This is a genomic window from Halomonas sp. CKK8 (assembly GCF_029625235.1).
GTDB lineage: Bacteria > Pseudomonadota > Gammaproteobacteria > Pseudomonadales > Halomonadaceae > Halomonas > Halomonas ventosae.
The window spans coordinates 2,592,854-2,705,636 of record NZ_CP121193.1 but is presented as its reverse complement, the minus strand read 5'-3'; the positions used below and the strand labels follow the sequence as shown (position 1 = coordinate 2,705,636).

At 67.3% G+C, this 112,783-nt stretch carries 100 protein-coding genes and 9 tRNA genes (2 of these 109 cut by a window edge); 62 read left to right on the top strand and 47 right to left on the bottom strand.

The features are described 5' to 3' along the window. Positions 1 to 488: the 3' end of a succinylglutamate desuccinylase/aspartoacylase family protein gene (locus P8934_RS12830; protein ID WP_278031385.1), read on the top strand. 544 nt of this gene lie to the left of the window's left edge; 488 of the gene's 1,032 nt are visible here — the last part of the coding sequence; the start codon falls outside the window, past its left edge; it ends in the stop codon at positions 486 to 488. Positions 489 to 553: 65 nt separating this feature from the next. Here the strand turns inward: P8934_RS12830 and dusA are convergent, their stop codons facing one another. Further along, positions 554 to 1,549 (bottom strand): tRNA dihydrouridine(20/20a) synthase DusA, encoded by a 996-nt coding sequence (gene dusA / locus P8934_RS12825; RefSeq protein ID WP_278031384.1) that lies wholly within the window; start codon positions 1,547 to 1,549, stop codon positions 554 to 556. A gap of 158 nt (positions 1,550 to 1,707) precedes the next feature. On the opposite strand from dusA, the gene P8934_RS12820 reads away from it, so the two are divergent. Then, positions 1,708 to 2,370 carry an SOS response-associated peptidase gene (locus tag P8934_RS12820; RefSeq protein ID WP_278031383.1) on the top strand — a complete coding sequence of 221 codons (663 nt, stop codon included), beginning with the start codon at positions 1,708 to 1,710 and terminating at the stop codon, positions 2,368 to 2,370. A gap of 122 nt (positions 2,371 to 2,492) precedes the next feature. Here P8934_RS12820 and P8934_RS12815 read toward each other — a convergent pair whose 3' ends face one another. Continuing rightward, entirely contained in the window at positions 2,493 to 2,696 is a 204-nt protein-coding gene (locus tag P8934_RS12815) for a cold-shock protein (protein WP_089714596.1), read from the bottom strand. Positions 2,697 to 2,977: 281 nt separating this feature from the next. Here P8934_RS12815 and P8934_RS12810 point away from each other — a divergent pair, with 281 nt between their 5' ends. The 3 genes from P8934_RS12810 (at position 2,978) to P8934_RS12800 (ending at position 4,366) form a co-directional block, all read left to right on the top strand. Beyond that, positions 2,978 to 3,217 carry a hypothetical protein gene (locus P8934_RS12810; RefSeq protein WP_278031382.1) on the top strand — a complete coding sequence of 80 codons (240 nt, stop codon included), beginning with the start codon at positions 2,978 to 2,980 and terminating at the stop codon, positions 3,215 to 3,217. Positions 3,218 to 3,384: 167 nt separating this feature from the next. Beyond that, positions 3,385 to 3,708: a TraR/DksA C4-type zinc finger protein gene (locus P8934_RS12805; RefSeq protein ID WP_278031381.1), complete on the top strand. Its 324-nt coding sequence runs from the start codon at positions 3,385 to 3,387 to the stop codon at positions 3,706 to 3,708. A gap of 64 nt (positions 3,709 to 3,772) precedes the next feature. Next, positions 3,773 to 4,366: a hypothetical protein gene (locus P8934_RS12800; protein ID WP_278031380.1), complete on the top strand. Its 594-nt coding sequence runs from the start codon at positions 3,773 to 3,775 to the stop codon at positions 4,364 to 4,366. 4 nt (positions 4,367 to 4,370) lie between these two features. Here P8934_RS12800 and P8934_RS12795 read toward each other — a convergent pair whose 3' ends face one another. Then, the gene (locus P8934_RS12795; protein ID WP_278031379.1) at positions 4,371 to 4,958 is read right to left on the bottom strand and encodes a helix-turn-helix transcriptional regulator; all 588 of its coding nucleotides are present in this window, start codon (positions 4,956 to 4,958) and stop codon (positions 4,371 to 4,373) included. Between the two features lie 121 nt (positions 4,959 to 5,079). Next, positions 5,080 to 5,820, bottom strand: coding sequence for an SDR family NAD(P)-dependent oxidoreductase (locus P8934_RS12790; protein ID WP_278031378.1), 741 nt, complete (start codon positions 5,818 to 5,820; stop codon positions 5,080 to 5,082). 159 nt (positions 5,821 to 5,979) lie between these two features. Between P8934_RS12790 and gltX the strand changes: the two genes are divergently transcribed. The 3 genes from gltX to P8934_RS12775 all read left to right on the top strand — a co-directional run bounded on the left by gltX (position 5,980) and on the right by P8934_RS12775 (position 7,694). After that, positions 5,980 to 7,461, top strand: a complete 1,482-nt coding sequence (gltX, locus tag P8934_RS12785; protein WP_278031377.1) for a glutamate--tRNA ligase — start codon at positions 5,980 to 5,982, stop codon at positions 7,459 to 7,461. Between the two features lie 58 nt (positions 7,462 to 7,519). Further along, positions 7,520 to 7,595 (top strand) — tRNA-Ala (locus P8934_RS12780). Positions 7,596 to 7,618: 23 nt separating this feature from the next. Continuing rightward, positions 7,619 to 7,694: transfer RNA gene (locus P8934_RS12775), tRNA-Glu, on the top strand. Positions 7,695 to 8,232: 538 nt separating this feature from the next. On the opposite strand, the gene gltA is transcribed toward P8934_RS12775, so the two are convergent. Further along, complete coding sequence (gene gltA, locus P8934_RS12770) at positions 8,233 to 9,519, bottom strand: citrate synthase (RefSeq protein WP_278031376.1); 1,287 nt, start codon at positions 9,517 to 9,519, stop codon at positions 8,233 to 8,235. A gap of 445 nt (positions 9,520 to 9,964) precedes the next feature. On the opposite strand from gltA, the gene sdhC reads away from it, so the two are divergent. The 9 genes from sdhC to sucD all read left to right on the top strand — a co-directional run bounded on the left by sdhC (position 9,965) and on the right by sucD (position 21,528). Continuing rightward, a complete protein-coding gene (gene sdhC / locus P8934_RS12765) occupies positions 9,965 to 10,342 on the top strand; it encodes a succinate dehydrogenase, cytochrome b556 subunit (RefSeq protein ID WP_208108449.1) in 378 nt (125 codons plus the stop codon). Further along, on the top strand, positions 10,336 to 10,683 hold the full coding sequence (gene sdhD / locus P8934_RS12760; RefSeq protein WP_106230151.1) for a succinate dehydrogenase, hydrophobic membrane anchor protein: 348 nt from the start codon (positions 10,336 to 10,338) through the stop codon (positions 10,681 to 10,683). Before sdhC ends, sdhD begins: the two co-directional genes overlap by 7 nt. 3 nt (positions 10,684 to 10,686) lie before the next feature. Continuing rightward, positions 10,687 to 12,459 carry a succinate dehydrogenase flavoprotein subunit gene (sdhA, locus tag P8934_RS12755; protein WP_278031375.1) on the top strand — a complete coding sequence of 591 codons (1,773 nt, stop codon included), beginning with the start codon at positions 10,687 to 10,689 and terminating at the stop codon, positions 12,457 to 12,459. Positions 12,460 to 12,471: 12 nt separating this feature from the next. Further along, the gene (locus P8934_RS12750; RefSeq protein ID WP_106230153.1) at positions 12,472 to 13,182 is read left to right on the top strand and encodes a succinate dehydrogenase iron-sulfur subunit; all 711 of its coding nucleotides are present in this window, start codon (positions 12,472 to 12,474) and stop codon (positions 13,180 to 13,182) included. 222 nt (positions 13,183 to 13,404) lie between these two features. Then, entirely contained in the window at positions 13,405 to 16,233 is a 2,829-nt protein-coding gene (locus P8934_RS12745) for a 2-oxoglutarate dehydrogenase E1 component (RefSeq protein WP_278031374.1), read from the top strand. Between the two features lie 41 nt (positions 16,234 to 16,274). Next, positions 16,275 to 17,861 (top strand): 2-oxoglutarate dehydrogenase complex dihydrolipoyllysine-residue succinyltransferase, encoded by a 1,587-nt coding sequence (gene odhB, locus P8934_RS12740; protein ID WP_278031373.1) that lies wholly within the window; start codon positions 16,275 to 16,277, stop codon positions 17,859 to 17,861. A gap of 49 nt (positions 17,862 to 17,910) precedes the next feature. Further along, the gene (lpdA, locus tag P8934_RS12735; protein WP_278031372.1) at positions 17,911 to 19,350 is read left to right on the top strand and encodes a dihydrolipoyl dehydrogenase; all 1,440 of its coding nucleotides are present in this window, start codon (positions 17,911 to 17,913) and stop codon (positions 19,348 to 19,350) included. 139 nt (positions 19,351 to 19,489) lie between these two features. After that, complete coding sequence (sucC, locus tag P8934_RS12730) at positions 19,490 to 20,656, top strand: ADP-forming succinate--CoA ligase subunit beta (protein WP_106230157.1); 1,167 nt, start codon at positions 19,490 to 19,492, stop codon at positions 20,654 to 20,656. After that, complete coding sequence (gene sucD / locus P8934_RS12725) at positions 20,656 to 21,528, top strand: succinate--CoA ligase subunit alpha (protein ID WP_133635189.1); 873 nt, start codon at positions 20,656 to 20,658, stop codon at positions 21,526 to 21,528. Before sucC ends, sucD begins: the two co-directional genes overlap by 1 nt. An 82-nt stretch (positions 21,529 to 21,610) precedes the next feature. Here sucD and P8934_RS12720 read toward each other — a convergent pair whose 3' ends face one another. Beyond that, positions 21,611 to 23,479: a cellulose binding domain-containing protein gene (locus P8934_RS12720; RefSeq protein WP_278031371.1), complete on the bottom strand. Its 1,869-nt coding sequence runs from the start codon at positions 23,477 to 23,479 to the stop codon at positions 21,611 to 21,613. Between the two features lie 230 nt (positions 23,480 to 23,709). On the opposite strand from P8934_RS12720, the gene P8934_RS12715 reads away from it, so the two are divergent. Further along, positions 23,710 to 25,413, top strand: coding sequence for a type I secretion system permease/ATPase (locus tag P8934_RS12715; RefSeq protein WP_278031370.1), 1,704 nt, complete (start codon positions 23,710 to 23,712; stop codon positions 25,411 to 25,413). After that, on the top strand, positions 25,410 to 26,732 hold the full coding sequence (locus P8934_RS12710) for an HlyD family type I secretion periplasmic adaptor subunit (RefSeq protein ID WP_278031369.1): 1,323 nt from the start codon (positions 25,410 to 25,412) through the stop codon (positions 26,730 to 26,732). The genes P8934_RS12715 and P8934_RS12710 overlap by 4 nt, the downstream gene beginning before the upstream one ends. A gap of 109 nt (positions 26,733 to 26,841) precedes the next feature. Here the strand turns inward: P8934_RS12710 and P8934_RS12705 are convergent, their stop codons facing one another. From P8934_RS12705 to P8934_RS12695, 3 genes are all read right to left on the bottom strand, one after another. Further along, entirely contained in the window at positions 26,842 to 27,879 is a 1,038-nt protein-coding gene (locus P8934_RS12705) for a lysylphosphatidylglycerol synthase transmembrane domain-containing protein (protein ID WP_278031368.1), read from the bottom strand. Continuing rightward, entirely contained in the window at positions 27,857 to 28,975 is a 1,119-nt protein-coding gene (locus tag P8934_RS12700) for a glycosyltransferase (RefSeq protein ID WP_278031367.1), read from the bottom strand. The genes P8934_RS12705 and P8934_RS12700 overlap by 23 nt, the downstream gene beginning before the upstream one ends. A gap of 125 nt (positions 28,976 to 29,100) precedes the next feature. Then, positions 29,101 to 31,041 carry an exoribonuclease II gene (locus tag P8934_RS12695; protein WP_278031366.1) on the bottom strand — a complete coding sequence of 647 codons (1,941 nt, stop codon included), beginning with the start codon at positions 31,039 to 31,041 and terminating at the stop codon, positions 29,101 to 29,103. A 230-nt stretch (positions 31,042 to 31,271) separates the two neighbouring features. On the opposite strand from P8934_RS12695, the gene P8934_RS12690 reads away from it, so the two are divergent. Then, complete coding sequence (locus P8934_RS12690) at positions 31,272 to 32,072, top strand: Cof-type HAD-IIB family hydrolase (RefSeq protein WP_278031365.1); 801 nt, start codon at positions 31,272 to 31,274, stop codon at positions 32,070 to 32,072. Between the two features lie 49 nt (positions 32,073 to 32,121). Here P8934_RS12690 and P8934_RS12685 read toward each other — a convergent pair whose 3' ends face one another. The 5 genes from P8934_RS12685 to P8934_RS12665 form a co-directional block, all read right to left on the bottom strand. After that, positions 32,122 to 32,562: a universal stress protein gene (locus P8934_RS12685; protein ID WP_106230165.1), complete on the bottom strand. Its 441-nt coding sequence runs from the start codon at positions 32,560 to 32,562 to the stop codon at positions 32,122 to 32,124. 79 nt (positions 32,563 to 32,641) lie between these two features. Beyond that, a complete protein-coding gene (locus tag P8934_RS12680) occupies positions 32,642 to 33,712 on the bottom strand; it encodes a TIGR01620 family protein (protein ID WP_278031364.1) in 1,071 nt (356 codons plus the stop codon). Further along, positions 33,709 to 35,103 carry a YcjX family protein gene (locus P8934_RS12675; protein ID WP_278031363.1) on the bottom strand — a complete coding sequence of 465 codons (1,395 nt, stop codon included), beginning with the start codon at positions 35,101 to 35,103 and terminating at the stop codon, positions 33,709 to 33,711. The genes P8934_RS12680 and P8934_RS12675 overlap by 4 nt, the downstream gene beginning before the upstream one ends. A gap of 126 nt (positions 35,104 to 35,229) precedes the next feature. Continuing rightward, positions 35,230 to 36,825 carry a solute:sodium symporter family transporter gene (locus tag P8934_RS12670; RefSeq protein WP_278031362.1) on the bottom strand — a complete coding sequence of 532 codons (1,596 nt, stop codon included), beginning with the start codon at positions 36,823 to 36,825 and terminating at the stop codon, positions 35,230 to 35,232. 165 nt (positions 36,826 to 36,990) lie between these two features. After that, positions 36,991 to 37,209, bottom strand: a complete 219-nt coding sequence (locus P8934_RS12665) for a hypothetical protein (protein ID WP_278031361.1) — start codon at positions 37,207 to 37,209, stop codon at positions 36,991 to 36,993. An 85-nt stretch (positions 37,210 to 37,294) separates the two neighbouring features. Between P8934_RS12665 and P8934_RS12660 the strand changes: the two genes are divergently transcribed. From P8934_RS12660 to P8934_RS12650, 3 genes are all read left to right on the top strand, one after another. After that, complete coding sequence (locus tag P8934_RS12660) at positions 37,295 to 37,843, top strand: DUF924 family protein (protein ID WP_278031360.1); 549 nt, start codon at positions 37,295 to 37,297, stop codon at positions 37,841 to 37,843. 67 nt (positions 37,844 to 37,910) lie between these two features. Further along, positions 37,911 to 38,153: a GlsB/YeaQ/YmgE family stress response membrane protein gene (locus tag P8934_RS12655; protein WP_278031359.1), complete on the top strand. Its 243-nt coding sequence runs from the start codon at positions 37,911 to 37,913 to the stop codon at positions 38,151 to 38,153. Between the two features lie 108 nt (positions 38,154 to 38,261). Beyond that, on the top strand, positions 38,262 to 39,326 hold the full coding sequence (locus tag P8934_RS12650; protein ID WP_278031358.1) for a potassium channel protein: 1,065 nt from the start codon (positions 38,262 to 38,264) through the stop codon (positions 39,324 to 39,326). Between the two features lie 18 nt (positions 39,327 to 39,344). On the opposite strand, the gene P8934_RS12645 is transcribed toward P8934_RS12650, so the two are convergent. The 3 genes from P8934_RS12645 to P8934_RS12635 all read right to left on the bottom strand — a co-directional run bounded on the left by P8934_RS12645 (position 39,345) and on the right by P8934_RS12635 (position 42,902). Next, positions 39,345 to 39,959 carry a hypothetical protein gene (locus P8934_RS12645; RefSeq protein WP_278031357.1) on the bottom strand — a complete coding sequence of 205 codons (615 nt, stop codon included), beginning with the start codon at positions 39,957 to 39,959 and terminating at the stop codon, positions 39,345 to 39,347. Positions 39,960 to 40,123: 164 nt separating this feature from the next. Next, complete coding sequence (gabT, locus tag P8934_RS12640; RefSeq protein ID WP_278031356.1) at positions 40,124 to 41,422, bottom strand: 4-aminobutyrate--2-oxoglutarate transaminase; 1,299 nt, start codon at positions 41,420 to 41,422, stop codon at positions 40,124 to 40,126. 34 nt (positions 41,423 to 41,456) lie between these two features. Continuing rightward, on the bottom strand, positions 41,457 to 42,902 hold the full coding sequence (locus tag P8934_RS12635; RefSeq protein WP_278031355.1) for an NAD-dependent succinate-semialdehyde dehydrogenase: 1,446 nt from the start codon (positions 42,900 to 42,902) through the stop codon (positions 41,457 to 41,459). 206 nt (positions 42,903 to 43,108) lie between these two features. On the opposite strand from P8934_RS12635, the gene P8934_RS12630 reads away from it, so the two are divergent. Next, complete coding sequence (locus P8934_RS12630) at positions 43,109 to 45,574, top strand: DUF1266 domain-containing protein (RefSeq protein WP_278031354.1); 2,466 nt, start codon at positions 43,109 to 43,111, stop codon at positions 45,572 to 45,574. Positions 45,575 to 45,794: 220 nt separating this feature from the next. Next, the gene (locus tag P8934_RS12625; protein ID WP_278031353.1) at positions 45,795 to 46,412 is read left to right on the top strand and encodes an NlpC/P60 family protein; all 618 of its coding nucleotides are present in this window, start codon (positions 45,795 to 45,797) and stop codon (positions 46,410 to 46,412) included. 7 nt (positions 46,413 to 46,419) lie between these two features. On the opposite strand, the gene P8934_RS12620 is transcribed toward P8934_RS12625, so the two are convergent. Further along, the gene (locus P8934_RS12620; RefSeq protein WP_278031352.1) at positions 46,420 to 47,307 is read right to left on the bottom strand and encodes a LysR substrate-binding domain-containing protein; all 888 of its coding nucleotides are present in this window, start codon (positions 47,305 to 47,307) and stop codon (positions 46,420 to 46,422) included. Positions 47,308 to 47,417: 110 nt separating this feature from the next. On the opposite strand from P8934_RS12620, the gene P8934_RS12615 reads away from it, so the two are divergent. Further along, positions 47,418 to 48,677 carry an MFS transporter gene (locus P8934_RS12615; protein WP_278031351.1) on the top strand — a complete coding sequence of 420 codons (1,260 nt, stop codon included), beginning with the start codon at positions 47,418 to 47,420 and terminating at the stop codon, positions 48,675 to 48,677. On the opposite strand, the gene msrA is transcribed toward P8934_RS12615, so the two are convergent. Then, entirely contained in the window at positions 48,599 to 49,231 is a 633-nt protein-coding gene (gene msrA / locus P8934_RS12610; RefSeq protein WP_278031350.1) for a peptide-methionine (S)-S-oxide reductase MsrA, read from the bottom strand. The genes P8934_RS12615 and msrA overlap by 79 nt on opposite strands. Positions 49,232 to 49,402: 171 nt before the next feature. Between msrA and P8934_RS12605 the strand changes: the two genes are divergently transcribed. Beyond that, entirely contained in the window at positions 49,403 to 51,595 is a 2,193-nt protein-coding gene (locus P8934_RS12605; protein WP_278031349.1) for a bifunctional TVP38/TMEM64 family protein/FAD-dependent oxidoreductase, read from the top strand. Position 51,596: 1 nt separating this feature from the next. Continuing rightward, on the top strand, positions 51,597 to 52,241 hold the full coding sequence (locus P8934_RS12600) for a CDP-alcohol phosphatidyltransferase family protein (protein ID WP_278031348.1): 645 nt from the start codon (positions 51,597 to 51,599) through the stop codon (positions 52,239 to 52,241). Positions 52,242 to 52,320: 79 nt separating this feature from the next. Here the strand turns inward: P8934_RS12600 and P8934_RS12595 are convergent, their stop codons facing one another. Continuing rightward, positions 52,321 to 52,803: a peptidylprolyl isomerase gene (locus P8934_RS12595; RefSeq protein WP_106230183.1), complete on the bottom strand. Its 483-nt coding sequence runs from the start codon at positions 52,801 to 52,803 to the stop codon at positions 52,321 to 52,323. A gap of 235 nt (positions 52,804 to 53,038) precedes the next feature. Here P8934_RS12595 and P8934_RS12590 point away from each other — a divergent pair, with 235 nt between their 5' ends. Next, a complete protein-coding gene (locus tag P8934_RS12590; protein WP_278031347.1) occupies positions 53,039 to 53,320 on the top strand; it encodes a hypothetical protein in 282 nt (93 codons plus the stop codon). A 104-nt stretch (positions 53,321 to 53,424) separates the two neighbouring features. Here P8934_RS12590 and P8934_RS12585 read toward each other — a convergent pair whose 3' ends face one another. The 10 genes from P8934_RS12585 to P8934_RS12540 all read right to left on the bottom strand — a co-directional run bounded on the left by P8934_RS12585 (position 53,425) and on the right by P8934_RS12540 (position 64,433). Further along, a complete protein-coding gene (locus P8934_RS12585) occupies positions 53,425 to 53,892 on the bottom strand; it encodes a glycine zipper 2TM domain-containing protein (RefSeq protein ID WP_278031346.1) in 468 nt (155 codons plus the stop codon). Between the two features lie 217 nt (positions 53,893 to 54,109). Then, on the bottom strand, positions 54,110 to 55,708 hold the full coding sequence (locus tag P8934_RS12580) for an isocitrate lyase (protein ID WP_278031345.1): 1,599 nt from the start codon (positions 55,706 to 55,708) through the stop codon (positions 54,110 to 54,112). Positions 55,709 to 56,097: 389 nt separating this feature from the next. Beyond that, entirely contained in the window at positions 56,098 to 56,529 is a 432-nt protein-coding gene (locus P8934_RS12575; protein WP_278031344.1) for a GNAT family N-acetyltransferase, read from the bottom strand. 4 nt (positions 56,530 to 56,533) lie between these two features. Then, positions 56,534 to 57,712 (bottom strand): cupin domain-containing protein, encoded by a 1,179-nt coding sequence (locus P8934_RS12570; protein ID WP_278031343.1) that lies wholly within the window; start codon positions 57,710 to 57,712, stop codon positions 56,534 to 56,536. Then, complete coding sequence (purB, locus tag P8934_RS12565; protein WP_278034037.1) at positions 57,709 to 59,073, bottom strand: adenylosuccinate lyase; 1,365 nt, start codon at positions 59,071 to 59,073, stop codon at positions 57,709 to 57,711. The genes P8934_RS12570 and purB overlap by 4 nt, the downstream gene beginning before the upstream one ends. Positions 59,074 to 59,119: 46 nt before the next feature. Continuing rightward, a complete protein-coding gene (gene hflD, locus P8934_RS12560; protein WP_278031342.1) occupies positions 59,120 to 59,761 on the bottom strand; it encodes a high frequency lysogenization protein HflD in 642 nt (213 codons plus the stop codon). Continuing rightward, a complete protein-coding gene (mnmA, locus tag P8934_RS12555) occupies positions 59,761 to 60,870 on the bottom strand; it encodes a tRNA 2-thiouridine(34) synthase MnmA (protein WP_278031341.1) in 1,110 nt (369 codons plus the stop codon). Before mnmA ends, hflD begins: the two co-directional genes overlap by 1 nt. A gap of 130 nt (positions 60,871 to 61,000) precedes the next feature. Then, a complete protein-coding gene (locus tag P8934_RS12550) occupies positions 61,001 to 61,450 on the bottom strand; it encodes an NUDIX hydrolase (RefSeq protein ID WP_278031340.1) in 450 nt (149 codons plus the stop codon). Further along, positions 61,447 to 62,058, bottom strand: a complete 612-nt coding sequence (locus P8934_RS12545) for a pseudouridine synthase (RefSeq protein ID WP_278031339.1) — start codon at positions 62,056 to 62,058, stop codon at positions 61,447 to 61,449. The genes P8934_RS12550 and P8934_RS12545 overlap by 4 nt, the downstream gene beginning before the upstream one ends. Before the next feature lie 137 nt (positions 62,059 to 62,195). Then, the gene (locus P8934_RS12540; protein WP_278031338.1) at positions 62,196 to 64,433 is read right to left on the bottom strand and encodes an NADP-dependent isocitrate dehydrogenase; all 2,238 of its coding nucleotides are present in this window, start codon (positions 64,431 to 64,433) and stop codon (positions 62,196 to 62,198) included. Between the two features lie 181 nt (positions 64,434 to 64,614). On the opposite strand from P8934_RS12540, the gene icd reads away from it, so the two are divergent. The 3 genes from icd to clpA all read left to right on the top strand — a co-directional run bounded on the left by icd (position 64,615) and on the right by clpA (position 68,839). Then, entirely contained in the window at positions 64,615 to 65,871 is a 1,257-nt protein-coding gene (icd, locus tag P8934_RS12535; protein ID WP_278031337.1) for an NADP-dependent isocitrate dehydrogenase, read from the top strand. A gap of 230 nt (positions 65,872 to 66,101) precedes the next feature. Continuing rightward, complete coding sequence (gene clpS / locus P8934_RS12530) at positions 66,102 to 66,425, top strand: ATP-dependent Clp protease adapter ClpS (RefSeq protein WP_106230195.1); 324 nt, start codon at positions 66,102 to 66,104, stop codon at positions 66,423 to 66,425. Between the two features lie 137 nt (positions 66,426 to 66,562). After that, positions 66,563 to 68,839, top strand: coding sequence for an ATP-dependent Clp protease ATP-binding subunit ClpA (clpA, locus tag P8934_RS12525; RefSeq protein WP_278034036.1), 2,277 nt, complete (start codon positions 66,563 to 66,565; stop codon positions 68,837 to 68,839). A 146-nt stretch (positions 68,840 to 68,985) separates the two neighbouring features. Here clpA and infA read toward each other — a convergent pair whose 3' ends face one another. The 3 genes from infA to aat form a co-directional block, all read right to left on the bottom strand. Further along, positions 68,986 to 69,204 carry a translation initiation factor IF-1 gene (gene infA, locus P8934_RS12520; protein WP_040185975.1) on the bottom strand — a complete coding sequence of 73 codons (219 nt, stop codon included), beginning with the start codon at positions 69,202 to 69,204 and terminating at the stop codon, positions 68,986 to 68,988. 134 nt (positions 69,205 to 69,338) lie between these two features. Beyond that, positions 69,339 to 70,076 (bottom strand): arginyltransferase, encoded by a 738-nt coding sequence (locus P8934_RS12515; RefSeq protein WP_278031336.1) that lies wholly within the window; start codon positions 70,074 to 70,076, stop codon positions 69,339 to 69,341. A gap of 31 nt (positions 70,077 to 70,107) precedes the next feature. Further along, a complete protein-coding gene (gene aat / locus P8934_RS12510; RefSeq protein WP_278031335.1) occupies positions 70,108 to 70,842 on the bottom strand; it encodes a leucyl/phenylalanyl-tRNA--protein transferase in 735 nt (244 codons plus the stop codon). 155 nt (positions 70,843 to 70,997) lie between these two features. Between aat and P8934_RS12505 the strand changes: the two genes are divergently transcribed. Continuing rightward, the gene (locus tag P8934_RS12505) at positions 70,998 to 74,192 is read left to right on the top strand and encodes a DNA translocase FtsK 4TM domain-containing protein (protein WP_278031334.1); all 3,195 of its coding nucleotides are present in this window, start codon (positions 70,998 to 71,000) and stop codon (positions 74,190 to 74,192) included. Positions 74,193 to 74,306: 114 nt separating this feature from the next. Next, the gene (lolA, locus tag P8934_RS12500) at positions 74,307 to 74,936 is read left to right on the top strand and encodes an outer membrane lipoprotein chaperone LolA (RefSeq protein ID WP_278031333.1); all 630 of its coding nucleotides are present in this window, start codon (positions 74,307 to 74,309) and stop codon (positions 74,934 to 74,936) included. Positions 74,937 to 75,102: 166 nt separating this feature from the next. Here lolA and P8934_RS12495 read toward each other — a convergent pair whose 3' ends face one another. Then, a complete protein-coding gene (locus P8934_RS12495; protein ID WP_278031332.1) occupies positions 75,103 to 76,443 on the bottom strand; it encodes a replication-associated recombination protein A in 1,341 nt (446 codons plus the stop codon). Positions 76,444 to 76,655: 212 nt separating this feature from the next. On the opposite strand from P8934_RS12495, the gene P8934_RS12490 reads away from it, so the two are divergent. From P8934_RS12490 to P8934_RS12475, 4 genes are all read left to right on the top strand, one after another. Continuing rightward, positions 76,656 to 77,201, top strand: a complete 546-nt coding sequence (locus P8934_RS12490; protein ID WP_278034035.1) for a hemerythrin domain-containing protein — start codon at positions 76,656 to 76,658, stop codon at positions 77,199 to 77,201. 156 nt (positions 77,202 to 77,357) lie between these two features. Beyond that, positions 77,358 to 78,134 (top strand): glutamate racemase, encoded by a 777-nt coding sequence (gene murI, locus P8934_RS12485; RefSeq protein WP_278031331.1) that lies wholly within the window; start codon positions 77,358 to 77,360, stop codon positions 78,132 to 78,134. A gap of 65 nt (positions 78,135 to 78,199) precedes the next feature. Then, complete coding sequence (gene trmA, locus P8934_RS12480) at positions 78,200 to 79,306, top strand: tRNA (uridine(54)-C5)-methyltransferase TrmA (RefSeq protein WP_278031330.1); 1,107 nt, start codon at positions 78,200 to 78,202, stop codon at positions 79,304 to 79,306. A 183-nt stretch (positions 79,307 to 79,489) separates the two neighbouring features. Then, the gene (locus P8934_RS12475; RefSeq protein ID WP_278031329.1) at positions 79,490 to 84,331 is read left to right on the top strand and encodes an NAD-glutamate dehydrogenase; all 4,842 of its coding nucleotides are present in this window, start codon (positions 79,490 to 79,492) and stop codon (positions 84,329 to 84,331) included. A gap of 84 nt (positions 84,332 to 84,415) precedes the next feature. Here the strand turns inward: P8934_RS12475 and mgtE are convergent, their stop codons facing one another. After that, positions 84,416 to 85,768, bottom strand: a complete 1,353-nt coding sequence (gene mgtE / locus P8934_RS12470) for a magnesium transporter (RefSeq protein WP_278031328.1) — start codon at positions 85,766 to 85,768, stop codon at positions 84,416 to 84,418. 200 nt (positions 85,769 to 85,968) lie between these two features. Between mgtE and P8934_RS12465 the strand changes: the two genes are divergently transcribed. Then, entirely contained in the window at positions 85,969 to 86,994 is a 1,026-nt protein-coding gene (locus P8934_RS12465) for a quinone-dependent dihydroorotate dehydrogenase (protein WP_278031327.1), read from the top strand. A 102-nt stretch (positions 86,995 to 87,096) separates the two neighbouring features. Here P8934_RS12465 and rmf read toward each other — a convergent pair whose 3' ends face one another. Beyond that, entirely contained in the window at positions 87,097 to 87,303 is a 207-nt protein-coding gene (gene rmf, locus P8934_RS12460) for a ribosome modulation factor (protein ID WP_082042631.1), read from the bottom strand. A 261-nt stretch (positions 87,304 to 87,564) separates the two neighbouring features. Between rmf and rlmKL the strand changes: the two genes are divergently transcribed. Beyond that, on the top strand, positions 87,565 to 89,769 hold the full coding sequence (gene rlmKL / locus P8934_RS12455; protein ID WP_278031326.1) for a bifunctional 23S rRNA (guanine(2069)-N(7))-methyltransferase RlmK/23S rRNA (guanine(2445)-N(2))-methyltransferase RlmL: 2,205 nt from the start codon (positions 87,565 to 87,567) through the stop codon (positions 89,767 to 89,769). Next, the gene (locus P8934_RS12450; RefSeq protein ID WP_278031325.1) at positions 89,766 to 90,125 is read left to right on the top strand and encodes a glutaredoxin family protein; all 360 of its coding nucleotides are present in this window, start codon (positions 89,766 to 89,768) and stop codon (positions 90,123 to 90,125) included. The genes rlmKL and P8934_RS12450 overlap by 4 nt, the downstream gene beginning before the upstream one ends. A gap of 13 nt (positions 90,126 to 90,138) precedes the next feature. Here P8934_RS12450 and P8934_RS12445 read toward each other — a convergent pair whose 3' ends face one another. After that, positions 90,139 to 90,420 carry a hypothetical protein gene (locus P8934_RS12445; RefSeq protein WP_278031324.1) on the bottom strand — a complete coding sequence of 94 codons (282 nt, stop codon included), beginning with the start codon at positions 90,418 to 90,420 and terminating at the stop codon, positions 90,139 to 90,141. Between the two features lie 116 nt (positions 90,421 to 90,536). Between P8934_RS12445 and pdxB the strand changes: the two genes are divergently transcribed. Continuing rightward, entirely contained in the window at positions 90,537 to 91,700 is a 1,164-nt protein-coding gene (gene pdxB / locus P8934_RS12440) for a 4-phosphoerythronate dehydrogenase PdxB (RefSeq protein ID WP_278031323.1), read from the top strand. 156 nt (positions 91,701 to 91,856) lie between these two features. On the opposite strand, the gene htpX is transcribed toward pdxB, so the two are convergent. From htpX to msrB, 4 genes are all read right to left on the bottom strand, one after another. Next, entirely contained in the window at positions 91,857 to 92,756 is a 900-nt protein-coding gene (gene htpX / locus P8934_RS12435; RefSeq protein WP_278031322.1) for a protease HtpX, read from the bottom strand. A gap of 119 nt (positions 92,757 to 92,875) precedes the next feature. Next, positions 92,876 to 94,105: a pyridoxal phosphate-dependent aminotransferase gene (locus tag P8934_RS12430; RefSeq protein ID WP_278031321.1), complete on the bottom strand. Its 1,230-nt coding sequence runs from the start codon at positions 94,103 to 94,105 to the stop codon at positions 92,876 to 92,878. Positions 94,106 to 94,181: 76 nt separating this feature from the next. Further along, entirely contained in the window at positions 94,182 to 95,141 is a 960-nt protein-coding gene (ylqF, locus tag P8934_RS12425) for a ribosome biogenesis GTPase YlqF (protein WP_278031320.1), read from the bottom strand. Between the two features lie 90 nt (positions 95,142 to 95,231). Continuing rightward, positions 95,232 to 95,633, bottom strand: coding sequence for a peptide-methionine (R)-S-oxide reductase MsrB (gene msrB / locus P8934_RS12420; RefSeq protein ID WP_278031319.1), 402 nt, complete (start codon positions 95,631 to 95,633; stop codon positions 95,232 to 95,234). A gap of 191 nt (positions 95,634 to 95,824) precedes the next feature. On the opposite strand from msrB, the gene P8934_RS12415 reads away from it, so the two are divergent. The 6 genes from P8934_RS12415 to P8934_RS12390 all read left to right on the top strand — a co-directional run bounded on the left by P8934_RS12415 (position 95,825) and on the right by P8934_RS12390 (position 96,531). Beyond that, positions 95,825 to 95,900 (top strand) — tRNA-Glu (locus P8934_RS12415). Positions 95,901 to 95,923: 23 nt separating this feature from the next. Beyond that, positions 95,924 to 95,998 (top strand) — tRNA-Gly (locus P8934_RS12410). Positions 95,999 to 96,087: 89 nt separating this feature from the next. After that, a tRNA-Glu gene (locus tag P8934_RS12405) sits at positions 96,088 to 96,163 on the top strand. A gap of 26 nt (positions 96,164 to 96,189) precedes the next feature. Further along, positions 96,190 to 96,264, top strand: a tRNA-Gly gene (locus P8934_RS12400). 90 nt (positions 96,265 to 96,354) lie between these two features. Continuing rightward, positions 96,355 to 96,430 (top strand) — tRNA-Glu (locus P8934_RS12395). A 26-nt stretch (positions 96,431 to 96,456) separates the two neighbouring features. Then, positions 96,457 to 96,531: transfer RNA gene (locus P8934_RS12390), tRNA-Gly, on the top strand. A gap of 161 nt (positions 96,532 to 96,692) precedes the next feature. Here P8934_RS12390 and P8934_RS12385 read toward each other — a convergent pair. Beyond that, positions 96,693 to 97,259, bottom strand: a complete 567-nt coding sequence (locus P8934_RS12385) for a YIP1 family protein (RefSeq protein ID WP_278031318.1) — start codon at positions 97,257 to 97,259, stop codon at positions 96,693 to 96,695. Between the two features lie 86 nt (positions 97,260 to 97,345). Here P8934_RS12385 and P8934_RS12380 point away from each other — a divergent pair, with 86 nt between their 5' ends. The 7 genes from P8934_RS12380 (at position 97,346) to P8934_RS12350 (ending at position 101,729) form a co-directional block, all read left to right on the top strand. Continuing rightward, positions 97,346 to 97,777, top strand: coding sequence for a helix-turn-helix domain-containing protein (locus P8934_RS12380; RefSeq protein ID WP_278031317.1), 432 nt, complete (start codon positions 97,346 to 97,348; stop codon positions 97,775 to 97,777). 68 nt (positions 97,778 to 97,845) lie between these two features. After that, positions 97,846 to 98,808 (top strand): ABC transporter ATP-binding protein, encoded by a 963-nt coding sequence (locus P8934_RS12375; protein ID WP_278031316.1) that lies wholly within the window; start codon positions 97,846 to 97,848, stop codon positions 98,806 to 98,808. Continuing rightward, positions 98,805 to 99,578 carry an ABC transporter permease gene (locus P8934_RS12370; RefSeq protein WP_106230216.1) on the top strand — a complete coding sequence of 258 codons (774 nt, stop codon included), beginning with the start codon at positions 98,805 to 98,807 and terminating at the stop codon, positions 99,576 to 99,578. Before P8934_RS12375 ends, P8934_RS12370 begins: the two co-directional genes overlap by 4 nt. Position 99,579: 1 nt before the next feature. Continuing rightward, positions 99,580 to 100,416: an NADPH-dependent 7-cyano-7-deazaguanine reductase QueF gene (gene queF, locus P8934_RS12365; protein WP_278031315.1), complete on the top strand. Its 837-nt coding sequence runs from the start codon at positions 99,580 to 99,582 to the stop codon at positions 100,414 to 100,416. Between the two features lie 43 nt (positions 100,417 to 100,459). Next, entirely contained in the window at positions 100,460 to 101,020 is a 561-nt protein-coding gene (locus P8934_RS12360; RefSeq protein ID WP_278031314.1) for a nitroreductase family protein, read from the top strand. Position 101,021: 1 nt separating this feature from the next. Then, the gene (locus P8934_RS12355; RefSeq protein WP_278031313.1) at positions 101,022 to 101,525 is read left to right on the top strand and encodes a YiiD C-terminal domain-containing protein; all 504 of its coding nucleotides are present in this window, start codon (positions 101,022 to 101,024) and stop codon (positions 101,523 to 101,525) included. 116 nt (positions 101,526 to 101,641) lie between these two features. After that, positions 101,642 to 101,729, top strand: a tRNA-Ser gene (locus tag P8934_RS12350). 77 nt (positions 101,730 to 101,806) lie between these two features. Here P8934_RS12350 and P8934_RS12345 read toward each other — a convergent pair. From P8934_RS12345 to P8934_RS12325, 5 genes are all read right to left on the bottom strand, one after another. Beyond that, positions 101,807 to 102,703 carry a DMT family transporter gene (locus P8934_RS12345; RefSeq protein WP_278031312.1) on the bottom strand — a complete coding sequence of 299 codons (897 nt, stop codon included), beginning with the start codon at positions 102,701 to 102,703 and terminating at the stop codon, positions 101,807 to 101,809. Positions 102,704 to 102,856: 153 nt separating this feature from the next. Continuing rightward, positions 102,857 to 103,507: a hypothetical protein gene (locus P8934_RS12340; protein WP_278031311.1), complete on the bottom strand. Its 651-nt coding sequence runs from the start codon at positions 103,505 to 103,507 to the stop codon at positions 102,857 to 102,859. A gap of 2 nt (positions 103,508 to 103,509) precedes the next feature. Then, on the bottom strand, positions 103,510 to 103,725 hold the full coding sequence (locus tag P8934_RS12335; protein WP_278031310.1) for a hypothetical protein: 216 nt from the start codon (positions 103,723 to 103,725) through the stop codon (positions 103,510 to 103,512). A gap of 535 nt (positions 103,726 to 104,260) precedes the next feature. Beyond that, positions 104,261 to 104,752 (bottom strand): universal stress protein, encoded by a 492-nt coding sequence (locus P8934_RS12330; RefSeq protein ID WP_278031309.1) that lies wholly within the window; start codon positions 104,750 to 104,752, stop codon positions 104,261 to 104,263. A gap of 136 nt (positions 104,753 to 104,888) precedes the next feature. Then, positions 104,889 to 105,794 carry a LysR substrate-binding domain-containing protein gene (locus P8934_RS12325; RefSeq protein ID WP_278031308.1) on the bottom strand — a complete coding sequence of 302 codons (906 nt, stop codon included), beginning with the start codon at positions 105,792 to 105,794 and terminating at the stop codon, positions 104,889 to 104,891. Between the two features lie 185 nt (positions 105,795 to 105,979). On the opposite strand from P8934_RS12325, the gene P8934_RS12320 reads away from it, so the two are divergent. The 7 genes from P8934_RS12320 to P8934_RS12290 all read left to right on the top strand — a co-directional run. Then, on the top strand, positions 105,980 to 107,023 hold the full coding sequence (locus P8934_RS12320; RefSeq protein WP_347403436.1) for a D-cysteine desulfhydrase: 1,044 nt from the start codon (positions 105,980 to 105,982) through the stop codon (positions 107,021 to 107,023). Between the two features lie 99 nt (positions 107,024 to 107,122). After that, the gene (gene hisD / locus P8934_RS12315; protein WP_278031306.1) at positions 107,123 to 108,439 is read left to right on the top strand and encodes a histidinol dehydrogenase; all 1,317 of its coding nucleotides are present in this window, start codon (positions 107,123 to 107,125) and stop codon (positions 108,437 to 108,439) included. 10 nt (positions 108,440 to 108,449) lie between these two features. After that, positions 108,450 to 109,658 carry an aminotransferase class I/II-fold pyridoxal phosphate-dependent enzyme gene (locus P8934_RS12310; protein ID WP_278031305.1) on the top strand — a complete coding sequence of 403 codons (1,209 nt, stop codon included), beginning with the start codon at positions 108,450 to 108,452 and terminating at the stop codon, positions 109,656 to 109,658. Positions 109,659 to 109,689: 31 nt separating this feature from the next. Further along, a complete protein-coding gene (locus P8934_RS12305; protein WP_278031304.1) occupies positions 109,690 to 110,676 on the top strand; it encodes a TRAP transporter substrate-binding protein in 987 nt (328 codons plus the stop codon). A 76-nt stretch (positions 110,677 to 110,752) separates the two neighbouring features. Further along, a complete protein-coding gene (locus P8934_RS12300; protein ID WP_278031303.1) occupies positions 110,753 to 111,307 on the top strand; it encodes a TRAP transporter small permease in 555 nt (184 codons plus the stop codon). Between the two features lie 5 nt (positions 111,308 to 111,312). Continuing rightward, a complete protein-coding gene (locus P8934_RS12295) occupies positions 111,313 to 112,593 on the top strand; it encodes a TRAP transporter large permease (RefSeq protein WP_278031302.1) in 1,281 nt (426 codons plus the stop codon). Positions 112,594 to 112,614: 21 nt separating this feature from the next. Beyond that, positions 112,615 to 112,783, top strand: partial view of an amino acid racemase gene (locus tag P8934_RS12290; protein ID WP_278031301.1) — the beginning only. The gene runs 581 nt beyond the window's last position; only the first 169 of its 750 coding nucleotides appear in the window; it begins with the start codon at positions 112,615 to 112,617; its stop codon lies beyond the right edge, outside the window.

The following is a 112,783-nucleotide window of genomic DNA, read 5'->3' as shown; positions in this document are numbered from 1 at the left end:
GCGAGGGCAGCCTGCGCCACTACGCGCAGAACCGCGGCATCCCGGTACTGACCTATGAGGCCGGCGAGGCGCTGCGCTTCGACCAGTGGGCGATCACTCCCGGGGTGCGGGGCGTGCTGCGGGTGATGCGCCGGCTGGGCATGCTGACCGGGGAGCATCGCCGTCGCCCGGTGCCGGCCGCGGAGGTGGCCAACGGCTCGAGCTGGGCGCGGGCGCCCATCGACGGCATCCTGCGCCCCCAGGTGCGGCTCGGGGCCCGGGTGGCCCGGGGCGAGCTGCTGGGGCGCGTGGCGGACCCCTTCGGCAACGCCGAGGGCGAGGTACGCTCGGTGGCCGATGGCATCGTGATCGGCATGAGCCGGCTGCCGCTGGCCAACGAGGGCGAGGCGCTCTTCCATATCGCCCGCTTCGACGCCATCGAGGAGGCCGAGAGTGCCATCGAGGACTTCCACTCCAGCCTGGAGCCGCCCCCCGACGCGCTCTACTGAGCCGTGCCCGAAACGCACACGGCGCCGATTTCTCGGCGCCGTGTGCGTTTCGATATCCTTCGGCCTCAGGCCACGGCGGCGGCCTCGCGCGCGGGGACCAGGCCCAGGGCGTCATCGAAGACCGTCAGGCTCGCGCCCTCGCGGTGGGCGTGCTCGGAGAGGTGGCGGCGGAACTTGCGCCCCCCCGGCTGGCCCTGGAAGAGCCCCAGCAGGTGGCGGGTGACGTGATTGAGCTTGGCGCCCTCATCGAGGCGGCGGGCGATATAGGGGCGCAGCGCGCGGGCCGCCGCGTGGCGGCTCCCGGCCGGGCCCGTCACGCCGTAGAGGGCCTCGTCGACGCCGGCCAGCAGCCAGGGGTTCTGGTAGGCCTCGCGGCCGACCATCACGCTGTCCACGAGATCGAGCTGTTCCCGGCAGGCATCGAGGGTCTTCAGGCCGCCGTTGAGGCCGATATGCAGCTCGGGATGGCTCGCCTTGAGCCGATGGACGCGACCGTAGTTGAGCGGCGGGATATCGCGGTTCTCCCTGGGGGAGAGCCCCTCGAGCCACGCCTTGCGCGCGTGCACGATGAAGGTGTCGCAGCCGGCCTGCGCCACGGTGGCGATGAAGCGCTCGAGGTCGGCGTCCTCGTCCTGGTCGTCGATGCCGATGCGGCACTTGACCGTCACCGGGATCGACACCGCCTCGCGCATGGCGCGCACGGCGGTGGCCACCTTCTCCGGGTGGCCCATCAGGCAGGCGCCGATCAGGTTGTTCTGCACCCGGTCGCTGGGGCAGCCGACGTTGAGGTTGACCTCGTCATAGCCCCACGCCTCGGCGATGGCCGCGCACTCGGCGAGTTCACCGGCGTCGCTGCCGCCCAGCTGCAGGGCGAGCGGATGCTCGACGTCGTCATGGCCCAGGAATCGGCTGCGCGGACTGCCGTGCAGGATAGCGCCGGTAGTCACCATCTCGGTATAGAGCAGGGCGCGCCGGGTCAGGGTCCGGGCGAACGCGCGGTAGTCGCGGGTCGTCCAGTCCATCATGGGGGCCACGGAGAAGGTACGGTCGAGCTGGGGCATCGGCATCACGGGGGTGTGGGTCGGGAAGGCGGCTATTCTACCAGTACGGGTCAATTTCTGGCCAACTCGGAGGCCGGCAGGCACTGCCGTCGCAAAGCCCCGGTATTTCCCGGGAAGATCCAGATCTACAGTGGCAGTTGTCGCTGGCGTGGTGAGGCATGTGCGGACGTTTCGCGCTCTATAGCTCCTACCCCAGGCTCTCCCGGGCCCTGCTCCTGCCGCTGGAGCAGGGCGGGGAGGTGACGCCGCGATACAACGTGGCGCCGGGGACCTGGATCACCGTGGTGCGACATCGTGGCGATGAGGCGCCCCTGGTGATGGACGAGGCGTGGTGGGGCTATCGGCCGCACTGGGCGAAGAAGGCGGCACCCGAGCCGATCAACGCCACCGTCGAGAAGGTGGCCACGTCACGCTATTTCAAGGGGGCCTTCGCCCATTATCGCTGCCTGGTGCCGGCGGATGGCTGGTACGAGTGGCGGCCGCTGGGCGGCAAGAAGCAGCCGTACTTCCTGTGTCGCGAGGATCGCGAGCCGCTCTGGCTGGCAGGCATCTGGAGCGAGCGGCCTGACGGCAGGCCGGGCTGCGCGATCCTGACCGAGCCGGCCCGGGGCGTGGCACGCGAGATCCACGAGCGCATGCCGCTGGCCCTGGACGAGCAGAGCCTCGCGCCCTGGCTCGATCCGCAGCTGACCGAGCGCGAGACGCTGCGCCAGCGGGTGCATCACCTGCCCGCCGGGAGGCTCACCCACTGGCCGGTGAGCACGCGGGTGAGCCGGCCGGCGAATGAGGGTGCCGAGCTGCTGGAACCTGCCCCTGAGTGAGAAGAGGGCGTCGCTCTTCGTCGCCGATGCGGGAAAACTAGACACGCAGAAACACCAAGGCCCGCATCGGCGGGCCTTGGTGCTCGGCGTCTTGCGACGCGATAGGTCTGTCTGATCGGCGATCAGATGACTTCGATGTTCGAAGCCTGCAGGCCTTTCTTGCCCTGAACCACATCGAAGGAGACCTGCTGGCCGTCCTGGAGGGACTTGAAGCCGTCTGCCTTGATTTCGGAGAAGTGGGCGAAGAGGTCATCGCCACCGTCGGTCGGGGTGATGAAGCCGAAGCCTTTTGCGTCGTTGAACCACTTGACTGTGCCAGTAGACATGTTGTGTCTCCTTTCGCGCTATGCGCTCTTTACGAATTACCGGGTATTGCCCCGAGTGCTAGTGGGTCAAACAAGGGGATATAACCAGACAACCGAAAGGATTCGACTACTACTGACAATATGCATCTTGCTTACCAACTGCGCACACAGTGTCACGGTTGGAGGCTGGCGTCAATGCCTTGTGTGGCGTCGCCTTCATCCCGACATGGCAGGAGGGGAAGGCCGACTGGCGTTCCTCGTCCATACTGACCGATATCCATCCCCAACAGGAGAAGCAGACCATGAGCGGCGATCTCACCGAACACCAGATGGAGCTGCTGGCCCGCGTGCTCCAGCACGGCGGGGCGCTGTCCTCGCCCTTTGGCCACCCGGGCGAGGACAGCCTGCTGGAGGAGGTGCTGGAGGACATCGACACCCTGGAGGCCAGGGGGCTGCTCACCGTCGACCGCACCCGGGGCAGCGACGAGCCCGAGCGCATCTCCCTGACCCAGGAGGGCTATGATGCCCTGGGCATGGCCTGAGCCCAGGTCCAGCGCATCGGGAATGCCCTGGCGCGCATTGCGGGCTCGCCGCGGCATGGGAGCGATGGCGTGACCTCCATCACCGTGGGGCAGGGCGCGATGTGCTATCTAGAAGGAAGCAGGGTGGTGCCCCCTCGGCACTGCCGGCCATCACAGGAGGCGACGTCATGGCGGATCGGAAGCAGGAACTGGAAGCGCTGCGCGACGAGCTGGTCGACCGGTTCGACCGCTACAAGGCCCACAAGGAGCAGCGGGGCGGTCCGCTGGACAAGGACATGGAGGACCAGTCCATCGAGCTGCAGAACGATGACGTGATCGAGGCCCTGCAGCAGGAGGCCGAGGACGAGCTTCGCCAGGTGATGCATGCGCTCAAGCGTATCGGCGACGGCGAGGGCGATCGTTGCGAGCAGTGTGGCGAGCCTATCGACGCTCGCCGGTTGGCGGCCTTGCCCTACACCACGCTCTGTCGCGACTGTGCCGAGCTGCGCTGAGCGCAGGCGCCGTGGCCGGGAATGATGGTAGTCTGGCCTCTCATCGACGTGGCGGGAGGCGTGCATGACGGCGTGGTATCGAGCAATGGGGGCCAGCCTGCTGCTGGTGTGGCTGGCCGGCTGCAGCGGTGGCGAGGAGGAGACGGCGTCCGAGCCCGAGGAGACGACCACCGCCGCCGAGACCCGCGAGTCGCCGCCGGAGGCGACGCCCGAGGCCCCCGAGGTGCCTCCCTTCGACCAGCCGGTGATGATCGACCTCTCCTCCCGCCTGGGCAGCGACCGGCGCCTGACGGTGGAGGGGGAGACCAACCTGCCCGAGGCGACTCGCCTGCAGGTCATCGTGGAGCGCGAACTCAGCGGGGTGCGCTGGCGCGAGCGCGTGTCGGTAGAGGAGGGCGGCTTCGTGGCCGGCCCCTTCGGTCCCGGCAGCGGGCTACCCGATGGCGGCTATCGCGTCACCGTCGACGTTCAGGAGGGCAGTGTGCAGCCGCGCGCGGTGCGTGACCGCCTCGGCGAGGAGAACGAGCACCTCAGCGGCCCCCTGGTCCAGCAGTCACGCCATGGCCTGGGACAGGTAGCCAGCTACAGCCAGCGCTTCCTGGTGGGCAGCGAGACGCGCCGTACCCTCGATCACGTCGAGGTGCAGGAAGTGGAATGACCCCTCAGAGCGGCTGGACGCGCCAGTGGGCCACCAGCTTGCCGATCAGGCGGCAGGCCGGGGTCCAGGGCATGGCCTCGTCGCTGCTCTCGCGATGGAACAGCAACTCCCCGGTGGGGCCCTGCTCGACCCGGCGGATGGCCAGGGTGCCGTCGTCGTCGATGAGGTAGAGCCCGGGCTGGCGGAAGATGTCGCTGGGGGCGATGGCGACCAGGTCCCCGGCGGCGAGGAAGTCGAAGCGCTCCCCCGGGGCGGGGGTGACCAGGTGGCAGTCGCCGTCCCAGCGCTGGCCGGGCACCATCTCGATAGGCAGGTCGATGCCCTTCTGGCGGCCGTCCTGCCAGGGCAGGGGCGGGCGGTTGCGCAGGTAGAGCGGTGCGGCCTGGGTGCCCGTTTCCTCGAGCAGCCGCGACAGCGGGCAGTTCAGGGCCTGGGCCAGGGCTACCAGCCGCTCGTGGCCGATCTGCCGGATGGCACCGGATTCCCAGTAGGAAATGGTCACATCGGACACCCCGACCCGGCGTGCCAGGGCCGCCTTGTTGAGCTTGGCCTCCAGCCGAAGTTCCTTGATCCGAGGACCGAGTGTATCCATTGCAGCGTCCTGTGGGGAAATGGGTTGGGCGATCTTCTGCGATCGATTCCTGGCGTGCAAGAACACGCATCAACGTTAATTCTGCCCTAATCCCGGCCGGGCCGGCATGCGTCATGCGGGGTCACCACGCCACGGGATCGCCGGCCCAGTCGAGGAAGGCCCCGCTCTGCTCGGGGTCGCAATCGTCCAGTACCGCCAGCAGCCGCTCGGCCACGAACCCTGCCGTGAACAGCTTGTTCGCCGGGACCCGCGCCTGGAAGGGTTTCGACAGCGCGGTATCGGTGGTGCCGGGGTGCAGGCAGGCGACGCAGATCCGGGGGTTGAGGCGGCGCAGCTCCACGGCCGCGGTCTTCATCAGCATGTTGTGGGCGGCCTTGCTGGCCCGGTAGGCGTACCAGCCGCCCAGCCGGTTGTCGCCGATGGAGCCGACCCGGGCCGAGAGGCTCGCGACCAGCGCCGGATGGCGACCCTTGAGGCCGGGCTGCAGGGCCTTGAGCAGCAGTGCCGGGGTGACCGCATTGACATGGTAGAGCCGGCTCATGGCCTCGGCGTCCAGGTCGTCGAGCTTCTTCTCGGGGCCGATACCGAACCGCTCGTCGTGCAGCATGCCGATGGCATTGAACACCAGGTGCAGCGGGGTGGCATCCAGGGCCTGCGCCAGGGCCGCGAGGCCCTCCGGCTCGCTGACGTCCAGGGCGAGGGATTCGAAGCGCGGGTCGGGGTGCGAGTGACCGGCGCGACTGACGCCGACCACCCTGCCGGGGCGGTCGCTTTCCAGCAGGGTATCGACCACGGCGCGGCCGATGCCGCCGGAGGCGCCGGTGACCAGGGCCGTGAAGCCATCAGGGAGTCGCGAGAGCATGGGGATCCTTGCGTCGGGATTTCGGGCTCAAGCATGGACCACGCGGCGGGGGAATGATTCCCGGCCACGGCTGCCCGGCGCCGGCCAGGTGCGTATAATGCGGGGCATTCGCCCGCCCGGCAGGGCAAGCCCCACACCATCGACAGGACCAAGGACGACATGACCGTACGTACTCGTATCGCGCCGTCACCCACCGGCGACCCCCATGTGGGCACCGCCTATATCGCCCTGTTCAACCTCTGCTTCGCCCGCCAGCACGGCGGCCAGTTCATCCTGCGCATCGAGGACACCGACCGGGTGCGCTCGACCCCCGAGTCCGAGCAGATGATCCTCGATTCGCTGCGCTGGCTGGGGCTGGAGTGGGACGAGGGCCCCGACGTGGGTGGCCCCCATGGCCCCTATCGCCAGAGCGAGCGCGGCGACATCTACGGGGAATACGCCCGCCAGCTGGTCGAGGCCGGGCATGCCTTCAGGTGCTACCGCACCAGCGAGGAGCTCGACGAGCTGCGCGAGGCGCGCAAGGCCGCCGGCATGCACCTGGCCCTCAAGCCTTCCGACCTCGCCCTGCCCGCCGAGGAGCAGGCGCGTCGCGAGAAGGAGGGCTGGCCTTACGTGGTGCGCATGAAGGTGCCCGCCACCGGCAGCTGCGTGATCGACGACATGCTGCGCGGCGTGATCGAGGTCGACTGGGCCCAGGTGGATGCCCAGATCCTGCTCAAGTCGGACGGCATGCCCACCTACCACCTGGCCAACGTGGTGGACGACCACCTGATGGGCATCACTCACGTGCTGCGCGGCGAGGAGTGGATCAACTCGGCGCCCAAGCACCAGCTGCTCTACGAGTACCTGGGCTGGGAGATGCCGCAGCTCTGCCACATGCCGCTGCTGCGCAATCCCGACAAGTCCAAGCTCTCCAAGCGCAAGAACCCGACCTCCATCAACTACTACCGGCGCATGGGCTTCCTGCCCCAGGCGGTGATCAACTACCTGGGGCGCATGGGCTGGTCGATGCCCGACGAGCGCGAGAAGTTCAGCCTCGACGAGATGATGAGCCACTTCGATGTCCAGCGCGTGTCGCTGGGCGGCCCGGTGTTCGACCTGGAGAAACTGACCTGGCTGAACGGCGTCTACATCCGCGAGGAGCTCGACGACAGGGCCTTCCTCAAGGCGCTGATGGAGTGGGCCTTCAACGAGGAGTATGTCAGCCAGATCCTGCCCCAGGTGCGCCCGCGGGTGGAGACGCTCTCCCAGGTGGTGCCCCTGGCGGGCCACTTCTTCTCGGGGCTGCCGGCCATCGAGGAGGAGAGCTTCGACGAGGTCAAGCTCTCCCGCGAGGAGCTGCTCAAGCTGCTGCAGTTCCTGGTGTGGCGCTTCGAGGGCGTACCGGCCTGGCACAAGGCGGCGCTGCTCGAGGAGGTCAAGACGCTGGCCGGCCACTTCGAGCTGAAGATGAAGGCCTTCCTGGCCCCGGTGTTCATCGCCATCACCGGCTCCAGTTCGAGCACCTCGGTAATGGATGCCATGGCGATCCTGGGCTCCGACATGACCCGGGCGCGCCTGCGCCACGCCATCGAGGTGCTGGGCGGCGTCTCCAAGAAGCAGGCCAAGCGCTTCGAGAAGGAATTTCGCGAGCTCGCTTGATATCCTGTTGACGAAGGCGGGGCTTATCAGTAACATACGCCCCGTCCTCAAGAGATACGGGGCCTTAGCTCAGCTGGGAGAGCGCGACACTGGCAGTGTCGAGGTCAGCGGTTCGATCCCGCTAGGCTCCACCAACATCTTGCATCGAGGATGCTGCGTCCCATTCGTCTAGTGGTCCAGGACACCGCCCTTTCACGGCGGTAACAGGGGTTCGAACCCCCTATGGGACGCCACCTTCTACCGTTCTACCTTCCTCATGCTTTTTCATTATCAGCCGGCCAGTTCGTTCGCCCGGCGATTTGTCTCGTCCGCTTGGCCCGCCGCTGCGGCCCTGCCATCCGGGGCGATATCGGCTTGACAATCCCCTTGACTTGTCCACTTTCCCGCGCCTCTCGGGTCGACCTGTGCACAGTCTCGCCGCGAACCCGCATGGTTGCTGGCCTCCCAATTTATTCCTTTAATTTCAGCAGCTTAAGATAGGTCAAAAATTGACCAATCTGAGCCGGCCCCGCTTCTCATGGCGATTCTGCGACCTTTTCGAGAGGTTTTGAACAGGCTTATCCACAGAATGTGTGGAAAACGGTTGGCGCCGGAGGGGAGGGCGTTGGCGTAATAAAGTCAACCTGAATAGAGGACGATTCTAGTGCTTCGGTACTAAGCCGCTAAGGAGCCGCCGGGCGGCCTCCGTGGCCCACCGTGCCCCCCAACGCGGAAGGCCGCCCGAGGGCGGCCTTCCTGGTGGTGTCGGCGGGGGTGCGCCGCCGTGACGGCTTACTTGGCCGGATAGTCGCGCTGGGCGTGACCGGTGTAGAGCTGGCGCGGACGACCGATCTTGTAGCTGTCGCTGAGCATCTCGTTCCAGTGGGAGATCCAGCCGATGGTGCGGGACACGGCGAAGATCACCGTGAACATGTTCTTGGGGATGCCCATGGCCTTGAGGATGATGCCGGAGTAGAAGTCGACGTTCGGGTAGAGCTTGCGCTCGATGAAGTACTCGTCCTCCAGGGCGATCTGCTCCAGGCGCTTGGCGATCTTCAGCTGCGGGTCGTCGGCGAGGCCCAGCTCGGCCAGCACCTCGTCGCAGGTCTCCTTCATCACCTTGGCGCGCGGGTCGAAGTTGCGATAGACCCGGTGGCCGAAGCCCATCAGCTTGAACGGGTCGTCCTTGTCCTTGGCCTTGTCGACGAAGCGCTGGATGTTCTCCTCGGAGTCGTCGCCGATCTCGTCGAGCATGTTCAGCACCGCCTCGTTGGCGCCGCCGTGGGCCGGACCCCACAGGGCCGCGATGCCGGCGCTGATGCAGGCGAAGGGGTTGGCGCCGGTGGAGCCTGCCAGTCGCACCGTGGAGGTGGAGGCGTTCTGCTCATGGTCCGCATGCAGCATGAAGATGCGGTCCATGGCCTTGGCGTAGACCGGGTTGATCCGATACTCCTCGCAGGGATTGCTGAACATCATGTAGAGGAAGTTCTCTGCATAGTTCAGGTCGTTGCGCGGGTAGTTGAACGGCTGGCCGATGTTGTACTTGTAGGACATCGCGGCGATGGTCGGCATCTTGGCGATCAGGCGGATGGCGCTGATCTCGCGGTCCTCCTGGATGCTGATGTCCAGGTGGTCGTGGTAGAAGGCGGCCAGACCTCCGACCACGCCGCACAGGATCGACATCGGGTGGGCGTCGCGGCGGAATCCCTTGAAGAAGTTGTTGATCTGGTCATGGACCATGGTGTGGTTGCTGATCCGCGACTCGAAGTCGGCGTACTGGGCATCGTCGGGTAGCTCGCCGAACATCAGCAGGTAGCAGAGCTCGACGAAGTTGGACTCCTTCGCCAGCTGGTCGATCGGGTAGCCGCGATGCAGCAGCACCCCCTTGCCGCCGTCGATATAGGTGATCGCGGACTGGCAGGAGGAGGTCGCCATGAAGCCGGGGTCGTAGGTGAAGAGGCCTTCAGCACCGAGGCCGCGGACGTCGATGACGTCGGGGCCCAGGGTGCCGGAGTAGATCGGCAGGTCGATCGGCTTTTCCAGACCGTCTACCGTCAATGTCGCTTTCCTGTCAGCCATGCTGGCCTCCTCTCGAGTTCATGGTGGGACGATAAGTCGTTATTCCGCTGATGGTGCCGGCGAAAAGGTTCGCCCACTATAGAAGCGTGCCAGCGATTGTCAATTCCACCATTGGGCGGCCAGTATTGTACATTAGCATGTTAAATGGATGGTTTTTGTATAGGAAATGGTGCTCCGCACCATGGCGGTGCGCCACGGGCCCGGTCAACGTCTCCGGATGCCCGGCTAGACGCCGCCAGCGCCGAGAAATCGGCCTTCCACCATGGTCGAGTACGCTCTGTGTCCATTTGTCATGACAGGGCGATGTCCCTATAATCTCAGCGCGCGACTGGCAGGAACCGGTGGTCGTGTCCAACTCGGCCACGATCGTGTCCCTTCCCGAAACCACCGCCCGCTCGGGCCTTGTCCGACGACCGAACAGCGGGCCAAGAGAGTGTGTAGAGCCGTGAATAGCAAACGACCCGTAAATCTGGATCTGTCCACGATACAGTTCCCCCTTCCCGCCCTGACGTCGATCGCTCACCGCATCACCGGCGTCATCCTCTTCATCGGCCTGATCTTCGCCTTCTGGGCGCTCGACACGTCGCTCTCCTCGCCGGCCGGCTTCGCCGCCGTGAGTGACGCCCTGGCCCACAACTTCCTGGCCAAGCTGATTGCCTGGGGGCTGCTGTCGGCCCTGGCCTTCCACTTCGTGGCCGGCATCAAGCACCTGCTGATGGACATGGATATCGGCGTGACCCTCGAGGGGGGCGTCAAGAAGGCGCAGATCACCGTGGTGGTGAGCGTGGTCCTGATCATTCTGGCTGGAGTCTGGGTATGGTAACCAACATCACGAATCTCGGGCGCAGCGGTCTCTCCGACTGGCTGCTCCAGCGCGTCTCCGCCGTCATCCTGGCGCTCTACACTCTCTTCATCGTCGGCTTCCTGCTGCTCAGCCCCGGCCTGGACTACGCGGCCTGGAGCGGCCTCTTCTCCGCGACCTGGATGCGCATCTTCTCGCTGCTGGCCTTCATCTCCCTGGCGGCCCACGCCTGGGTCGGCCTGTGGACCGTGACCACCGACTACCTCAAGTCGACCGGCGTTCGCGTCGCCGTCCAGCTCATCATCATCCTGGCCATCTTCGTGTTCCTGGTCTGGGGCATCACCGTTCTGTGGGGAGCCTGATTCATGTCCACCATGCGTAGCCTGTCTTTTGACGCCATCATCATCGGCGGTGGCGGTGCCGGCCTGCGGGCCGCCCTGGAACTGGCCAAGTCCGGCAAGAAGACCGCCGTCCTGTCCAAGGTCTTCCCGACCCGTTCGCACACCGTCTCCGCCCAGGGCGGCATCACCTGCGCCATCGCCTCCGCGGACCCCAACGACGACTGGCGCTGGCACATGTACGACACCGTCAAGGGCGGCGACTACATCGCCGACCAGGACGCCTCCGAGTACATGTGCTCCGAGGGCCCCAAGGCGGTGTTCGAGCTCGAGCACATGGGCCTGCCGTTCTCCCGCTTCGACAACGGCCGCATCTACCAGCGCCCGTTCGGCGGCCAGTCCAAGGACTTCGGCAAGGGCGGCCAGGCGGCGCGGACCTGTGCCGCCGCCGACCGTACCGGCCACGCCCTGCTGCACACGCTCTATCAGAACAACCTGAAGAACAACACCACCTTCCTCAACGAGTGGTACGCCGTCGACCTGGTCAAGAACGCCAACGGCGACGTGGTGGGCTGCATCGCCATGGATATCGAGACCGGCGAAGTGGTGCATGTGAAGTCCAAGGCCACCGTCATGGCCACCGGCGGTGCGGGCCGCATCTTCGCCTCCACCACCAATGCCCTGATCAACACCGGTGACGGCATCGGCATGGCGCTGCGCGCCGGCTTCCCGATGCAGGACATGGAGATGTGGCAGTTCCACCCCACCGGCATCTACGGCGCGGGCACCCTGGTGACCGAGGGCTGCCGCGGCGAGGGTGGCTACCTGATCAACAAGGACGGCGAGCGCTTCATGGAGCGCTATGCCCCCAACGCCAAGGACCTGGCGGGCCGCGACGTGGTCGCGCGCTCCATGGTCATGGAGATCCTCGAGGGCCGCGGCTGCGGCGAGAAGGGCGACCACGTCTTCCTCAAGCTGGATCACCTGGGCGAGGAAGTCCTCGGCAAGCGCCTGCCCGGCATCGTCGAGCTGTCCAAGACCTTCGCCCACGTGGATCCGGCCAAGGAGCCGATCCCGGTCGTCCCGACCTGCCACTACATGATGGGCGGGATCCCGACCAACGTGCACGGCCAGGCGATCATGCAGGACGCCGACGGCAACGACCAGATCGTCAACGGCCTGTTCGCCTGCGGCGAGGCGGCCTGCGTGTCGGTCCACGGCGCCAACCGCCTGGGCGGCAACTCGCTGCTCGACCTGGTGGTGTTCGGGCGTGCGGCCGGCATGTTCATCGAGGGCGCGCTCAACGAGGGCATCGAGTACCTCGACGCTTCCGCGTCCGACGTCGAGTCCGCCATGAAGCGCATCACCCGCTGGAACGAGTCCGAGGGCGGCGAGACCGTGCCCGAGCTCAAGCGCGAGCTGCAGGACATCATGCAGACCTCCTTCGGCGTATTCCGCGAGGAGAAGAACATGGTCGAGGGCGTCAAGCGCCTCGAGGAGCTGCGCGGCCGGATCGCCAACGCCTACCTGCCGGACAAGTCCAACACCTTCAACACCGCGCGCGTCGAGGCGCTGGAGCTGGACAACCTGATGGAAGTGGCCGAGGCCACCGCCATCGCGGCCCTGGAGCGCAAGGAGAGCCGCGGCGCCCACTCCCGCTACGACTACCCGGACCGCGACGACGTCAACTGGCTGAAGCACTCGCTCTACTTCCCGGCCGAGAAGCGACTGGGCAAGCGCGATGTGAACTTCGCACCCAAGACCGTCGACATGTTCGAGCCGAAAGTCCGCACCTACTAAGGGGGAGTCACGATGTCCAAGCTTCAGGTATCCCTGTACCGCTACAACCCGGAAACCGACTCCGCGCCCTACATGCAGGAGTTCCAGGTCGACACCCAGGGCCGCGACCTGATGGTGCTCGACGTCCTGCACCTGGCCAAGGAGCAGGACAACGGCCTGGCCTATCGCCGCAGCTGCCGCGAGGGCGTGTGCGGGTCCGATGGCATGAACATGAACGGCAAGAACGGCCTGGCCTGCATCACCCCGCTCTCCGAGGTGGTCAAGGGCAACAAGCTGACCCTGCGCCCGCTGCCGGGCCTGCCGGTGATCCGTGACCTGGTGGTCGACATGGGGCTGTTCTACCAGCAGTACGAGCGCATCCAGCCCTACCTGCAGAACGACGAGCCGGCGCCGGCCATCGAGCGCCTGCAGTCGCCGGAGGAGCGCGACAAGCTCGACGGCCTCTACGAGTGCATCCTGTGTGCCTGCTGCTCGACCTCCTGCCCGTCGTTCTGGTGGAACCCGGACAAGTTCGTCGGCCCGGCCGGTCTGCTGCAGTCCTACCGGTTCCTCGCCGACTCCCGTGACACGGCCACCCGCGACCGCCTGGCCGAGCTCGAGGACCCGTTCTCGGTGTTCCGCTGCCGCGGGATCATGAACTGCGTTGCGGTCTGCCCCAAGGGGCTCAACCCGACGCGGGCGATCGGCAAGATCCGCGAGATGCTGCTGGCCAATGCCACTTAAATCGTGGCGTCCAGCTTGTTATCATGTCCACCGCTCTCGGGCTGCGGCGAGAGGTCGCAGCCGAGTCCGGTGCGGAGCATGATGCATAGAGCCGGTGCCCTGGGCACCGGCTCTTGACCATGGAATTCAGGATGCCCTTCCTCCGGCAGGGCACCACCGATGTCGATGCGGTCGAGTCGTGTCGGCGCCGATACCACCCCATCAGTGCAGGGTGACCAAGAGATGCAACAAGGCATAATGGAGTTGATGTGGCGCTCCTCCCACGTGAGTGGCGGCAATGCCCACTATGTGGAAGCGCTCTACGAACAGTACCTCGATGATCCCTCCGCCGTTCCCGACGAATGGCGCCAGTACTTCGACCAGTTGCCGCGACCCGAGGGCGGGGCCAGTCACGATGTCCCGCTCTCGCCGATCCGCGAGCAGTTCTACCAGCTGGGCCAGCACCGGCGTACTGCCCAGGCCGTTGCCGACAGTGGCGAGAACAAGAAGCAGGTCAAGGTTCTCCAGCTGATCAACGCCTATCGCTTCCGCGGGCACCAGAAGGCCGACATCGACCCGCTTGGCCTGCGCAGCCCCACTCCCGTCCCCGATCTCGACCTCTCCTTCCATCAGCTCTCGAAGGCCGACCTGGATACCGAGTTCCAGACCGGCTCCTTCTTCATGGGCCTGGACAAGGCGCCACTCAAGGAGATCGTCAGCGCGCTTGAGCAGACCTACTGCCGCTCCATTGGCTGCGAGGTCATGCATATCGTCGACACCGAGGAGAAGCGCTGGCTGCAGCAGCGCTTCGAGTCGGTGCGCTCGGCGCCCAGGTTCAGCCCCGAGGTGCGCAAGCACGTACTGGAGCGCCTGACGGCCGCCGAGGGCCTGGAGAGCTACCTGGCCTCCAAGTACCCAGGCACCAAGCGCTTCGGCCTCGAGGGTGGCGAAGCCTTCATCCCGATGATGGACGAGCTGATCCAGCGTGCCGGCGGCTACGGCACCAAGGAAGTGGTCATCGGCATGGCCCACCGCGGTCGCCTCAACCTGCTGGTCAACATCCTCGGCAAGAACCCATCGGACCTGATCGACGAGTTCGATGGCAAGAAGGTCATCGAGCGTGGCTCGGGTGACGTCAAGTACCACCAGGGCTTCAGCTCCAACGTCATGACGCCGGGCGGCGAGGTGCACCTGGCGCTGTCCTTCAACCCCTCCCACCTTGAGATCGTCGCTCCGGTGGTCGTGGGCTCGGTGCGGGCCCGACAGGACCGTCGGGACGACCCGGTCGGCAACAAGGTGCTGCCGATCAACGTCCACGGCGATGCGGCCTTCGCCGGCCAGGGCGTGGTCATGGAGACCTTTCAGATGTCTCAGACCCGTGCCTACAAGACCGGCGGCACGGTGCACATCGTCATCAACAACCAGGTGGGCTTCACCACCTCGCATCCCCAGGACTCGCGCTCCACCGAGTACTGCACCGACATCGCCAAGATGGTCCAGGCGCCCATCTTCCACGTCAACGGCGACGACCCCGACGCCGTGCTGCATGCCACCCAGGTGGCGCTGGACTATCGCCAGCAGTTCAATCGCGACGTGGTCATCGACCTGGTGTGCTACCGCCGCCGCGGCCACAACGAGGCCGACGAGCCCTCCGGCACCCAGCCGATGATGTACAGCAAGATCAGGGAACATCCGTCATCGCGGGCCCGCTACATCGAGCGGCTGGTCGGTGAGGGGCTGCTCAGCGACGACGACGCCAAGGCGATGATGGAGAAGTACCGCGACGACCTGATGGCCGGCAACCACGTGGCCAACGCCCTGGTGCAGGAGCCCAACAAGTCGCTGTTCGTCGACTGGACCCCCTACCTGGGCCATGAATGGACCGGCCATGCCGACACCACCGTGGACATGAAGCGTCTGCAGCGCCTCGCCGGCAGGATGTGCGAGATTCCCGACGGGATCGAGGTGCAGCGCCAGGTGGCCAAGATCTACGACGACCGGCGCAAGATGCAGGCCGGCGGCCTGGCGGTCAACTGGGGCTTCGCAGAGACCCTGGCCTACGCCACGCTGCTCGACCAGGGTCATCCGGTGCGCATCACCGGCCAGGACGTCGGTCGCGGCACCTTCTCCCACCGCCATGCGGTGGTGCACAACCAGAAGGACGGCAGTGCCTACGTGCCGCTGCAGCACATGGCCGATGGCCAGCCGCGTTTCACCATCCACGACTCCTTCCTCTCGGAAGAGGCGGTGCTGGCCTTCGAGTACGGCTACGCCACGACCATGCCCAACGCCCTGATCGTCTGGGAAGCCCAGTTCGGCGACTTCTTCAACGGCGCCCAGGTGGTGGTCGACCAGTTCATCTCCTCCGGCGAGACCAAGTGGGAGCGGCTGTGTGGCCTGACCATGCTGCTGCCCCACGGCTACGAGGGGCAGGGGCCGGAGCACTCCTCGGCGCGTCTCGAGCGCTTCCTGCAGCTGTGTGCCGAGCACAACATGCAGGTCTGCGTGCCGACCACCCCGGCGCAGATCTTCCACCTGCTGCGCCGCCAGGTGATCCGCCCGCTGCGCAAGCCGCTGGTGGTGATGTCGCCCAAGAGCCTGCTGCGCCATAAGTCAGCGACCTCGACCATCGAGGAGCTGGCCCATGGCGGCTTCCAGATGGTGCTGCCCGACCAGGGCAACCTCGAGGCCGGCAAGGTCGAGCGCATCATCCTCTGCGCCGGCAAGGTCTACTATGACCTGGCCAACTGGCGCGAGGAGAACGCCCGCGACGACGTGGCGATCCTGCGCATCGAGCAGCTCTACCCCTTCCCCAAGGAGGAACTGCTGGAGGCCATCAAGGACTACACCAACGTCACCGACGTGGTGTGGTGCCAGGAGGAGCCGCTCAACCAGGGCGCCTGGTATTCGAGCCAGCACCACATGCGGGCCGTGGCTGACATGCTGCGTGACGGCTTGGGCGGCAAGCTCAAGTTCGCCGGTCGCCCGGCATCCGCGGCACCCGCGGCGGGCTACATGTCCGTGCATACCGAACAGCAGCGCCAGCTGGTGGAAGACGCCTTCAACCTCTGAGGCGCCCACCGGGACGAGAGAGAACAGACAAGGGATACGACATGGCTACCGATATCAAGGCACCCACCTTTCCGGAATCCGTCGCCGAGGGCAGCGTGGCGGCCTGGCACAAGAAGCCCGGCGACAGCGTCGAGCGTGACGAGCTGATCGTCGAGATCGAGACCGACAAGGTGGTGCTCGAGGTCGTGGCCCCCGAGGCCGGCACCCTCAGCGAGGTGCTGGTGGAAGAGGGCGACACCGTGGAGTCCGAGCAGGTGCTGGGCAGGATCGGCGAGGGCAAGGCCGAGGGCGGCGACAAGCCGGCGGCCAAGAACGACGCCAAGGCCGAGAAGAAGGACGACGCCAAGGCCGAGAAGCAGGACGACGCCGAGGCCAAGCCGGCGGCCAGCGGCAAGACCCACGAGGTCAAGGCGCCGACCTTCCCCGAGTCGATCCAGGAAGGCACCGTGGCCAGCTGGAACAAGCAGGTCGGTGAGGCGGTCAAGCGCGACGAGGTGCTGGCCGAGATCGAGACCGACAAGGTGGTGCTGGAGGTCGTCGCCCCGGCCGACGGGGCGCTCGCCGAGATCAAGGCCGAAGAGGGTAGCCAGGTGACCTCCGAGCAGGTGCTGGCGACCTTCAGCGAAGGTGCCGGCGGCGGTGCCGGGCCTGAGGTCGGCGAAGGCAAGGCTGCGGCCTCCGCCGACGACGGCGCGAGCGACGAGACGGTGGGCGACAAGATCCTCGCCCCTGCCGCGCGCAAGCTGGTTGCCGAGCATGACCTCGACGTCAATGCCATCGAGGGCACCGGCAAGGGTGGCCGCATCCTCAAGGAGGACGTGCAGCGCGCGGTGAAGGAAGGTTCTGCCAGGAAATCTGCCAAGCCGTCCGGCAAGCCCTCCGGTGGCGCCCAGGCGGCCGCCGCCGCGGCCCCGGCCGTGGAGGGCGAGCGCCCCGAGAAGCGCGTGCCGATGAGCCGCCTGCGCCAGACCATCGCCAAGCGCCTGGTCCAGGCCCAGCAGACCGCTGCCATGCTCACCACCTACAACGAGGTGGACATGGGCGCGGTGATGGACCTGCGGGCCCAGTACAAGGACACCTTCCTCAAGGCGCACGACGTCAAGCTCGGCTTCATGGGCTTCTTCGTCAAGGCGGCCAGCGAGGCCCTCAAGCGCTTCCCGGACGTCAACGCCTCCATCGACGGCACCGATATCGTCTACCACGGCTACCAGGACATCGGCGTCGCCGTCTCCACCGACCGTGGCCTGGTGGTGCCGGTGCTGCGCGACACCGACAGCATGAAGATCGCCGACGTCGAGAAGGGCATCGTCGACTTCGGCAAGCGGGCCCGTGACGGCAAGCTGGGCATCGACGAGATGCAGGGCGGCACCTTCACCATCACCAACGGCGGCATCTTCGGCTCGCTGATGTCCACGCCGATCCTCAACCCGCCGCAGACCGCGATCCTGGGCATGCACAAGATCCAGGAGCGGCCCATGGCGGTGAACGGCAAGGTCGAGATCCGTCCGATGATGTACCTGGCGGTCTCCTACGACCACCGCATGATCGACGGCAAGGATGCGGTACAGTTCCTGGTCACCATCAAGGAGCTGCTCGAGGATCCGGCACGCCTGCTGCTGGACATCTGAGCCGCGGGACCCACTACGTTCTTCAGCGACAAGCAACGAAGGAGCCAACATGGCTGACAAGTTTGATGTGATCGTGATCGGTGCGGGCCCCGGCGGCTACGTCTCCGCCATTCGCGCTGCCCAGATGGGGCTCAAGGCCGCTGTCGTCGAGAAGTGGATCAGCGAGGACGGCAAGCCCGTGTTCGGTGGCACCTGCCTGAACGTGGGCTGCATCCCCTCCAAGGCGCTGCTCGAGGCCTCCCACAAGTTCGTCGAGGCCAAGCACGATTTCGACGACATGGGCATCCAGGCGGGTGACGTCAGCATGGACGTCAAGAAGATGATGGCCCGCAAGGACACCATCGTGAAGAACCTGACCGGTGGCGTGGCTGGCCTGCTCAAGGGCAATGGCGTCACGGCCATCCAGGGTACCGGCAAGGTGGTCTCCTCCAAGCAGGTCGAGGTGACCGACCAGGACGGCAAGACCACCACCTATGATGCCGACAACATCGTCGTCGCGGCCGGCTCCGTGCCGGTGGAGATCCCGCCGACCCCGCTGAAGGAAGGCCTGGTGGTCGATTCCACCGGCGCCCTGGAGTTCCAGGAGACCCCTAAGCGCCTGGGCGTGATCGGTGCCGGCATCATCGGCCTGGAGCTCGGCAGCGTATGGAGCCGCCTGGGCAGCGAGGTCACCGTGCTCGAGGCCATGGATGACTTCTTGCCGATGGTCGACGGGGCCATCGCCAAGGAGACCCAGAAGCTGCTCAAGAAGCAGGGCCTGGACATCCGGCTGGGCGCGCGGGTCACCGGCTCCGAGGTCAAGGGCGAGGAGGTGGTCGTCAAGTACACCGACGCCAAGGGCGAGCAGGAGATGACCTTCGACAAGCTGATCGTCTGCGTCGGCCGCAAGCCCTACACCCAGGGCGTGATCGCCGACGGTGTGGGCATCGAGACCGACGAGCGCGGTTTCATTCACGTCGACGACCAGTGCCGCACCAGCGTGCCGAGCGTCTACGCCATCGGCGACTGCGTGCGCGGCCCGATGCTGGCCCACAAGGCCTCGGAAGAGGGCGTGATGGTCGCCGACATCATCGCCGGCCACAAGGCCGAGATGAACTACGACGCCATCCCCAACGTCATCTACACCTTCCCGGAAGTGGCCTGGGTGGGCCTGACCGAGCAGGAGGCCAAGTCCAAGGGGATCGAGGTCAAGACGGGTTCCTTCCCGTTCGCCGCCAGCGGCCGCGCCATGGCCAACAACGCCACCGAAGGGCAGGCCAAGATCATCGCCGACGCCGAGACCGACCGCGTGCTGGGCATGCATATCGTCGGCCAGCACGCCGGCGAGATGGTCGCCCAGGGCGTGATAGCCCTGGAGTTCGGCTCCAGCGCCGAGGACCTGGCGCTGACCTGCTACGCCCACCCGACCATGTCGGAGGCGGTGCACGAGGCCGCCCTGGCGGTGGAGGGCCATGCCATCCACATGGTCAACCGCAAGAAGAAGAAGTAAGGACAACAAGCGCCACCGGCAGGTGGCGCATCGCTTCCGGCCAAGTATCGGAGGCGAACGGTGGTGACACGGCGACCGCTGCCCAGAGGCCGCGAGCCGTGTCATCGTTCGAGTCACATGCAACCAATGGCATGAATCGATGAACCTTCACGAGTATCAGAGCAAGCAGCTGTTTGCCGACTATGGCCTGCCGGTCTCCAAGGGCTTCGCCGTCGACACCCCCGAGGAGGCCGCGGAAGCCTGCAAGAAGATCGGTGGCGACAAGTGGGTGGTCAAGGCCCAGGTCCACGCCGGCGGCCGCGGCAAGGCCGGTGGCGTCAAGCTGATCAAGAGCCCGGAGGAGGCCCAGGCCTTCGCCGAGTCCTGGCTGGGCAAGAACCTGGTGACCTTCCAGACCGACGAGAACGGTCAGCCGGTCACCAAGATCCTGGTCGAGACCTGCACCGACATCGCCAACGAGCTCTACCTGGGCGCCGTGGTCGATCGTGGCACCCGTCGCGTGGTGTTCATGGCCTCCACCGAGGGTGGCGTGGAGATCGAGAAGGTCGCGGAAGAGACCCCCGAGAAGATCCTCAAGGCCGAGATCGACCCGCTGGTCGGCGCCCAGCCCTACCAGGCACGTGAGCTGGCCTTCGCCCTGGGCCTCACCGGCAACCAGGTCAAGCAGTTCACCAAGATCTTCCTGGGCCTGTCCAAGCTGTTCCACGACAAGGACCTGGCGCTGCTCGAGATCAACCCGCTGGTGGTGACCGACGAGGGCAACCTCCACTGCCTCGACGCCAAGATCAACCTGGACGGCAACGCCCTCTATCGCCACCCGGACCTGCAGGCGATGCGCGACCCGTCCCAGGAAGACGAGCGCGAGGCCGAGGCGGCCGCCTGGGAGCTCAACTACGTGGCCCTGGAAGGCAACATCGGCTGCATGGTCAACGGCGCCGGCCTGGCCATGGGCACCATGGACATCATCAAGCTCAACGGCGGCCAGCCGGCCAACTTCCTCGACGTGGGCGGCGGTGCCACCAAGGAGCGCGTGGCCGAGGCCTTCAAGCTCATCCTCTCCGACGATTCCGTGAAGGCCGTACTGGTCAACATCTTCGGCGGCATCGTGCGCTGCGACATGATCGCCGAGGGCATCATCGGTGCCGTCGAGCAGGTCGGTGTCAACGTGCCGGTGGTGGTGCGTCTGGAAGGTAACAACGCCGAGCTGGGTGCCGAGAAGCTGGCGTCCAGCGGTCTGAACATCATCGCTGCTACCAGCCTGACCGATGCGGCTCAGCAGGTCGTCAAGGCAGCGGAGGGCAAGTAATGAGCATCCTGATCGACAAGAACACCAAGGTCATCTGCCAGGGCTTCACCGGCGGACAGGGGACCTTCCACTCCGAGCAGGCGATCGCCTACGGCACCCAGATGGTCGGCGGCGTGACCCCGGGCAAGGGCGGCCAGGAGCACCTGGGCCTGCCGGTGTTCAACACCGTCAAGGAAGCCGTGGCCGAGACCGGCGCCGAGGCCAGCGTGATCTACGTACCGGCCCCGTTCTGCAAGGACTCCATCCTCGAGGCCGCCAACGCCGGCATCAAGCTGATCGTCTGCATCACCGAGGGCATCCCGACCCTGGACATGCTCGACGTCAAGGTGAAGTGCGACGAGCTGGGCGTGCGCCTGATCGGCCCTAACTGCCCCGGCGTGATCACCCCGGGCGAGTGCAAGATCGGCATCATGCCGGGCCATATCCACAAGCCGGGCAAGGTCGGCATCGTGTCGCGCTCCGGCACCCTGACCTATGAAGCCGTCAAGCAGACGACCGACCACGGCTTCGGCCAGTCCACCTGCGTGGGCATCGGCGGCGACCCGATCCCGGGCTCCAACTTCATCGACATCCTCGAGCAGTTCGAGAAGGATCCGGCCACCGAGGCGATCGTGATGATCGGCGAGATCGGCGGCACCGCCGAGGAAGAGGCGGCGGCCTACATCAAGGCCAACGTCTCCAAGCCGGTGGTCTCCTATATCGCCGGCGTCACCGCACCTCCCGGCAAGCGCATGGGCCACGCCGGTGCCATCATCGCCGGCGGCAAGGGCACCGCGGACGAGAAGTTCGCTGCCCTGGAAGCCGCGGGCGTGAAGACCGTGCGTTCGCTGGCCGAGATCGGCGATGCGCTGAAGGAAGCGACCGGCTGGTAAGCCGTTCACCTGCAGCAGGCGACAACGCGAGAGGGCACCTTCGGGTGCCCTCTTCGCGTATGGGGCCGGCCGACATCTCGGCTCAGCCGAGCACCTCCTCGACCGGGCTGTCGCCGATACCCAGCAGTTGGACCTGAAGGCTGTTGCCATTGGCTTCGGCCTGAAGGGTATCCGGCAGGGACTGGTCGTCGCCGTAGGCCTTGAAGGCGAAGCGCCAGGCCTCGCCAGGCTCCAGGGTGCCGGGATCATCGTCACGCACACTATAGCCGCCGTCGGCGCTCTCGACGCGACCGTTCCACAGCGTGTCGATCTCGGCGGGCAGGTCAAAGCGTACCCGAGGGTCGACGATCTCCTCGTCGGAGAGGTTCTGGACGAAGAGCTCCGCCACATAGCCCGAGGACCAGCTGCTGGTGGTGTTGCCCGTGACCAGCAGCTCGGTGCCTTCGTCGACCACCCCCGGCAGCAGACCATCGCCCTCCAGCACGGCATCCGGCTCGGGGCGCTCGAGGGGCTCGCCGTGGAAGGCGTTGCCCGAGGCCAGGTGCAGGGTGGTGCCGTCCCCGAACACCGCAAACTCCATGTCGACCAGGGTGTCCTGGCTGCCCTGGCCGAGGATGACGGTCTCCTCCTCGCCGACGAACACCTGGTGGTCGTCGTAGTCCTCGGTATAGCGGGCGGTATCCACGCCCGCGCCGCCATCGAGGAGGTCGGTGCCGTCGTACCAGTCGTTGCCGGGGCCGCCCTGAAGGATGTCATTGCCGGCACCGCCGGTGAGGCTGTCGTGGCCCGAGCCGCCATTCAGGTAGACGCCGTCGTCTGACCCCTCGATCTCATCCGAGCGGCGGGAGCCGATCAGGTAGTCGAAGATCACCTCGTTGGCCTCGGCGTCGGTGATGGCGCCAAAGCTCTCGCCGCCCTGGTTGATCCACAGCGAGGGGGAGAGGTCGTCCGTCTCGGGGTCGCGGATGGATTGTTCGACGCGCACGCGGTTGTCGTGATCCTGGCCGCCGTGGAAGTTGATATCGCGATCGGTGAAGGCCACCTCGATATCGTTGCCCACCGAGGAGCGCCAGGAGGCGAAGGTCAGGCCGTGACGCATGCCGGAATCCTCGAGACCGGTGAAGGTGCCGTCATAGCTCTCGTGGAGTTCCACGGCATAGCCGTTGCCGCCGCTGCCCTTGTTGAAGGCGCCATGGGCCCCGAGCTCCTCGACCACGGGGTCCAGGGTCTTGGAGAAGCGAAAGGCGGTGGAGGGGCCATCGCGGACCTCGAGGTCGGCCAGTTGCGTGCCCACGGTGCCCTCCAGCAGCACGGCATCATAGCCGCTCAGCGCATCCAGGGTGTTGTTGAAGAGCCCCGCATCGGGCTCGCCCAGCTCGAAGGCGACGCTGAAGCCTTCCAGCCTGACGTCGTCGACGCTATCCAGGCGGGACAGTCGGGTCTCGCCTGCCTCCAAGGCGAAGTGCACCCCGCGATCCAGCACGACGTCGTTGCCCTCCACGGCCTCGACCCGGGCCATGCTGGTGCGCAGCTCCGCGTACTCCACCCGCCGCCAGGACGTGTCGCCAATGGCATCGAAGAAGGCGTCGTCGTTGTCCTGCCAGAGCCTCACGGTGTCACCCGGGGCCAGTCCATGGTCGCGATCCAGCGAGAGGCGCCGGTCCCCCTCGTCGAGATCGGCCTCGAGCCGGCCCTGGAAGCGAGTGCGGAAACCGTCCAGGTGGATGGCGTGGTCATCGTTTCGCTCCAGGGCGCGGTCGCTGAAGGTCAGGGTGGTGTCGCCGGAGCCGGCTCCCACCAGGGCGATGTCCGAGCGCTCGACCCGCAGCGCATCGTCGAGGAGGTGGTTGCCGGCGGCGAATTTCAGGGTCGACCCCGGCTCGGCGTCACGGATCAATTCATTGATCTTCTCGGCCGAGGTTCCGGTATCGATATCGTGGATGGAGGCCATGTTAATGCTCCTGTTTGTCGCGATTAAGAGACGGATTATATCCCGAATGCTTCAGTCACCTGCAGGATCATCCCCTTGCCAATCAGCCTGTTGTGTCTCTATTTAGGGACAGTTCATTAAAGGAAATGGACGCTTCAAGTCATGATGACGTTGAGGTATTGTCACCCGTTAATGTAGAAATGATGGTGTCAAAATCCAATGATTCATCGTCAACTTATGCGCCGAAAAACATGAAAGGAGTGACGCGATCGTCCCTGCCATGGGTGTTGCGTGCCTGTCGCTCTTCCCTGCTGTGGGTAGGAGGATTCAGCCTGGTGATCAACCTGCTGATGCTGACCCCGGCGCTCTACATGTTGCAGGTCTACGATCGTGTCATCACCACGGGGAGCCGCGAGACGCTGCTGCTGCTGACCCTGGTGGTGCTCTTCCTCTTCATCGTGATGGGCCTGCTGGAGGGGGTGCGGGCTCGGGTACTGGTCCGGGTGGGCAACCGTCTCGAGACCCGACTGGACGAAGGGCTCCACCAGACCATGGTAGCGCGCGCCCTGCGGCAGGCCACGCCCTCCGCCTGGCCGCTCGATGACCTCGCTGCCCTGCGTCAGGCGCTGGCCGGCGGTGGTCTCGTCGCGTTGTTCGATATCCTCTGGGTGCCGCTCTACCTGGCGTTGCTGTTCCTGTTCCACCCCTGGCTCGGTACCTTCGCCCTGCTCTCGGGAAGCGTGTTGCTGCTCCTGCTGCTGCTCGCCGAGCGACTCACCCGCGGGCTGCTCCAGGCGGCCGGCAACGAGCAGGCCACGGCGAGAGGCAGGGTGGAGACCCACCTGCGCCATGCCGAGGTACTGCAGGGCATGGGGATGGGCCCCGCCCTCGGCCGGCGCTGGCGGGGCGACCAGCGGCGCTGGCAGGCGGCCCAGTCGCGTGCCAGCGACCGGGCCGGGCTCCTCTCCGGGCTGACCCGCGTGCTGCGGCTGCTCTTCCAGTCCCTGATCCTGGGCCTTGGGGCCCTGCTGGTGCTCGATGAGCAGATCACGCCCGGCATGATGATTGCGGCATCCATCCTGATGGGGCGTGCCCTGGCCCCGGTGGACCAGATGGCCTCCCACTGGCGCGACCTGATGAACGCTCGGTCGGCCTACCATCGCCTCCAGAGGCTGCTTGCCGACGGCGAGCCGGAAGGGGAGCGGATGGCCTTGCCGAGACCGGCCGGCCGCCTGGTGGCCGAGGCCGTCACGGCAGGTCCACCGGGCAGTCGGGAACCGGTCGTGCGAGGCGTGAGCCTCGTCATCGCTCCGGGCGAGCAACTCGGGGTGATCGGGCCCAGCGCGTCGGGCAAGTCGACCCTGGTACGCGTCCTGCTCGGCATCTGGCCCGCCCAGGTGGGGACCGTACGCCTGGATGGCGCCGACATCGCCCGCTGGGACCGGGAGGCGCTCGGTCCCCACATCGGCTACCTGCCCCAGGACATCGAGCTCTTCGACGGCACCATCGCCGAGAACATCGCCCGGTTCGGAGAGGTCAGGTCCGAGCGGGTGATTGCGGCGGCCCGGCGCGCCGGCTTGCACGAGACGGTCCTGCGCCTGTCCGATGGCTACGATACCCGGCTCTCGGCCGCGGGGAGCGAACTCTCCACCGGCCAGCGCCAGCGCCTCGGCCTGGCCCGGGCACTGCATGGCGACCCGGTGCTGGTGGTGCTCGACGAGCCCAATGCCAACCTGGACCTGGAGGGCGAGCGAGCCCTGTCCCGGAGCCTGCAGCGACTCCGGGAGGAGGGCGTCAGCCTGGTGGTGGTCAGTCACCGCACGGGCGTATTACGCCAGGTGGATACGCTGCTGGTAATGGAAGACGGTCGCGTCGCCCTCAACGGTTCCAGGGATCGGGTACTGGCGCGTCTCGCCGCGTCGCGCCAGCGAGCGCCGGGGGGGGACGCCCCATGAGTCGGGATCACGACGTCGCCGGCGTGCCGTCGCCGCCGGTCGATGACCACTGGACGCGCCGCTTTGGCCTGCTCGTGCTGCTGCTCTGCCTCGGGGGCGTCGGCGGCTGGGCGGTAACGGCCGACCTGGCGGTGGCGGTCATCGCGCCCGGCCAGCTGGTGGCCGCCTCCTCCAACAAGGCCGTGAAGCATCCCTCCGGCGGTGTTGTAGACCGCATCGTCGTGGCGGAGGGCGACCGCGTGGCGCAGGGCGAGCCGCTGGTGGTGCTGGAGACAGCCCTGCTCGAGCGGCGGCTGGAGGTCGCCCGCACCCGCCATCGCCTGGCCCTGGCCGCCGAGGCGCGGCTGGCGGCCGAGCAGGGCGGCGAGGCGCGGCCGAGCTTTCCCTCGGCACTGGTCGATGCCGGGGACCCGGAGGCCAGCCGGATTATGGCGGTGCAGCTCGGGCTCTTCCATGTTCGACGCCTCTCCCAGGCGAAGGAGCGGGAGGCCCTGACGCAGCAGAACAACCGGCTGCGGGAGCGTATCGCGGGGCTCGCCACACAGGCGGATATCGCTGCACGCCGGCTCGATAACCTGCGCGAGGAGGTCGAGGCGCTGGGCTCGCTGTACCGGGACGGGCTGAGTGACCGGCAGCGGCTCAACGAGCTGGAGCGGGAGCTGCTGGAGGAGCAGGGGCGCGTCGAGGGTTACCGTCTCGAGCGGATTCGCCTCGCCTCACGCATCACGGAGAATGCCCGGGAGACGGAGCGGCGCCGCGAGGCCTTCCGGGAAGAGGTCGGCGAGGCCCTCCATGCGGCGCGCCGGCGCGTCGCCGATGCCGAGGAGCGCCTGGCCCGCCTCCAGGAGCAACGGCGGCGGGCGGTGATCACGGCCCCGGTCTCGGGGATCGTGGTCGGCCTCGCGGTGCATGCGCCGGGTGCGGTCATCGAGCCGGGGGCCATGGTGCTGGAACTGGTGCCCGAGTCGGACCCCCTGGTGGTCGAGGCGCGGGTTGCCGACCACGACATCGACCGGGTGGCCGTGGGGCAGCCCACCGAGATACGTTTCACGGCCTACAACCGGCGTCGTACCCGGAGCATCGAGGGGCGGGTCGTACGGGTCTCCGCGGACAGCGAGCGGGATGAGGCCTCGGGGCGTCGTTTCTACCGGGCCCGGGTCCGGCTCGCGTCGCAAGCGGCCGGGGCGGGCCTCGAGGCCATGCCGCTGAGGGCCGGGATGCCGGTGGAGGTGAGGCTGCAGGCCGGCGAGCGCACCCTGGCCGGCTACCTGCTCAGGCCGCTGGAGGACATGCTCTCGCGTGCCTTGCGCGCCAACTAGTCCGGCGCTGGGTGCTACCGGGGCATGCGCCTGTCCGGTGCGGGCACGCGGCCCTGGACTGGGCCGTTGAGGTTGAGTAGCGGCGTCGCCTCGACAGCCGGGAAGGCCCTCAGGTGCCCCCGGGGGACGGAGGACGCACCAGCCGGTAGGCCGAGAGCAGAAACAGCGGGGCACCGGCGACCAGGTAAAGGTGGTAGGAGACCAGTCGCCAGACCAGCACGGCGGCGGCGGCCTGCTCGCGCTCCATCAGCGGCAGCAGCAGCCCGCCGACGCCCAGTTCGGCCGCCCCCGCGCCGCCGGGCAAAAAGCTGAACTGGCTCGCGGCCATGGCCAGCATCTGGGTCAGGAAGGTCCATATCCAGTCGACGTTTCCCCCGGCGCCCAGCACCGCCAGGTAGAGCAGGCTGTAACGGAGCAGCCAGTGCGCCGTGGTAAGTCCCAGCATCGCCAGCAGGGTCGCGATGGGGAGCCGCAGGGTGGCCTGCAATGCCTGCCGACACGTCAGCAGGCGGCGGACGAGCCAGCGGCGCCGATAGCCGCTCAGCCAGCGTGCGCCCGGCGACGCGGTATAGCGCAGTAGCCCAGGCAGGTAGCCTATCGCCAGGGTAACGCCCACGGCCATCAGGGCCAGCGCTGCCAGGGCGGCCTGGATCAGCACCTGGTGGGGCCACTGGGTCTCGCCCAGCAGGGAGTAGGCCACCAGCCCCGAGAGCATGCCGAGGAAGAACAGCAGGTCGCAGCCCTGGTCGACCAGGAAGACGGCGGCCCCCCTGGAGGCCGGCAGGCCGCGCTGCGCCAGCAGGACCAGCAGCGTGGCCGGCCCACCAGTGCCCCCGGGCGTGGCACAGAGGGCGAACTTGGACGCCAGTTCGATGCCCAGCGCTCCACGCTGCCCAAGCCGGCCGGCCCGGCCATCCAGCATCAAGCGCAGCCGGGCGGCGTTGAGGTTCCAGCAGGCGAATGCCATCAGCAGCATCAGGGCCAATACCCCTGGCGGGAAGCGCGTGACCGCTGCCAGGGCACCCGGGCCGCCCAGCCAGGCCGTGACCAGGAGAGGTGCAGCGAGCGCCATCACGACCAGCAGGCCGTGCAGCGGCCGCCACCGCGGCAGTGGCCCGCGACGGTCAGCCGTTCCGGGTGATGGCATGGCGCTCGCTACCCTGACGCAGTTGCCGGTAGTGTCCCAGCAGGTCATCGATGACCCGCTCCCAGTCGAAGTGGCGCTCGACGTGCCGGCGGGCGTGGCGGCCCATGGCATCCGGGTCATTGAGGAAGAGCTCGCGCACGGCGCGGGCCATGTCGTCGGGGTCCCGGGGTCGACAGAGCACGCCGGCCCCCAGCGGCACATACTCCTTCAGGGCGCCCGCCCGGGCCGCGACCACCGGCAGCCCGCAGGCCATGGCCTCCTGGGCCACCAGGCCGAAGGTCTCCCGGGTGCCGGCATGCAACATGGCATCGGCGCTGGCCAGGGCGGTGGCGACCTCGGCGGGCGGGCCGTAGCGGGGCACCACGCTGACATTGTCGGCGACCCGGGTAGGCATGCCGGGGCCCATCAGCAGCAGGTGATACGCGGGGCCCAGGCGGGCCATGGTCGCCAGCAGCACGTCGACGTGCTTCTCCGGGGAGTGGCGGCCGGCGAAGACCAGCAGGCGCTGGTGGTCGCCCAGTCCCAGGCGTCGGCGTAGTCCAGGGTCACGATGCCGTGGGTGGAAGACCTCCAGATCGACCCCCAGCGGCTGGACGCGCACCTTCTCCACACCCCAGTCGGCCAGCCGCTCGGCCATGGCGGTGCAGGGCGCCAGCACGCTGTCGAAGTGGCCATAGAGGTCGCCCACGTAGCGCTGCAGGCGCTGGCGGACGCCGGCGCCGAACCGGTCACCCATCAGCCTCGGCAGGTCGGAGTGGAAGAAGCCCACCGTGGGCACCCCCAGGGCCTGGCCGGCCTCCGCGGCGGCCCAGGCGGTGACATAGGGGTCGCCGGCCTCGATCAGGTCGGGGGCCATCGTCATCAGGGCATCGCGCCAGGGACCGCGGCGCAGCGGGAAGCGGTAGCCCTGGCCAAGCGGAATCCGCGGAGCGGGGAGGGTATGTACCCCACCCAGCGAGCCGCGCTCGGCGCCGGGCACCAGCAGGCTGGTACACAGTCCCGGCCGGGCGGCCAGCACGCGATGCTTGGCCTCGAGGTAGGTGCGCACCCCGCCGCTGGCAGGCGCGTGGAACATGGTGACGTCGACGATATGCAAGGCGCCCTCCTGGCGTGGATGTGCCCTGCCAGCCTAGGGCGGCCATGCGACAGTTTTGCGACAGCCGCAACGCGAGACGGCGACCCGAGGGTCGCCGTCCTGTGCTGCCTGTGGTTGCCGAGCGGTCAGTCCGCGGGGCGACCCACCAGCGAGCGGGTCTCCTCGCGGGCCTCGGTCAGCGCCACGCGGATGACGTCGCCGAGCTTGAAGCGCTCCTCGCCCTCGACCTGGACGCGCCCCTCCTTGTCGTCGATCGCCACCTTGGTGCGGTCGCTGTGCATCAGCGGGGCCGGGATGAAGGCGGTGGCGCCGTTGGCGGTCAGGCGTACCCGCATGCCGCCGCGGTTGACGGCGATGACCTCGGCCTCGAAGGTCTCCTGGGCCTCGGCGGCCGGGCTCAGGTAGCGCACGTAGAGCCAGTCCTTGACGTCGCGTTCGGCCATGCGGTTCAGGCGGCGACGCTCGGTGAGCTGCTCGGTGAGCTGCTGGCTGGCCTCGGCCGGGGCCTGCTCGCCCTTGAGGACGCGCTTGATCAGCCGATGGTTGACCATGTCCCCGTACTTGCGGATCGGCGAGGTCCAGGTGGCATAGGCGGCCAGTCCCAGGCCGAAGTGCGGGCCGGGCTGGGCGGACATGCTGGTGAAGCCCTGGAAGCGGCGCAGGCGGGCATCCAGCCAGGCGTCGTCGCGGCCCTCGAGCTCGCGCTTGAGCTCGGTGTAGCGGGGCAGCTCGGTGAGCTGCTCCTGCTCTACCTGGATGTCCTGGCTGGCCAGGAACTCCTGGGCGGCCTCGGCCTTCTCCGGCTCGAAGGCGCGGTGCACATTGAAGATGCCGTGGCCGACGTGCTCGGCGAGCAGATGCGCGCAGCAGGCGTTGGCGGCGATCATCGACTCCTCGATCATGCGGTTGGCGATACGCCGATGCTCGGTGCGAATGTCCAGCACGTTGCCGGCCTCGTCCAGGTCGAAGACGAAGTCGGGCCGGTCCTTGAACACCAGGGCGTGGGCCGCCCGCCAGGCGCTGCGGGCCTCGGTCATGGCTTCGAGTGCCTTGAGCTGTTCGCCGATCGCATCAACCGGCGCCCAGTCGCCCTGACCCTCGAGCCAGTCGGAGACCCGGTCATAGGCGAGCTTGGCATGGGAGCGCGCGGTAGCGGCGAAGAAACGGTAGTCGCCGAGGCTGCCATCGGCGCCGACCTCCAGAGTGCAGGCCAGCACCGGGCGATCCTTGTCTTCCCACAGCGAGCAGAGGTCGTCGGCCAGCTGCTCGGGGAGCATAGTGACGTTCTGGCCCGGCAGGTAGACGGTGAAGGCGCGGGTGCGGGCCTCCAGGTCGGCGGCATGCCCCTCTTCCACGTAGGCGGTGGGGTCGGCGATGGCCACGGTCAGCGACCAGCCGCCATCCTCGCGGGGACGGATGCGCAGGGCGTCATCCATGTCGCGGGTCTTCTCGCCGTCGATGGTGAAGAAGGGCTCGGCGGTCAGGTCCTCGCGTTCGAGGCCCTCGTCGCGCAGTGGCCAGTCGTCGCCGGCGTCCGGGCACTCCTGCTCCAGGGCATGGCGAGCCAGGGTCACGCGCCACGGCACGGCCGGGTCGTCGGTCTTGGCCACCAGCTCGTCGATCTGGGTGAAGAAGGCGCGGTCATCGGGCTTGAGGGGATGGCGCACCAGGCGGGCCACCACCCAGTCGCCGTCGGCGATGCTCGCCTCATCGAGGCTGCGCTTGATGCGCGCCTTGAGGGCGGTCTTGATCGAAGGATGATCGGGAATCACCGCCAGGCGACCGTCGCGCTTCTGCACCCGGGCGATGAAGCGCTGCATGCCGGTCTCGATCAGGGTGTCGGGCTCGACCGAGGTCTTGTCACCCTCCTCGTGGAGGATGGCCTCGACGCGGTCACCATGCAGCACCAGCTTCATGGCGGGGGGCGGCACGAAGTAGGAGTTGCCGTCGTCGGTCTCGAGGAAACCGAAGCCCCTGTCGGTGGCCTTGATCACGCCCTCGACGCGAGGGGTGTTGGAGCGGATCTGTTGCTTGAGCTGGGCAAGCGCCGAGTTGTTCTGCAGCATGGTCACGATCGGTTGGCGGGTAGGGGGCTCACTATACGGATTCGCGACCCCGGCGCCAAACGCCGCGCCGGGGCACCACGCGGAATCAGTCGCTTGCGGTGGGATCTCGGTCAGAGGGCGGGTGTGGCTACCCGTTGAACGCCTCGCGAGCGGCCGTCGGTACTCGTCAGGGAAGACAGCCGGGTTCGCCTTCGGTAGCCTTTCCGGGTTCACGGCACGCGGAAGGCTCCATGACCCCACGACTGATCGTCTCCGACCTCGACGGCACCCTGCTCGGGGCCGACCATGACCTGCCCCCTGAGACCGTCGACACCCTGCGGGCCCTGGCGGGACAGGGCCACCACCTGGCCTTCGCTTCGGGGCGCCATTTCCGGGACATGCAGCGCTTCCGCGAGCGCCTGGGCGTGCCGGTGCACGTGATCAGCACCAACGGCGCCTATCTCCACGATACCGAGGACCGTCTGGTCAGCGCCCGCCACCTGGAGGCCTCGCTGGCCCGGGAGCTGATCGCCCTGCCGCGCCCCCCCGCGGTGCGCCTCAACCTCTACCAGGAGCACGAGTGGTTGATCGATGCCGAGGCGCCCGGCCTGCTGGCACTGCATGCCCACACCGGCTTCGGCTACCGGGTCGCCGACCCCGGCGAGCTCGACGGCGAGGGGGTCGGCAAGGTGCTCTATATCGGTGACCCGGGCGAGGTCGGGCGGCTGGCGGCGACGATTCGCGCCCGCCATGGCGAGCGGTTGCACCTGACCTGGTCGATGGCCACGTCACTGGAGATCATGGCAGAAGGCGTGAACAAGGGCACTGCCCTCGCCGCGCTGCTCGAGCGCCTGGGGCTCGGCCCCGAGGCGTGCCTGGCCTTCGGCGACAACCTCAACGACGTCGAGATGCTCGCCCTGGCCGGCGAGGCCCACGTCATGGCCAATGCCCATCCCGACCTGGCCGGCCGGCTTCCCGCGGCCGAGCGCATCGGCCATCACGATGAGAAGGCCGTGGCCGTGCGGCTGCGCGAGCGCTTCGGCCTGTCATGAATGCATGACGGCGCCCGCGGGCGCCGTCGATGGGTGGGTTCGTTGCCATTCAGCGCACGGTGATCACGGTGCAGTCGGCGGCGTGGCTGACCTTGTGGGAGACACTGCCGACCACCAACCCCTTGAGGTCGCTCAGGCCGCGACTGCCCATGACGATGGCGTCGACGCCACGGCGGCGGGCCTCGCTGATGATGGTGCGGGCCGGGTCGCCCTGGCCGATGACCGTCTCGAGGTTGGTGGCGCCGAGTTCCCGGGCCGCCTCGGCGGCGCGGTCCACGACCTGCTTGCCGGCCGCCTCGCGCTCCTCCCGCGAGGCCTCGACGGCGATGGCGCCGATGCCCCAGACCAGGGTGGTCTCGTGGGCGAGTTCCTCGGGGATGTGCAGCAGGTGCAGGGCGGCATTCTCCTGTCGGGCCAGTTGGCAGGCCACGGAGAGGGCCTTCTTGGCGTGCTCGGAGCCGTCGACGGGAACCAGGATGGAGTGGAACATGGTGGCATCCTTCAGGGGTGATGGTAGGGGTACCTACCGAGGAGCCTAACTCCCCGCTTGCGCGGTGTCATGATCCGCATCAAGGATGGCGCGCCTTCGCCTTTTCCTCGCCGGCCTCCAGGCGGCGCAACTGCTGCCAGAGGTCGCGGCGCAGGTCGGCCATGCGGGGGGCCTCCTCCGCGGCGAAGTCCAGCGGCCGGGCCAGGCGCTGGGTGCGCAGTCCCAGGCGCGCGCCCAGCAGTCCGACGCCGAGGCCCTGGGCGGCACGCGTCGAGAGCTTGCCGGCCAGGTCCATGGACAGCATCTGCATGCTCGCCTCGCTGGCGATCTCGCTGGCCCCTGCGAAGGCCATCTGGTAGAGCACGCTGCGCAGCAGCCGCAGGCGTGCCGCATAGCCCAGTTCCAGCCCATAGAGGCGGCACAGGCGGTCGACCATCGCCAGGTGGCGCCAGGCGACCAGCGCCATGTCGACCAGGGTCAATGGGCTCACCGCCACCATCACCGCCGTCTCGCCGGACATCCGCGAGATCAGCCGGCGGGCCTCCCGGTCGCGGGGGGCGAGCAGGTGATGGGTGAGCAGCGCCCGGGTGTCGCGCCCGTCATGGTGGGGCTCGCGGGCGGCCAGGAAGGCCTGCCAGTGGGGGTGGTCGTCGTCCAGGCCGAGGTCGCGGCGCAGCTGCCCGGCCAGCGACTGTGCCCGGGCGGGGGTGGCCTCGGGCAGGGCGGCGAGGCGCTCGCGCAGCCGCGCGTGGCGGGCCAGGCGGCGCAGGCGCCACAGCTCGCGCAGCAGGGCCGAACCGCCGAGCCCCAGGGCCAGCAGCAGCAGCAGGCTCCAGCCGCCGGCCAGCCAGTCGCCGCCGAGGCTGGCGGCCTGTAGGGTCCGGCCGGCCTCCATCGCGCCCAGGCCCAGGCTGCCGCCGAGCAGGGCGAGCAGTCCCCAGCGCCGCTTGCGTGGGCGCATCAGGCTATCCCCCAGCGCCTTTTCGCCGGGGGCCGCATCGGCCTGGGGGTCGTCCAGCGGCTGGCTCGGCAGTCTGGCCTCGAAGTGCCGCCCGGGCCGGGGATCCCGGGCGTCGGCCTCCGGGGCCGGCGCGTCATCGAGGGTGAAGCGCTCGCCCGGGCGAGGGTCCTGTTCGCGGGAAGGGGTCATGACAGCTTGTCTCCGATCAACCAGTCCAGGGCGGCATCCATGCGGATGTGGGGCAGCGGTGCCCCCTTCTCGCGGGGCAGGGGGCGGAAGGCCGTGAAGTCGAAGCCCTGGCGGGTCCAGAAGTCCGCCCCCGGCAGCCGGTCGGGAACCTCGCCGGGGAACAGCAGCAGCGACTCGCCGGCCAGGGTGGTGCCGCGCAGGGCTGGGGTACGTCGCCCCTGCTGGTTCACCTCGCGGCTCTGGGTGGCGCGGATCGCCGCCAGCGACAGGGCCCGGACCGGCACGTCGGCGAAGCGCAGGTCCTTCAGGGGGTCGGCGAGCAGCGCCTCGAGCAGGGCGACCAGGCGGCCGTGCTGCTCGGGGGTGACGTGGTCGGCCTTGGTGGCGGCGATGGCCAGGCGGTCGATGCGCGGGGCGAACAGCCTCGTCAGCAGGCTGCGTCGGCCGTAGTCGAAGCTCTGCATCAGGTTCGACAGGGCGCGGGAGAGGTCCTCGAAGCGCTCCGGCCCGGCGTTGAGGGCGCCGAGCACGTCGACCAGCACGATCTGGCGGTCGAAGCGGCGGAAGTGTTCGCGATAGAAGGGCTTGACGATGTGCTGCTGGTAGTGGCGAAAGCGTCGGGCGAGGGTGGCGTAGAGGCTCTCGGCCGGCAGGGCGGCGAGCGCGTCGCGGTCGGCCTCCCTGATGCCCGGCAGGGGGAAGAACTGCAGCACCGGGGCCCCCTCGAGCTCCCCGGGCAGCAGGAAGCGTCCCGGCTGCAGGTCGGCGAAGCCGGCCTCCCGGGCGGCCCGCAGTCCCCTGGCATACAGCTCGGCGATCTCGGCCAGGCGCGTCTCGTCGACCTCCTCGGCGGGGTCGAGGTCGGCCACCGCGCGGTGCCAGCCGGCGAACAGGTCGGCGCGCTCGCTGCCGCCGTCATGCCGCTGGGCCTGGCTCCAGCTCAGGTAGTCGTGCCCCAGCAGCGGCAGGTCGAGCAGCCACTCCCCGGGGTAGTCGAAGAGGTCCAGGGTCAGCTGGCGTGTCTCGCCACCGAGCAGACCACGCCGTGACGGCCGGTAGCGGATCGCCAGGCGCAGCTCGCTGATGCCGCGGGTCGGCTCGGGCCAGCGTGGGGGCTGGTCATCCAGCGCCAGCATCGCCTGGTCGTAGGGGAAGCGCGGCACGGCGAGGTCCTGCTGCTGCACGCGTCGGGCACCGAGCAGGCGCCCCTCGCGGGCGGCCGGCAGCAGGTCGAGTCGCGCCTCGAGGCCGGCATGGCGCAACTGGTTGACCAGCGAGGTGAGGAAGGCCGTCTTGCCCGAGCGCGACAGGCCGGTCACCGCCAGGCGCAGCTGGCGGTCGCGGCCGCGCTCGAGCAGGTCATGGAGTTCACGGGTCAGCGGGGTGCGCATGAGGCATCCTTGCGGGGTCGTATGCTGCCCTAATGTGAGCGTCGGACGCGCGCCTGACAAGGCGTGGAATCATGAAACGACGCTGCCCCGCGCGAGGCGGGGCAGCGAGGCGCAGGCCTGACGGCGTCAGCCGGCGAAGGCCGCGTAGATGGCGATCACCAGGATCACCAGCACGATGCCGGCGGGGATGGCGCCGCGCCAGGGGGTCAGGTCGACGGCGCCACTGTCCTCGTGCACCCAGGCGGTCTTGCGTGGCATCAGCCGGCCGATCAGCAGCATCACCGCCACCAGCAGCACGAAGACGCTGGCCACGAAGTGGAACTCGTGCATCACCACCGGCAGCCTGTCGAAGGGCGGGATGAAGTAGCCGGCGAAGATCAGCAGACAGCCGCCCACCAGGGCCACCTTGGCCGCCAGGGCCGGCACGCGACGGGTCAGCAGGCCCACCAGCACCACGGCCAGGATGGGGATGAAGTAGATGGCGTTCATCTTCTGCAGGTAGCCGAACAGGCTATCCTGTCCGGCCAGCAGCGGGGCGATGGTCATGGCGGCGATGGCCATGATCCAGCCGAAGACCTTGCTCGAGCGCACCACCTGCGCCTCGCTGGCGTCCTTGTTGAGGACCACCTTGTAGAAGCCGAGGCTGAACAGGGTGGTGGTGCTGTTGAGCGCGGAGTTGAACGACGACAGGATGGCGCCGACCATCACCGCGGCGAAGAAGCCGGTGAGCGGCGCGGGCAGCACGTTGAACACCAGGTGGCCGTAGGCCTCGTCGGCGACGATGCCCTGGTCGGCATAGAGGTGGTAGGCGATGATGCCGGGCAGCACCAGGTAGAGGGGGCCGAGCAGCTTGAAGAAGCCGGTCAGCAGCACGCCCTTCTGGCCCTCGGCGAGGGTCTTGGCGGCGAAGGTCCGCTGGATGATCTGCTGGTTGGTGGTCCAGTAGAAGAGGTTGATCAGGAAGACCCCGGTGAAGAGGGTCGCGAAGGGCACCTGCTGCTCGCTGCTCCCGATGGAGTTGAGCTTTTCGGGATCACTCTCCTTGAGGATCGCCCAGCCCTCCAGGACGCCGCCGTCGCCGCTCACCGCCTGCAGGCCGAAGTAGACGATCACGAAGCCGCCGACCAGCAGCCCCACGCCGTTGAGGGTGTCGGAGACGGCGACGGTGCGCAGGCCGCCGAACAGGGCATAGACGGAACCGATCAGCCCCACCAGCCAGACCGTCAGCCACAGCAGCGTGGTGGGCGACTCGATGCCGGTGAGCCCCTGCAGGTCGAGCATGCCCTGCAGGCCCATGGCGCCGGAGTAGAGGATGATCGGCAGCAGGATCACCGCATAGGCGATCAGGAAGATGATGTTGGTGATCAGCTGGGTGGTCTTGTCGAAGCGCAGCTCCAGCAGCTGGGGCAGGGTGGCGATGCCGCTCCTCAGGAAGCGCGGCAGGAAGAACAGCGCCAGCGCCACCAGGGCGATGACCGCCACCACCTCCCAGGCCATCACCGAGAGGCCGTCGCTGAAGGCCGCGCCGTTGAGCCCCACCATCTGCTCGGTGGAGAGGTTGGTCATCAAGAGCGACCCTGCGATCAGCGGGAAGGTCAGGCTGCGCCCGGCCAGGAAGAAGCCGCTGGAGGTCGAGTGGTCGTCGCGGCGCGTGATGCGCCAGGTGATGAAGGCGACCAGCCCCGTGAAGAAGAGGAAGGACGCCAGGGTCAGGGCGTGCATGTCGGAAACATCCTTGTGAGGGGTGGATTCGGCCGCATAGGCATCGGCAGCGGCAGGAATGTAAGTAAACTTACTAGGATGGTGGGCGAGTCTAGTCCCGTGACTCGGCACCGCCATTCACCTTTCGTCTAATTGTCCGACATTGGTGGGGCACTGTCATCCGGGCTAGCGGGGCGGCAGGGCATTCACCGGCACGGGCTCGACCAGGCCGAGGAGCTGCACCAGCACGGGGGCCGCGGCGATCACGAACCCCAGCACCGCGAGGCTGCGGCCGAGCAGGCGGCGGTCGGGACGACGGGCCAGAGTCAGGCCGCCGATGCAGACCAGCAGGCCGAGGATGTTGAAGACGTAACCCAGCATCTGCAGCAGGTCGTAGGTGGTCATGGGGCTCCCTTCGGTGGTGGGCAGGGTTTGGGGCGGCTACCCTGTGATGGTATCAGCTCCACCCCGGGGCGAAGAGGAGGCCAGCATGGAAGAGCGTCGCCCCGAGGTGGTGATCGACTTCTGGTTCAGGGAGCTCGCGCCCGCCCAGTGGTTCCGCAAGGACCCGGCCCTGGATGCCGAGATCGCACGGCGCTTCGGCGACTGGCTCGCGGCCGCGGGGCGTGGCGAGTTCTGGCAGTGGCGGGCGTCGGCCCGCGGCCGGCTGGCCGAGGTGATCCTGCTCGACCAGTTCCCGCGCAACATCCATCGCGGGGCGTCCCTCGCCTTCGCCTGGGACCCGGTGGCCCTGGTGCTGGCCCAGGAGGCGGTCGCCCAGCGCGCGGACCGGCTGCTGGACGTGCCCTGGCGGGCCTTCCTCTTCATGCCCTACATGCACAGCGAGTCGCTGGCGATCCATGACGAGGCGATGCGCCTGTTCGCCCAGCCGGGGCTGGAGGAGAACCTGCGCCACGAGCACCGCCACCGCGAGGTGATCGAGCGCTTCGGCCGCTACCCCCATCGCAATGCCGTGCTGGGGCGGGACTCCACCCGCGAGGAGCAGGCCTTTCTCGCCCAGCCCGGTTCGGCGTTCTGAGGCTTTTCTCCTGGCGCCCGGCAAGGCACCATCGAACCCCCTTCACCAAGGAAAAGGAGCGTATGCCATGGGAATCATTGCCTGGTTGATCATCGGTGGCCTGGCCGGCTGGATTGCCGGCCATATCATGCGCGGCGGCGGCTTCGGCATCCTCGGCAATATCGGGGTCGGCGTGGTGGGGGCCCTCGTTGGAGGTGGCCTGTTCAATCTGCTGGGTCTGCAGGCCGGTGGCTTCATCGGCTCGCTGGTCACCGCCATCGTCGGGGCCGTGGTGCTGCTTTGGATAATCGCCAAGGTCAAGAAGGCCTGACGCGCCGCGACGAATCGAAGCGCCTTCGCTCCGGCCTTGGGCCGGGGCGAGGGCGTTTTTTCTGTCGCCTCGCCATCGGGCATGGCCAGGCCGTATCAAGGGAAACCCATGTATGTACTGAAACGACTCGGCGCGGTGCTGGTCCGTGGCGTGGCCGACATGGGCTGGGGGGTGCTTGGCCTGCTGCTGCTCGCCTACCTGCTGCTCGCCTGGCTCGGCCTGACGCTGACCAACGAGACGGCCCTGGTCGACTCGCCGACCACCTTTCTCTACTACATGATCGTCACCACCTCCACCGTCGGCTACGGGGACTACTCCCCCGTGACGCGGGGCGGGCAGCTGATGGTCGTGTTCTTTATCGTTCCGGTGGGCATCGGCCTGTTCGCCACCCTGCTGGGCAAGGCCTCCGCCCTGGTGATCTCGCAGTTCACCCGGCGCCTCAACGGGGAGCAATCGATCGTGCAGAAGGACCATATCGTCATCGTCGGCTTCAATGCCTACACCGAGTCCCTGGTCGGGCAGGTCCGCGAGGAGGCGCGGCCCGGGCAAGTGGTGGCGCTCTGCGTGGATGCGAACGCCCCAACGCGCAACCCCTTCCTCGAACAGGGGGTGGAGTACTTCCGGGCCGCCTCCCTGTCGGACGAGACGCTCTATGAGCGTGCCTCGGCAAGGGACGCCTCCCTGGTGGTGGTCGACGTCGAGGACGACAGCGAGACCAACCTGGTCTGCATGCACCTCTCCGCCCTCGTCGAGGAGCGCTGCCGGATCACCGCCTACGTGAAGAACCAGATGGTGGGGCGCCTGCTCGAGACCCACTGTCCCAAGGTGAACGTGATTCCCTCCCTGCACCAGAAGATGCTGGTCAAGGCCGCCCTGGACCCCGGCAGCGAGGAGGTCATGCGCCTGCTCGTCGATGCCGACCAGGCGCAGACCCAGTACTCGACCCGCCTCTCGGGGTCGTCGCTTCCGCTCACCGTCGAACGGCTGTCGAGGCGCCTGCGCCGCCAGTGCCGGGCCTCGCTGATCGCGATCCGCCAGGCCGGTGAAGCGCACCCGGTGCTCAACCCAGACGACGAGCGCCTGCTGGCGGCGGGTGACGAGGTCTTCTACATCGCCGGGCGTCGGATCCCCCCCGACGAGATGGCCCGCCACCTGGCCGCGGAGGGCGACTAGCGTCCGGCCATTGGCGGTTCAGCCGGCCGGGGTCGGCAGGATGCGCCGGTAGCGATCCAGGCTGGCGTCCAGCCAGGCACCGTTCGGTGAGCCCTCGGGGGGCTGGGCGGGCACCTTGAGGGTCAGCAGGAAGAGGCCGTGGCGCTCGGCATCGCCGTCGGTCAGGCGGCGGCCGAGTTGCCGGGCGAGGTCGGGCGGCAGGGTGCCCGAGCGCCGCCAGGTGAGCCGCAGGGCCTGCTGGTCGAGCAGGTACTGGAAGCGTGCCGCGTCCTTCAATATGGCCATGCCACCCTGGGCCAGCCCCTGGGAGAGGCTCTCCAGCTTGCGGTAGCCCGGGGCCCCGGCGGCCCGGCAGGCGTGGGCCCCCTCCACGAAGCAGCGCTCCCGCTCGTCGGGGTCCTGTGGCCAGCGGCCCCCGCGGCGCCGTGCCGGGGTGGCCACGAAGGGCAGCACCACCGACACGGCGGGGGTGCCGTCGGCCAGCGAGCCCTGCCGGGCAGCGACCACCCCGTGGCCCAGCTGTCGCCGCAGCCAGCGGTAGTCGCAGGCCTGCTGGATGCGGGCCTGGGCATCGGTGACCGTGTGATGAGCGCCCTGCAGGGAGCGCAGCAGGGAGAGCGTGCGAAGGATCATGGCGCCATTCCGATGTGCGAGCGAGTAGCGAGGGGCCGAGCGGCAGGTAGCGACCATAGCAGGGTTTCGGCCTCATGGCGTCAACGCCCCGGGGTGCCAACGCGAACCGCCCGGCTGTCTCCAGCCGGGCGGTAGGGGCGTTTGCCGTTTCCGGTCGAGCCCGGTCAGGCGGTGGCGGCGCTCTTGCTGCCGACCAGCTCCTTGAGGGACTCCTCGACGATGGCGAGGCCTTCCTCGAGCACCTCGTCCTCGATGGTGACCGGCATCAGGAAGCGGATGGTGTTGCCGTAGAGGCCGCAGGAGAGCAGGATCAGCCCCTTTTCGCGGGCCTTCTTGCACAGCGCGCCAGCCAGGTCGGCGTCCGGGGTGTGGTTGGCCTTGTCGGAGACAAGGTCGATGGCCGCCATGGCGCCCATGTTGCGGCCGTTGTCGACGCAGTCGAACGTCTGTTGCCACTGGGCGAAGCGCTTGGCCAGCTTGTCGCCGAGCGCCTGGCTCTTCTCGAGGATGTTCTCCTGCTCGAAGACCTCGAGCACCGCCAGGGTGGCCGCGCAGGAGACCGGGCTGCCGGTGTAGGTGCCGCCCAGGGAGTTGGCGCCGGAGGCGTCCATGTGCTTGTCGGTGCCGACCACCGCGGAGATCGGCATGCCATCGGCCATGCTCTTGGCCATGGTGATGATGTCGGGCTCGACGCCGCTGTGCTCGATGGCGAACAGCTTGCCGGTGCGCCCGAAGCCGGACTGCACCTCGTCGATGATCATCAGCATGCCGTGCTCGTCACAGATCTCGCGGATCGCCTTGAGGAAGCTGGCCGGCGCCGGATAGAAGCCGCCCTCGCCGAGCACCGGCTCCAGCACGATGGCCGCGGTGTCGCGCGGGTTGGCATCGGTCTTCAGCGCCATCTTCAGGCCGCGCAGCGCCTCGTCCTCGCTGACCCCGTGGTAGGGCACGGGGTAGGGGGCGCGGAAGACGTTGCCCGGCATGGAGCCGAAGTCGGTGGCGTAGGGCGCGACCTTGCCGTTCATGGCCATGGTCATGAAGGTGCGGCCGTGGTAGCCGCCGTCGAAGCAGATCACGTTGTTCTTGCCGGTGGCGGCGCGGGCGACCTTGACGGCGTTCTCCAGCGCCTCGGCCCCGGAGTTGGCCAGCATCACCTTGGCGTGGCCGCGCACCGGGGTGACCTGGCTGAGCTTCTCGGCCACCTTCACGTAGCCCTCATAGGGCATCACGGTCTGGCAGGTGTGCATCACCTTGTCGAGCTGGTCCTTGACCGCCTGGACCACCTTGGGATGACGGTGGCCGATGTTGAGCACGCCGATGCCGCCGGCGAAATCGATGATGCGATTGCCGTCGGCGTCCCACACCAGGGCGTTCTCGGCGCGGTCGGCAAACTGGGTGGCCGGGCTGGCTGCGCCGCTGGCCACGTAGCGCTGCTTGAGTTCGTTGAGTTCTGCGTTGTTCATGGGTCCTGTCTCCTTGGTAAGAGGCTGCGGGCGATCACAGGCCGCCGACACAGACGTATTTTAGTTCAGTGTACTCATCCAGGCCGTGGCGCGACCCCTCGCGTCCCAGCCCCGACTCCTTGACCCCACCGAAGGGCGCCAGCTCGGTGGAGAGAATGCCTTCGTTCACTGCCACCATGCCATATTCCAGCCCTTCCATGACATGCCAGATACGACGATAGTCGCGGGCATAGAAATAGGCGGCAAGACCGAACTCGGTGGCGTTGGCCATGGCGATGGCCTCCTCCTCCGTCTCGAAGCGGAACACCGGCGCCAGGGGGCCGAAGGTCTCCTCGGTGGCCACCTTCATCTCCTCGGTCACATCGGCGATGATCGTCGGCTGGAAGAAGGTGCCCCCCAGCGCATGGGCTTCGCCGCCGCAGACCAGCCGGCCGCCCTTGTCCAGGGCGTCGCGTACGTGGCTCTGTACCTTCTCCACGGCGGCGGCGTTGATCAGCGGGCCCTGCACCACGCCCTCGTCGAGGCCGTTGCCGACCTGGAGCTGGGCCACTCGGGCGGCCAGCTTCTCCAGGAAGGCCTCGTAGACACCGGCCTGCACCAGCAGGCGGTTGGTGCAGACGCAGGTCTGGCCGGAGTTTCGGTACTTGGAGGCCACCGCCCCCTCGACGGCGGCATCCAGGTCGGCATCGTCGAAGACGATGAAGGGGGCGTTGCCGCCCAGCTCCATGGAGGCCTTCTTGACGGTGCCGGCGCACTGGGCCAGCAGTCGCTTGCCCACCGGAGTGGAGCCGGTGAAGGAGATCTTGCGCACCCGCGGGTCGGTGGTCAGCACCTCGCCGATCTCGGCCGGCCGGGAGGCGGTGACGACGTTGATCACCCCGGCCGGGAAGCCGACCTCCTCTGCGAGCTTCACCAGGGCCAGGGCGGTGAGCGGGGTGGCCTCGGCGGGCTTGATCACCACCGGGCAGCCGGCGGCCAGGGCCGGGGCGCACTTGCGGGTGATCATCGCCAGCGGGAAGTTCCAGGGGGTGATGGCCGCCACCACGCCGATCGGCTCGCGGAACACCAGGATGCGCTTGTCCACGCCGTGGCTGGGCAGGGTCTCGCCGGCGACGCGCTTGGCCTCCTCGGCGTAGTACTCCACGAAGGAGGCGCCGTAGGCCACCTCGCCGCGGGCCTCGGCCAGCGGCTTGCCCTGCTCCAGGGTCATCAGCCGCGCCAGGGCTTCCTGGTGGGCCATGATGGCCTCGTACCAGGCGCGCAGCAGGGCGGCGCGCTCCTTGGCGGTACGCCGCTTCCAGGCTGGCCAGGCGTCCGCCGCGGCAGCGACGGCCTCGCGGGCCTCCTCGGCATCGAGGTCCGGGACCTCGGCCAGGGTCTCGCCGGTGGCGGGGTTGGTCACGGCGAAGCGGCGAGCGCCTTCGCGCCACTGGCCGGCCACATAGGCCTTGTCGATCAGCAGCTGGGGTTCCGCGGACATGGGGACTCCTCGTCGGGGGTGGTCATCTTGTTGGACGAGTGTGCATTATTTAAAACAAGTCGCCAAGCCCCGGTGCTGCCCGTTTTTCGCGGCCGCTGGCTACTCGGCCATCGGCGCCGGCAACGCTTTCCGCTACACTATGGCGCCGACTCGCCGCGGTGCGCGGCGCGGCACGTTCCTGTTCCGGTTTTATGGCGAGGTGAGCCTTGGTCGATCCCCTGAATGCCTGGTGGGCCCAGCAGCTGGTGCTGTGTGACTGGGCCTTCACCCCCGATCCCCTGACGGTGGAGGCCGATACGGCCGTCGAGCGTCTGGCCGCCCTCGGGGTGGCCGACCGTGGCGAGCTGGGCTGGTGCCTGCTGGAAGCCCTGGGTACCGGGGGCGCCAGCGTTGATCCGGCCAGGCTGCTGGCCGGGCTGGAGGTCATCGCCCTGGGCGGTGCGGCGGGCTGGCTCGGGGAGTCGCGCGCCCGTGCCTGGGCCCAGCGGCTGGCCGAGGAGATCAGCGCCCACCACGCGAGCCTCGATGCCTGGCTGGAGGCGCTGCTGCATGCCCGCAGTGCCGAGGGCTGGGTGCGTGGCGATGACGGCTTCTTCGATGCCTGCGAGGCCCTCTCTGTCCTGGAGCACGACGGGGAGGGGGTGACCTGGGACATGCTGCAGGAGTGGCTGGCCACCCATGCCACGTCGCTCGCGCTCTGGCCGACGGCCCCCGAGGATCAGGTCTGGCGGCTGCGCGCCGCCTTCTCGCCGGTCGTCGAGCTGCCCGCCGGCCCCCACGACTGGCAGGGGCTGGCGGTCTGGCTGGAGGAGGCCTGGGAGATCCGCAGCCGCGAGGACCTGGTGCGCAGCCTGCTGTGGCTGGCCTCCCAGGGTGATCGCCAGGCCTGGGACCTGGATGCCGGACGCCTGCTCGAGGCGGATGCCGGGGTGCGCCGGCAGTGGCAGGAAGCCTTGTCCGGCGGAGAGCGGGACTACGGCCGGGTGCTGCTGGGCTTCCTCGATCAGGGCGAGCCGCTGGAGTGGGCCGCCTGGGACTGGCTGCGGCTGATCGACCTGGCCTGGGCCGGCGCCTGCCTGGGCTGGCTCGAGGCGCGGGAGGCCCGCGATTTCGCCGTCCACGGCGCCGACCTGGCGCTGCGCCGCTACAGCGACTGGGCGGCCCTGGCCCGGGCCTACCAGCGCGGGCGCAGCCTGTTCGAGGGGCGCAACCTGCTGCCCACCCTCCAGGCGGACTGGGCGCTGCTGTTGCACTCGCCGGTGAGTCCATGGCGCCCGGCCCTGCAGGGGCTGGTGACGGAGGAGCTCATCGCGGCCTCGCGTGATGCCCTGCGGGCCTGGCGTGGTGACCCCCGTCACTGGACGCTGGCGCTGGCCGCGGTGCGCGAGCCCGAGTTCACCGCCCGCCAGGGGCCGCTGGCCGAGCTGCCGGTTGCGCGGCGCGAGGAGGCGCGCCACTACCTGGTCGAGACCCTCGACCTGCATGCCGACGAGGGCGTCGAGGCGCTCTCCCGCTACTGGCTGCCGGCCCAGGCTCACCACCTCAACCAGCTGGCGGCGGATGCCGCCCACGCTGCCCTGCCGCCGGCCGAGACCCCCTTCGGCCACCCGGTCCCGGACGAGCTGGCGAGCCGCGATGCCCTCCGGCAGGCCAGCCGCCACGCCGCGACCATCCACATGGCCGAGAAGTTCGCCTTCCACCTGCAGATGGCCATGGACAGCGGAGACTTCGACGCGTCCCGCCTGGCCGGCCTGGCCGAGGCCCTGCAGGGCTCGCTGTGCCGCTTCTATCCCGATGCCCGTCGCCTGCTGCAGGCCTGGGCCCACTGGGAGAGCCTGCTGCCCGAGCCGGAGCAGCCCCCCATGCTGGCCGAGATCCGCTGGCATCTGGAGGATCCCGGGAGCCTCTTCCACTGGCTCGACTGGCGCGTCGGGGCGTGGCAGGAGCCTGGGCCGCGACCGACGCTGGCCCACTTCACCGCCATGGCGCTGGTCGGGCCGCTCAACAGTCCGGCCTGGAGCCTGCCGCAGCCGGAGAGCGAGCGCGAGTGCGCGGCCATCCGCGACTGGGTCGATGGGCACTATGCCCTCCACGGGGAGGCGGAGCTGGGCGAGTTCCTCGAGTACCTGATCGAGGCCGGCGATCGCCAGGAGTACCAGATCAACTATGCTCCCTACACGCTCAATCACGGGCGGCTGGCTTCGGAGATCGCCACCCTCGAGAGCGGCGAGTGCAGCGAGGAGGAGGGCGCCCACCTGTTGCGCCTGCAGCGGGTCAGGGACAACGAGGACGGCTGCAACGAGGTCGATCTGGCGGCCTGGGACATCGCCCAGGCCGTGGACTTGGCCATCGCCGGCCGCCAGCTGGGCTGGCTCGACGAGGCGGCGTTCCTGGGGCTGCTCGAGCGTGCCCATGGGCTGGCCGGCGAGCACTATGCGGGCTGGGAGGAGTATGCCCGCGGCCTGCACGCCGGCTTCTCGTTCTTCATGGGCGAGACGCCAGAGCGCGAGAGCTTCCTGGCCGGCTTCCGCCAGGCCCTGGTGGCCTGGCTCTCGGGGGCGCCGCCGCTGGCGGGGGCCTGGGCCAGCCTCGACTTTCCCGGGGCGCGGCCGCGCCACTGGGCGCCGCTGCACATCGATACGCTGCCGGGCGACAGCCGTACCCTCCACTGAGGGCTCGCCGTGATAAGAAAATATGGTTTATAGTCAACGATATTGATGACATGGCTCCTCCTGTCGGGAGCCTTCGCCAGGCAGCGAGCCGCCGACAGGCCGCTCTGGCAGTGATACCGGGCCGCTCCCGGCAGCACTGCCACAGCGACACTATCCGCAGACCGGACGACGCAGGGCGTCGAAGGCGCGGGTGCGGCTCAGGGAACGAGGTCGTCGCAGGATGCTGGTCAAACGCGTGTGTCGCATCACCGTCATCGGGGGAGCCCTGGCGCTGCTGGCGGGCTGTGCCGCCTCGGGCGGCGTCGAGGAGGAGGCCGTCGGCGGCTACTTCGCCCGGGACCTGCCGGGGATGCCCGCCGACCCCCGGATGTCCCCCGTGGACAATCCCATCCTGGAGGCCCGCGGCCTGCACAACCCGCCCCCGACGGTGATCCGCCGGGCCCTGCTGGCCCAGCACGAGCGCTGGGCCGGTACCCCCTACCGGCTGGGCGGCAGCTCCTTTCGCGGGATCGACTGCTCGGCCCTGGTGCAGAACGTCTTCAGCGACACCTTCCGCTTCGACCTGCCGCGCACCACCGAGGAGCAGGTGCGCGCCGGCCTCGAGGTGGAGCGGGATGCCCTGCGCCCCGGCGACCTGGTGTTCTTCCGTCCCCCGGGTGCCTATCGCCATGTGGGCATCTACGTCGGCGAGGGTCGCTTCCTGCACGCCTCCACCTCACGGGGCGTGATGATCTCAGAGCTTGACAACCGCTACTGGCAGCGCCACTTCTGGCAGGCGAGGCGCACCCTGGAGCCGACCCTGTTGGTCCGGCGCCTGGGCGAGACCGGCGAGGGCTGAGGGCCGACTAGAGCACCTCGCGGTGGGCCAGCACGAAGTCCAGGAAGGCCTGCTCGGCCCGCGACAGGTAGGCACCGCGCCCCCAGGCCAGTGACAGGTCCAGCCAGGCGGGCGGGTCGAAGGAGACCGCCTGGAGCTCCGGCTCCTCCACCACCCGCCGCAGGAAGGTGGTGATGCCGAACCCCTGACGGACGATCGCCTTGGTCAGCGGTATCAGGTTCGACTGGAAGGCGATGTCGGCCGTGGTGCCGGTCTCGCGCGCCAGGGCATCGACGAACTCGCGGTGAAAGTAGCCATCCTGGAACAGCACCAGGGTCTCGCCGAAGAAGGCCTCGGCGGAGACGCTTTCGCGCCGGGCGAAGGGGTGCTCCCGCGGCACGCAGACCACCATCTCCTCGCGCACCAGGCGGCGCCGTTCCAGGTGACGGCTGCTGTCGTCGTCGATTACCACGCCCAGATCCAGCTCGCCGTCGGCGATCATCTGCTGCAGGCGTCGCGCACCGGCCTCCACCACGGTCAGCCGGATGCCGGGATGGCGGGTCTTGAAGCCCATCAGCAGCGGCGGGAAATAGTAGGAACCGAGCATCGAGGGGATGCCGATGCGCACCTCACCCTTGACCAGGCCATGCAGCTCGCGCATGGCGAGGTGCGCGGCCTCGGCGCGGTCGAGCAGCGCCCGGGCATGGGGAACCAGGGCCTCGCCCTCCGGGGTCAGGGCGATGCGTCGCTCGTGGCGGTGGAAGAGCGGCAACTCCAGGCCCTTCTCGAGACCGGCGATGGTCTGGCTGACCGCCGACTGCGCCACATGGAGCGTCCGGGCGGCAGCCGTGAAGCCTCCCTGGTCGGCCACGGACAGGAAGACCCTGAGGGTGCGCAGGTCGAAGGGCAGGCTCATCGGCGTTCCGGGATTCGAGGCATAAGCAAACCAGATGATAATGATCTGGATATTCTGTTTGGCTTATCATTCTCGCCGATGGATCATGGCCTGCCAAGTCGGAGGACACCATGATCACCGCACATACCCGCGCCTGGTGGCGCGCCACCCTGGCCCTGTGCCTGGGCTCCTTTCTGGTCTTCATCAACCTCTATGCCCCACAGCCGCTGCTGCCGGCGCTGCGCGAGGCCTTCGGGGTCTCGACGCTGGGCATCAGCCTGGTGATGTCGGTTGCCACCCTGGCGCTGGCCGCCTCGCTGCTGGTGTTCGGCCCGCTCTCGGATGCCATCGGCCGGGACGCCATCATGCGCCTGACCCTGCTGGCGGCCGGGCTGCTCTCGCTGGGGCTGGCGTTCGCGCCGAACTTCGAGACGCTGCTGGCGCTGCGTGCCCTGCAGGGCTTCGTGCTGGGCGGGCTGCCGGCGGTGGCGATCGCCTGGATGGGCGACGAGTTCGAGCGACCGGCCCTGCTCTCGGCGGTGGGACTCTATATCGGCGCCAACTCCCTGGGCGGCATCAGCGGTCGGGTGGTGGGTGGCGCCGTGGCCGAGGTTGGCGGGGCACCGGCCAGCTTCCTGGCGGTGGGGACGATGACGCTGGTCGGGCTGGCGCTGTTCTGGAAGCTGCTGCCCGCCGCCCGCGCCTTCACGCCGCGGCGTTTCGAGCTGCGCGGTGCCCTGGCCGACCTCGGCGGCCATCTGCGCAATCCGTTGCTGCTTGGCGCCTACCTGCTCGGCGGGCTCAACTTCCTGATCTTCATCAACCAGTACAGCTACATCACCTTCCGGCTGGCCGATGCTCCCTTCGGGCTGGGTACCCGGGTGCTGGGGCTGATCTTCCTGACCTACCTGGGCGGTACCCTTGGCTCGTCGCTCTCCGGCCGGCTGGCTGCGCGCTGGTCGCAGCCGCCCTGCATGATGCTGGGGGTCCTGATTCTGGTCGTCGGCACCGCGGTAACCCTGGCCGGGTCGCTGTGGTGGATCATCGCCGGGCTGACCATCAACGCCTTCGGGTTCTTCCTGGCCCACTCCATGGCCTCGAGCTGGGTGGGGCGCCGGGCTCGCTCGGCACGGGGCAGCGCCTCGGCGCTCTACCTGGTGTTCTACTACAGCGGCGCCAGCCTGGGTGGCTTCTGGCTGGAGCCTTTCTGGCGGGCCGCCGGCTGGCCGGGCGTGGCATTGGCCTCCTGGCTGATGCTGGCGGTGACACTGGGGCTGGCCGGTTGGCTGTGGCGGCGCGAACGCCGCGAGGATCAGGAGGCCGCGCTGGCGCCGGCCTCGTCGCCCCAGACCTCCTCGAGGCGCTCGACGCGGCCGCAGGCCGACTTGTAGAAGCGATAGCGCACCGGATTCTCGATGTAGTAGTCCTGGTGGTAGGCCTCGGCGGGGTAGAAGGCCTCGAAGTCATTGACCTCGGTGGCAATGGGCTGGTCGAAGCGCTCGGCGACGGCGTCCCGGCTGGCCTCGGCCAGCGCGCGCTGCTCCGCGTCCATGGGGAAGATGGCGCTGCGGTAGGAGGCGCCCTGGTCGCAGAACTGGCGATCCACGGTGAAGGGGTCGATATTGCGCCAGAACACGTGCAGCAGGGTCTCGTAGTCCACCTGGTCGGGGTCGTAGTCGACCTTGACCACCTCGGCATGGCCGGTGCCGCCGGCCGTTACCTGGTTATAGGTCGGGTCCTCGGTGTGGCCGCCACTGTAGCCGGAGGTGGTGGCCCTGACCCCTTCGACCTTGTCGTAGGCTTCTTCCATGCACCAGAAGCAGCCGCCGGCGAAGACGGCACTGGCGCTCTCGCCATCGGCCTGGGACGTGCCGGAGAGGGCGATGGCGGTCGGCAGGGCAAGCAGGGCGAGATGGCGAAAATTGGGGCGGGGCAGCAGGCGCATCGTATGGCTCCATGGGGCAAGGGTGATAGATTAGAGGCTGTTTCTGGCCAGGGGTTCCGTACAACTCCTGTCCAATCATGCCCCCACTGTAAGGGACGCTATCCCGTCACGACAGAGCGGCGTTCCCCTTCGCCCTGACGACCTTTCGACCCTTCACCATCGGAGTTTCCCTTGACCCGACGACGCTTGATACTCGCGGCCGTTATCGCCCTGCTGGTCGCGGCCTACTTCCTCAGCGGGGCCCACCAGGCCCTGACCCTCGACAACCTGCAGGCCGAGCAGGCGCAATTCCAGGCCTGGCTGGCCGCCGAACCGCTGACCGTCGCCGGCGGCTTCTTCCTGATCTACGTGGCCATCACGGCGGTCTCGCTGCCCGGGGCGACCCTGCTGACCCTGCTCGGCGGCGCGCTGTTCGGCTTCGGCTGGGGGCTGCTGCTGATCTCCTTCGCCAGTGCCTTCGGCGCCACGCTGGCCGCGCTGATCGCCCGCACCCTGGCGCGCGGGCCCCTGGAGCGGCGCTTTGCCACCCAGCTCGCCCGCATCAATGCCGGCATCGAGCGCGAGGGGGCCTTCTACCTCTTCACCCTGCGACTGATCCCGCTCTTTCCCTTCTTCGTCATCAACCTGGTGATGGGGCTGACCCGCATGCGCTTGCGGACCTTCTACTGGGTCAGCCAGGTCGGCATGCTGCCGGGCACGGCGGTGTTCGTGAACGCGGGGCGCGAGCTCGGCCAGCTGGAATCGCTCTCCGGGGTCCTCTCCCCGGGGCTGATCGGTTCCTTCGTGCTGATCGGCCTCTTTCCCTGGCTGGCCCGTGCCCTGGTGGCCATCGGCAAGCGGCGCCAGCTGGCCCGTCGCTTCGATCGCCCGCGCCACTTCGACCAGGACATCGTGGTGATCGGTGGCGGATCGGCCGGTCTGGTCGCCAGCTATATCGCCGCGGCGGTCAAGGCCCGGGTCGCGCTGGTGGAGCGCGACCGCCTGGGTGGGGACTGCCTCAACACCGGCTGCGTCCCCTCCAAGGCGCTGATCCGGGCCGCGCGTGTCGCCAGCGAGATCCGCGAGGCCCCACGCTACGGGGTCTCTGCCGGGGCGCCCGAGGTGGACTTCGCCGCGGTGATGGGCCATGTTCACCGCGCCATCCGCGAGGTGGAGCCCCACGACAGTCGCGAGCGTTACGAGGGGCTCGGCGTGGAGGTGATCGCCGGGGAGGCCGTGCTCGAGGATCCCTGGCGAGTGCGTATCCGCGAGGCCTCGGGCGAGCGGGTGGTGACCACACGCCATGTGATCATCGCCAGCGGGGCGCGGCCGCGCGTGCCGTCGCTGCCCGGCCTGGAGGCGATCGAGGTGCTCACCTCCGATAACCTCTGGCGGCTCGAGACTCTGCCGGAGCGCCTGGTGGTGCTGGGCGGGGGGCCCATCGGCTGCGAGCTGGGCCAGAGCTTCGCCCGGCTGGGCAGCCGAGTGGCGCTGGTGGAGATGGGTGGCCAGCTGCTGCCCCGGGAAGACCGTGAGGTGGCCGCCGAGGTCGAGGCCCGGCTGGGAGAGGAGGGCCTGGCATTGCATCTCGCCACCCGGGCGCTGCGGGTGGTGGCCGAGGAGGGCGGTGGCCATGCCCTGGAGGTCGAGCGGCATGACGCCCGGGGCGAGGCGGTGATCGATCGGCTGCCCTTCTCCCACCTGCTGGTGGCAGTGGGGCGCCAGGCCAACGTCGAGGGGCTGGGCCTCGAGGCCCTCGGTGTCGAGACCCGTCCCGACGGCACCCTGGCCGTGGACGAGGCCCTGCAGAGCGTGCTGCCCAATGTCTGGGCCTGCGGCGACGTGGCGGGCCCCTATCAGCTGACCCATGCCAGCGCCCACCAGGCCTGGCATGCCACGGTGAATGCGCTGTTCGGCGAGCTCAAGCGCTTCCGGGTGAGCTATCGGGCCCTGCCGGCAGTCACCTTCACCGACCCCGAGGTGGCGCGGGTCGGGCTCAACGAGCGTGAGGCCCTCGCGGCGGGCGTCGAGGTCGAGGTCACCCGCTACGCCCTGAGCGAGCTGGATCGCGCCATCGCCGAGGGCAGTACCCGCGGCTTCGTGAAGGTGCTGACCGTGCCCGGTCGCGACCGGATCCTCGGGGCCACCATCGTCGGCCAGGGGGCGGGGGAGATGCTCGCCGAGTTCACTCTGGCGATGACCCGCGGCATCGGGCTCAACAAGCTGCTGGGCACCATCCATCCCTATCCGACCCACAGCGAGGCGGTCAAGGCCACGGCCGGGATATGGAAGAATGCCCATAAGCCCGAACGGCTGCTGGGCTGGCTTAAGCGCTACTTCGCCTGGCGGCGGGGTGTCGAGGGGTCCGAGGAGAGGGGGAGATAGCATGCTCGATCGCTGGACCATGCCGCTGACCCAGGGGCCGCTGTCGGCGCTGGCCCGTGGCCTCGCCAGGCGCCAGGTGCGTCCCGATCAGGTGACGGTCGCTGCCTTCCTGGTGGGGATGCTGGCCCTGCCACTGCTGGCCCTGGGGTGGTACCTGCCGGCGCTGGTGGCCATCCTGATCAATCGCCTGGGCGACGGGCTGGATGGCGCCCTGGCCAGGCTGACGCGGCGGGCGAGCGATGCCGGGGGCTTTCTCGACATCGGCCTGGACTTCGTCTTCTACGCGGCGGTGGTGCTGGGCTTCGCCCTGGCCGAGCCGGCGACCAATGCCCTGGCGGCGGCCTTCCTGCTGTTCGCCTTCATCGGCACCGGGACCTCCTTCCTGGCCTTCGCCATCATGGCCACGCGCCACGGCCTGGAGCGGCCGCGCTTCCAGCAGAAGGCCTTCTACTACCTGCACGGCCTGACCGAGGGCACGGAGACCGTGCTGGCCTTCGTGCTCTTCTGCCTGTTTCCCGGTCACTTCCCGCAGCTGGCGTGGATCTTCGGCGCGGCCTGCCTGGTGACCACCGCCACCCGGCTATGGGGTGGGCACCGCACCCTGCGGGCCTTCGAGCAGGCCAGCCAGAAAGGCTCTCATCCCTGAACGACGAGGGGGCAGCCCCTGGCTGCCCCCTCGTGAACCCGGCGGCGCCTCTCGGCGGCCGTTGTGGTCGGACGAGCGTTCAGTGCTCGTGGCCGCCCTCGCCGTGCACGTGGCCGTGCTCGACCTCTTCCTCGCTGGCCTCGCGGACCTCGGCGATCTCCACGTCGAAGTTCAGGGACTGGCCGGCGAGCGGATGGTTGCCGTCGACGGTGACGGTGTCGCCCTCGACCTGGGTCACGGTGACCATCAGCGGGCCACCCTGGGTCTGGGCCTGGAACTGCATGCCCGGCTCGACGCTGTCGACGCCCTGGAAGGCGTCACGCGGCACTTCCTGCACCAGCTGAGGCTGGACTTCGCCGTAGCCTTCTTCCGGGGAAACCTTGGCCTGGAGCTTGTCGCCGGTGGCGCGACCTTCCAGCTGCTTCTCGAGGCCCGGAATGATGTTGCCGGCGCCGTGGAGGTAGGTCAGCGGCTCGCGGCCTTCCGAGCTGTCCAGCACTTCACCTGCATCGTTGGTCAGGGTGTAGTGGAACGCGACAACGGAATTCTGCGCAATCTGCATTGATGAACCTTTCGGTGAGTGCATGTAGCGCGACATGGTAACGCGGCAGTCAAGCCACTGTCAGGGGCATGGAGGAAATTCAGGATGTGGGGACCGAGCCTGAGCCGCATTCACGCCTTAACGTGCCCGCGCGCGGGGGGACTTTCGGACGGTTGCGTGGCCTACCGGGCAGGGATACCCTTGCCGGAGTCCGATTTCCCGATTCCCTTCGAACGTCCCTTCCATGGAGAGTGCCATGACCCTGACCCTGATCTGGCTGATCGCCTTCGCCGTCTTTCTGTATCTGTTCCTCAAGCGCTGGGAGGCCTCCGTCAGCGGCATTCTCGATGCGCTGCTGCCTGCCGTGCTGCGCAGCGAGGATGATCGCTGGGTCTGGTGTCCGGCCCTGGCGGTGCTGGGCGCCACCTTCATTGTGCGTCCCGTGGACCTGCTGTTCACGGTGATCGTGATCGGCGTGGTGGCGCTGGTCGCCACCAAGCTGGCCGGCTGGGCGATGAACAAGGTCGACCTTCACTGAGGGAGTGCCCCGGTCACCCCTGGTCACGACCGAAACGAAGAAGGCCCGCGGAGCACTCCGCGGGCCTTCTTCATGGGCGGCTTTCCTGACGGGCGGCGCCGCCCTCAGTAGGGGGCCACGCTGACGCTGCTACCACTGCCGATCAGGCGGACGCGCTGGCCGACCTGGAAGTTCTGGTCCGCCTTCTGGACCACGACCACGTTGCGGCCATTGTCCTGGCGGATCTCCATTTCCCAGGCGGTGATGCGGTTGGTCGCCTCTTCGACCTTGGTGCCGGCCACGGCGCCGCCGATGGCGCCGGCCACGGTGGCCAGCTGGCGTCCGGTGCCGCCGCCCACCTGGTTACCGAGGATGCCGCCGATCACGGCGCCACCGCCGGAGCCGAGCAGGCCGCCGGCGCGGCTGTCGGCCTGGATCTGCACCTGGCGCAGGGCGGTGATGGTGCCAAAGGTCACGGTCTGGGCCGACTTGGCCTGGTTGCCGCTGTAGACGTTGCCCGAATAGGGGGCGGTGTTGGCGCAGCCGGCCAGGGTCAGGACACTGATGGCCAGAACGGGAAGAAGGCGTTTCATGCAGGATCTCCTTGATGTCCGTGACGAACACTCGGTCCCCGGAGGGTGACCAAAGGTTAATGGACAGTGTTCTTTAACGAGTCTACCCATTGCGAACCGGCTTGGCCAGCGCGTCGGGCTTCCTGCCACGAGTGTAGCGCCGCCAGGTGGCCAACAATATGAAAAAAGGGAGGCCAATCGGCCTCCCCAATGGGTCCAGTGAGTGTTGCCAGCGGCCTCAGCCGAACTGGTTCATGGTGTTGTCCTTGCCGCCGGCCTTGAGTGCCGCCTCGCCGTGGAAGAACTCCTTGTGGTCGTCACCGATGTTGGAGCCGGCCATATCCTGGTGCTTGACGGTGGCGATGCCCTCGCGGATCTCCTTGCGCTGCACGCCGGCCACATAGGCCAGCATGCCCTCGTCGCCGAAGTAGCCCTTGGCCAGGTTGTCGGTGGAGAGGGCCGCGGTGTGGTAGGTCGGCAGGGTGATCAGGTGGTGGAAGATGCCGGCCTCGCGAGCGGCGTCGCGCTGGAAGTTCTGGGTCCACTCGTCGGCCAGCCGGCCGAGTTCGCTGTCGTCGTACTTCGCGTTCATCAGGTCGGCACGGTCGTACTCGGAAACATCCTTGCCTTCCTGTTCCCAGGCATCGAATACCTGCTGGCGGAAGTTCAGCGTCCAGTTGAAGGACGGCGAGTTGTTGTAGACCAGCTTGGCGTCCGGGCAGACCTCGCGGATGCGGTTGACCATGCCGGCGATCTGGCCGACGTGGGGCTTCTCGGTCTCGATCCACAGCAGGTCGGCACCGTTCTGCAGGCTGGTGATGCAGTCCAGCACCACGCGGTCCTCGCCGGTGCCCGGCTTGAACTCGTAGAGGCCGGAGGCCAGGCGCTTGACCTTGACCAGCTTGCCGTTCTGCTTGATCACCACGTCGCCGTTGTTGATGTCGGAGGCCGAGGCGATCTCGTCGCCGTCGAGGAAGCTGTTGTACTGGTCGCCCAGGTCGCCCGGCTCGTTGGTCACGGCGATCTTCTGGGTCAGGCCGGCGCCCAGGGAGTCGGTGCGGGCCACGATCACGCCATCATCCACGCCGAGTTCCAGGAAGGCATAGCGCACGGCGTTGATCTTGGCGATGAAGTCCTCGTGGGGCACGGTGACCTTGCCGGCCTGGTGGCCGCACTGCTTCTCGTCGGAGACCTGGTTCTCGATCTGGATGCAGCAGGCGCCGGCCTCGATCATCTTCTTGGCCAGCAGGTAGGTGGCCTCGGCGTTGCCGAACCCGGCATCGATGTCGGCGATGATCGGCACGACGTGGGTCTCGAAGCCGTCGATCTTCGCCATGGCCTCGTCGGCCTTCGCCTGGTCACCGGCCTTCTTGGCCTCGTCCAGGTCACGGAAGAGGTGGTTGAGCTCCCAGGCATCGGCCTGGCGCAGGAAGGTGTAGAGCTCCTCGATCAGGCCCGGCACGGTGGTCTTCTCGTGCATGGACTGGTCGGGCAGGGGGCCGAACTCGGAGCGCAGGGCGGCGACCATCCAGCCGGAGAGGTAGAGGTAGGAGCGCTTGGTGGTGCCGAAGTGCTTCTTGATGGAGATCATCTTCTGCTGGCCGATGAAACCGTGCCAGCAGCCCAGCGACTGGGTGTACTGCGAGGTGTCGGCGTCATACTCGGCCATGTCCTCGCGCATGATCCGGGCGGTGTAGCGGGCGATGTCCAGGCCGGTCTGGAAACGGTTCTGCACGCGCATGCGGGCGGCATGCTCGGGGTTGATGTTGTCCCACTTGCCCTGCTGGGCTTCGCGCAGTTGAGCCAGAGCCTTGAGTTCGTCTTTGAATGTCGTCATGGGGCCATCCTTCGGGTCAGGAGTGGAATCTCGTGATCGCGATGTCGGGAAAAACCGGTGTCGCGGCCGCTGGAATCGCCTGCTGCACCATTCGGCAATGCCTTATGCTGCATCTGCGAAGTACTGTCAGGTTCGACCAGATGCCGGGGCTTGTCTCTACGGCCTTGGTCGAACCTCGGGGAGGGCATGCCAGTTGATGTGCCTGACCCCTTCGGACCGTTGGCAAACAGCTGTTTTACCCTCGCCATGGCAGCCACTATGGCTCCTGAGGACGGGCTTCAACAATTGACACTTGGGGGGAGAGGGCGTTGTAACTCGACTACAGGACGGTGCCTTGATGGACCTTTCCTGTAGTCGGGTTTCCGCGGAGCCAGCGGGGTAATCGTGCCTCAATGGTCAAGGTCAAGGCGCATATTGCGGTGCGGAATGCCGGCATCGAGGAATTCGTCCCCGAAGGCCATGAAGCCCAGGTGCTCGTAGAACGCCAGGGCGTGGGTCTGGGCGGCGAGCTCCACGCTGGCATGGCCGTCACGGCGGGCGGCCTCGATGGCGGCCCGCATCAGGGCGGCACCGATCCCCAGGCCGCGGGCCTGGGTGAGCACGGCCACCCGCCCGATATGGGCATCGGGCAGCAGCCGGGCGGTGCCCAGGGGGAGGTTGTCGTGCAGGGCCAGGAAGTGGCGGCACTCGGGGTCGCGGCCGTCCCACTCCTCCTCCTGAGGTACCTGCTGCTCCTCGATGAACACGAGCCGGCGGATCTCCGAGGCGGCCTCGCCGAGTGCCGTCCAGTCGCCTTCGCATATCTCGATGGTGGCATTCATGGGCTCACTCCTCCGCGAAGTCCCCGGCCCAGCCCAGGCTGCCGATATCGAGCAGGCGGGCGAGCAGCGCGGCGGCGCCGGGCAGGGCGAGCGCCTCGGCGTCCAGCGGGGCGTCGGAGGCCAGATGCCGGGCCAGGGGCAGGGCGCAGTTCAGCCCGTCGCCATCGGCGAAGAGGGTCGCGCGGTCGTCGTCCAGGGCCCGCCAGGCGAAACGCGAGCCGGGGCTGCGTACCAGTTCCTCGCCCTCCTGTAGTGCGGCGACAAGCGCCTCGACCTCGGTCGGGGTCTCGGTGGGGACCAGCTGATCGACGTACTTGGGCTGCGTCATCACGCGGCCGAACCACTGGGCCAGCTGGGCCGGATCGTCCAGGGTCTCGAGGATCAGGCGGCGCATGCGTGCCACGGCGGCGTCGTCGAGCTCGGTGGGGTCCTGGGGAGGCACCATGCCGGCATCGGCGTAGCGTCGTGAGGCCGGCAGCTGCTCGCCGAGATAGTCGGCAAACGAGGTGATCGCCTCGTCCGCGGAGGGGGCGCGAAAGCCCACCGAGAGCGTCAGGCAGTCGTCGGACTGGCTGACGCCATGGTGGGCCCAGGCCGGCGGCAGGTAGAGCATGTCGCCCGGCTCGAGCACCCAGTCATCGCCCGGGGCGACCTCGAAGCGCTCGAGGATGCGCAGGTCGATGCCGTCGAGGATGGGGGCGTCGTCGTCGACCTGCCCGCCCAGCTGCCAGCGTCGCTGGCCACTGCCCTGGAGCAGGAAGACGTCGTACTGGTCGACGTGGGGACCGACGCTGCCGCCCGGGGGAGCATAGCTGATCATGATGTCATCGAGCCGCCAGCGGGGCAGGAAGTCGAAGGCCTCGAGCAGCTCGGCCACCTCGGGCACGTAGTGGTCCACGGCCTGCACCAGCAGGGTCCAGTCGCGCTCGGGAAGCCGGGCGAAGGTGGCCTCGTCGAAGGGCCCGTGGTGGACCTGCCAGGGACCCTGGACACCGTGCTCCTCCACCAGGCGGGCCTCGACGCCCTCTTCGCAGGCGAGTCCCGCCAGCTCGTTCGGGTCCAGCGGGCACTGGAAGTCGGGGAAGGCGCCACGGATCAGCAGCGGCTTCTGCTGCCAGATGTCGCGCAGGAACTCGGCGGCGGTCAGGCCGCCCAGCATGGGCAGCGGCGCATCGGAGTTCATAGCTTCCTCGCCTGCTCTGCGGCGTTGCCGATATAGGTTGCCGGACTCAGGGCCTTGAGCTCGGCCTTCACCTCGGCGGGCAGTTCTAGGGTGTCGATGAAGGCGGCGAAGCCGGTCTGGTCGATGCGCTTGCCGCGGGTCAGCTCCTTGAGCTTCTCGTAGGGCTTCTCGATGCCATAGCGGCGCATCACCGTCTGGATCGGCTCGGCGAGCACCTCCCAGCTGGCGTCGAGGTCCTCGGCGATGCGCGCCGGGTTGGCCTCGAGCTTGCCGATGCCCTTGAGCGAGGCCTCGTAGGCGATCAGGCCATAGGCCAGGCCGACGCCCAGGTTGCGCAGCACCGTGGAGTCGGTGAGGTCGCGCTGCCAGCGGGAGATCGGCAGCTTCTGGGCCAGGTGACCGAGGATGGCGTTGGCAAGCCCCAGGTTGCCCTCGGAGTTCTCGAAGTCGATGGGGTTGACCTTGTGGGGCATGGTCGAGGAGCCGATCTCGCCCTCGACGGTCTTCTGCTTGAAGTAGCCCAGCGAGATGTAGCCCCAGACGTCGCGATCGAAGTCGACGAGGATGGTGTTGAAGCGGCACACCGCATCGAACAGCTCGGCGATATAGTCATGGGGCTCGATCTGGGTGGTAAAGGGGTTGAAGGTCAGCCCCAGGCCCTCGACGAAGGTGCGGGCGTTGGCTTCCCAGTCCACCTCCGGGTAGGTGGCGAGATGCGCATTGTAGTTGCCCACCGCGCCGTTGATCTTGCCCAGTATCTCGACGCCCTCGATCTGTGTGAGCTGGCGGCGCAGGCGATAGGCGACGTTGGCCATTTCCTTGCCCAGGGTGGTGGGGCTCGCCGTCTGGCCGTGGGTGCGCGAGAGCATCGGTTGGGCGGCATGATCAAAGGCAAGCCGGGCGATCTCGTCTGCCACCCGGTGCATCACCGGCAGCAGGCTCTTCAGGCCGTCGGTCAGCATCACGCCGTGGGAGAGGTTGTTGATGTCCTCGCTGGTGCAGGCGAAGTGCACGAACTCGGTGACGGCGTGCAGCTCCGGCTGGCCGGCGATCTTCTCCTTGATGAAGTACTCCACCGCCTTGACGTCGTGGTTGGTGGTGCGCTCGATCTCCTTGATGCGCTCGGCGTCTTCCAGCGAGAAGTCGCGCAGCAGCTCCTCGAGGAAGGCGGTGGCCTCGGCGGAGAGCCTGGGCACCTCGGTGATCTGCGGGTGCTCGGCGAGGCGCTGCAGCCAGCGGATCTCGACGATGACCCGGGCGCGGATCAGGCCGAACTCGCTGAAGTGCTCGCGCAGGGCCTCGGCCTTGCCGGCGTAGCGGCCGTCGACGGGGGAGAGGGCGGTCAGGGCGGAGAGGGGCAGGGAAGCGGCTTGCATGGTCGGGTTCCGGTCAAGGGAAGTGGAAGGGTCAGCCCAGCTGGTCGAGGGTCTTCTTCAGGGCGCCGCGCTGGAAGACCAGCTTCCAGCGCCGCCCCCCCTGCTGGTGCCAGAGCAGGGCGAAACGGATACCGGCGAGCAGGATGGCGCGTACCCGCTCGGGCATCATGCGGCTCTGCAGCAGCGAGGGGTCGCCCTGGACGACGATGCGGGTCTTGAGGGTCGAGAGGGTTTCCTGATAGGCCTCGCCGAGGCTGGCGATGACGTTCTCGTGGGTCTCGCCGAAGTGCTCGGCCTGGCCCTGGATGCGGGCCAGGCGCGTACCGAGGGCATCCAGCATGGCATCGTTGCCGCGCAGCTTGTTCATCAGCATCAGCAGCGAGAAGCCGTAGCGCAGCACCACCGGGTTGGCCTGCTGGCGGCCGACCACGCCCTCGAGCACCTCGAGGCCGCGACGCAGGTTGTTGGGATGGCCGCCGTAGATCGCCTCGAAGCTCTCGGGGTCGGTGTCGAGGGTGGCGCGGATCAGGGTCTCCCAGGCGCGCTGGTCGACCTGGCCGGTGCGGGCGAGCTCGTCGACCAGGCTGGCCGCCTGGAAGACCCCGGCGAGTGCCAGGGCCTGGCGGGCCGTCGGGGTGTCCGGGGCGCGGTGGATCGGGGTCGAGGCGGTCATCAGGCAGGCTCCGTGGCGTTCCAGGTCTCGCGGATCACCCCGCCGCCGAGGCAGATCTCGCCATCGTAGAGGACCAGCGACTGACCGGGGGTGACGGCGCGCTGGGGGTCATCGAAACGCACCGCCACCCCGCCGTCGGCGGTGACGCGCATCCGGCAGGGCACGTCGGCCTGGCGGTAGCGGGTCTTGGCGGTGTAGCGGCCCTCGGCGGCGGGGGGCGTGCCGGCCACCCAGTCCATGGCCTCCGTGGCCAGGGCGTCGGTGTAGAGCAGCGGGTGATGCTTGCCCTGCACGGCGACGAGCACGTTGCGCTCGAGGTCCTTGGCGGCCACGTACCAGGGTGCGTCCGGATGGTTGGCAAGGCCGCCGATACCCAGTCCCTGGCGCTGGCCCAGGGTGTAGTACATCAGACCCATGTGTTCGCCGATCACCTCTCCCTCGGGGGTCTCGATCACGCCGGGCTGCGCCGGCAGGTACTGCTTGAGGAAGTCGCGGAAGCGACGCTCGCCGATGAAGCAGATCCCTGTGGAGTCCTTCTTGCGCGCGGTGACCAGGTCATGGCGCTCGGCAATGGCGCGCACCTCGGGCTTCTCCAGCTCGCCCACCGGGAAGAGGGTGCGGGCGATGGCGGCCTCGGGGACGGCGTGCAGGAAGTAGCTCTGGTCCTTGTTGGGGTCGAGCCCCTTGAGCAGGCGTGGCCTGCCGTCGCGGGTGCCCTGGCGCACGTAGTGGCCGGTGGCGATCTTCTCGGCGCCCAGCATCTCGGCGTACTCGAGGAACACCTTGAACTTGATCTCGCGGTTGCAGAGGATGTCCGGGTTCGGCGTGCGCCCGGCCTGGTACTCGGCCAGGAAGTGCTCGAAGACGTTGTCCCAGTATTCGGCGGCGAAGTTGGCGGTATGCAGCCGGATGCCCAGCTTCTCGCACACCGCCTCGGCGTCGGCCAGGTCGGCCTTGGCGGTGCAGTACTCCGTGCCGTCGTCCTCGTCCCAGTTCTTCATGAACAGGCCTTCGACGTCGAACCCCTGCTCCAGCAGCAGCAGGGCAGACACGGAGGAGTCGACGCCGCCGGACATGCCGACGATCACCTTGCCTGTGGTGGCGGTCATGGGCGCCCTCGGAATCGGTGTGTCATAAATGGGGCGCGATTATACATGATACGAGTGCCGAGCGCCGAGCCGCCAAGGAGCAAGGGGGCTCGTTACGTCTTGCTTTCTACTTGAGCCTCGGCTTGGCCGCTCAGCGCTCGTGGATCACGTCCATGGGGTAGAAGCGGCTCGCCAGGGCGTCGCGGACACGCCGCAGCACCAGCGGGCTGCGCAGGCGGCCTTCCCGGTCCAGCGCCTCGAGCTCGTCGAGGGTCAGCCAGTGCACGGCGAGGATGGCCGGGTCCAGCTCGTTGCCCAGGTGGGCCAGGGCCATGCCGAAGAAGCCGTGGCTGTGGAAGGTCAGGCCATCCGGAGTGCGGTAGATGTACATGCCCAGGTAGTCCGTGATGCCCACCTGCCAGGCGGTCTCCTCGCGGAGCTCGCGAAGGGCGGCCTCCTGGATGCGCTCGCCGGGCTCCAGGTGGCCGGCGGGCTGGTTGAAGAGGGTCTCGTCCCCGCCGCGGTCCTCCTCGACCATCAGGAAGCGCCCGGCCCGTTCCACCACGGTGGCCACGCTGATATAGGGTTGCCAGCGACTCATCGGCGGCCTCCTCTTGCTCGGCCCCGGCGAGCGCCTGCCGGCGGCCTGCGCGGGGCGTGAAGGGTCTCCCGTCGCCACTCGCCCGGGGCCAGGCCATCCAGGCGCCAGGGGCCGATGGCCACCCGCACCAGCCGCAGGGTGGGGTGGCCGACATGGGCGGTCATGCGGCGGACCTGGCGGTTGCGGCCCTCGGTGATGGTCAGCTCGAGCCAGGTGGTGCGCGGGTGGCGTCGCGTGTCCAGGGGCGGGTCGCGCTCGGGCAGCCCGCTTTCGGCCAGGCGCCGCACCTTCGCGGGCCGGGTCCTGCCGTCCTTGAGCGCGACGCCGTCGCGCAGTGCCTGCAGGGCAGCCTCACCGGGCTCGCCCTCTACCTGCACGCGGTAGGTCTTGGGCTGCTTGTGGCGGGGGTCGCTGATGCGGTGGATCAGCTCGCCGGCGTCGCTGAGCAGCAGCAGACCCTCGGAGTCATGGTCCAGGCGCCCGGCAGCATAGATCCCCGGCACGTCGATGACATCGGCCAGGGTGGCGCGGCGCTCCGATTCGTCGACACGACGGTCGGTGAACTGGGAGAGCATGCGGTAGGGCTTGTGCAGCAGGTAGAGGTTCATCGTGTCCTTCCACTATACCGGGTGCCTGACGCCAATCAACGCCCGATGCCATAACGCAACGGCTCCCCTCCGCCAGGGGGCGGACGGGAGCCGGAAGGGCCGCCCGCAGAGGGCGGCAGGTCGCCTCGCGCGATACGTCAGTCCTGGGCGACCAGGGCCAGGGCGTCGTTCAGGGTCTTGCTGGGGCGCATGACGGCATGCGCCAGCTCAGGGTCGGCATGGTAGTACCCCCCGATGTCCACCGGTTGCCCCTGCACGCCGTTCAACTCGTCGAGAATGATCGCCTCGTTGGCCGTCAACGTCTCGGCCAGGCGGGTGAAGAGTCGCTTGAGCTCGGCATCCTCGTCCTGGGCAGCCAGGGCCTGGGCCCAATAGAGGGCGAGGTAGAAGTGGCTGCCGCGGTTGTCCAGCTCTCCCGCCTTGCGGGAGGGCGACTTGTTGTGCTCGAGGAACTCACCGGTGGCCTTGTCCAGTGCATCGGCCAGCAGGGTCGCGCGGGCGTTGCCGAACTGCTTGGCGAGATGCTCCAGGGAGGCCCCCATGGCAAGGAACTCGCCGAGGCTGTCCCAGCGCAGGTGGTTCTCCTCGAGGAGCTGCTGGACGTGCTTGGGTGCCGAGCCGCCAGCCCCGGTCTCGAACATGCCGCCCCCGGCCATCAGGGGCACGATGGAGAGCATCTTGGCGCTGGTGCCCAGCTCCAGGATCGGAAACAGGTCGGTGAGGTAGTCGCGCAGGATGTTGCCGGTCACCGAGATGGTGTCGAGGCCGCGGACCACGCGTTCGAGGGTGTAGCGCATGGCCCGGACCTGGGACATGATCTGGATGTCGAGCCCGTCGGTGTCATGCTCCTCGAGGTAGGCCCTGACCTTCTTGATCAGTTCATTCTCGTGGGGGCGGTAGGGGTCGAGCCAGAATACGGCCGGCATGCCGGAGTCACGGCAACGCGCCACCGCCAGCTTCACCCAGTCGCGGATCGGCGCATCCTTGACCTGGCACATCCGCCAGATATCGCCTTCCTCGACGGTCTGGGAGAGCAGCACCTCGCCGGTCTCCAGGTCGGTGATGTTGGCCACACCGGCCACCGGGACCTCGAAGGTCTTGTCGTGGGAGCCGTACTCCTCGGCCTTCTGGGCCATCAGGCCGACGTTGGGCACGGTGCCCATGGTGGCGGGATCGAAGGCGCCATTCCATTTGCAGAAGTTGATCATCTCCTGGTAGATGCGGGCGAAGGTCGACTCCGGCATCACCGCCTTGACGTCCTTGAGGCGGCCGTCGGCGCCGTACATCTTGCCGCCGGCACGAATCATGGCAGGCATCGAGGCGTCCACGATCACATCGCTGGGCGAGTGGAAGTTGGTGATGCCGCGCGCCGAGTCCACCATGGCCAGTTCCGGTCGCTGGTCGTGGCAGGCGTGCAGGTCGCGGATGACCTCCTCGCGCTGGGTCTCGGGCAGCGTGTCGATCTTCTCGTACAGGTTCGCCATGCCGTTGTTGACGTCGACGCCCAGCTCATCGAACAGCGCACCGTGCTTCTCGAAGGCATCCTTGTAGAAGATCTTCACGCAGTGGCCGAACACGATCGGGTGCGAGACCTTCATCATCGTCGCCTTGACGTGCAGGGAGAACATGACGCCGGTCTTGCGCGCATCCTCGATCTCCCGCTCGTAGAACTCGAGCAGCGCCTTCTTGCTCATGAACATGCTGTCGATGACCTCGCCTTCCTGCAGCGAGACCTCGGGCTTGAGCACGTGTGCCTGGCCGCTCTCGGGGATCAGCTCCATCTTCACCTTGCGGGGGCGATCCAGGGTCATCGACTTCTCGCCGTGGTAGAAGTCGCCGCCGTGCATGTGCGAGACGTGGCTGCGCGAGGCCTGGCTCCACTCGCCCATGTGATGCGGGTACTTGCGGGCATAGGCCTTGACGGCCTTGGGCGCACGGCGGTCGGAGTTCCCTTCACGCAGCACCGGGTTGACGGCACTCCCCCTGACCTTGTCGTAGCGGGCCTGGATGTCCTTCTCTTCGTCGCTCTGCGGCTCGTAAGGATAGTCCGGCAGGGGATAGCCCTGTCCCTGCAGCTCCTTGATGGCCTCATGAAGCTGCGGCATGGACGCGCTGATGTTGGGCAGCTTGATGATGTTGGCTTCCGGCGTCTTGGCCAGGGCGCCCAGTTCGGCCAGGTGGTCCTCGACACGCTGGTCGTCTGCCAGGTAGTCGGGAAACTGCGAGAGAATCCGTGCCGCCAGGGAGATGTCACGCGTTTCCACGTCGATGCCCGCAGCGTCGGTGAAGGCGTCGATGATCGGTAGCAGCGAGTGGGTCGCCAGCGCAGGCGCCTCGTCGGTAAAGGTGTAGATAATCTTCGGCGTGTGGGGCATGGGGCGTGGATCTCTCTGGTCTCTGCGGTGGCATGGGATTGGGGTGCCATGCGCGGGCGCCCCGGCGGACGTGTGGACAAGCCTACCAAGATTGTCGACAAGTGTCCCGCGCAGCTTACCCCTGCTGGGGGGGAGTGGTACACTCCGGGCTCCACTCAATAGACCAAAAGGGGAGTTCGCCATGGGGTTCAACAAGATCGTCGTTCCTGAGAGTGGCCAGAAGATCACCGCCAACGCCGACAACACCCTGAACGTGCCGAACAATCCGATCATCCCGTACATCGAGGGTGACGGCATCGGTGTCGACGTGACGCCGGCGATGATGATCGCCATCGATGCCGCCGTGCAGAAGGCCTATAACGGCGAGCGCAAGATCCACTGGATGGAGGTCTACGCCGGCGAGAAGGCCACTCACGTCTATGATGCCGACACCTGGATGCCGGAAGAGACCCTCGAGGCGGTCAAGGACTACGTGGTGTCCATCAAGGGCCCGCTGACCACGCCGGTGGGCGGTGGCATCCGCTCCCTGAACGTCGCCCTGCGCCAGAAGCTCGACCTCTACGTCTGCCAGCGCCCGGTGCGCTGGTTCGAGGGCGTGCCGAGCCCGGTCAAGAAGCCCGGCGACGTCGACATGGTGATCTTCCGCGAGAACTCCGAGGACATCTACGCCGGCATCGAGTGGAAGGCCGGTACCCCGGAGGCCGACAAGGTCATCAAGTTCCTGCGCGAGGAGATGGGTGTCCAGAACATCCGCTTCCCCGAGAACTGCGGCATCGGCGTCAAGCCGGTCTCCGTCGAGGGCACCAAGCGTCTGGTGCGCCAGGCCCTGCAGTACACCATCGACAACGACCGCAAGTCGCTGACCCTGGTGCACAAGGGCAATATCATGAAGTTCACCGAGGGGGCCTTCAAGGACTGGGGCTACGAGCTCGCCAAGGAGGAGTTCGGTGCCGAACTGCTCGACGGCGGCCCCTGGATGACCATGAAGAACCCGAAGACCGGCAAGGAGATCGTCATCAAGGACGTCATCGCCGACGCCATGCTGCAGCAGATCCTGCTGCGTCCGGCCGAGTACGACGTCATCGCCACGCTGAACCTCAACGGCGACTACCTCTCCGATGCCCTGGCGGCCGAGGTGGGCGGCATCGGCATCGCGCCGGGCGCCAACATCTCCGACACCACCGCCATGTTCGAGGCGACCCACGGCACCGCGCCCAAGTACGCCGGGCAGGACAAGGTCAACCCCGGCTCGCTGATCCTCTCCGCGGAAATGATGCTGCGCCACATGGGCTGGGTCGAGGCGGCCGACCTGGTGCTCAAGGGCATGGAGAAGGCCATCTCCAAGGGCGAGGTCACCTATGACTTCCATCGCCTGATGGACGATGCCAAGCTTCTCAAGTGCTCCGAGTTCGGCCAGGCCGTCGCCGACAACATGTAAGTCGCGATGACGGACCCGGGGCCCCCGTCCGCCATCTGGCGGTCGGGGGCCCTTTGCGTTGAGACGTCCTGGTATCGAATCCAGGCGGTGAACCCTGCCGGCCCTGCGGCGTCCAATCACGGTTGAGATGATGGACGGCCTCCGGCTTGTCGAGATGGATAGTGGCTCTTATGTTCAGTAGAGACGATGAGGTGGCGCGACGAGTGGCCATGGTGTCCCCACGAGGGGGCATGACCCGGCCGCCGGGCCCCGAGGAGGACGGCGACCTGGCGGTGCAGAATGCCGACCCGGAGGTGGCGCGTCCACCCCTGTACAAGGTGGTGCTGCACAACGATGACTTCACGCCCATGGAGTTCGTGGTCGAGGTGCTGCAGACCTTCTTCCACATGGACAGCGAGACCGCGGTGCAGGTGATGCTGACCGTGCACACTCGTGGCAAGGCCACCTGTGGTGTCTTCACCCGCGATATCGCGGAAACCAAAAGCCATCAGGTCAATCAATATGCAAGAGAGTGTCAGCATCCGCTGCTGTGCGACATCGAGGCGGCGGACTGAGCGGCATGGTCGAAGAGGGACAGCGACGGTCCTGCGTTGAAGGGAGACTTGCAACGGCGCCGTTTGTACCCGATGTTGATGATGCCGGACCATGAATGATCCGACGCGAAGCCCTGGGCGGCGAGAAGGGGACTGCCATGCTGAGTAAAGAACTTGAACTGACCCTGAACACGGCCTTCACCGTGGCCCGCTCCAAGCGCCACGAGTTCATGACCGTGGAGCACCTGCTGCTGGCGCTGCTGGACAACGCCTCGGCGGCGGACGTGCTGCGTGCCTGCGGGGCCAACCTCGACAAGCTGCGGTCCGACCTGCAGGATTTCATCAATTCCACCACGCCGCTGATCCCCGAGGACCAGTCGGATCGGGAGACCCAGCCGACTCTGGGCTTCCAGCGCGTGCTCCAGCGCGCCGTCTTCCATGTCCAGTCCTCCGGCAAGAGCGAGGTCACCGGCGCCAACGTGCTGGTGGCGATCTTCTCCGAGCAGGAGAGCCAGGCGGTCTACTTCCTCAAGCAGCAGAATGTGGCCCGGGTCGATGCCGTCAACTATATCGCCCACGGCATCTCCAAGGTGGCCGGGCACGGCCAGAGCCAGTCGTCTCCCTCGCCGGAGGCCGAGGAGGCCGAGGAGGGCGGTGCCGAGACCGGCTCCAATCCGCTCACCAGCTATGCCACCAACCTCAACGAGCAGGCGCGACTGGGCAAGATCGATCCGCTGATCGGCCGCGACCATGAGCTCGAGCGGGTGGTGCAGATCCTCGCGCGCCGGCGCAAGAACAACCCGCTGCTGGTCGGCGAGGCCGGCGTGGGCAAGACCGCCATTGCCGAGGGGCTGGCCAAGCGGGTCGTCGAGGAGGACGTGCCCGATGTCATCAACGATGCGGTGGTCTATTCCCTGGACATGGGCGCCTTGCTCGCCGGCACCAAGTATCGCGGCGACTTCGAGAAGCGGTTGAAGAACCTGCTGGCCGAGCTGCGCAAGCAGCCCAACGCCATCCTGTTCATCGATGAGATCCATACCGTGATCGGCGCCGGCGCGGCCTCCGGGGGGGTGATGGATGCCTCCAACCTGCTCAAGCCGCTGCTCTCGTCCGGCGAGTTGCGCTGCATCGGCTCGACCACCTTCCAGGAGTATCGCGGCATCTTCGAGAAGGATCGCGCGCTGGCGCGCCGCTTCCAGAAGGTCGACGTCATGGCGCCCTCGGTGGAGGACACTACCCGCATCCTCAAGGGGCTGCGCTCGCGCTTCGAGGAGCACCACCAGCTGAAGTACACCGATGCGGCCCTGGAGAGTGCCGCCCGGCTGTCGGACCGCTACATCAACGACCGCCACCTGCCCGACAAGGCGATCGACGTGATCGATGAGGCCGGCGCCCACCAGCGGCTGCTGCCGCCGGAGGTGCGCGTGGATACCATCGACGTCGACCAGGTCGAGGCGGTGGTGGCCTCCATCGCGCGCATCCCGCCGAAGAGCGTCTCCAGCTCCGACCGCAAGCTGCTGGCCAACATCGATCGCGACCTGAAGATGCTGGTGTTCGGCCAGGACGAGGCGATCGACAGCCTCGCCGCGGCGATCAAGCTGTCACGGGCCGGTCTCAAGGCGCCGGACAAGCCGGTGGGCAGCTTCCTGTTCGCCGGTCCCACCGGGGTGGGCAAGACCGAGGTGGCCCGGCAGCTGTCCCATATCATGGGCATCGAGCTGGTGCGCTTCGACATGTCCGAGTACATGGAGCGCCACACCGTGTCGCGGCTGATCGGCGCGCCTCCCGGCTACGTCGGCTATGACCAGGGCGGCCTGCTGACCGAGGCGATCACCAAGCAGCCCCACTGCGTGCTGCTGCTCGACGAGATCGAGAAGGCGCATCCCGAGGTCTTCAACCTGCTGCTGCAGGTGATGGACCACGGCCGCCTGACCGACAACAACGGCCGCGAGGCGGACTTCCGCCACGTGATCCTGATCATGACCTCCAACGCCGGGGTCGAGCAGGCCACGCGGCGCTCCATCGGCTTCCAGACCCAGGACCACTCCACGGATGCCATGGAGGTGATCCGCAAGACCTTCTCGCCGGAGTTCCGCAACCGCCTGGATGGCATCATCCAGTTCCATTCGCTGCCCACCTCGGTGGTGCGCAACGTGGTGGACAAGTTCCTGGTGGAGCTGCAGGCGCAGCTCGACGAGAAGCGGGTCCAGCTCGACGTGGACGAGGCCGCCCGGGACTGGCTGGCCGAGAAGGGCTACGACCCCGACATGGGCGCACGCCCGATGGCCCGCCTGATCCAGGAGAAGCTCAAGAAGCCGCTGGCCGAGCTGATCCTGTTCGGCGAGCTGGCCGAGCACGGCGGGGTGGTGCACGTCAGCGTGGAGGATGGCGAGCTCCACCTTTCCACGGAGTCGGAGCTGGCCGACGCCCCTTGACGGGGCTCAGGCGGCCACCAACCTACAGCGCCCTGTCTGCGGACGGGGCGTTGTTCGTTCGGGCCTTGAAACGGGGGAGGCGGCGGACGCAGGGTGCGGCCGGCGCTCTAGCGCGGGACGGGCGTTGCGGCGTGCCCGGCCGGGGCTCAGCGGGCGCGGTAGACGATGCGGCCCTTGGACAGGTCGTAGGGGGTCAGCTCGACCTTGACCTTGTCGCCGGTGAGGATGCGGATGTAGTGCTTGCGCATCTTGCCCGAGATGTGGGCGGTGACCACGTGGCCGTTCTCCAGCTCGACGCGGAACATGGTGTTGGGAAGGGTATCGACGACGACGCCTTCCATTTCGATATGGTCTTCACGTGCCATATAGGCGGTTCCTCGCTGATGGTGACGAAATAAGGCGGCACGGTCTCACGGCCTTGCCGCCCGTGCCGACAGGATAGCGCGATATTGTGCCGCATGCCGCTCGTCAAGGCAAAGGAACCCGCCCCCTGGAGCCCTTACAGGGCGATCATGCGGCGCCAGTGGCGGCCGTCGAGCATCTCCAGCGGCCGGAAGGACTGCTTGTAGTTCATCTTGCGGCACTCGCGGATCCAGTAGCCCAGATAGACGTGGGGCAGTCCCTCGTCCCGGGCGCGCTGGATCAGCGAGAGCACGGCGAAGGTGCCCAGGGAGCGGCGCTCCAGGTCCGGCGCGGGGTCGAAGAAGGTGTAGATGGCCGAGAGGCCGTGCTCGAGCTGGTCGAAGGCCGAGACGGCCACCAGCCGGCCATCGAGGCGGAACTCCAGCAGCCGGGCGTAGGCCTGGTCGAGGGTCAGGAAAGTACGGTACTGCTCGTGGCTCGGGGGGTACATGTCACCGTCGGCGTGGCGAGTCCGGACGTAGTGGGCATAGAGCGCATAGTGCTCGGCATCGAAGAGGGCCGGACGCACGTGGAGCGTCAGGTCGGCATTGCGATTGGCCAGCTTGCGCTGGGTACGACTCGGCGCGAACTCGGCCACCGGGATGCGCACCGAGATGCAGGCGTTGCAGGCATCGCAGTGGGGGCGGTAGAGGTGACGGCCGCTGCGGCGAAAGCCGAGCAGGGCCAGGGCGTCGTAGACCCCCTGGCCGGGCGACTCCTGGGGGTCAAGGAACAGGGTAGTCGCCTCGCGGCCTTCCAGGTAGCTGCAGGCATGGGGGACGGTCAGGAAGAAGCGCAGGTCCCTGACCGGCTGCCGGGGGGCGTTGCTGCTCAAGGCTGCCATCTCCTCTGAATCGGTGGCCCGGTCATGCACTGGTGTCGATCGCATCGAAGGACCAGGTCGGTGCCGAGATGTCGTCGAGCGTCTCTCGGCGGCCACTGCCGGCATCGCCCAGCCACTGATCAAGATAGCCGATGAACTCGCTGCGGGCGATGTCCCTGGCCCCCAGGCTGGCCAGGTGGCCGGTATGCATCTGGCAGTCGATCAGCCGGCCATCGCCGGCGCTCATGGCGCGGGCCAGGTGCACCAGGGCCACCTTCGAGGCATCCGGCGCGCGCGAGAACATCGACTCGCCGAAGAACACCGGTCCCATGGCCACCCCGTAGAGGCCACCCACCAGCTCGCCGGCGCGCCAGACCTCCACCGAACGGGCCGCGCCGAGCCGGTGCAGTCGCCCGTAGGCCGCCTGCATCTCGGCGGTGATCCAGGTGCCGGGCTGGCCGTCGCGGGGGGCCGCGCATGCCGCCACCACCCGCTCGAAGGCGGTGTCGGCCGTGACCGAAAAGCCGCCGTTGCGCAGCCGCTTGGCGAGGCTGCGCCGCACCCGGATATCGTCCGGGAACAGCACCATGCGCGGGTCCGGGCTCCACCACAGCACCGGCTGGTCATCGCTGAACCACGGGAAGATGCCGCGGCGGTAGGCGGCCAGCAGCCATTCCGGGGTCAGGGCCCCGCCGGCGGCCAGCAGGCCGTCGGGGTCGCGCAGGGCCGACGCGACGGGCGGGAAGCCCACGGGGCGGTCAGGGAGCCAGGGGAGCATGGGCAGCGTCTTCCTCGATGACGACCCGTCCAGTCTGCCGCGCGGCGCGATGGGGCTCAAGGCATGCAGGCCCCTGTGATGGTGAGCACTTGCTCGGTATGATTGAGCGCAGTGAAATCCAGAAGACGCCATGTTGGCGCAAGGGGGATGGCCGCTTGAGTGTCAAGAAGAGGACCTCGTCACGTCGGGTGACGGCGGCGAATGCCAGGGAGACGGCGAAGCGCTTCGGCCTGCGACTGCAGGGGTCGGCGCGCGAGGGCGTGGTGATCCTGCTGCTGGCCGCCTGTGTGTTCCTGCTGCTGGCGCTCTACAGCTTCCGCGCCCAGGATCCCGGATGGTCGCGCAGCGGCCCCGAGACCGAGGTCGCCAACTGGATGGGGCCCATCGGGGCCTGGCTTGCCGATGTGCTCTACTCGTTGTTCGGTGTCAGTGCCCTGTGGTGGCCCGGCATGCTGGGGTTCGCCGCCTGGTGGCTGATCCGCTCGCGGCAGGTGCGCTTCGAGTGGGATGCTACTGCCCTGGCGGTGCGCTGCGGGGGGCTCGTGCTGCTGCTGCTGGGCTCCACCACCCTGGGGGCGCTGCACTTCTACCGCCCCGATGGCCCCTTGCCCTATTCCACGGGGGGCATCCTCGGCGAGGGGCTGGTCGGCGCCCTTATCCCCCTGGTGGGGACGGGCGGGACCGGTTTACTCGCCGTGGCTGCTCTGCTGTGTGGCTTCCCCCTGTTCACCGGACTCTCCTGGCTGACGGTGATGGACGAACTGGGCCACCGCAGCCTGGTGCTGTGGCGCTGGGTGGCCGACCGTTTCGGCCTGGTGCGTGAACGACGCGCCGAACGGCGTGACCAGGCCCGGGAGGAGAGCGAGCCCTCGGTCGCCGAGGCCGATGAGCGAGGCGCCGACGAGGCCTTGCCCGGGGACGATCGACGGCCCCGCTGGTGGCAGCGTCTGGGGGGCGGTCGTCGTCGCGAGGCCGAACCGGTGCTGGCCGCCGACGGGGTCTCGCGCCGCGAACCCGGTTTCGGCAACGACGGCGAGACCGACATTCCGTGGGAAGTGCCCGAGCGCACGCCCTCGGCCAAGAAGCCCGAGGCGGCCTACACCGCCCGGGCCTCCCGTGAGGCCGTGGAGCCGCGGGTGGCCATCACCCCGCCGGGGGAGCAGCGGATGCCTGCCGCCTCGCCCCGCACCGAGGCGATGTCCGCTGACGCCAGGGTCCCCCAGGCCGCACCCGAGCCGACGCCGCAGGCTCGCCAAACCGTTCCTCCCGTGCCTGGCGAGACGTCGCGCACCGGGCAGGAGGGTCGCGACAAGGACAGCGCACGCCGGGTCCCGGAGACGGTGCCAGAACCGGTGCTGCCCGATGACGACGAGGTGATGCCGGCCTGGCATGGCCCCGCCCTGCGCGCGGATCGTGACGAGGCCCGCCTCGGCGGGGCTGTCGAGGCCTCCTCCGGCGGCGCCAAGGGCGACGAGGAGGACGCTGCGCCGCCCCCCGCCCGGGCCTCCTCGGGTGCCTCGCCGCACTCGCCTGCCCGCAAGGGGCGGCGCCGTGAGCCGGGTCTGGTCGACTGGCAAGACGCCGACTGGGAGGAACCCGACGACGCGGGCGAGCCCCACCTGGCCTGGGAACCGGCGAGCGAAGACGCCATGGGTGACCGGGAGGCGGCGACCAGCCAGCGTGAGCCGGAGATTGCCCCGCCGGAGCCGGCGCCTGAGGCAGCGCCGCGGGTGGCAACCGCCGAGCAGGGGCGCGAGGCCGCCGACGAGCCAGAGGGGCCGGCACTGTGGACCGTGGAGCACCTGCAGAACCAGCGACCGGTGCTCGACCAGCTGCCCGAGCCCGATGGCGACCTGCCCAGCCTGCGGCTGCTGACGCCGCCGCAGCCCCAGCAGCGTAACTACTCCGAACAGCAGCTGGCCGAGATGGCCGAACTGCTCGAGACGCGGCTGCGCGAGTACGGGGTCAAGGCCGAAGTGGTCGATACCTGGCCGGGCCCGGTGATCACCCGCTTCGAGATCAAGCCGGCGGCCGGCGTGAAGGTCTCCAAGATCAGCAACCTGGCCAAGGACCTGGCGCGCTCGCTGATGGTCAAGAGCGTGCGCGTGGTGGAGGTGATTCCCGGCCGCCCGACCGTGGGCATCGAGATTCCCAACCCGCATCGCGCCATGATCCGTCTGCGCGAGGTGATCGACTCCGACCGCTACCAGCAGGAGGCCTCGGCGCTGACCCTGGCGCTGGGCCAGGACATCGGCGGCGGCCCGGTGGTGGCCAACCTCGGCAAGATGCCCCACCTGCTGGTGGCCGGCACCACCGGCTCGGGCAAGTCGGTGGGGGTCAATGCCATGCTGATCTCCATGCTGCTCAAGGCGACACCCGACGAGCTGCGCATGATCATGGTCGACCCCAAGATGCTGGAGCTGTCCGTCTACGACGGCATCCCGCACCTGCTGGCGCCGGTGGTCACCGACATGAAGGAGGCCGCCAATGCGCTGCGCTGGTGCGTGGCCGAGATGGAGCGTCGCTACAAGCTGATGGCCTCCATGGGCGTGCGCAACATCGCCGGCTTCAACGGCAAGCTCGACGAGGCCGAGCGGGCCGGCGCCCAGGTGGCCGACCCGCTCTGGGAGCCCCAGCCCTGGGAGATGCACCAGTCGCCGCCGGTGCTCGAGAAGCTGCCCTACATCGTGGTGGTGATCGACGAGTTCGCCGACATGTTCATGATCGTCGGCAAGAAGGTCGAGGAGCTGATCGCGCGGCTGGCCCAGAAGGCCCGCGCCGCCGGCATCCACCTGATACTGGCCACCCAGCGGCCCTCGGTGGACGTGGTCACCGGCCTGATCAAGGCCAACATTCCCACCCGCATGGCCTTCCAGGTCTCGTCCCGGGTCGATTCGCGCACCATCCTCGACCAGGGGGGCGCCGAGAACCTGCTCGGCCATGGCGACATGCTCTACCTGCCGGCTGGGTCGGGCATGCCGACCCGCGTCCATGGTGCCTTCGTCGACGACGACGAGGTGCATCGGGTGGTCGAGGACTGGAAGCGTCGCGGCGAGCCGGAGTACATCGACGAGATCCTCTCCGGCGGCGTCTCCGCCGAGGCCCTCACCGGCCTGGAGGCCGAGGGTGGCGGTGACGACGACGCCGAGCAGGATGCCCTCTACGACGAGGCGGTGGCCTTCGTCACCGAGAGTCGCCGCGCCTCCATCTCGGCGGTTCAGCGTCGCTTCAAGATCGGCTACAACCGGGCCGCGCGCCTGGTCGAGTCCATGGAGATGGCCGGCGTGGTCTCCACCATGGGCACCAACGGCGCGCGAGAAGTGCTGGCCCCGCCACCGGTGGGCGACTGACGCGCGCCAACCTTGCAGCAATGATGGAAGCCCCGGCGGCAATGCAACCCGCCGGGGTGTCCCGGGTCCGAGTGACAGGATGCCATGATGGACCCGTCCAGGGAGACAGAGACGATGACAGTGAAGAAGACCCTCGCCGCGCTGACCATGACCCTCGCCGTGCCGATGTCGGCCCTGGCCAGCGAGGGCGCCGAGCGCCTGGCGGACATTCTCGAGCCGCTCGAGACCTACGTCGCGGACTTCGAGCAGCAGATCCTCGATGGCAGCGGTCAGCGCCTGCAGGAGGCCCGGGGCCGCATGTGGCTGTCGCGTCCCGGCAAGTTCCGCTGGGAGGTGGACGCCCCCTACGAGCAGCTGGTGGTCTCCGCGGGCGAGGAGGTCACCCTCTATGACCCGGACCTGGAACAGGCCACGGTGCAGGCGCTGGACCAGCGGGTGACCCACACCCCGGCCCTGCTGCTCTCCGGCAGCGCCGACGAGCTGACCGGCAGCTATGACGTCACCCGTCGCCAGCAGGGCAGCAGCGAGACCTTCACCCTGGTGCCCAAGGACCCCGATACCCTCTTCGAGGAGCTGCAGATGACCTTCCGCGGCGAGGCACTGGACCTGCTGCAGATGACCGACAGTACCGGGCAGCGCACCGCCATCGAGTTCGACAACGTGCGCATGAACGAGTCGCTGGACGACAGCCGCTTTACCTTCGAGATCCCCGAGGGCACCGACGTGATCCGCGATACGCAGTAAAGCGCCGAGCTGAAAGCGTCGAGCCGCCAAGCTGTTCGGTGGCGGGTGGTAGGCGTTGAGGCAATGAATGAGAGCCCCTGTAAGATTTCAGGTCCGGCGGGGGCTTTTTGGGTCTAGGTTATCCTGCTTGGCGGCTTGGCGGCTTGGCGGCTTGGCGGCTTGGCGGCTACGCGCCAGCGTCGTCCGCCTCGGCATCGAGTTGCCCCCGCCAGGCCATCAGCTGGCCGTAGCGCTTCTCCTGGCCGTATTCCGTCGGCATGTAGAAGTGCCGGTGGGGGACGGCAGCCGGCCAGCAGTCATGGGCGCTGCCGGCCGGGTAGCCGTGGGGCTCGTTGTGCGCGTAGCGGTAGCCCTGGCCGTGGCCCAGGGACTCCATCAGCTTCGTCGGGGCATTGCGCAGGTAGGTCGGCACCTCCAGCTGTGGCTGCTCCGCCACGAAGGCCTTGGCCTGCTTCCAGGCCTGGTCGATGGCGTTGCTCTTGGGGGCCACCGCCAGGTGGATGGCAGCGTGGGCGATGGCGCGTTGGCCCTCGTAGTCGCCCAGGCGCAGGTAGGCGTCCCAGGCGGCCATCACCAGGGGCAGGGCCCGCGGGTCGGCGTTGCCGACGTCCTCCGAGGCGATGGCCGCGAGACGGCGGATCACGTCGAGCGGGTCACCCCCGCCCTGCAGGAAGCGGGCGATGTAGAGGAGGGCGGCGTCGGGGCGTGAGGATCGCACCGACTTGTGGATCGCCGAGAGCAGATCGTAGAAGTGGTCGCCCTGCTTGTCGAAGGCGCTGGCCTGGTGCCCGATGACGTCTTCCAGTGCCTCGCGGGGCAGGCGCTCGCCGTCGCCCTCGGACACGGTGAAGTCGCAGGCGGTCTCCAGCAGGCCCAGGGCGCGGCGGGCGTCGCCGGCGGCGGCCCGGGCCAGCAGCGCCAGTACCCCGTCGTCCACGCGGATCCGCCGGGTGCCCAGGCCACGCGCCTCGTCGGCCAGCGCCCGCTGCATCACCTCGACGAGTTCCTCCTCGGTGAGCGACTTCAGCACGTGCACCCGGGCCCGGGAGAGCAGCGCCGAGTTGACCTCGAAGGAGGGATTCTCCGTGGTGGCGCCGATCAGCGTCAGCAGCCCCGACTCCACGTGGGGCAGCAGGGCGTCCTGCTGGCTCTTGTTGAGGCGGTGGATCTCGTCGAGGAACAGCAGGGTGGGGCGCTGACGGGCCTGCATGTCCCGTGCGCGATCGACGGCGGCCCGGATCTCCTTCACCCCGGCCATCACCGCCGAGAGGTGCTCCAGGTGGGCGCCGGAGACCTCGGCGAGGATCTCGGCCAGGGTGGTCTTGCCGGTCCCGGGGGGGCCCCAGAGGATCATCGAGCGCACCACGCCGCTCTCGGCCATGCGCGCCAGCGGCTTGCCAGGGCCGACCAGCGCCTGCTGCCCCACGTAGTCCTCGAGGCGGCGTGGACGCATGCGGAAGGCGAGCGGCGCGGCATCGTCGGGGGTGTTGCCCTGGAAGAGATCCATTTCTGACTCCTTGGCTCGCGACTGCTAGAGTGGATGTGTCGTCGCAGGCAATACGACCTTGGGCGACAGGCACAATTCCCCCCGAGCGGCTAGCTTGAGACAGGTCGGCCTTGCCGGGGTGTCACGGCGCGGTGAACCCGACCTGCCGCGGCGAATCCAACCTAGACAGCCTTCTGTTCCACATCGCCACAGAGGAGACTCCCGTCATGCCCATGCTGAAGCAGTTGCGTCAGGATCATGCCAACATGGCGCGCATGTTGCACGTCCTGCAGCTCAAGCAGAAGTCCCTGGCGTGCGGCGAGCGTCCCAACTTCCAGCTGGTCCGGGAGGTCGTCGACTACATCCTCGATTACCAGGAAGGCTTCACCCAGCCCCTCGAGAAGGTCTGCACCGAGCGCCTCAAGGAGCTCGACCCCTCGAGTGTCGAGGTCACCGAGCGCCTCTCCCGGGACTATCGGTCGCTGAAGTCCCGGCTAAAGCGCCTCTCCAACGACCTCGACATGATCCTGATGGATGCCGTGGTGCCCATGGACCGCTTCGCCGAGGACCTCAAGTCCTACCTGGAGAGCCACCGGGCCTACCTGCGTGACGAGCGCGAACTGCTGTTCCCGCTGATCCAGAAGAACTTCAACGACCAGGACCTCGAGGCCCTGGCGGCGGCCCTGCCGGAGGGCGCCCAGGCGCAGCTCGAGCGGCTGCAGGAGGCCTACCCCGAGCTCTATGCCGAACTGCGAGATGCTCCCGAGCCGGTGACCTGATGAGGTCGAGCCGGCGTTTCGGCTCTGCCCCGGGTCTGGGGTAGAATGGCCGGCATTCTCAGCGGCCACCCTCTACGTCATGCCCAACCTGCCTGGTCTTGCCCTGCCATCGTCCTGCTTGTGTGACTCGGCCCTTAGGCGTCGAGGGGCAGGATGATGGCGGGTCCGGTCCTGGTCTTCGATTCCGGCGTCGGCGGGCTCTCGGTGGTCCGGGCACTGCGTCAGTGCCTGCCCGAGGCCGCCCTGGCCTATGCCTGCGACAATGCCATGCTGCCCTACGGCCAGCGGGAGGATGCCTGGCTGGTCCAGCGCATCCGGGCCGTCTGCGAGGCAGCCGTGGCGGCGAGTGGCTGCAGCGCCCTGGTGGTGGCCTGCAATACCGCCAGCACCCTGGCGCTGGAGGTCCTGCGCGCTTCCCTGGCGATTCCGGTGGTCGGCACCGTGCCTGCCATCAAGCCGGCGGCCCGGATCAGCCGGACGCGGCATATCGGCCTGCTGGCGACCACTGCCACGGTGTCGCGTCCCTACACCCTGCAGCTGATCCGGGACTTCGCCGCCGACTGCCGGGTGACGCGGGTCGCCGCGGACGCCCTGGTCAGCGAAGCGGAGCGCCTGGTGGCCGGGGAGCCCCCCCACCGGGCGATCCTGCACCGGGCCCTCGCCCCGCTGTGGGAGGATCCTCACCTGGATACCGTGGTGCTCGGCTGCACCCACTTTCCGCTGTTGGCCCCGTGGCTCGCCGAGGCCGCGCCGCGGCAGGTGAACTGGATCGACTCCGGCGAGGCCATCGCTCGCCGGGTGGCCCAGGTGGTGACGACGCTCGCCCCCCGCGAGGGTGGCGAGCCGAGCTTCGTCACCGCCCCCGACGAACGCCTGGGCAGGGGGCTGGCCACCTTCGGCTTCGCCCCACCGAGGCTGCTGCACCCGGCCTGAGCCGACCGTTAGGGTCGGTACCATCATTATCCCCTCAATCTCGTCATCTTCACCCAGGAGCCGCCGTGGCCATTCCCGTCGTCGACCCCGCCCGCTATGACCAGCAGCTCGAGGCCAAGCGCGAGCGCATCACCCGTGACTTCGCGCGCTTCTCCCCGCCGACGCTCGAGGTGTTTCCCTCGCCGCCGAGCCACTTTCGCCAGCGCTGCGAATTTCGCCTCTGGCACGAGGGGGACGACCTCTTCTATGCCATGTTCGAGGTGGACCCCGAGGACCCGAAACGCAAGACGGTGGTACGCCTGGACGACTATCCGGTGGCCGGCCGGCAGATCAACGACCTCATGCCGCGCCTGCTCGATGCCATCCGCGACAACGACCTGCTGCGCCTCCGGCTGTTTCAGGTGGAGTTCCTCACCACCCTTTCCGGCGAGGCACTGGTGACCCTGATCTACCATCGTCGGCTCGACGAGGCCTGGGAGGCCGAGGCCCGTGCCCTCCAGCAGGCGCTGGGCATCATGGTCATCGGCCGCGCCCGCAAGCAGCGCCTGGTGCTGGCGCGTGACCATGTGTGGGAGCGCCTCGCGGTGGACGGTGACGAGCTGGTCTACCAGCAGGTGGAGAACAGTTTCACCCAGCCCAATGCCGAGATCTGCCGCGCGATGCTGGCCTGGGCCCGGGACGTCACCCGGGAGAGCCAGGACGGCGACCTGGTGGAGCTCTATTGCGGCAATGGCAACTTCACCGTGGCGCTGGCCGGCAACTTCCGGCGGGTGCTGGCCACCGAGATATCGCGGACCTCGGTGGCCAGTGCCCGGGTCAACCTGGAGGCCAACGGTATCGCCAATGCCGAGGTCGGTCGCATGTCCGCCGAGGAGTTCTCCCAGGCCCTGAAGGGCGACAAGGGCGGGCGCCGGGTGGCCGAGATGGCCCTCGACGACTACGCCTTCTCCACGGTGCTGGTCGACCCGCCACGGGCAGGGCTCGATGAGGAGAGCTGTCGCCAGCTCAGCGAATATGCGCGTATCGTCTATATTTCATGCAACCCCGAGACCCTGGCCGACAACCTCGAGGTGCTGACCCGCACCCACGAGATCCGGCGTTTCGCGCTCTTCGACCAGTTCCCCTGGACGCACCACTGCGAATGCGGGGTCCTGCTGGAGCGGCGTGGCTGAGGGGGCGGCGTGCCCGGCTCCCTGTCAAGCGGCGATGCGCAACCGACATGCTCCATGAGCGAAGGGGCATGTGGCTGGGGTGGGCTCGGGAAGTGACGTAAGCTGGAAGGCGATGCGGCCAGGAGGCCGCCACGTCAAGTTCTCCCGGCCGCCTCCGGCGGCCGCAGGCAGCCGAGGTGATGGATGCAACACGTCGCACACGAGGAGACCCGCCAGGATCTGCTCAAGCAACTCAAGGAGCGGCTGCAAGGCCGTCTGGACGAGGACAAGGCCGCACAGGTCGCGGACTTCGCCCGCCACTTCTATGCCACGGTACCGTTCGATGACCTGGCCGACCGTCGTCTCGACGACCTCTATGGTGCCACCCTCTCCGTGTGGCACTTCCTGCAGCAGTTCGACCCCGCCGACCCCAAGGTGCGGGTGTTCAATCCCGACTTCGAGCAGCATGGCTGGCAGTCCACCCACACCTTCATCGCCGTGCTTCACGAGGACATGCCCTTCCTGGTCGACTCGGTACGTATCGAACTCAACCGGCGGGGCATGACCGTCCATGCCATCCACAATGCCGTGCTGGCGACGGAGCGCGACGACCAACACCGGCTCACGCGGGTCACCCCGACGCGGCAGGCCGACGCCCCCCAGCGCCGGGAGTCGCTGATCGCGATCGAGGTCGACCGCCACTCGGACCCGGCGCTGCTCGAGGACATCGAGGCAAGCCTGCAGGAGGTGCTGCGCGATGTGCGCACCGCGGTGGCCGACTTCGAGCCGATGCGCGAGCAGGCCAGGGCGGCCGTCGACGAGCTCAAGGCCTCGCGCCCCGATCAGGTCGATGCCGACGACCACAAGGAGGCCATTGCCTTCCTCGAATGGCTGCTGCATGACAACTTCACCTTCCTCGGCTATGACGAGTATGTCGTCCACGAGACCGAGGAACGGCAGCGGCTTGACCGGGTCGACGAGAGCAAGCTGGGCGTGTTCCGCCTCGACCAGCCCCGCTACCAGGAGCGTATCCGCACCGACCAGGGGGTCGAGGGGGACCGCTACGTGCTGGTTCCCCAGCTGCTGTCGTTCGCCAAGAGTGCCCACCATGCGCGGATCCATCGGCCGACCTATCCCGACTACATCTCGATCGATCGCTATGACGACCAGGGGCGGGTGATCGGCGAGCGCCGCTTCCTCGGGCTGTTCACCGCCACCGTCTACAACGAGTCGCCGCGCAACGTGCCGATCCTGCGTCGCAAGCTCGCGACGGTCATGGAGAAGTCCGGTTTCAACCCCAAGGGGCACAACGGCAAGCACCTGCTGCACATCCTTGAGGTCTATCCCCGTGACGACCTCTTCCAGATCGATACCGACGAGCTGACCCAGACGGCCCTGGGCATCCTCGACATGCGCGAGCGACGCCGGGTGCGGCTGTTCATCCGCGAGGACCGCTCCGGCAAGTTCTACTCCTGTCTGGCCTTCGTGCCGCGCGATGTCTTCTCCACCGAGCTGCGTCTGCGCATCCAGGACATGCTCTGCGAGGAGCTCGACGCCACTTTCGGCGACTTCAACACCTACCTCTCTGAGTCGGTGCTGGCGCGCATCCAGTTCATCCTGCGCTTCAAGGGGGATCAACCGGCGGCCTACGACCTGCGACGCCTGGAAGCCAAGCTGGCGACGCTGGCCCGCAACTGGCGTGACGACCTCCAGGGCGCCGCCATCGAGGGGTTCGGCGAGGAGCAGGCCAACCTGCTCATGGACCGCTTCCGCGATGCCTTCCCGGCCAGCTATCGCGACGACTTCTCGGCGCGTACCGCGGTCTACGATCTGCAGCACATCAGCGAGCTGGATGATGGCTGCCCGCTGGCGCTCTCCCTGTACCGACTGGTCGAGGAGGAGGGCAGCGGGGTCAATCTCAAGCTGTTCCACCGTGAAAAGCCCATCCCGCTTTCCGATGTACTGCCGATGATGGAAAACCTCGGCCTGCGGGTGATCGGCGAGCGTCCTTACGAGCTGCAGGCTCGCGACGGCATTTACTGGATCCACGACTTCGACCTGGAGCACCACACCAGCACCGAGGTCAACCTCCAGGAGATGCGCGAGCCCTTTGTCGAGGCCTTCCAGCGCATCTGGAACGCGGAAGCCGACAACGACCCCTTCAACCGCTTGATCATCGGCGCCAACCTGGACTGGCGCGAGGTGGCCATGCTGCGGGGCTATGCGCGCTACCTCAAGCAGATCCGCTTCGGTGTTTCCCAGGACTACATGGCCACCACCCTGGTCAACCATCCGGAGATCACTCGTGAGTTGGTGACTCTCTTCGAGCTGCGCTTCGATCCGGCCGAGCGCCCGCCGGAAGGCGAGATCGAGGCCTGCACGGCGCGCATCATCCGGCTGCTCGACGATGTCGCCAGCCTCAATGATGACCAGCTGCTGCGCCGTTACATGGAGCTGATCCAGGCGACCCAGCGCACCAACTACTACCAGCGGGGAGACGATGGCCGCCACAAGGACTACATGTCCTTCAAGATGCAGCCTTCTCGGGTCACCGGCATGCCCAAGCCGCGCCCGGCCTTCGAGATATTCGTCTGCTCGCCGCGCGTGGAGGGCGTGCACCTGCGCGGTGGCAAGGTCGCGCGGGGCGGGCTGCGCTGGTCCGACCGTTTCGAGGACTTCCGCACCGAGGTGCTCGGCCTGGTCAAGGCGCAGCAGGTAAAGAACGCGGTGATCGTGCCGGTGGGCGCCAAGGGCGGTTTCGTCTGCAAGCGACTTCCCGAGGGCGGCGACCGCGATGCCATCCAGCAGGAGGGCATCGCCTGCTACAAGACCTTCATCCGTGCCCTGCTCGACGTCACCGACAACCGCGTGGGGGGCGAGATCGTGCCGCCTCGTGACGTGGTGCGCCACGACGACGACGACGCCTACCTGGTGGTGGCGGCCGACAAGGGCACCGCGACCTTCTCCGACATCGCCAACGAGATCTCGGCCGAGTACGGGCACTGGCTGGGCGATGCCTTCGCCTCGGGCGGCGCCAACGGCTACGACCACAAGAAGATGGGCATCACCGCCAAGGGCGGCTGGGAGTCGGTCAAGCGCCACTTCCGCGGCCTGGGGCTGAATACCCAGCAGGACGAGTTCACGGTGCTCGGCATCGGTGACATGGCGGGCGATGTCTTCGGCAACGGCATGCTGCTGTCCGACAAGATTCGCCTGGTGGGAGCCTTCAACCATCTGCATATCTTCGTCGATCCGAGCCCGGACGTGGCGGCGAGCTTCGCCGAGCGCCAGCGCCTGTTCGCCCTGCCGCGCTCCAGCTGGGAGGACTACAATGCTGAGCTGATCTCCGAGGGCGGCGGGGTGTTCAAGCGCTCGGCCAAGACCGTCCCCATCTCCAAGCAGATGAAGACGCTGTTCGGCATCAAGGAGGACAAGCTAGCGCCCAACGAGCTGATCCGCGCCATGCTCAAGTCCCGGGTGGATCTGCTCTGGAACGGCGGCATCGGCACCTACGTCAAGGGCAGCGAGGAGACCGACGCCCAGGTGGGTGACAAGGCCAACGACGGCCTGCGCATCGATGGCCGCGAGCTGCAGTGCCGTGTGGTCGGCGAGGGCGGCAATCTCGGCCTCACCCAGCGCGGGCGCATGGAAGCGGCCGCCCGAGGCGTCCGCGTCAATACCGACTTCATCGACAATGCCGGCGGGGTGAACTGCTCCGACCATGAGGTCAACATCAAGATCCTCATCGACGAGGTGGTCAAGCGTGGCGACATGACGGAGAAGCAGCGCAACCAGCTGCTCGCCGACATGACCGGTGAGGTCTCGGACCTGGTGCTGCTGGACAACTACCGCCAGACCCAGGCGCTGGATCTCGCCGAGCTCCTGTCCCGGCAGGGCATCGGCCCCTTCCGGCGCTTCATCAGCGAGCTCGAGGCCGCCGGCCAGATCGACCGCGAGCTGGAGTTCCTGCCCGACGACGAGATACTCAACGAGCGCGCCGCCAACGAGCAGGGGATGTTGCTGCCGGAGCTCTCGGTGCTGATCTCCTACGCCAAGAGCGTGCTCAAGGGCGACCTGATCGCCTCGGACGTGCCTGACGACCCGACCATCGTCAAGTTCGTCGAGCGGATCTTCCCCGGGGTGCTGGTCGAGCGCTACAAGGAGGAGATGTACGACCACCGCCTGAAGCGCGAGATCGTCGCTACCCAGGTGGCCAACGACCTGGTCGACCATATGGGCATCGTCTTCGTTCGCCGGCTGATCGACTCCACTGGCGCCGACCGCGCCACCATTGCTCGCTCTTACGTGGTCGCGCGTGACAGCTTCCAGCTCCCGCGCCTCTGGGAGCAGATCGAGGCGCTGGACAACCAGGTGCCAAGTGCCGTGCAGTACGCGATGATGCTCGACCTGATGCGCATGCTGCGGCGCGCCACCCGCTGGTTCCTGCGCAACCGTACCGGCATGAGCACCCGGGATGCCATCGACTTCTTCGCGCCGCGCCTGGCACAGCTGCAGGAGAACATCGGCAAGCGCCTGCGCGGCGAGGAGCACGAGGCCTGGGAGGCCCGCCGCAACGAGCTCACCGAGGCGGGCGTGCCGGAGGCCCTGGCCGGCACGGTGGCGGCCGCCGGCAGCCTCTATGCGGCGCTCGGCATCATCCAGGCGGCCCGCCAGACCAACGAGAAGCCCCAGCGCGTCGCCGAGGTGTTCTACGAGATCGGCGATCGCCTGGAGCTGCCGTGGATGATCCAGCAGATCACCGAGCTCAAGGTGCGTGACAGCTGGCAGGCCCAGGCCCGCGAGACCTTCCGCGACGACATCGACCGCCAGCAGCTGGCGCTGACCATCAGCGTGCTGGGCATGGAAGGTGGACCACGGGACTGCACGGAGCGGGTGGAGCAGTGGCTCTCGCTCCACCAGGGCATGCACCAGCGCTGGTGCCGCCTGCTCGAGGAGGTAGGCACCGGCACCCATGGCGGCTTCCCGCTCTTCGCGGTGGCTGTGCGCGAGCTGGTCGACCTGGCCGAGAGCAATCGCGAGACCTGACCGGCCGCCATGTCCAAGGCCAGAGACACGAACCCCCGCCGGTGGCGGGGGTTCGTGTTTTCGGGGGGGCGGACAAGGCAGCGGTCAGAGCAGGAACAGCGTGGCCAGTCCCAGGAAGGCCATGAAGCCCACCACGTCGGTCACCGTGGTCAGGATCACCGACCCCGAGAGGGCGGGATCGATACCCGAGCGCTTGAGCATCAGCGGGATGACGATGCCGGCGATGCCGGCCGCCAGCATGTTGATCACGAGTGCCGCGGCGATGATGACGCCGATGGCGATGCTGCCGAACCAGAGCACCGCGAGCACGGCCACGACCAGTGACCAGAGCACGCCGTTGAGGGCGGCGATGCCGATCTCCTTGCGCAGCAGCCAGCTGCTGTTGGTGCGGCTGATCTGGCCCAGGGCCAGGCCGCGGATCGCCAGGGTCAGGGTCTGGCTGCCGGCGATGCCGCCCATGCTGGCGACGATGGGCATCAACACCGCCAGCGCCACGATCTTGTCCAGGGCATCCTCGAAGCGGCCGATCACCCAGGCGGCCAGGAAGGCGGTGACCAGGTTGATGCCGAGCCACACGGCGCGTCGCTTGGCGCTGGGCATCACCGGCGCGAAGAGGTCTTCCTCCTCGTCCAGGCCGGCCATGTTCATCAGCGCCTGCTCGGAGTTCTCGCGGATCACGTCGACAATGTCGTCGATGACGATGCGACCGAGCAGCAGGCCCTCCTCGTCGACCACCGGCGCGGAGGCCAGGTCGTGGGTCTGGAAGAGGGTGGCCACCTCGCGGGAGTGCATGGTCACCTGGATGCTGTCCACGTCGCGGTCCATCAGGTCGGCGACGGCCATCTCGGGGTCATGGGAGACCAGGCGCGCCAACGGCAGCACCCCCACGAAGAAGCCATTGCGGTCGACCACCATCAGCGCATGGGTGTTGTCGGGCACCGCCTCCTTCCAGCGCAGGAAGCGCTTGACCGTCTCCAGGCTGACGTCGGCGCGCACGGCGATGGTGTCGGTGCGCATCAGGCGGCCGGCGCTGTCCTCCTCGAAGGAGAGCGTCTCCTGCAGCCGGCTGCGCTGCAGCTCGTCCATCGAGCGCAGCATGTCCTCGGCCACCTGCTGGGGCAGGTCCTCGAAGATCTCGGCGAGGTCCGTGGTGTCGAGACCCGAGGTGGCGGCTACGATCTCGGCATGGTCCATGTCATCGAGCAGGGTACTGCGCACCTCGTCGTGCACGTGAAGCAGGACCTCACCGTCGACCTCGCCCGGAACCCGCTCCCACAGCTTGATGCGCGCCGCCGGGGGCAGTGACTCGAGCAGCAGGGCGACCTCCGCCGGCTCCAGGTCGGCCAGGACGTCGTCGACGGCATCGAGCCGCTCGTCGCCCAGCGCCCGGTGAATGCGCGACAGGCGGTCCTCGAGGGTTTCGGTGGTATCGGCCATATGGATCTCCCTGGCTTGTTAGGCTGCACGGCCCACCCGGCCGTGATCGCCGCGACGTTGCCTACAGTAGATCACAGAACACCCCCTGGCTGTCGCCGCGGGGACGGTCGTCAGGCGCCTGGCAAGGCGTCGGCGTCGTGTCCGGCCCCCGGCACTGCTATACTCTGCGGCCCCCGCCCGCCCCCTTGACCGGAGTCGCCATGTATTCGCTTGCCCGTTCGCTGCTGTTTCGCCTGGACGCCGAGACCGCCCACGGCGTCGCCCTGAAGGGGCTCGACCTGGCCGGTCGCCTGGGCCTGGCGGAGCGACTCGGCGGCGGGCGGGTCGAGGACCCGGTGGAGCTGATGGGGCTGCGCTTTCCCAACCGGGTGGGCCTGGCCGCCGGGCTGGACAAGAATGCCGACCACTTGGATGCCCTGGGCGCGCTGGGCTTCGGCTTCGTCGAGGTGGGCACCGTGACGCCCCGGCCCCAGGACGGCAATCCCCGGCCGCGGCTGTTCCGCCTGCCGGAGGCCGGCGCCATCATCAATCGCATGGGCTTCAACAATGCCGGGGTGGATCACCTGGTCGAGCGTGTGAGGGCGAGCCGCTACGACGGGGTGATCGGCATCAACATCGGCAAGAACCTCACCACCCCGGTGGAGCAGGCGGTGGACGACTACCTGACCTGCCTGCGCAAGGTGCATGGCCATGCGCACTACATCACGGTGAACATCTCCTCGCCCAATACCCCGGGGCTGCGCAACCTCCAGTTCGGCGAGCACCTGGATGCGCTGCTCGGTGCCCTGCGCGCGGAGGGAAGCCGGCTCGACCGGGAGGCCGGTCGCCGCGTCCCCCTGGCGGTGAAGATCGCCCCGGACATGAGCGACGAGGAGGTCGGCCTGGTGGCGCGCACCTTCGAGGCCAATGGCATCGACGCGGTGATCGCCACCAATACCACCGTCTCTCGCGAGGCGGTGGCGGGGCTTGCGCATGCAGACGAGCAGGGGGGGCTCTCCGGTCGGCCGGTATTCGAACCCTCGAACACGGTCATCCGCGAACTGCGCCGCCGGCTTCCCGGCATGCCGATCATCGGCGTGGGCGGCATCGACAGCGGCGAGGCGGCGCGGGCCAAGGTGGCGGCCGGCGCCGACCTGGTGCAGCTCTATTCGGGCTTCATCTATCGCGGGCCGGCGCTGGTGGGGGAGTGTGCCCGGGCACTTCAGGCCCGCTTCGCCGGGCAGTGAGGGCCCGGCGGGCGGCCACTAAAAAGCCCATGGCATGGCCATGGGCTTGATATGTTCGTCAACACCTCTGACGATGGGCTGATGACCCGGTGAATGCGGGGGTCACATCACCATGGGGTTCTTGTGAATGCCGGAGACTCCCGTCATGCCGGACCATTGATCCCCACGACCTTCACGCCAACCGCTCATCCAGTACTCGCGTAGATTGATATCCTGACTTGGACAGTCATCGCGGGAACGACCTGAGAGACCCGCCTTGTACCCATGAACATAGGCACGCTGGAAGCGATCACGTTTCTGTCGTTTCATTGGACTACCTCTTGATGAAGGTACCGACGAGAACCCGGCCTCGAGACCGGATTCATGTTGCCCGGGCGACATCGGTCTCTGCGGCAACTCCGTGCTGCACGACGACTCGAGGCCCGCTGACAGAACGCATGCGTCATTCAGTAGCTACTCAGTCATTGATAGCCCAGGATGACGACGATTGTCGACCGATGATTTGTAACAAGGCGTTTACCTGCCTGTCACACCTTCACCCCGGCCAGGCGCCACGCCGATGGATATGTCATGACTGAACTGCACTCCCCTGATTCACTGGATCTTCTGGCCACCTGCCCGCGGGGCATCGAGCTGCTGCTGGCCGATGAGCTGGCCGCCCTGGGTGCCGTGCCCGGCAAGACCACGGTGGCCGGGGTTCACCTGCGCGCGAGCCTCGAGAGCGCCTACCGCATCTGCCTGTGGTCGCGGCTGGCCAACCGGCTGGTGCTGTGCCTGGCGCAGGGGGAGGGCATCGAGACCCCCGAGGCGCTGCGGGCCGCCGCCGCGGCCGTCGACTGGCGGGACCATCTTGCACCGGGCGCGACCCTGGCGGTGGACTTCCATGGCCGCGCCGAGGCGATCCGCCACACCCGCTTCGGTGCCCAGACCGTCAAGGACGGGGTGGTCGACCGCCTCCACGCCGAGGGTCGGCCGCGGCCCGACGTCGATACCCGGCAGCCGGACCTGCGCCTCTATGCCCACCTGCACCGTGGGCGGCTGACCCTGGGCGTGGACCTCGCGGGCGACAGCCTCCACCGCCGTGGCTATCGCCGCGACGTGGGCCATGCGCCGCTCAAGGAGAACCTGGCCGCCGCCCTGCTGGTGCGCGCCGGCTGGCCGGCGATGGCCCGGGAGGGGGCGCCGCTGGTCGACCCGCTGTGTGGTGCCGGTACCCTGCTGATCGAGGCGGCCCTGATGGCCGCCGACATCGCCCCCGGTCTGGCCAGGGAACGCTTCGGCTTCCACGGCTGGGCCGGCCACGACGAGCGCTGCTGGCGGGAGCTCAAGCGCGAGGCCGAGGCACGGGCCAGCATCGGGCGCAAGCGCTGCCGCTTGCGGCTTTACGGCTTCGACGAGAGCCCCCCGGCGCTGGCTGCGGCGAAGGCCAACGCCATGCGCGCCGGCGTGCCGGCGCTGATCGAGCTCGAAGGGGCCTCCCTGGCCGGGCTCGCGCGCCCCGCGGGGCTGCCCGACACCCCCCGCGGGCTGGTGATCACCAACCCGCCCTACGGCGAGCGCCTCGGCGAGCTTCCCGAACTGGTGCGCCTCTACGGCCAGCTCGGCGAGCGGGTCAAGGCGGCGTTCCCCGGCTGGCAGCTGGCGGTCTTTACCGCCAATCCTGACCTCGGGCATCGCATCGGGCTGCGGGCCCGCAAGCAGTACGCGCTGCGCAACGGCCCCCTGGAAGCCAAGTTGTTGCTGATGGCGATCCCCGAGGCGGAGGCGTCGTCCTCCGGGGAGGCCGCCCCCGCGCGCTCCGAGGGGGCGCAGATGTTCGCCAACCGCCTGGAGAAGAACCGCCGGCGGTTGAAGAAGTGGCTCAAGAAGAGCGGCGAGAGCTGCTACCGGCTCTATGATGCCGACATGCCCGAGTACGCCCTGGCTATCGACCTCTACGGCGACCGGGTACATGTCCAGGAGTATGCGGCGCCGAGATCCGTTGATGCGGCCCAGGCCCAGAAGCGGCTGCACGAGGCGCTGGGCGTGATTCCCGACGCGCTCGGCGTCGATGCCGGGAAGGTCGTGGTCAAGCGCCGCGAGCGGCAGAGCGGCAAGGCACAGTACCGCAAGCAGGCGGCCAGCGGTGAGCGCTTCGAGGTGCGCGAGGGCCGGGCGCGGCTGTGGGTCAACCTGCGCGACTACCTGGATACCGGCCTCTTCCTCGACCATCGCCCGGTGCGCCGGCTGCTCGGCGAGATGGCCTCCGGCAAGCGTTTCCTCAACCTCTTCTGCTATACCGGGGCCGCCACGGTCCAGGCCGTTCTCGGAGCGCAGGAAGAGGGCACGGAGACGGCCGGCGGGGCCAGCGAGAGCGTCAGCGTCGACCTTTCCAACACCTACCTGGAGTGGGCCCGGGACAACTTCGCCCTAAACCGGCTCGACCCCGGGCGTCATCGGGTGGTGCGTGACGATTGCCTGCGTTGGTTGGCGACCGCCGGCGGCGAGTTCGACCTGATCTTCCTGGACCCGCCCACCTTCTCCAATTCCAAGAAGATGGCCGATACCCTGGATGTCCAGCGAGACCACGGCCAACTGGTGCGCCTGGCCATGGCACGCCTGGCGCCGGGGGGGACCCTGGTGTTCTCCAACAACCAGCGGCGCTTCAAGCTGGATGCGGACCTCGCCGAGCAGTTCCGGGTGGAGGATATCTCCTCGCGCACCTTCGATCCCGATTTCTCGAGAAACCCCGACCTGCACCATGTGTTCCTGATTCGCCATCGGGAGGGCGCATGATCCGTCTGAGGCTCTATACCACCCTGGGCTGTCATCTCTGCGAGCAGCTGGAGGCGGTGCTGGCGACCCTGTGTGCCGAGTGCTACCGGCTGGAGCAGGTCGAGATCAGCGAGGACGAGGGGCTGGTCGCACACTACGGGGTGCGCATCCCGGTGCTGGTGGACGAGGTGGGGCAGGAGCTGGACCGCGGCATGGAACCCGACCGCCTGGCCGCCTGGTTGGCGGCTCGGGGCTGGCTGGACGAGACGGCCTGGCAGCAGCTGCAGCAGCAGCTGAGTGGCGAGCCGTCGCCCGGGGTGACGAAGAGGGCGGCGAAGGGGGCAACCCTGCGTGGCGGGCGGCGCTATCTGGGCTGATGGCCCTCGACGCCTAGAGCGAGTCCAGCAGCGAGAGCTGGCTGACGGCGTCGCGTCCCTCGGTGCTCTCGGCCTCCACCTCCAGCACCTTGCGAAAGCCCCGCGAGGACAGGATGGTGGTCTCGTCAGCCAGCCACATCATCGCCTGGTCGTGGTCATCGGCCAGGCGATGCTTCAGGCCGCCGAACTGGGTGCCGATCTGCCCCCAGGCGCGGCTGAAGATCCAGTCGCCGAACATGTCCTGATGGACATGCACTAGCACATAGTCATGGTCGGTTTCCCAGCGGACGATCACGGCAGCTCCCGAGGTGGAGGGCGCCGCAGGCCTGCGACGCGCGAGTGGCAATGGCGGTATTGTAAGGGCTTGGGCACACTGAACAAGTCGTATCACCAGCCGGAAGGGAACCAGCCATGAGAATCGTCGTCGATGCCAACGTGCCCGCCGCCGAGAAATGTTTCGGGGAACTGGGCGAGATGGTCCGCCTGCCGGGACGCGAGATCGATGCCGACGCGCTGCAGGAGGCCGACGCCCTGGTGGTGCGCTCCATCACCCGCGTCGACGAGGCCCTGCTGGCCCGAACTTCCCGGCTGCGCTTCGTCGGGACCTGCACCATCGGCACCGACCACGTGGACGAGCGGGCCCTGGCCGAGCGCGGCGTCGCCTTCGCCAGCGCCCCGGGCTGCAACGCCGAGGCGGTGGTGGACTACGTGCTGGGCAGCCTCTCGACCCTGGCAGAGCGTCAGGGATGGCGGTTGACCGAGCGTCGCGTCGGCATCGTCGGCGTGGGCAACGTGGGCGGACGGCTGCTCGCGCGTCTCACGGCCATGGGCATCGGCTGCCTGGCCTGCGACCCGCCCCGCGTGGCGGCGGAAGGCGCCGAGGGGCTGGCCGGCTTCATGGAGCTGGACACCCTGATCGACGAATGCGACGTGCTGTGCCTGCACACGCCGCTGGTGACCGAGGGGCCCTATCCGACGCACCATCTGCTCGATGCCCAGCGCATTGCGGCCCTGGCCCCGGGCACGGTGCTGCTCAACGCCGGTCGCGGGGACTGCGTGGATGGCCAAGCGCTGCGACAGCGGCTGGCGGGGCAGGGCGATGTCAGCGCAGTGCTCGATGTCTGGGAGCACGAACCTGCCATCGACAGCGGCCTGGCGGATCTCGCCGCCATTGCCACGCCGCATGTCGCCGGCTACAGCCTGGACGGCAAGCTGCGCGGCACCCACCGGATCTACCGCGCCCTGGCCCAGCATGTCGGCCTGCCTGCTCGCCTGACGATGGATGACCTGGCGCCGCCGCCTCCCGTGGCGCGGCTCGTCCTGGACGGTGGCCTCTCGCCCGAGGAGGCGCTTCGCCTTTGCCTGCGCGCCGTCCATGACGTGCGGCGTGACCATGACAGCCTGCACCGCGAAGCCCGTCGCCAGGGCATGGCCAAGGGCTTCGATGCCTGTCGAGCGGCCTATCCGCTGCGTCGTGAGTTCGCGACCCTCGCCATCGAGCTTCTCGAAGGGGCCCGGGAACTCGCACCGCTGCTGTCAGGCGCAGGCTTTTCGGTCGATACCGCCACTGCCTGATGCCGATGGGCGGCAAACGACAGCGGGCCCGCCAACTGGCGGGCCCACTCTTAGGTATTGGCTGGCAGGGGGGTACTGCCGGTAGGCCGCTTCTTTCAGCGCATGGATGCGGCCTGTGCAGAGAGCCGCGGCGGGTGGCCTCGCCGCGGGTCGCTGTTACTGCCGGTAGGCCGCTTCCTTCAACGCACGGATGCGATCATCCAGCGGCGGGTGGCTGGCGAACAGCTTCTCCATCAGCGAGCGCGTCTGGCCCTTGGTGATTGCCATGGCCCGCAGGGTGTCCGGCATCTGGTCGGGCATCTCGGTCTCGGCCTTGAGGCGGGCGAGGGCGTTGATCATGGCGCCGCTGCCGGCGAGGTGTGCGCCGGCGCTGTCCGCGCGATACTCCCGGAAGCGCGAGAACCAGGCGACGATGGCCGAGGCGATCAGACCGAAGACGATCTCGGCGACGATCACCACCGCGAAGTAGCCCATGAAGCCCAAGCCGCCGCCATCGTCGCGACGCAGGAAGCTATCCACGAGCTGAGCCACCACACGGGCGAAGAACATCACGAAGGTGTTGAGAACGCCCTGGATCAGGGCCAGGGTGACCATGTCGCCGTTGGCCACGTGGCCGATCTCGTGGGCCAGCACCGCGCGTACCTCCTCCGGGCGCATGCGGTTGAGCAGGCCGGCGGAGACCGCCACCAGGGCGTCATCCTTGTTCCAGCCGGTGGCGAAGGCGTTGGACTGCTGGGCCGGAAAGATGCCCACCTCGGGGGTCTTGATGCCGGCGTCACGGGCCAGTTCCGCCACGGTATCCACCAGCCACTTCTCGGTGGCATTCGACGGCGTCTCGATGATCACGGTGCCGGTGCTGCGCTTGGCCATCCACTTGGAGATGAACAGCGATACCATCGAGCCGGCCATGCCGAAGATGAAACAGAAGATCAGCAGGGCATTGAAGTTCATGCCCTGTTCGGTCAGGTAGCCCTCCACCCCCAGCAGGCGCAGGGTGATGCTGGCCACCACGATCACGGCCAGGTTGGTGCCCAGGAAGAGCAGGATTCTCATCATTGCCGGAAATCTCCAGTCGTCGGGAAGGGGGCGCCCCACGTTGCGGGCTGCAAAAGCTGTTGCTTAGATACGTGCTTCCCCGCCGGGTTTCAAGCGGCGGGAAGAAAGGTATCCCCGATCTACTGGCGGTAACGCGACAGGAAACGGGCAAAGCGGTCCAGGGCGTCCTCGAGCTGGTCGGCCCAGGGCAGCGTGACGATGCGCACATGGTCGGGGTCGGGCCAGTTGAAGGCGGTGCCCTGCACCAGCAGGATCTTCTCCTGCAACAGCAGGTCGAGCACCAGCTGCTGGTCGTCGCGGATGTTGAAGACCTTGGGGTCGAGCTTCGGGAAGGCGTAGAGCGCCCCCTTGGGTCGGGTGCAGCTGACCCCGGGGATGGCGTTGAGTTTCTCGACGGTGATGTCGCGCTGGGCGAGCAGGCGGCCGCCGGGCAGGATCAGGTCGTTGATCGACTGGTAGCCCCCCAGCGCCGTCTGGATGGCATGCTGGGCCGGCACGTTGGCACACAGGCGCATCGAGGCCAGCATGGTCAGCCCCTGGATGAAGTCGGCCGCGCGCTGCTTGGCGATGTTGCCGGAGAGGATCATCCAGCCGCTGCGGAAACCGGCGCAGCGATAGCTCTTGGAGAGCCCGTTCATGGTCACCACCAGCTGGTCCTCGCCGGCCAGGGCCCCGGTGGAGACATGCTCGACCCCATCGTAGAGGATCTTGTCGTAGATCTCGTCGGAGAACACCACCAGGTCGTGTTCCCGGGCGATCTCCAGCAGTTCGCGCACCACCGCTGGCGGGTAGACCGCCCCGGTGGGGTTGTTGGGGTTGATGATCACGATCGCCCGGGTGTGGGCGGTGACCTTGGCGCGGATGTCGGCCATATCCGGCGCCCAGTCGGCCTGCTCGTCGCACAGGTAGTGCACGGCATGGCCGCCCGAGAGGTTGGCCGCCGCGGTCCACAGCGGGTAGTCCGGGGCGGGGATCAGCACCTCGTCGCCGTCGTTGAGCAGCGCCTGCATGGCCATCACGATCAGCTCGGAGACACCGTTGCCGATGTAGATGTCCTCGATGCCGACGCCGGGTATCTCCTTGCGCTGGCACTCCTGCATGATCGCCTTGCGCGCCGAATAGAGCCCCTTGGAGTCGCAGTAGCCCTGGGCGGTGGGCAGGTTGCGCATCACGTCCTGGAGGATCTCCTCCGGTGCCTCGAAGCCGAAGGGGGCGGGGTTGCCGATGTTCAGCTTGAGGACGCGCTGGCCTTCCTCTTCCAGCCGCTTGGCGTGCTCGAGCACCGGGCCGCGGATGTCGTAGCAGACGTTCTCGAGCTTGTGCGATTTCCTGATCGGGGGAGTGTCCATGGGCGCTGAGATCCAGTGGTGTCGGTGTGCCGCCTCTGCCGGGGCGGGCGGCGTCTCGGGGCAGTGTTGCCGGTGATTATGCGGGCTCGGCACCGTCGCCACCAACCATGTCGGCGGCGTCGGGTTCGGGCGGGATGTCCGCCGGGGTCTCCAGGGTCAGCCGGCCCAGCTTGCCGTCACGCAGCTCGTGGAGCAGCACCTCGGCACCGCGGTGCAGGTCGACCTCGCCACCGGGGCGCAGCCCACCGCGCTTGGAGGCGATCTCGGCAAGGATCGCATGGCCATCGAAGCCGGCCAGCGCGAGAAGATCGACCCGCTCCGGGCCATCGGCCTCGACCAGCCCGGCCTCGGGGTGGGGGGCGTACTCGGGCAGGGACTTGAGCTTGTAGCGCGCCTTGAGGGCCTCGGGGTAGCGCCTGGCCAGTTCGGCGGCGGCGACCACGGCGACCTCCACGTAGTCGATGGCCGTGTCGCGGATGGCGCCACTGGCGGCCAGGCGGTGGGCGCTGGCCTGGTCCTCGATCTTGGGCCACAGCACCCCGGGGGTATCGATCAGCGCCACGCGGCCGCCGATGCGCACCTTCTGCTGGCGCTTGGTCACCGCCGGCTCGTTGCCGGTCTTGGCGATGGTGCGCCCGGCCAGGCCGTTGATCAGGGTCGACTTGCCGACGTTGGGAATGCCCATGACCATCACCCGCACGTCGCGGTCGGCACGCACCTGACCGGCCAGCTCGTGGCACAGCTTCGGGATGCGTTTCAGTTCGCGCGCCTGGGTGGTGGTCACCGCCAGGGCCCGCATGTCGTCCTGGGCGTCGAAGAAGCTGACCCACTCGCGGGTCCGCTCGGGGTCGGCGAGGTCGGCCCGGGAAAGGACCTTCAACACCGGCTTGTGGCGGGTGAGCTCGGCCAGCATGGGATTGGCGCTGGAGTAGGGCAGGCGGGCGTCGAGCACCTCGATCACCACGTCGATCTCCGGCAGCGCCTCGAGGATCTGCCGGCGCGCCTTGTTCATGTGTCCCGGGTACCAGCCGAGCATCGAGCCTCTCCTGCATGCGCATGAATGAAAATGGCCGCCCATCATAGCAGATGGGCGGCCGTGTCAGGGGAGGGCGGTGACGGGCCGGGACTACTCCCCGGCGTGGAACTGGATCGCCACCGAATTGATGCAGTAGCGCAGCCCGGTGGTCTCCTGAGGGCCATCGGGGAACACGTGCCCGAGATGGGCATCGCAGCGGGCACAGGTCACCTCGGTGCGCTGCATGCCGTGGCTGGTGTCGGTCTGCTCCGCCACGCAGCTCGGCGTGAAGGGACGGTCGAAGCTGGGCCAGCCGCAGCCGGCGTCGAACTTGTGCTCGTTCTCGAACAGCGGGGCGTTGCAACAGACACAGTGGTAGATGCCGTGCTCGTCACTCACGTGGTAGTGGCCGCTGAAGGGTGGCTCGGTGCCTTTCTCGCGGGTGACGCGGTACTGCTCTGGCGTCAGCTGCTGCTGCCATTCGGCATCGCTCTTCTGGATCTTGCTGCGCATGGCCTCTACTCCTTGTCATGGCGCCGGGGCGGGCCCGGTGCGTGTCACGTCCATTCTGACATCAACAGGGGCGGGTGTTTCCAGTCATCGGGGAGGTTCGGTCACGGGATATCAACGTCCGGCGAGACCCGCTTGACAGCTTCCCGGGTGCTGGGTAATATTCGCCGCACCTCGACGAGGCGAGACATTGCGTCCCATTCGTCTAGTGGTCCAGGACACCGCCCTTTCACGGCGGTAACAGGGGTTCGAACCCCCTATGGGACGCCACTCGACTCATCAGGTACCGGAGTGCGGGAATAGCTCAGTGGTAGAGCATCGCCTTGCCAAGGCGAGGGTCGCGAGTTCGAATCTCGTTTCCCGCTCCATTTGGTTTGGGTAGCGCATTTGATCAGGCCAAGGCTCAGCTCACGAGCTGGAGCGCCAGCCCGGTCGAATCTCGTTTCCTGCTCCATGCGTCCCATTCGTCTAGTGGTCCAGGACACCGCCCTTTCACGGCGGTAACAGGGGTTCGAACCCCCTATGGGACGCCACTTCCGGTATTGACAGTGTGAGACCTGCGGGAATAGCTCAGTGGTAGAGCATCGCCTTGCCAAGGCGAGGGTCGCGAGTTCGAATCTCGTTTCCCGCTCCATCTTCCTCCGGGTAGATGGGCCAAGAGTTGGAAAGTGAGGGTCGCGAGCTGGAACGCCAGCCCGGTCGAATCTCGTTTGCCGCTCCATGCGTCCCATTCGTCTAGTGGCCTAGGACACCGCCCTTTCACGGCGGTAACAGGGGTTCGAACCCCCTATGGGACGCCACCTCGCTCGCATGTCACTCCTTCCAGGCGGGAATAGCTCAGTGGTAGAGCATCGCCTTGCCAAGGCGAGGGTCGCGAGTTCGAATCTCGTTTCCCGCTCCATTCGGTTTTCTAGCATATTCGGTCAGGCCAAGGCTCGGGTCACGACCCGGAGTGCCGGCCCAGCTGACGGCAGCCCCGTCGAATCTCGTTTCACGCTCCAATCGATTTCTTCTTATTCTTCGCTCCGTCCGGCATCCTTGCTGCCTCTCCAGGTTGGCGGATCAGTATGCCCAGACCACGGCCATCAGCACGCCCCACGCCAGCACGCCGGCCGCCATGATGGTATAGGTCGCCGACTGGGCCACCATGTCGTCATCGCCCCGCCGGCACAGCCCCTGCAGGCCGTGGTAGATCAGGCTGCACGAGATCCCCAGCGCCACCAGCACGGCCAGGGCGTTGAGCAGCAGGCTGGGCACGAACAGCACCAGCGAGGCGCTCCACAGCGGCAGCGGGGCCATGGCGGCCAACAGGTAGGCATCGTGGTAGTCGATCGACAGTTCCTCCTGGCCGTTGACCACGGCGTGGATCAGCCAGCCCATGACGAAGAAGGTCAGCAGTTCGGCCAGGAAGAGGATGGTGGTGATGAAGCGCCAGGGACGATCGGCGAAGCCGGTGACGAAGTCGTCACCGTAGTGGGTGCCGGCATAGTAGAGCATCAGCGGGGGGAGCAACGACATCGGCAGGACCACCAGCCAGGCCAGGCTCGGGATCGGGATGCGCCGCTGCTGGAGCTCCTTCCAGCCCGCAGTGCGCGAGAAGGGCAGGCGGAAGAGGGTCATGGCGTTCATGGGGCACCTCGTGGTCAGGCTCGCTGTTTTATATCATGTTATGATACGTATTAGTCCCCGTGTCGTCCGCTGTCAAGGAGTCCACCATGCCCCGAGACCTCGATCCGAGCCCCGAGTCCCTGACCAAGCAGGACTTCGAGCGCCTGTCGCACTTCCGCTACCGGCTGCGTTGCTTCCTGCGCCAGAGCGAGGACATCTGTCGTGACCACGGCCTCACCCCCCTGCAGTACCAGCTGCTGCTGCACCTGAAGGGCTTCGCGGGGCGCGAGTGGGCGAGTGTCGGTGAGCTGGCCGAGCGGCTGCAGGCCAAGCACCACGGCACCGTGGCGCTGATCGGGCGCTGCGAGGAGGCCGGCCTGGTGGAGCGCCGGCCCGGGCGGGCCGATCGTCGCCGCATGGAGGTGCACCTGCTCGCCAGGGGCGCCGACCTGGCCGAGCGCATTGCGGCCCTGCACCAGCCCGAGCTCCGCCACCTGCAGGAGGAGTTCTCGCTGCCGGGCTGGGAGGGGGAACCTTGAAGTTTCCAGGGCCATCCCCATCTCATCGGGTTCTCTCGACGACTTCCATTTCTCTGACGGGATCGCACATGGCCGAACCGGCACTGTCCATCCGTGGCCTGACCAAGGTCTACGGCAATGGCTTCCAGGCCCTGAAGGGCATCGACCTCGACGTCGCCGAGGGCGACTTCTATGCCCTGCTGGGGCCCAACGGCGCAGGCAAGTCCACCACCCTGGGCGTGGTCTGCTCGCTGGTCCAGAAGACGGCGGGCCAGGTCTCGATCTTCGGCATCGACATCGACCGGGACTTCGCCCGTGCCAAGTACCACCTCGGCGTGGTGCCCCAGGAGTTCAACTTCAACCAGTTCGAGAAGGTCATCGACATCGTGCTGGCCCAGGCCGGCTACTACGGCATGTCGCGTCGCGAGGCGCTGCCCCGGGCCGAGGAGCTGCTGCGCGACCTTGGCCTGTGGGACAAGCGCAACGGCAGCGCGCGGATGCTCTCCGGCGGCATGAAGCGTCGGCTGATGATCGCCCGGGCCCTGATGCACCGGCCACGGCTGCTGATCCTCGACGAGCCCACCGCCGGCGTGGATATCGAGTTGCGCCGCAGCATGTGGGAATACATGCGCCGCATCAATCGCGACGAGGGCACCACCATCATCCTCACCACCCACTACCTGGAAGAGGCAGAGAGCCTGTGCCGCAACGTCGGGATCATCAACCATGGCGAGATCATCCGGAACACCAGCGTACGTGAGCTGCTTGCCGAGTTGGATACCGAGACCTTCCTGCTGGACCTGGCGCACCCGATCGAGGCTGCCCCCGAGGTGGCGGGCTTCGAGGTGAGCCGGGTCGATGCCGCCCAGCTGGCGGTGGTGGTGCACCGCGGCCAGCGCCTCAACGATGTCTTCGAGGCGCTCAGCGCCCAGGGGCTGCAGGTAATGTCGATGCGCAACCGCGCCAACCGGCTAGAGGAGATGTTCGTCGCCATGGTGGAGCAGGGCAACAGCGACAAGGCGGCGGCGGATAAGGCGGAGGCGCGCGCATGAACCCGACCCAGATCGCCATCGCCCTCTGGACCCTGGTGCACAAGGAGGTCAAGCGCTTCACGCGGATCTGGCCGCAGACCCTGCTGCCCCCCTCGATCACCATGACCATGTACTTCATCATCTTCGGCAACCTGATCGGCTCGCGGATCGGCGAGATGGATGGTTACAGCTACATGGACTTCATCGTCCCGGGGCTGATCATGATGGCGGTGATCACCAACAGCTATTCCAACGTTGCCTCGAGCTTCTTCTCGAACAAGTTCCAGCGCTCCATCGAGGAGATGATGGTCTCGCCCATGCCCAACTGGGTGATCCTCACCGGCTTCGTGCTGGGCGGCATGGCCCGCGGCCTCGGCGTGGGGTTGATCGTCACCGGGGTGTCGCTGTTCTTCACCCGCATCGAGGTTGCGCACCCGCTGCTGACGGTGTTCGTGGTGGTGCTGACCGCGGCGCTGTTCGCCATCGGCGGCTTCATCAACGCCCTGCTGGGCAAGAAGTTCGATGACATCTCCATCGTGCCGACCTTCGTGCTCACGCCGCTGACCTACCTGGGCGGCGTCTTCTACTCGATCTCGCTGCTGCCGGCCTTCTGGCAGGGCGTCTCGATGCTCAACCCCATCCTCTACATGGTCAACGTCTTCCGCTACGGCTTCCTCGGCGTCTCCGACATCCCCGTGGGCTGGGCGCTGGCCGCCATCCTGGCCTTCATCAGCGTGCTCTTCGGGGTAGCGCTGTGGATGCTGAATCGCGGCAAGGGCATCAGGAGCTGACATGGCACATCACCGACCCGATACCCTCATGCATGCCCCCCTGGGGCGCGAGGCCGCCTACCCGGAGCACTACGATGCCGGGCTGCTCTTTGCCATCTCCCGCGCTGCCAACCGGGCGCCGCTAAGCATCGAGGAGGGCGCCTTGCCCTTCATCGGCGAGGACGAGTGGCACGCCTTCGAGGTCTCCTGGCTCAACACCCGGGGCAAGCCGCTGGTCGCCGTGGCGCGCTTCCGCCTGCCGGCGGATTCGCCAAACCTGATCGAGTCCAAGTCCTGGAAGCTCTACCTCAACGGCTTCAACCAGACCCGCTTCGAGAGTCGCCAGGCGGTCATCGACACCCTGGAGCACGACCTGTCGGCGGCCGCCGGTGCGCCGGTGGCCGTCGAGCTCTTCCACGTGGACGACGAGGCGCTGGCGGTGACGCCTCTGCCGGGTGAGTGCCTGGACGATCTCGAAATCGCCATCGATGACTACACCCCCAGTGCCGAGCACCTGCGGGCAGGGGAGGAGGTGGTGGAGGAGACGCTGCACTCCCACCTGCTCAAGTCCAACTGCCCGGTCACCGGCCAGCCCGACTGGGGCAGCGTGCTGATCCGCTACCGGGGCCCGCGACTCGATCGCGAGGGGCTCTTGCGCTACCTGATCGGTTATCGCCAGCACCAGGACTTCCACGAGCACTGCGTGGAGCACATTTTCATGGACCTGATGGACCGCACCCGCCCGGAGCGACTGCTGGTGCTGGCGCGCTATGTGCGCCGCGGCGGGCTGGATATCAGCCCCTGGCGCGCCACCCCCGGCGAGCGCCCGCCCGCGCCGCTGCGGCTGGCACGCCAGTAGCCGCTTGGGTAGAGTGCCGACAGAACTTGAACAGGAGTGCGATATGGATGCGATGACGCTGCTGCACGAACGCAGCTCCATGGGCAAGCTGATGGGGCCGCCGCCGAGCCCCGAGCAGCTGGAGGCGATCTACCGGGCGGCCCTGCGCGCGCCGGATCACAAGGAGCTGCGCCCCTGGCGCTTCATTGAGTTCTCCGGCGAGGGCCTCTCGCGGCTCGGAGAGCTGTTCGCCGAGGCGGAGTTCCGCGAGGATCCCCACGTGGGTGACGCGGCCCTCGACGCTGCACGCAAGAAGCCGCGGCGTGCCCCGATGATCATCGCGGTGATCGCCAAGGTCACGCCCGACATCCCCAAGGTGCCGAAGATCGAGCAGGTGATCTCCGCTGGCTGCGCGGCCCACGGCATCCTGCTCGCGGCCCACGCCCAGGGGCTCGGCGCCATGTGGCGCAGCGGCAAGTACGCCTTCGACCCCACGGTGCGCAAGGGCCTGGGGCTCGGCGAGGAGGACGAGGTGGTGGCCTTCCTCTACCTGGGCACTCCGGGTGGGCGCCACAAGCCACTCCCCGAACACGATATCGAGACCTTCGTGGAGCGCTGGGACTGAGATGCGACAGATCGGCATTCCCCACCCGCGTCTGCCGCTGCCCGCTGCCGGCGGCGAGGACGACATGGCCGACTTCCTCGCCTGGCTGGGCGAGGCGATCCCCCTGGTCCCCTCGCTGGGTATCCGCGAGATGACGCGCGACGACGACTGCCTGGCCTGGTCGCTCTCGCTCACGCCCAGTCTGAATGACAAGGGCACCGGCTTCGGCGGCGCCCTCACCGCCCAGACGACTCTGCTGGGCTGGTGCTGGACCACCCTCTGGCTGCGTCGCCGCGGACTCGCCCGGGACGTGGTGGTGGCCGAGGCCACCCAGCGTTTCCTGGCCCCGGTGACCGGCGACTATCGCCTGACCTGTGAGCCCGAGGCCGGCGATGGACCCTCGGCCCTGGCCGAGCGGTTGGCGCAGCGCGGCAAGGGGCGCATCGCCTTGGTCCAGCGGCTCTGGTGCGGCGATACCCTCTGCCTGGAGGCCCGCGGCGACTATGCCGTGCTGCCCGCCGGATGAGCGGGCGGCCAAGGGAAAACGGCTTGCAATCGCGAACTTAAGTCGATAACATGTGCGCCGTTCTGGAGGAGAAGGCGCGGCACAGCCGAGGTCGCTCGACTCGAGAACCACAACGTGGAGGGGTGTCCGAGTGGTCGAAGGAGCACGCCTGGAAAGTGTGTAGGTCGAAAGGCCTCGAGGGTTCGAATCCCTCCCCCTCCGCCACGAATATCGGAAAGAGCCGCTGATTTCGTCAGCGGCTTTTTTTTCTTGTCAGGTAGCGATCGTCCGGCCTCGATGCCTCATGCCGTTCTCGGGCTGCGCGCGGGAAGGACCTCGAGCACTCCCGCGACAAGCACGATGGCGCCGCCCGCCATCTCGACCCCGGTCAGGGTCTCATCGGCGAAGAGCGCCGCGGAGACCGCCCCCACCAGCACCTCCGTCATCAGCAGGATGCTGACGCGTGCAGGCTCCAGCCGGACCGCCGCCCACATCAGCCCCACCAGGGTCAGGCCCCACCATAGGCCACCCGTCAGCAGTGCCAGCCCCGTCATCGTGACGACTTGAGGCGAGGTGAGGGTCGGCAGCGGCTCAAGCGCCGGGGCGAGGACGAGCGCCGTCACGGCCGCGCCGAGGGCGAAGACGAAGGTGGAGGGAAGGGCCGTGAGGGTGGATCTGGCGCGGATGCCGGTGGTGGAGAATGACCAGAGGATGCCGCCTATCAACGACATCCACTCTCCTGTCCCCCGGGGAAGCGGGAGCGTGCCGTCGGCGCCCAGCATGATGGTCAGTCCCGCCAGCCCCAGCACGATCGCGACGATGCGAAGGCCGGGTGTCGGCCATCCCATCAGGTAGCGGCCGATCAGTGTGCTCCACACCGGGCTGAGAAACCACAGCAGGATGATGATCGCGACCCGCCCGTAGAGGAAGCCGATCGAATAGAGCGCGAAGGCCGCGCCGCCAAGGGCGATCGAGACCAGGACGACAGGCGGGGTGCGGGCCAGTTGACGGCGATCTCGCACCGCAGCGGGCAGCAGAATCGCCATCGTGGCAGCGGTGATGGCGGCCGTTCCCCAGGCCCCCGCCAGGCCCATCTCCCCGAGGGCGCGAACCGGCAGCCAGTAGACCCCCCAGAGGACTCCCGTCGCGAGCACGATGGCGGAGGCGAGCAGCGTGTGGTGATCGCGGTGCATGGACATGACCTCGTTCGTGCGTGACGGCGGGTGGGGGCGGGGGAGCGAGTGCTCGCCATTGTCCCGATCAATGCGTGTCATGCAATGCCCTTGTTCTACCCGGAGAGGCTGGCAAGGCCAGCTTCCCATGGCACATGCCCTGCCTTTGCTCTACGTGCCTCATTCCTGGTCCTGATCGAAGATGTCGCCCAGGTTCTCGTCGATGCCGGCCAGCCCGAAGGTGGCGCGTGGCGGGTCGAAGTCCTCCCGCTCGCCGATCACCTCGCCCGTTGTCGAGATGACGATGCTGCGCTTCTCCGCGAAGCAGTAGTGGTAGCGCTTGATCTCGCCCCAGGTGACCAGCTTGCCGCTGCTCTCCTGCATATGGTCGCAGGTCTTCTGGCAGGCGGCCGCCAGGCGCTCCTCCCAGGGCAGGCGCCAGAAGCCGAGCGGAAACTTCAGCCGCCGGAAGTGCTCGGTGAAGGCCATGGCGAAGATCGGCGTGCCGGGGCCGCGCACATAGTCGGTGTCGGCGAACAGCCAGTGACGAAAGGCCGCGCGGTCCTCGGCGAGTCGTTCGGCCAGGTTGTCGATGGCGGCCAGGGAGTCGGCCTCGTCGAGCCCGGCACAGTGGCATAGTGCCTCGAGAAAGCCGCGCTCGCCGTAGCGGGCGTCGCGATGCGTCTTCTCCAGGCCGAGATAGGGGCTCCTCCGGATGGCGTGCAGATGCGCCAGTGCCGTCTCGTCGGCTGTCCTGTAGCCCATGCCATGTAGCACATCGGCGTCCGCCAGATGCTGGGTCCTGAGCAGCAGAGCCTGTTGCAGGTTCATGGTCACGACCTCCCCGACAGCGTGTGGGACGTGCGGGAAGCAGGGCGGGAGCCCCGTGATGCCTGCTGCGCCCCGAGGATGGCGGCATTGCGAAACTCCGGACGCACGATGTCGTCCTGAGCGAGCAGGGCGGCCAGGGTATCGCGACGCGACACCGATGAGGCGGCGACGTCGTCAACGGCGGCTTGGTCGTGAGAGGTGGTGGTGCGGTGTGTCATGATCGTCTCCATTTCCCCTGGGGTGCCCTGGAAAGCGTGGTTCGGCAAGCGCCGACCCAGGGGAGTGGAGTCGCACGCCGCTTTAGCTGCATTTCTATCCCGCCCGCAAGTTGGTGCTTAAATCGGCGGAGACCCGAGGGCCAGACAACAAGAAACCCGCTTTGCATGTGCTAAAGCGGGCCTCTGGCGTCGCTTTAGCGGCATTTGTAGAGCGCCCGCAAGCTGAGATTCAAATCGGCGCTAAGAACTAAGCTGCCAGAGAGAGTGAGCCGTGTCAATAGCGTTGTCCTGATGATCTACACCGTATGTGGTTCGCTGACCTTCCCACTCGTTTTGGGTTTTGGGCCGCCTTCCATTAGGCCAGTTGGATAGGCCTGGCCGACCAGAAGCCGCATACGAAGGTTGAGCCAACAGGCTTGGCAACTGGTGCGCGAGGGAAACATCCACTGCTGATCTTGATGTTCTGAATCTTAAGCCCCCTTAGGTATTGCCCCCAACATGCACGACTTGATGGGGTGGAGACCCCTGCAGAGCGTCAGTCATGGCAAGGCGGCACCACGACTACTGGAACCCGAGAACGCTTGATCACGCCCTTGGTGATCTTGCCGGCATAGGTGGCCGAGAAGTTACGCTTGTTGGCCGCGAGCACGATCATGTCACTGCCGGCGCGCGTAGCGAAGTCCGTGATCACCGAAGCGGGATAGCCTTCCAGTACGCTGCGTGTCATTTCCCCATCCCCGAACTCCTCACGCAGGTCGGGATGTCGTGACCAGAAGGTCTCGATCTGTTCATCAAGTACCTCGCGGGCCTCCTTGAGGCGTCGTTCCCTTAGGCTCTCGAGTATTCCCCGGTCCGGAATGTTATCCCTGAGGGTGTTCACGACATCATCGGACAGGGACTTGACTGCATGCAGGACGTCAAGCTTGGCTCCGGTGGCAACGGCAAGTCCCACGGCGTGTGCCAGCACCTTATCGCTGTCGGTTCTCAGTCCCACGCAGCATAAGATACGACGGATACCATGGCTCATAATGCTTCCTCCGTAGGCACGGCAGCGGTGTTCCGCGCAGTGGTATCAGTGGTGATTGGTGAGATCTAGCTTAGCGTACACGGCAATCCGTGCCGACCGTCGTAGGTAGTCGGGGCCATCAGCGAGATGTTCTCGGTCATACCATCGGTGGTCGATCATGTATCAGCTTCCATAGCGTATCCACTGATGTCGTATCGACGTCGGGCTGCCGGTAACAGGCGACGACCAGCCTGGGACCTCCCAGCATATCCACCAGGGAGATCAGTTTGCCCGCTATCAGGTCCTCCTCGATCAGACCGTTTGGCAGCCAGCCGATACCCAGACCGGCAAGGGTCAGCTCGCGTATGCCAAGCGTGAAGGAGGTCTCGCAGACCAGTTCGGTATCGTAACGACGTTGGAGATTGTGCAGGTAAGGGCTGGCCAGGACGCTGCCCAGGAAGCTGTCCACGTCATACCCGATCAGCGGCAGGTGTGTCCCGTTCTCGAGATCGAACAGGGGACGCCCCAGCCGGTCAGTGGCACATACGGGAATCAGCTGCTCCGTCCCCAGCGGAACGCGCTCTATCTCCTCGCGATCAAGGAACAGCTGAGAGCCCTCCAGTTCACTGCATAACAGCAAGTCAGCCTCACCTCGCTGGAAGTTGCGGATACAGTCACTGCGATCCGATGAACGGACCTGCAGGCGCGCTTCGGGGGCGCGTTGGCGGAAATAGCGCAACAGCCGGGGGAGATAGCTAACAGTGAGCGTGTGCTGTGTGGTGAGGATTGCTCGTGGACCATGTATTGCATCCGCTCGGATGCGACTGCGCATGGCGTAGAGACTAGCCAGCCAATCTCGCATGGTTGCTTCATAGGCTTGTGCATGGGACGTAAGCGACAGTCGTGCCGAGTGGCGATCGATCAGTTCAACGCCCAGCCACTCCTCCAACTGCCGGATACGACGGGAGAAAGCCGGCTGGGTGACGTGCCGCAACTCGGCGGCCTGGGAAAACGTGCCTGCCTCAATCAGCGCAAGAAAGTCTTCAATCCACTCGATTTTCATCTGAATCTTCCGGAGGAGCCTGTTGCGGAAGTGGTATCTGCGGAATATGCAATAATTTAATCGCCGCTGAGTATCTTGGCATTGGTTCGTACCGGGCGCCCCGTACTAATGTTGAGCCAGACCGGTCAGAGGCGGACGGGGTTGTTCGCCAGACTATCAACGACGGTCATTCCGAGAGCACGCTTATGCAACAAATTACTCGCCTGGAGGCTCGTATGCACCTTTCCCGCTTTCCCCGTGTCCGGCTCGGCCACATGCCGACTCCTCTTGAGCCCATGGACAACCTGAGCCGTCTTCTGGGTGGTCCGCGTCTCTGGATCAAGCGTGACGATTGTACGGGGCTCTCCACCGGCGGCAACAAGACTCGCAAGCTCGAGTTCCTGATGGCCGATGCCCTCGAGAAAGGTGCAGACACGATCATCACTCAAGGTGCGACCCAGTCAAATCATGCCCGTCAGACCGTGGCGGCAGCCTGCAAGCTGGGTCTGGGGTGCCACATCCTTCTCGAGGATCGCACCGGAAGCCACGACCCCGCCTACAACTACAACGGCAACGTCTTCCTTGACCAGCTGCACGGTGCCACCGTCGAGAAGCGCCCCGGCGGTGCCGACATGGCGGCCGAGATGGAAACCCTGGCCGAGCAGCTGAAGGGCGAGGGCAAGACCCCTTACATCATTCCCGGTGGCGGCTCCAACGAGATCGGCGCCCTGGGCTATGTCAATGCGGCCCTGGAATTGCTGGCCCAGGCCAATGACATGGGCCTGCAGATCGACCACCTGGTGCACGCGACCGGCAGCGCCGGCACCCAGGCCGGCCTCGTGACCGGCCTGGCCGCCTGCAACTCTGGCATCCCGGTGCTCGGCGTTGGTGTCCGAGCACCCAGGGACAAGCAGGAGGCCAATGTCTTCGCGCTGGCCCAGAAGACGGAAGCCAAGCTAGGCCTCAGTGGTGTGGTGTCACGCGAGCACGTGGTAGCCAACTGCGACTACGTCGGTGAGGGCTACGGCATCCCCACTGAGAGCATGGTCGAGGCCGTCACGCTGATGGCCCGTCATGAGGGCATCCTGCTCGACCCGGTCTACTCCGGCAAGGGCATGGCGGGCCTGATCGATCTGATCCGCAAGGGCCAGTTCAAGGAGGGCGAGAACGTGGTGTTCCTCCACACCGGGGGCAGTGTTGCGCTGTTCGGATACCCCGATGCCTTCGGGTTCCCCGACTACCAGGCGTGACGATCGGCCTATGCCGCGAGATGGTTCCTACCTCCGGGCCCCCACCCCCGGAGGATTCCAAGAGTATCCCAAGCCGTTAGCTCCATTGCGGAGAACACAATGACAATTCGACATCTCAAGTCTGCCGAGGGCGCCGAGGGCGTCGCCGCCGAGGATCAACGTGTCACCACCGCGGTGCGTCAGATGCTCGACGATATTCGCGAGCGTGGCGAGCAGGCCGTGCGCGAGTACGCCGAGAAGTTCGACGGTTGGACCGACGATTTCGTCCTGAGCGACGAGAAGCGTCAGCGTCTCATCGACAGCGTTCCCCAGTCGGTTAAGGACGACATCGACTTCGCCCACCGCCAGATTCGCCGATTCGCCGAGGCGCAGCGCGATAGCCTGACCTCCTTCGAGATCGAGACCGAGCCCGGCGTATTGCTCGGGCAGCGGGTACTGCCGGTCGGCTGTGCCGGCTGCTACATCCCGGGGGGGCGCTATGCGCATGCGGCCTCGGCGTTGATGAGTGTCGCAACCGCCAAGGCGGCCGGTGTCCCCCACGTGGTGGCCTGCTCACCGCCCCGGGGTGAGAGCATCAACCCGGCTGTGGTGTATGCCCTGCATGTTGCCGGCGCCGACATGATCCTCGAGATGGGCGGCGTTCACGCCATGGCGAGCATGGCCTTCGGCCTGTTCGGTGGGCGTGAGGCCGATATCCTGGTTGGCCCGGGTAATGCCTATGTGGCCGAAGCGAAACGCCTGCTGTTTGGGCAGGTCGGCATCGACGTCTTTGCCGGTCCGACCGAATCGGCTGTCATCGCCGACGACACGGCGGATCCCATGTCCATTGCCGTCGATCTGGTCTCGCAGGCCGAGCATGGCACCAATTCGCCGGTGTGGCTGTTCACCACCAGTGAAGCCCTGGGGCGCAAGGTCATGGAACTGGTGCCCAAAGTTGCCGACGACATGCCCAATGCCGACGTGATCCATGCCGCGTGGCGCGATCATGGCGAGGTGATCCTGGGGGACTCGCGCGAAGAGATTGTCGAAGTCAGTGATCATTACGCCTGCGAGCACCTGCAGGTACTGTGCGAGGACCTCGGCTGGTGGAAGGAGCACCTGAGCAACTACGGCTCGCTGTTTCTCGGCGAGGGTAGCACCGTGACCCATGGCGACAAGTGCTCGGGCACGAACCACATCCTGCCGACCAAGCGCGCCGGTCGCTACAGCGGTGGCCTGAACGTGCACAAGTTCATGAAGGTGCTGACCACCCAGCAGCTGAGCGAGGAAGCCAATCGCACCTTCAGTGCCGTGGGCTCACGCATTTCCCGGGTCGAGGGGATGGAAGGTCATGCTCGCGCCTGCGACTGGCGCCTGACCAAGTACTTCCCCGACGAGCAGTGGGATTTCCCCGTCCACCACCAGCAGCGCTACTGAGGCAGGTCACATGCGCCGTTTCTCGAAATCCTTTACCCAGCAGGAGCCGATCTCCGAGGCCGCAATCGCAGCCGCGGTGGCAGTGATGCGCACCGGGCGACTGCATCGCTATAACCTGGTTGAAGGGGAGAAAGGAGAGACCGCCCTGCTGGAGCAGGAGTTTGCCGGTAGCCTGGGAGTTCCCTACGTCCTGGCCTGCGCTTCCGGGGGCTATGCCCTCCAGCTTGCGCTGCGCGCCTGTGGGCTCCACCGCGGGGATGCAGTGCTGTGCAACGCCTTCACGCTGTCACCGGTGCCGGGCAGCATCCATGCGGCAGGTGGCGAGGCCGTGCTGGTGGACATACTCGAGGATACCACCGTCGATCCCGATGACCTCGCTGCTGCGGCGAAGGAAACAGGAGCCCGCTTTTTCATGCTCTCGCACATGCGCGGCCACATCGGGGACATGGACGCCATCATGGCCGTGTGCGAAGCCCATGGGATCACCCTGATCGAGGACTGTGCCCACACCATGGGAGCCACCTTCGACGGCAGGCCGAGCGGTACCTTTGGCAAGGTGGGTTGCTTCAGCACCCAGACCTACAAGCATCTCAACTCCGGCGAGGGCGGCCTGCTGAGCACGGAGGATCCCGAGGTGATGCGGCGGGCCGTGATCATGTCAGGGTCCTACATGCTCTACGACCGTCACCTGGCGGCACCGGATGCCGAGACCTTCAGCGAGACGCGAATGGTGACGCCGAACATGAGCGGACGGATGGACAATCTGCGGGCGGCGATCCTGCGCCCGCAGCTGGCCGAGCTCGAGTCTCGGAGGCAGCGCTGGAATACGCTCTATCGTCGCTTGGAAGCGGGCCTTACCGAAATGGCTCCGGTCCGGACCATTTCACGGCACGAGAAGGAGGGCTTCGTCGGCAGTTCGATCCAGTTCAATCTGCCCTCCCTTGCCCACGAGGAGATAGCACGGTTCATCTCCGGCTGTGAGGCCCGTGGCATTCCACTCAAGTGGTACGGCAAGGCGCTACCGGAAGATTACACCAGCCGATACGACAGCTGGGGCTATCTCTCCGCAGCCCGTCCTCTGCCGAATGCCGATCGAATACTGGCCACGCTATGTGACCTTAGACTTCCGTTGACGTTTGATGAAGGGGACTGTGACGACATCGTCCAGTTGATGGGCGACGCCATGGATCAGGCAACCGACAAGACTACCACCGCGTAGTACCAACCCGATGAAGATTGGAGTGACAACAATGTTCAAGAAAACTCTCTTGGCCTCCGCTGTTCTTGCCACCCTGACTGCGCATGCCGCCCAGGCAGAGACCACCTTCAAGGTCGGCATGGGGGACCCGATGGATTCTGACCAAGGGGCGCTGGCACAGCGTTTCGAGGAGTTGGTCGAAGAGCTCTCCGGGGGCGAGATGCAGGTCGAGCTGTTCCCCGGTGGGCAACTCGGTTCCGAGACGGGCATGATCCAGGATACTCGCATCGGCAAGCTCGACTTCGCCCTGATCGGCGTGGGGAACTTGACCCCCTATGCCCCTCGGCTCGGTGCCTTGACCATGCCCTACGCGATCCGCAGCCACGCCGATGCGGTGAAGGCTACCACGGGGCCGCTGGCTGACCGCTGGAATGCAATCGCCGAAGAGGAAGCCGGCGTACATATCGTCAGCTGGCTATATTCCAACTTCCGCTACCTCACCAACTCCGAAAGGCCCGTGACCACCCTGGAGGATATCGAGGGGCTCAAGATCAGGGTGCCGCAGAACGAGCTGATGTTGGCCACTTACGAGGCCTGGGGCGCCAGCCCGATCAGCATGTCCTGGCCCGAGGTGTTCACCGGCTTGCAGCAAGGCGTGATCGATGGCCAGGACAATCCTTACATCGTCAACTACACGATGAAGTTCCACGAAGTGCAGGATTACCTCACTGAGGTCCACTACCAGTACTCCCTCCAGCCGATCGTGATGGGTGTCAGGACCTACGAGAAGCTCAGCGACGAAGAGCGCGCAATCATCGATCGTGCCGGACTCGAAGCCCAGCTGTATGCGCTGCAGTTCCAGCTGACCGAAGCCTCCAAGGCCCGCGCCGGCATGGAGGCAGAAGGTGTCGAGGTATCGACCCTGGAAGATGAGGATGAGTGGGTTCGAATTGCCAAGGAAGAGGTCTGGCCTGAGTTTTACGACGAGATCGGTGGTAAGGAAGCCTTCGAGGAAATGCAGAAGGCATTGGGCCACTGAGTGAGGCTGGGCCGGGCGACGATAGGTCGCCTGGCCTGGCTCCCTCCTCGCACTCCCACAGGGGAAGGAGGCTTTCGTGTTAGCAAAGCTCAATCATATCGAAGACTACGTCTGCCGCTTCCTGCTCGGTGTTTTCGTAGTGCTGTTGTTCGTTCAGGTGGTTATGCGGGTGACGCTCGGCATCGGCATGGCATGGATCGAGGAACTTGCTCGCTACGCCTTCATCTGGTTCGTCTTTCTGGGCGCCGCTCATGCGGCGCACCTCAGTGCGCATAACCGATTGCAGACGCACATCAAGATGATGCCGAAGCGTATCGCTAACACCTTGCTGCTGCTGGTTGACCTGATCTGGGTAGCGTTCTGTCTGGTCCTGGCGTGGAAGAGCCTGGATCTGATCGGGCTGTTGCTGGAGTTTCCGTACAACTCTCCAGCCCTAGGCTGGTCCTTGGCTTATGTCTACTTCGTCTTTCCCATCGCCTTCGTACTGATGGCATTTCGTGTCCTTCAGGTTCAGTACCTGAAACTGGTCAAGGGAATCGAGCCTGGTGATGTGGAGCAGAAGGAAGTGAGCAAGATCACCGACGGGGATTCCAATGCTACCGGGAACTCCTCCTCCAAAGGCAAGGGGTAAGCACCATGGCCGCAACAGTACTGTTTTCGATGTTCGGGGCGCTGCTGTTTTTCGGCGCACCCATAGTGGTGGCCCTCGGGGTTGCCTCCATGGCGGTCTATGTCCTTAACGGTGATGACATCAGTTCGTTGATCGAGCTGGCCTTTTCCGCCATCAATTCGTTCCCCCTCATGGCACTACCCTCTTTCATTCTGGCCGGTGCCCTGATGGGCGATGCCGGGATTGCTCGTCGCTTGATCTATATAGCGGAAGAGCTGGCCGGGCCGGCTGCTGGCGGGCTGGGCGCAGCCGCGGTGATGGCCTGCATGTTCTTCGGGGCTATTTCTGGTTCTGGACCAGCAACCACGGCCGCAGTCGGTATGTTGGTGATCCCGGCGATGATCGAGCGGGGATACGGCAAGAGCTACCCTGCAGCTATCACCGCCACGGCCGGTGGGCTAGGAGTCGTAATTCCTCCCAGCATGCCGCTCGTTATCTATGGCGTCACTGCCAATGAATCAATCTCAGCGCTGTTTATGGCTGGAGTGATTCCCGGGGTAATGCTTGGAATGGGCTTGATAATAGCCAACTATATTACTGCAAAAAGAAACGGATATCAGACAGAAGGCACGAAATACGACAGAAAGCGAATTGCCAAGGTGCTCAAGGATGGGTTCTGGTCAATTATGGCACCAGTGGTGATCCTGGGTGGCATCTATTCCGGGATGTTCACGCCCACGGAAGCCGCGGTAGTCTCCATCTTCTATGCCCTTTTCGTCGGAGTCTTCATCCACAAGGAGTCGTCGCTTCGTGGTCTCAACGAAGCCTTCCAGAGCACTACCTGGCTGACCGGGCGAGTGCTCATCATCATGTTTACTGCCACCGCCTTCGGGAGGATCCTGGTCGAGAATCACATCCCAGCCATGATCGCCCAAGGAATCCTTCAGATCACCGACAGCCTTTGGCTGGTCTGGGTGCTGGTGATCGGCTTCCTGCTGATCGTGGGAATGTTCATAGAGATCCTTGCCACCATCATGATCGTCACTCCGGTGTTGCTGCCCGTGATGGTGGAATTGGGCGTCGATCCGATTCACTTCGGTATCGTCCTAGTGGTCAGCCTCGGTATCGGCTTTTCCACACCGCCTCTCGGGGAAAACATGTTCATCAGCTCCAGTATTGCCAACGTGTCCATTGAGCGCATCTCGGTCCGTGCCATTCCGTTGGTCGGCTCGATGGTGATAATTGATCTCCTGTTGGCATTCTTCCCCCAGATCACCCTGTGGCTGCCAACTCTGCTTGGCTTCTGACAATCAAGGGATAGAAGACCGATGACAATTCACGATCGCGATGTTGAGCCTTCTCCTTCTCAACGACATACCATTGTCGGGGTTCTGGGGGGGATGGGTCCCGATGCCACCGTGACTTTCATGCAGCGGGTCATCGAAGTCACACCCGCTGAGGATGATATCGACCACGTCCATCTTCTTGTGGACAACA

Bases quoted from the DNA above. Each gene is read 5' to 3' on its own strand.
- P8934_RS12475 (WP_278031329.1), top strand. From the start codon at position 79,490: ATGCAACACGTCGCACACGAGGAGACCCGCCAGGATCTGCTCAAGCAA.
- P8934_RS12795 (WP_278031379.1), bottom strand. From the start codon at position 4,958: ATGGATACACTCGGTCCTCGGATCAAGGAACTTCGGCTGGAGGCCAAG.
- lpdA (WP_278031372.1), top strand. From the start codon at position 17,911: ATGGCTGACAAGTTTGATGTGATCGTGATCGGTGCGGGCCCCGGCGGC.
- P8934_RS12685 (WP_106230165.1), bottom strand. From the start codon at position 32,562: ATGTTCCACTCCATCCTGGTTCCCGTCGACGGCTCCGAGCACGCCAAG.
- P8934_RS12715 (WP_278031370.1), top strand. From the start codon at position 23,710: ATGAAAGGAGTGACGCGATCGTCCCTGCCATGGGTGTTGCGTGCCTGT.
- sdhA (WP_278031375.1), top strand. From the start codon at position 10,687: ATGTCCACCATGCGTAGCCTGTCTTTTGACGCCATCATCATCGGCGGT.
- P8934_RS12375 (WP_278031316.1), top strand. From the start codon at position 97,846: ATGGCCGAACCGGCACTGTCCATCCGTGGCCTGACCAAGGTCTACGGC.
- infA (WP_040185975.1), bottom strand. From the start codon at position 69,204: ATGGCACGTGAAGACCATATCGAAATGGAAGGCGTCGTCGTCGATACC.
- P8934_RS12745 (WP_278031374.1), top strand. From the start codon at position 13,405: ATGCAACAAGGCATAATGGAGTTGATGTGGCGCTCCTCCCACGTGAGT.
- icd (WP_278031337.1), top strand. From the start codon at position 64,615: ATGGGGTTCAACAAGATCGTCGTTCCTGAGAGTGGCCAGAAGATCACC.
- P8934_RS12325 (WP_278031308.1), bottom strand. From the start codon at position 105,794: ATGAAAATCGAGTGGATTGAAGACTTTCTTGCGCTGATTGAGGCAGGC.
- P8934_RS12665 (WP_278031361.1), bottom strand. From the start codon at position 37,209: ATGACCACCTACGACCTGCTGCAGATGCTGGGTTACGTCTTCAACATC.
- P8934_RS12675 (WP_278031363.1), bottom strand. From the start codon at position 35,103: ATGCGCACCCCGCTGACCCGTGAACTCCATGACCTGCTCGAGCGCGGC.
- P8934_RS12635 (WP_278031355.1), bottom strand. From the start codon at position 42,902: ATGTCCGCGGAACCCCAGCTGCTGATCGACAAGGCCTATGTGGCCGGC.
- P8934_RS12720 (WP_278031371.1), bottom strand. From the start codon at position 23,479: ATGGCCTCCATCCACGATATCGATACCGGAACCTCGGCCGAGAAGATC.
- hflD (WP_278031342.1), bottom strand. From the start codon at position 59,761: ATGACCGCCTCGACCCCGATCCACCGCGCCCCGGACACCCCGACGGCC.
- msrA (WP_278031350.1), bottom strand. From the start codon at position 49,231: ATGCGCCTGCTGCCCCGCCCCAATTTTCGCCATCTCGCCCTGCTTGCC.
- P8934_RS12540 (WP_278031338.1), bottom strand. From the start codon at position 64,433: ATGCCCCACACGCCGAAGATTATCTACACCTTTACCGACGAGGCGCCT.
- P8934_RS12360 (WP_278031314.1), top strand. From the start codon at position 100,460: ATGGATGCGATGACGCTGCTGCACGAACGCAGCTCCATGGGCAAGCTG.
- P8934_RS12545 (WP_278031339.1), bottom strand. From the start codon at position 62,058: ATGAACCTCTACCTGCTGCACAAGCCCTACCGCATGCTCTCCCAGTTC.
- murI (WP_278031331.1), top strand. From the start codon at position 77,358: ATGGCGGGTCCGGTCCTGGTCTTCGATTCCGGCGTCGGCGGGCTCTCG.
- mnmA (WP_278031341.1), bottom strand. From the start codon at position 60,870: ATGACCGCCACCACAGGCAAGGTGATCGTCGGCATGTCCGGCGGCGTC.
- P8934_RS12650 (WP_278031358.1), top strand. From the start codon at position 38,262: ATGTATGTACTGAAACGACTCGGCGCGGTGCTGGTCCGTGGCGTGGCC.
- P8934_RS12465 (WP_278031327.1), top strand. From the start codon at position 85,969: ATGTATTCGCTTGCCCGTTCGCTGCTGTTTCGCCTGGACGCCGAGACC.
- P8934_RS12810 (WP_278031382.1), top strand. From the start codon at position 2,978: ATGAGCGGCGATCTCACCGAACACCAGATGGAGCTGCTGGCCCGCGTG.
- P8934_RS12320 (WP_347403436.1), top strand. From the start codon at position 105,980: ATGCAACAAATTACTCGCCTGGAGGCTCGTATGCACCTTTCCCGCTTT.
- P8934_RS12600 (WP_278031348.1), top strand. From the start codon at position 51,597: ATGCTCGATCGCTGGACCATGCCGCTGACCCAGGGGCCGCTGTCGGCG.
- P8934_RS12380 (WP_278031317.1), top strand. From the start codon at position 97,346: ATGCCCCGAGACCTCGATCCGAGCCCCGAGTCCCTGACCAAGCAGGAC.
- P8934_RS12625 (WP_278031353.1), top strand. From the start codon at position 45,795: ATGCTGGTCAAACGCGTGTGTCGCATCACCGTCATCGGGGGAGCCCTG.
- P8934_RS12815 (WP_089714596.1), bottom strand. From the start codon at position 2,696: ATGTCTACTGGCACAGTCAAGTGGTTCAACGACGCAAAAGGCTTCGGC.
- P8934_RS12590 (WP_278031347.1), top strand. From the start codon at position 53,039: ATGACCCTGACCCTGATCTGGCTGATCGCCTTCGCCGTCTTTCTGTAT.
- sucD (WP_133635189.1), top strand. From the start codon at position 20,656: ATGAGCATCCTGATCGACAAGAACACCAAGGTCATCTGCCAGGGCTTC.
- P8934_RS12310 (WP_278031305.1), top strand. From the start codon at position 108,450: ATGCGCCGTTTCTCGAAATCCTTTACCCAGCAGGAGCCGATCTCCGAG.
- sdhD (WP_106230151.1), top strand. From the start codon at position 10,336: ATGGTAACCAACATCACGAATCTCGGGCGCAGCGGTCTCTCCGACTGG.
- P8934_RS12820 (WP_278031383.1), top strand. From the start codon at position 1,708: ATGTGCGGACGTTTCGCGCTCTATAGCTCCTACCCCAGGCTCTCCCGG.
- clpS (WP_106230195.1), top strand. From the start codon at position 66,102: ATGACCCGGCCGCCGGGCCCCGAGGAGGACGGCGACCTGGCGGTGCAG.
- P8934_RS12370 (WP_106230216.1), top strand. From the start codon at position 98,805: ATGAACCCGACCCAGATCGCCATCGCCCTCTGGACCCTGGTGCACAAG.
- P8934_RS12305 (WP_278031304.1), top strand. From the start codon at position 109,690: ATGTTCAAGAAAACTCTCTTGGCCTCCGCTGTTCTTGCCACCCTGACT.
- P8934_RS12340 (WP_278031311.1), bottom strand. From the start codon at position 103,507: ATGAACCTGCAACAGGCTCTGCTGCTCAGGACCCAGCATCTGGCGGAC.
- P8934_RS12660 (WP_278031360.1), top strand. From the start codon at position 37,295: ATGGAAGAGCGTCGCCCCGAGGTGGTGATCGACTTCTGGTTCAGGGAG.
- P8934_RS12550 (WP_278031340.1), bottom strand. From the start codon at position 61,450: ATGAGTCGCTGGCAACCCTATATCAGCGTGGCCACCGTGGTGGAACGG.
- P8934_RS12575 (WP_278031344.1), bottom strand. From the start codon at position 56,529: ATGAATGCCACCATCGAGATATGCGAAGGCGACTGGACGGCACTCGGC.
- aat (WP_278031335.1), bottom strand. From the start codon at position 70,842: ATGCTCCCCTGGCTCCCTGACCGCCCCGTGGGCTTCCCGCCCGTCGCG.
- P8934_RS12705 (WP_278031368.1), bottom strand. From the start codon at position 27,879: ATGCCATCACCCGGAACGGCTGACCGTCGCGGGCCACTGCCGCGGTGG.
- ylqF (WP_278031320.1), bottom strand. From the start codon at position 95,141: ATGCTCGGCTGGTACCCGGGACACATGAACAAGGCGCGCCGGCAGATC.
- P8934_RS12655 (WP_278031359.1), top strand. From the start codon at position 37,911: ATGGGAATCATTGCCTGGTTGATCATCGGTGGCCTGGCCGGCTGGATT.
- P8934_RS12620 (WP_278031352.1), bottom strand. From the start codon at position 47,307: ATGAGCCTGCCCTTCGACCTGCGCACCCTCAGGGTCTTCCTGTCCGTG.
- P8934_RS12490 (WP_278034035.1), top strand. From the start codon at position 76,656: ATGCTGAAGCAGTTGCGTCAGGATCATGCCAACATGGCGCGCATGTTG.
- P8934_RS12430 (WP_278031321.1), bottom strand. From the start codon at position 94,105: ATGGACACTCCCCCGATCAGGAAATCGCACAAGCTCGAGAACGTCTGC.
- P8934_RS12295 (WP_278031302.1), top strand. From the start codon at position 111,313: ATGGCCGCAACAGTACTGTTTTCGATGTTCGGGGCGCTGCTGTTTTTC.
- P8934_RS12345 (WP_278031312.1), bottom strand. From the start codon at position 102,703: ATGTCCATGCACCGCGATCACCACACGCTGCTCGCCTCCGCCATCGTG.
- sucC (WP_106230157.1), top strand. From the start codon at position 19,490: ATGAACCTTCACGAGTATCAGAGCAAGCAGCTGTTTGCCGACTATGGC.
- P8934_RS12695 (WP_278031366.1), bottom strand. From the start codon at position 31,041: ATGCTGCAGAACAACTCGGCGCTTGCCCAGCTCAAGCAACAGATCCGC.
- msrB (WP_278031319.1), bottom strand. From the start codon at position 95,633: ATGCGCAGCAAGATCCAGAAGAGCGATGCCGAATGGCAGCAGCAGCTG.
- P8934_RS12690 (WP_278031365.1), top strand. From the start codon at position 31,272: ATGACCCCACGACTGATCGTCTCCGACCTCGACGGCACCCTGCTCGGG.
- htpX (WP_278031322.1), bottom strand. From the start codon at position 92,756: ATGATGAGAATCCTGCTCTTCCTGGGCACCAACCTGGCCGTGATCGTG.
- P8934_RS12615 (WP_278031351.1), top strand. From the start codon at position 47,418: ATGATCACCGCACATACCCGCGCCTGGTGGCGCGCCACCCTGGCCCTG.
- P8934_RS12570 (WP_278031343.1), bottom strand. From the start codon at position 57,712: ATGAACTCCGATGCGCCGCTGCCCATGCTGGGCGGCCTGACCGCCGCC.
- P8934_RS12330 (WP_278031309.1), bottom strand. From the start codon at position 104,752: ATGAGCCATGGTATCCGTCGTATCTTATGCTGCGTGGGACTGAGAACC.
- P8934_RS12790 (WP_278031378.1), bottom strand. From the start codon at position 5,820: ATGCTCTCGCGACTCCCTGATGGCTTCACGGCCCTGGTCACCGGCGCC.
- P8934_RS12585 (WP_278031346.1), bottom strand. From the start codon at position 53,892: ATGAAACGCCTTCTTCCCGTTCTGGCCATCAGTGTCCTGACCCTGGCC.
- P8934_RS12385 (WP_278031318.1), bottom strand. From the start codon at position 97,259: ATGAACGCCATGACCCTCTTCCGCCTGCCCTTCTCGCGCACTGCGGGC.
- hisD (WP_278031306.1), top strand. From the start codon at position 107,123: ATGACAATTCGACATCTCAAGTCTGCCGAGGGCGCCGAGGGCGTCGCC.
- pdxB (WP_278031323.1), top strand. From the start codon at position 90,537: ATGAGAATCGTCGTCGATGCCAACGTGCCCGCCGCCGAGAAATGTTTC.
- dusA (WP_278031384.1), bottom strand. From the start codon at position 1,549: ATGCCCCAGCTCGACCGTACCTTCTCCGTGGCCCCCATGATGGACTGG.
- gltA (WP_278031376.1), bottom strand. From the start codon at position 9,519: ATGGCTGACAGGAAAGCGACATTGACGGTAGACGGTCTGGAAAAGCCG.
- P8934_RS12710 (WP_278031369.1), top strand. From the start codon at position 25,410: ATGAGTCGGGATCACGACGTCGCCGGCGTGCCGTCGCCGCCGGTCGAT.
- P8934_RS12335 (WP_278031310.1), bottom strand. From the start codon at position 103,725: ATGACACACCGCACCACCACCTCTCACGACCAAGCCGCCGTTGACGAC.
- rlmKL (WP_278031326.1), top strand. From the start codon at position 87,565: ATGACTGAACTGCACTCCCCTGATTCACTGGATCTTCTGGCCACCTGC.
- mgtE (WP_278031328.1), bottom strand. From the start codon at position 85,768: ATGGCCGATACCACCGAAACCCTCGAGGACCGCCTGTCGCGCATTCAC.
- P8934_RS12805 (WP_278031381.1), top strand. From the start codon at position 3,385: ATGGCGGATCGGAAGCAGGAACTGGAAGCGCTGCGCGACGAGCTGGTC.
- P8934_RS12750 (WP_106230153.1), top strand. From the start codon at position 12,472: ATGTCCAAGCTTCAGGTATCCCTGTACCGCTACAACCCGGAAACCGAC.
- P8934_RS12355 (WP_278031313.1), top strand. From the start codon at position 101,022: ATGCGACAGATCGGCATTCCCCACCCGCGTCTGCCGCTGCCCGCTGCC.
- rmf (WP_082042631.1), bottom strand. From the start codon at position 87,303: ATGAAACGACAGAAACGTGATCGCTTCCAGCGTGCCTATGTTCATGGG.
- P8934_RS12595 (WP_106230183.1), bottom strand. From the start codon at position 52,803: ATGCAGATTGCGCAGAATTCCGTTGTCGCGTTCCACTACACCCTGACC.
- clpA (WP_278034036.1), top strand. From the start codon at position 66,563: ATGCTGAGTAAAGAACTTGAACTGACCCTGAACACGGCCTTCACCGTG.
- P8934_RS12580 (WP_278031345.1), bottom strand. From the start codon at position 55,708: ATGACGACATTCAAAGACGAACTCAAGGCTCTGGCTCAACTGCGCGAA.
- lolA (WP_278031333.1), top strand. From the start codon at position 74,307: ATGACAGTGAAGAAGACCCTCGCCGCGCTGACCATGACCCTCGCCGTG.
- P8934_RS12670 (WP_278031362.1), bottom strand. From the start codon at position 36,825: ATGCACGCCCTGACCCTGGCGTCCTTCCTCTTCTTCACGGGGCTGGTC.
- P8934_RS12450 (WP_278031325.1), top strand. From the start codon at position 89,766: ATGATCCGTCTGAGGCTCTATACCACCCTGGGCTGTCATCTCTGCGAG.
- P8934_RS12800 (WP_278031380.1), top strand. From the start codon at position 3,773: ATGACGGCGTGGTATCGAGCAATGGGGGCCAGCCTGCTGCTGGTGTGG.
- queF (WP_278031315.1), top strand. From the start codon at position 99,580: ATGGCACATCACCGACCCGATACCCTCATGCATGCCCCCCTGGGGCGC.
- P8934_RS12680 (WP_278031364.1), bottom strand. From the start codon at position 33,712: ATGACCCCTTCCCGCGAACAGGACCCTCGCCCGGGCGAGCGCTTCACC.
- P8934_RS12645 (WP_278031357.1), bottom strand. From the start codon at position 39,959: ATGATCCTTCGCACGCTCTCCCTGCTGCGCTCCCTGCAGGGCGCTCAT.
- P8934_RS12495 (WP_278031332.1), bottom strand. From the start codon at position 76,443: ATGGATCTCTTCCAGGGCAACACCCCCGACGATGCCGCGCCGCTCGCC.
- gabT (WP_278031356.1), bottom strand. From the start codon at position 41,422: ATGAACAACGCAGAACTCAACGAACTCAAGCAGCGCTACGTGGCCAGC.
- gltX (WP_278031377.1), top strand. From the start codon at position 5,980: ATGACCGTACGTACTCGTATCGCGCCGTCACCCACCGGCGACCCCCAT.
- odhB (WP_278031373.1), top strand. From the start codon at position 16,275: ATGGCTACCGATATCAAGGCACCCACCTTTCCGGAATCCGTCGCCGAG.